A 112,403-nucleotide genomic window follows, 5' to 3' on the forward strand; every position below is an offset into this window, starting at 1 on the left:
CCCCAAAACCAACCACTCCCCCTTTCCTGCCCACCTCACAACCACCTTCCGACAGCCCCCAACCCCTTTACCCCGGCCCTTCCCGTAATAATCTGACCACTTGGCCATGTTTTTGCTTTGCAAGCTGCTCAACACACTGATCCCCGAGCAGTCCCATGTCCGAATCCCCCCTGCGTCTGGAGCTACGCGCCATTACCAAGCGCTACCCCGGCACCCTGGCCAACGACCGCATCGACCTGCGTATCGCCGCCGGTGAAATCCATGCCCTGCTCGGCGAGAACGGCGCGGGCAAGAGCACCCTGATGAAGATCATCTACGGCGTCACCGCGCCCGATTCCGGCCAGGTGCTGTGGGAAGGCCAACCCGTGCAGATACGCGATCCAGCCCAGGCCCGCGGGCTGGGAGTGGGCATGGTGTTCCAGCATTTCTCCCTGTTCGAAACCCTGACCGTGGCGGAAAACATCGCCCTGGCCCTGGGCCGCGATGCAGGCACACCGAAGCAGCTCGCCCCGCGCATCCGCGAAGTCTCCCAGCGCTACGGCATGGGCCTGGAACCGGAACGCCTGGTACACAGCCTGTCCATCGGCGAGCGCCAGCGGGTCGAGATCGTTCGCTGCCTGATGCAGGACATCAAGTTGCTGATCCTCGACGAACCCACCTCGGTGCTGACCCCGCATGAAGTCGACGAGCTGTTCGTCACCCTGCGCGCCCTGGCCGCCGAGGGCTGCTCGATCCTGTTCATCAGCCACAAGCTCAACGAAGTCCGCGCCCTCTGCCACAGCGCCACGGTGCTGCGCAGCGGGCGGGTGTCCGGCGATTGCGTGCCGGCCGAGTGCAGTGACCTGCAACTGGCCCGGCTGATGGTCGGCGACGCCGAGGGCCTGGAGGCCAGCTACCCGAAAAGCGCCGGCGGCCTGCCGCGCCTGCGGGTGGACGACCTGACCTGGCGCAACAAGGACCCCTTCGGCACCTCCTTCGAACACCTGCGCCTCGAAGTGCGCAGCGGCGAGATCGTCGGCATCGCGGGGGTCGCCGGCAACGGCCAGGACGAACTGCTGGCCCTGCTCAGCGGCGAAACCCGCCTGTCGTCCGGCGAGCGCGAACGCATCACCCTCGACAACCAGCCCATGGCCAACCTCTACCCGGATGCCCGCCGCGCCCTGGGCCTGGCCTTCGTGCCCGCCGAACGCCTCGGCCACGGCGCCGTGCCGGACATGAGCCTGGCCGACAACGCCCTGCTCACCGCCTTCCAGCAAGGCCTGGTCAGCCGCGGCCTGATCCGCTCGGGCAAGGTCCTGGAGCTGGCCGAACAGATCATCCAGCGTTTCTCGGTCAAGACCCCGGATGCTCAGACCAGCGCCCGCAGCCTGTCCGGCGGCAACCTGCAGAAGTTCATCCTCGGCCGCGAGATCCTGCAGAACCCGAAGCTGCTGGTCGCCGCCCACCCGACCTGGGGCGTCGACGTCGGGGCGGCCGCGGCGATCCACCGCGCGCTGATCGCCCTGCGCGATGCCGGCGCGGCGATCCTGGTGATCTCCGAGGACCTCGACGAACTGTTCCAGATCAGCGACCGCATCGGCGCCCTGTGCAGCGGGCGCCTGTCGCCGCTCAAGGCCACCGCCGAAACCCATACCGTGGAGGTCGGCGGCTGGATGGCCGGCCAGTTCGATACCGCGCAAGACGCCGCCTGACGAGAGCCCGCCATGTTGTTATCCCTCGAACCCCGTACCCGGCAATCCCGCGCCATGCTCCTGCTGTCGCCCGTGCTCGCCGGCCTGCTGACCCTGGTCAGCGGGGCGATCCTGTTCAGCGTCCTCGGACATGACCCGCTGCAGACCTTCCACACCCTGCTGATCGAACCGGTCAGCGACCTCTACGGCGTCTCCGAACTGCTGCTCAAGGCCCTGCCGATCCTGCTCTGCGCCCTAGGCCTGGCCGTGGCCTACCAGGCGCGGATCTGGAACATCGGCGCCGAGGGCCAGTTGCTGATGGGCGCCCTGGCCGGCAGTGCCCTGGCGATCCAGATCATCGACTGGGACAGCCGCTGGGCGCTGCTCTGGGTGCTGCTCGCCGGGACCCTCGCCGGTGCCTTGTGGGGCGCGCTCGCGGCATGGCTGCGCACGCACTTCAACGCCAATGAAATCCTCACCACCATCATGTTCAACTACATCGCCCTGAACCTGCTGCTGTTCTTCGTCCACGGCCCGCTCAAGGACCCGGACGGCTTCAGCTTCCCGCAGTCGGCGATGTTCGGCGATGCCAGCCGCCTGCCGGCGCTGTTCGAGGATGGCCGGGTGCATATCGGCCTGTACTTCGTCCTGCTCGCCCTGGTGGCGGTGTGGGTGCTGCTGCACAAGAGCTTCCTCGGCTTCCAGATCAAGGTGCTCGGTCTCGACCAGCGCGCCGCCGGCTTCGTCGGCTTCCGCGAAAAACGCCTGGTTTGGCTGGCGCTGCTGATCAGTGGCGGGCTGGCGGGGCTGGCCGGGGTCAGCGAGGTCAGCGGGCCGATCGGCCAACTGGTGCCGCAGGTGTCGCCGGGCTACGGCTACGCGGCGATCACCGTGGCCTTCCTCGGTCGCCTCAACCCCCTCGGCATCCTCGTAGCCGGCCTGCTGATGGCCCTGCTCTACCTCGGCGGCGAGAACGCGCAGATGAGCCTCAACCTGCCGCAATCCCTGACCGGGCTGTTCCAGGGAATGATGCTGTTCTACCTGCTCGCCTGCGACGTGCTGATCCTCTACCGGCCGCGGCTGAAGCTGAAGCGGCGCCAACCTGCGGCGCTGGCCGAACCGGCGAATGCCTGACCCCGACTGACCCTTTCGTTTACCCGCCGCCGGTGGCGCGCGGGCTGAGGCTTCGACTATGGATCTCGATCTGCTTGGCAACATCCTCTACGCCATGGTGCGCTGCGGCACCCCGCTGCTGCTGGTCGCCCTGGGCGAGCTGGTCTGCGAAAAGAGCGGCGTACTCAACCTCGGCCAGGAGGGCATGATGCTGTTCGGCGCGGTGGTGGGCTTCATCGCCGCCTTCGCCACCGGCAACCTCTGGCTCGGGGTGCTGATGGCCTGCCTGGCCGGCATGCTCCTGTCCTCGCTGTTCGCCCTGGTGGCCCTGGGTTGCCAGGCCAACCAGGTGGCGACCGGGCTGGCCCTGACCATCTTCGGCGTGGGGCTGTCGTCCTTCGTCGGTTCGGCGTGGGTCGGCAAGCCGCTGACCGGTTTCGAGCCGGTGGCGATTCCGCTGCTGTCCGAGCTGCCGATCGTGGGCCACATGCTGTTCAACCAGGATGTGCTGGTCTACCTGTCCTTCGTGCTCTTCGCGGTGATCGCCTGGGTGCTGCTGAAAAGCCGGACCGGGCTGATTCTCCAGGCGGTCGGGGAAAACCCGGATGCGGCCAGTGCCATGGGGTTGCCGGTGCTGCGGGTACGGACCCTGGCGGTGCTGTTCGGCGGCGCCATGGCCGGGTTGGCGGGGGGTTACCTGTCGCTGGCCTACACCCCGATGTGGGCGGAAAACATGACCGCCGGGCGTGGCTGGATCGCTCTCGCGCTGGTGGTGTTCGCCAGTTGGCGGGTGTTCCGTGTGCTGCTCGGCGCGTACCTGTTTGGCCTTGCCAGCATCCTGCACCTGGTGGCCCAGGGTATCGGCGTGAGCTTCCCGGCCAACCTGCTGGCGATGCTGCCGTATGTCGCGACGATCCTGGTGCTGGTGGTGCTGTCGCGGGATGCGATCAAGACCCGGTTGTATGCGCCGGTTTCGTTGGGGCAACCCTGGAAGGTTGGGCGGTGATGCTGATGGCCCTATCGCTGGCAAGCCAGCTCCCACAGGTTGCGCGATCCCTGTGGGAGCTGGCTTGCCAGCGATGAGGCCATCAGCAGCACTGCACTACTCAAGGGCACCCCACCCCCTCTGATGCACCACCCCAGTCACCCCAAAGTCCCTGCAACCCCCGAAACAGCATTTTTTGCCCACCTGGTCAGCTTTTTGCACTACCCAGAAAAGCCCGACACGGCCATTAGAAAAGACCCACAGGAGCCCACCCACGATGCAACAGAAAAAAACCAAGAACCTGCTGCGCACCCTGGCCGCTGCCATCGGCCTCAGCACCGCCCTGTCCGCCTCCGCCGCCGACCCGCTGAAGGTCGGCTTCGTCTACATCGGCCCGATCGGCGACCACGGCTGGACCTACCAGCACGAGCAGGGCCGCCAGGCGCTGATCAAGCAGTTCGGCGACAAGGTCGACACCAGCTTCGTCGAGAACGTGCCGGAAGGCGCCGACGCCGAGCGGGTCATCCGCAACATGGCCAAGGGCGGCTACGACCTGGTCTTCGCCACCTCCTTCGGCTACATGAACCCCACCGCCAAGGTGGCCAAGCAGTTCCCGAAAGTCACCTTCGAACACGCCACCGGCTACAAGCAGGACAAGAACCTCGGCACCTACCTGGCCACTTCCTACGAAGGCCGCTACGTCGGCGGCTACCTCGCGGCGAAGATGACCAAGACCAGGAAGATCGGCTACGTCGCCTCCTTCCCGATCCCGGAAGTGCTGCGCGACATCAACGCCATCCAGCTGGCCCTGGACAAGTACAACCCCGGCACCGAGATCAAGGTGGTGTGGGTCAACTCCTGGTTCGACCCGGGCAAGGAAGCCGACGCCGCCAACGCCCTGATCGACCAGGGCGTCGACGTGCTGTTCCAGCACACCGACAGCCCGGCCCCGATCCAGACCGCCGAGCGCCGCGGCGTCTACGCCGTGGGCTACGCCTCGGACATGGCCCACTTCGGCCCGAAAGCCGTACTGACCTCCATCGTCAACAACTGGGGCCCGCACTACATCAAGAGCACCCAGGCGGTCATGGACGGGACCTGGAAGTCCCAGGACTACTGGGGCGGCCTGGCCGAAGGCACCGTCGAACTGCCGATCAGCGACCTGGTCCCGGCCGACGTGAAAAGCGGCGCCGAGCAGATCATCGCGAGCATCAAGGACGGTTCGTTCCACCCCTTCACCGGGCCGATCCTCGACCAGGCCGGTGCGGTCAAGATTCCTGAAGGCAAGGTGGCGACCAACGCCGAGCTCGCCGGCATGAACTACTACGTCAAGGGCATCACCGCGCAACTGCCGAAGTGACCGCCGGGCGGGAGCGCCAGGCGCTCCCGCCGTCTTCCTGGAGCCATTCATGAACACCCTGCCGATCATCGACATCGCGCCGCTGTACCAGAACGATCCCGCCGCCCGCCAGGCCGTGGCCAAACAGATCGACGCCGCCTGCCGCCACTGGGGCTTCTACTACATCAAGGGCCACCCGATCCCGGCGTCGCGCATCGCCGCGCTCAAGGCCATCGCCGAGGACTTCTTCGCCCGCCCGGCCGAGGAAAAGCTGCGCATCGATATCACCCAAAGCGCACACCACCGCGGCTATGGCGCCATCGCCACCGAGCAGCTCGACCCGAGCCGGCCGAGCGACCTGAAGGAGACCTTCGACATGGGTTTCCACATGGACGCGGAGCACCCCGACGTGCTCGCGGAAAAGCCGTTGCGCGGGCCCAACCGCCACCCGGACATGCCCGGCTGGGAGGCGCTGCTGCAACAGCATTACGAGGATATGCACCAACTGTCCCTGACCCTGTTGCGGGCCATGGCCGACGCCCTGGGTATCGAGGAGGATTTCTTCGACCAGCGTTTCGCCGAGCCGATCAGCGTGTTCCGCATGATCCACTACCCGCCGCGCCAGACCGCCAGCAGCGCCGACCAGCAAGGCGCCGGCGCGCATACCGACTATGGCTGCGTGACCTTGCTGTACCAGGACAATGCCGGCGGCCTGCAGGTGCAGAGCCTCGATGGCGCGTGGATCGACGCACCGCCCATCGAGGGCACCTATGTGGTCAACATCGGCGACATGATGGCGCGCTGGAGCAACGATCGTTACAAGTCCACGCCGCACCGGGTGATCAGCCCGCTGGGGGTCGATCGCTACTCCATGCCGTTCTTCGCCGAGCCGCACCCGGACACCGAGATCAGTTGCCTGCCGAACTGCTCCACAGCGGACAACCCGGCGAAGTACCCGGCCGTTTCGTGCAGCGCCTACATGCTATCGCGCTTCGCCGACACCTACGCCTATCGCCGTGAAGAAGCCAAGGCCTGAATTCCCCGACTGCCAAACAACACACTTCTAAAAAATAGAAAACCAGGAGCTCCGGATGAAACTCACCACCCCTTCCCTATTGCTGGCGGGCGGCTTGCTCGCGTCTGGCCAGGCGCTGGCCGGCGACCTGCTGCTGTGGCAGGACAACAGCCTCACCTACCTCAACGGCGTCGACTTCAAGATCGACCCGCCGAAGCAGCAGACCGTGACCTTCGAGCATGCCAGCGGCTGGAGTTTTGGCGACCTGTTCATCTTCGTCGACGGCATCAAGTACAACACCGAGGCCACCAATGGCGCGGGCGACGGCCACAGCTTCTACGGCGAGATCAGCCCGCGCCTGTCGTTCGGCAAGATCAGCGGCACCGACCTGTCGTTCGGTCCGATCAAGGATGTGCTGCTGGCGGCCACCTACGAGTTCGGCGAGGACGATGTCGAGGCCTACCTGATCGGCCCGGCGGTGGACCTGAACATTCCCGGCTTCGACTACTTCCAGCTCAACACCTACCTGCGCACCCCGGATGGCAAGCGTGACGGCAAGAACGTCTGGCAGATCACCCCGGTGTGGAGCTACACCGTGCCGGTGGGCAACTCCAACGTGGTGATCGACGGCTTCATCGACTGGGTGGTGGACAACGACAAGAGCTACCACGCCAACTTCCACTTCAACCCGCAGATCAAGTACGACCTGGCCAAGGCCATGGGCTGGGGCGAGAAGTTCTATGTGGGGGTGGAATATGACTACTGGAGCGACAAGTACGGGATCAGCGACAAGAGCTACCTGGGTGAGGAAATCCTTGGTGGGACCAACCAGAGTGCGATCAGCCTGTTGGTGAAAGCGCACTTCTGACGGTCACCGCTGAACCTGTGGGAGCTGGCTTGCCAGCGATGAGGCCGGCAAGGGCAATGATGTTGTCAGGCCCGGCCAAATCGCTGGCAAGCCAGCTCCCACAGGGTTTAGTGGCAAGCCTAAGTGAGTGGCATCCCTACCCACTTGCGCAGGAACTCATCCAGACGCGCCACATCACCCGCCGGAGACCTCGGCGCACTCCCCGCCTCCGCCCGCTCCAGCTCAGCCTCCACCAGCGCCTGCAACACCGCCCGCGGCGGCCCGCTTTCGGCTTCGCCAGAGCGCCGCTTGAGCCTAAGCAATTCCTCGATCGCTGCCCGCTGCACCGGATCATCCAGCGTCGCGTCGAGCAACGCCTCGAACACCATCGGCGGCCGTCCCAGCCCCTGGTCTATCCAGCGCACCGCGCAAAGAGGCCGCAGCGCGTAGAAGTACTTCTTGTAACGGACCTCATCGCCCAACAGGTACGTGCGGTAGTTCTTCTTCATCACCGCCAGGTAATGCGCCCGCACCGCCGCCGGCGAATAGAACGCCTCCGCCAGCTCACGCAATCCCGCCACAGCCTCAGCGTCCTGCCGATACACCAACGGCGAATCGAGCCACTCCAGCAGCGTCGGGTTGGACTTGCGCACCAGCCGCAAGGCCTTGCGCAGCTCCCAGCCACACAGGTCCAGTTCGTCGGTCAGCGGCCGCTCCAGCACGTCCCGCGGCTCTTCCACCCGCAGGTACCATTCCGGCCGGTGAACGTAGACGAAGCGCACATCGAAGTCGCTGTCCGGCGAAGCAAAACCCCAGGCGCGACTGCCCGATTCACAGGCGAACAACACCTTGACCTGATGCTCGCGCTCGACCCGTTCCAGTTCCTCCAGCACCCGCTCGCGCATGGCGGCAGGCAGTGGATGGCGTTCATCCATGCTCATCACGATTCTCCCTTCTCTAACCCTTCACACACACCACCTGGCGCAGCGTGTGCACCACTTCCACCAGCTCGCGCTGCGCCCGCATCACCGCGTCGATGTCCTTGTAGGCCATCGGGATCTCGTCGATCACGTCCTTGTCCTTGCGGCATTCCACATGGGCGGTGGCGCGCTGCTGGTCGGCGACGCTGAACTGCTTCTTCGCCTCGGTGCGGCTCATGAGCCGACCGGCACCGTGACTGCAGGAGCAGAACGACTCCTCGTTGCCCAACCCGCGGACGATGAAACTCTTCGCCCCCATCGACCCGGGAATGATCCCCAACTGGCCCTTCTGCGCCGACACCGCGCCCTTGCGGGTGACCAGGATGTCCTCGCCGAAATGCCGCTCCTTCTGCACATAGTTGTGATGGCAGTTGACCGCTTCAAGGCTGGCCTCGAACGGCTTGCGGATCACCGTGCGGGTCGCCGCGATCACCGCGCTCATCATCAGTTCGCGGTTTTGCCGGGCGAAGTCCTGGGCCCAGCCCACCGCTTCCACGTAGTCGTCATAGTGCCGGCTGCCTTCCTCGAAATAGGCCAGCTTGCGGTCCGGCAGGTTGGCAATGTGCTGACGCATATCGGCCTGGGCCAGTTCGATGAACAGGCTGCCGATGGCATTGCCGACGCCACGCGAGCCGCTGTGCAGCATGAACCAGACCCGGTCCGCTTCATCCAGGCAGACCTCGACGAAATGGTTGCCGGTGCCGAGGGTCCCCAGGTGCACGCGGTTGTTGGTCTTCTCCAGCTTCGGGTACTTGTCGGTGATCGCCTTGAAGCGCTCCGCCAGCGTTGCCCAGACCTGGTCTGCCTGGCCTGGTACGTCCTGCCAGGCACCGCGGTCGTTACGGCCATGGGTCTTGCCATGGGGCACGGCCTTTTCGATGGCGCTGCGCAGGCCGAACAGGTTGTCCGGCAGGTCCGCCGCCACCAGCGAGGTGCGCGCCGCGAGCATGCCGCAGCCGATATCCACGCCGACCGCCGCCGGGATGATCGCGCCCTGGGTCGGTATCACGCTGCCGATGGTCGAGCCCATGCCCAGGTGCACATCCGGCATCACCGCCAGGTGCTTGAAGATGAACGGCATGCGTGCCGTGTTCAGCAGTTGCTCGCGGGCGCCCGGGTCCAGCGGTACGCCGTCGATCCAGGCCTTGACCGGCTTGCCGCCGGCCACTTCCAGCACTGTGTAGCTTGTGTCTTTCATGATCGTGTTCCGTGATTGCGAAGCCGGCTCAGGCCGGCTTCAGCGATACCAATCCATTCAATACCTGGTCGAGGCCGCCGAACACCGAGATCCGGTCGATCCGCTCGGCCACCCGCTCCAGGGTTTCCAGTTCCTTCAGGCGCAGGGCGACGGGGTTTTCTTCCATCACCTTGGCCGTGTTGAGCAGCGAGCGGGTCGCCGAGGTTTCCTCGCGACGACGGATCACGTTGGCCTGGGCCGACTTCTCCGCTTCCACCACCTGGGCCAGCAGGGTCTTCATCTCGCCGGGCAGGATGATGTCCCGCACGCCCAGGCTGCTGACCTGGATGCCACTACCCGGCAGACGCTCGTCGAGGTATGCCGTCACCGCTTCATCGATCAACTGCTTGTTCTCCAGCAGTTCATCGAGGGTGCGGGTGCCGACCGCTGCGCGCAAACCGAACTGCAGCTCGCGGTACAGATGCTCTTGCGGCTTGTTCAACTGCGCGAAGGCAGTCAATACATCGCTGTAGCGCCAGCTGGCGACCAGGTTCAAGCGCAGACTCACCTTGTCGCGGGTGAGGATTTCCTGGCCGCCGACTTCCAGGGCCTGGATCCGCATATCGACGGTTTCCACCGTCACCTGGCGGTTGAAGCGCAGGAAGCCGTATTGCCCGGCCGGCAGCAATTCCACCACCACGCCGTCCACTTTCAGCAGGCCGACCTGGTAGGCCGGTACCTGCACCATCAGCACCGCGTCGAGCCCGGCGATACCACGACCGCGCTGGGCCGGCTGGTTGAGCCGTGCCACCAGTGCCGGGTCGAGGCGATAGCGCTCGCTGAAATCGAGGCGCTCAAGGCGCTGCTCGGTCTGGCCCTTCCAGTACAGGCGGCGGGTGCCCGGTGCCAGAATCTCCACCAGTTGGCCGTCCTCGTAACGCAGCCCGACTTCATCGCTGCCGACGTCCATGCTGGTGAAGTATTGCTCCACCAGCGCCGGCTCGGACTGACGCAGATAACCCGCCAGGCGGTGCTCGAACAGGGGCCGGTCGAGGCTGAAGGTTTCCACGCTCAGGCGATTGTGCAGGTCGAAATGGCGATGGGTGCCCGGTTCCAGAATGGCGACGAAGTCCCCTTCCGAATAGAGCAGGCCACGTTCGTTCTTCTTCACGGTAAAGCGCTTGAGCATTTTCATATTCTGTCTTCCTTTTTCGTTTGTCCTTGGTGCCGGTGGTCGCCGACCCGCCGGGTAGCGCGGATGAAGCCGGGGAGAGACGACGCGTCCGGACCTCCTGGCCCCGTGGCCGCACCCTGCGGCCGACGTTCGTCTTGTCCCCTGCCCGATCCGCGTACCGGGCGGGCCGGCGGTGGCGATCGGGATGCAGGTTGCACATCCATCACGCCCCACCGGCGGGTACTGCTATCAATGTGGAACTGCCTTAACAGGGCAGTGTTCGAGCGGGATTCGAACCCGCGCCAAGTCATCCGGGATGACCGCTCTACCTGACTGAGCTATCGAACGTTTCGCGAGCAGGATTCGAACCTGCGACGGATCACCACGGGGTGACTGCTCTACCGGACTGAGCTATCGCAAACGTGACCTCGTTGATCCGCGGCGGCATGCACGACACCGACACCTTGTAAGGCGGGCTCGGGCACCGGCGGGGTAACAACCCCAGCCCGTGGGCCGTGGAGCGATGGTCGAGAGGGATATAGCGAGGGACGTGCCAGGTTTGCCCAATCAATCTGAATAAACTTTCAACCCATTGATTTATATGAGATTTAAATTTAAAGCCGCGCAGTCGAGGCATTTCCAGGCTGCTTGCGCACTCGATAGAACGTATATTTACCTATCGCTATTTATCTTTATGGATAAGCCATGCAAGCAAGGAAAACAGTCGCCTTCGGATTTCTCGGCAGCACCCTCGACCGGGTAGGCAAGGGCGCGGCGCGCTGGCAGCACTGGCGGCCCAGCGTTGGCCTGTGCCAGCAGCCGGACCTGCGCATCGACCGCCTGGAGCTGATCCATGGCCTGGATGCCCGGGACCTGGGCCTGGCCAAGCGTATCGCCGAGGATGTGCAGTCCATCTCGCCCCACACCGAAGTGCGCCTGCAGCCGATGGCATTGCGCAACCCCTGGGATTTCGAGGAGGTCTACGGCGCCCTGCACGATTTCGTCAGCGGCTACCCGCTGGATACCGAGCACGAGGACTACCTGGTGCATATCACCACCGGGACCCACGTCGCCCAGATCTGCTGGTTTCTCCTGACCGAGGCGCGCTACCTGCCGGCGCGGCTGGTGCAGACCCAGCCGCTGCGCAAGCGCGAGGAGTCGAAGCACCCCGAGGGCAAGGCCAACCTGATCGACCTCGACCTGTCGCGCTACGACCGCATCGCCTCGCGCTTTCGCCGTGAGCACGAGGAGAGCCTGGCCTTTCTCAAGTCCGGCATCGCCACGCGCAATGCCGCGTTCAACCGTTCCATCGAGCAGATCGAACGGGTTGCCGGGCGCTCCAGGGCGCCGATGCTGCTGATCGGTCCGACCGGGGCCGGCAAGTCGTTCCTGGCCCGGCGCATCTACGAACTCAAGCGCGCGCGGCATCAGTTCCAGGGGCGTTTCGTCGAAGTGAACTGCGCCACCCTGCGCGGCGACGGCGCCATGTCGGCGCTGTTCGGGCATGTCAAAGGTGCCTTCACTGGTGCGCAGAATGCCCGTGAGGGTCTGCTGCGGGCGGCGGACGGCGGGATGCTGTTTCTCGACGAGATCGGCGAGCTGGGGGCGGATGAGCAAGCGATGTTGCTCAAGGCCATCGAGGAGAAGCGCTTCTTCCCGCTGGGCTCGGACCGTGAGGTCAGCAGTGACTTCCAGTTGATTGCCGGCACCCACCGCGACCTGCGCGAGCGGGTGGCCGAGGGGTCGTTCCGCGAAGACCTGTATGCCCGGATCAACCTGTGGACCTTCGAGCTGCCCGGGCTGGCGGGGCGGCGCGAGGATATCGAGCCGAACCTGGATTTCGAGTTGCAGCGGCATGCCCAGGAGCAGGGGCGGTTGGTGCGCTTCAATCTGGAGGCACGACGCAAGTACCTGGCGTTCGCGCACTCGGTTGAAGCCCGCTGGGCGGGGAATTTCCGGGAGCTGTCGGCTTCGATCACGCGGATGGCGACGTTGGCGGACAGTGGGCGGATCGATGAGGATCTGGTGGAGGAAGAGATTGCCAGGTTACGCCGGGCCTGGGGGGCGGCGCCGCAAGCTGAACCGCTGCGCGAACTGCTGGGGGATGGGTTCGAGGAGCTGGACCTGTTTGACCGGGTGCAATTGCAGGCGGTGATTGAGGCGTGCCGGCAGGCGCGCAGTCTGTCCGAGGCCGGGCGGCAGTTGTTCGCGGTATCGCGGCAGGCGAAGCAGACGCCGAATGATGCGGATCGCTTGCGCAAGTATCTGGCGCGGTTTGATTTGGTGTGGGATCAGATCAAGAATTGAAGCCTCACTGCGAACCCTGTGGGAGCTGGCTTGCCAGCGATGAGGCCAGCAGGAGCAATGATGTCGTCAGGCCCGGCCAAATCGCTGGCAAGCCAGCTCCCACAGGGTTCGCCGTCAGCTTCGCAATAGTGTCAGCACTGCTGACATTTTCTCAAAGCGGCAACGCCCGCCCCTGAATCACCTGCTTCATCACCAATGTCGAACTCAACCGCTGCACATTCGGCAGCCTGGCCAGATGCTCGTCATACAGCTGCTGGAACGCCGGCAGATCACGGGTGACGATACGCAGCATGTAGTCCGGATCCCCAAACAGCCGCTGCGCTTCCAGTATCTGCGGAATCTCCGGCAACGCCGCCTCGAACGCCTGCACCGCCTGCTGATGCCCTTCCCGCAAGGTCACGAAGACGATCGCGGCGAAATTCAGCCCCAGCTCCGTAGGCGACAGGTACGCCCGATATCCCTGGATCACTCCCGACTCTTCCATCGCCCGCACCCGGCGATGACAGGGCGAGAGACTAAGGCCGACCCGCTCGGCCAGTTCAGTCAGCGATTGCCGGCCATCGCGCTGAAGCTCGGCAAGAATCTTTCGATCAATACGGTCCATCTGGAAGGATCTTCCACTCTAGAGGCGAACCCGCAGGATATACGAAAGATAATCCCCACGACGCTTGCGTAGTCTTCTGAGGACATCTTCAGCGCAGTTCCGGGGAGTTCCATATGACTGTCAGTGTCCTGGCCGCCTTCTGGGCGGTGTCGTTTCTGTTCGTGATTACCCCCGGCGTGGACTGGGCCTATGTGATTTCCGCAGGCATCCGCGGTCGCTGGGTGGTGCCGGCGGTGGCGGGACTGTTGTCGGGACATCTGCTGGCAACGCTGATCGTCGCCGCCGGTGCCGGGGCGCTGCTGGCCAGCAATCCGGCAGCACTGTCGGTGATGACCATGGTCGGCGCGGCGTACCTGCTGTGGATGGGCGTGAACATGCTGTGGAAGCCGTCCACGCCCTCGGCCGGCGAGGAAAAGGCCGAGTCGTGGTCGCGCTGGGTGCTGCGCGGGTTCTGCGTGAGCGGGTTGAATCCGAAGGTGTTCCTGCTGTTCCTGGCCCTGCTGCCACAGTTCACCGACCCGCTGTCGAACTGGCCGGTGGCGACCCAGATCATCGCCCTCGGCCTGCTCCACCTGGTGAGCTGCGGGATCATCTACCTGCTGGTCGGCTACAGCGCCCGCAGCGTGCTGCAGACCCGGCCAGCGGCGGCGCGCAACGTCAGCCGCCTGTCCGGGGTGGCGATGATTGCCATCGCCGCCGTGCTGCTGGGCGAGCGCCTGCTCGCCTGATTCAGCCCTCTTTGGACAGGGGCACACCGGGACGGGATTTCGGTCCGTTGATACCCCATACCAGCAGCCCGACCACCGGCACGAACACCACGAAAATGATCCACATCATCTTGCCTTCAGCCCGCGCCGGGCTGCCGATGATGCGCTTGATGGCCCAGACCTCCAGCACTGCCAGCAGCACCGCCAGGGCGATCCACAAATGTCCGTGTTCCATAGGCTGTCTCCCGTTTGGATGTTTCCATTAGGCGAGCCAGAGGCGTTGGGGTTCATTCGGATTACCCGGGAAAAGGCCTCGAAACATTGGATCCAAATTTGTCAACAAATAGAAATGTAAATTATTTGTAATTGTGAAAATTTCGTAATTAAATCGCGCCCAGATTTCAAAAGGGAACGATTCTCATGTACAAAAACAAGCTGTCTGCCTTGCCTCACCGTCGCTTCCTCGTCTCTGCCATCGGCATGGCCGTTGCCTCTTCCGGCACGGTCGCGCTGGCCGAGCAGAAACCGCCGCTCGAACTGGACAGCCTGAACGTCCAGGCCACCCAGGACCAGGGTTCGCGTACCGAACAATCCGCTTCGGCGAAATACGCCAAGCCGCTGGTGGACGTCCCGCAGACCATCACCGTGGTCCCGCCCAAGCTGATCGCCGAGCAGCAGGCCCTGAGCCTGCGCCAAGTGCTGTCGAACGTTTCCGGGATCACCTTCAATGCCGGCGAAGGCGGTGGCGGTTCGGGCGACAGCATCAACATCCGCGGCTTCTCGGCCAACAGCAACATCCAGATCGACGGCCTGCGCGACAGCGCCCAGACCACCCGCAGCGACACCTTCAATATCGAGCAGGTCGAGGTCATCAAGGGCCCCAACTCGGTGTTCGGCGGCGCCGGCACCACCGGTGGCAGCATCAACGTGATCAGCAAGCAGCCACGGGACCAGGCCTTTACTCGCCTCGGCGGCAGCGTCGGCACCGACAGCTACTACCGCATGACCCTGGACAGCAACCAGCCGCTGGAAGGCGTCGGCCATGACAGCGCGTTCCGCATCAACCTGATGGGCCATCAGAACGACGTCGCCGGCCGCGACGAGATCGACCGCGAACGCTGGGGCATCGCCCCGTCCCTGCGCCTGGGCCTGAGCGAAGACACGCGCCTGACCCTCAGCCTCTTCCACCAGGAAGACGACAACCTGCCGGACTACGGCGTCCCGGCCCTGGACGGCAAGAAGCTGGCCGGTGTCGACCGCGAGAGCTATTTCGGCTGGAAGAACCTGGACAAGGAAGAGATCGAGCAAAGCGCGTTCACCGCCAACCTCGAACACGATTTCAACGACAACCTGCGCCTGCAGAACCTCACCCGCTACAGCCAGGTGGCCAGGGATACCGTGGTCTCGGCGTCCCACGTCAACACCGTCGGCGTGCCACGCGGCCGCTATCTGCCGGCCGGCCCGCAGGCCTATGGCCGCGACGCGACCACGGAAATGTGGATCAACCAGACCAACCTGATCGGCAACTTCGACCTGCTGGGCATGCGCCACGACCTGGTCACCGGGGCCGAGATTTCCCGCGAAACCCTCGACCTGAAGACCTACAACCACGGCCTCGGCACCGCGCTCTACCCAAGCACCGGCTACGACCTGGGCAACCCGCCCGGCCACTGGAACGGCCCGGCCCCCAAGACCGTCAGCGGCTACACCGAGACCGAGCTGACCAACAAGGCGCTGTACGTCTTCGACACCATCGCCCTGCATGAACAGTGGGACCTCAACCTCGGCCTGCGCTACGACCGCTTCGAAGGCGAAGCCCACGGCTACTCGGCGACCAAGGTACGTACCTCGACCTTCGAGTCCAACGACGACAAGCTCAGCGGCCGCGCCGGCCTGGTCTACAAGCCGGCGGAAAACGGGCGCATCTACCTGGCCTGGGGCAACTCCTTCAACCCGTCGGCGGAGAGCCTGGCCTCCAGCGGCGGCGGCTTGAGCGCGACCACCGAGAGCCTGGAGCCGGAGAAGAACGAAACCTGGGAACTGGGCACCAAGTGGGAACTGCTGGACAAGCGCCTGGAACTGGACGCGGCGATCTTCCGGGTGACCAAGGACAACGCCCGGGAGACCATGGCCGACGGCTCCACCCAACTGGCCGGCAAGCAGCGCGTGCAAGGTGTGGAAGTCGGCGTGACCGGGCATATCTCCGAGCAATGGGATGTGTTCGCCAACTACACCTTCCTCGACAGCGAAACCCTCAAGGCCGCCGACACCGCCGCCGGCATCGCTCGCGAAGGCCAGGCCCTGGGCAACACGCCGCCGCGCTCGCTGAACCTGTGGACCACCTACGAGCTGCCGGCCGGCTGGACCCTGGGCTATGGCGCGCGCTATGTCAGCGAACGCAATGTCAGTTCCAGCACCACCGCCAAGCTGCCGGACTACTGGGTGCACAACGCGATGGTGGCGTACCGGGTCAACGAGAACCTGGACCTGCAACTGAACGTGAACAACCTGTTCGACAAGGACTACGTCGAGCGCGTGCGCCAGCAGAACGGTACGGCGGCGCGGTCGTCGGCGATCGAGTACGGGGATGCGCGCTCGGCGATCCTGTCGGCGACCTACGCGTTCTGATCGGGGGCCTCATCGCCGGCATTGCCGGCGATGAGGGCTTAGAAGCTCAGGCAGATCTTGCCGAAGTGCTGGTTGCTTTCCTGGTAGCGGAACGCCTCGACGATCTGCTCCAGCTCGAACGCCTTGTCGATCACCGGCCGCAGGCCATTGGCATCGATGGCCCGGATCATCGCCTGCTGCTGCGCCCGGCTGCCCACCAGCACACCCTGCAGACGGATCTGCCGGACCAGCGCCTGGACCAGCGGCAACTGCCCCGCGACACCGGTCAGGATGCCGATCAGCGACACATGCCCGCCAATCCGCGCGGCAATCATCGACTGCTCAAGCGTCGCCGGACCACCCACCTCGATCACATGATCCACACCGCGATTGTCGGTGAGGGCGCGCACCTTCTCGCCCCAGTCCGGCGTGCTGCGGTAGTTGATCACCTCGTCGGCACCGAGGGTCTTCAAGCGCTCCAGCTTCTCGTCGCTGGACGAGGTGGCGATCACCGTGGCGCCCGCGGCCTTGGCGAATTGCAGGGCAAAAATCGAGACGCCACCGGTGCCTTGCACCAGCACGGTATCGCCCGGTTTGAGCGAGTCATCGGCCATCAACGCACGCCAGGCGGTGAGGCCGGCAGTGGTCAGGGTCGACGCTTCGGCATGACTGTAGCCTTTTGGCGCGCGGGTGAAGGAGGTGGCGCGGGCGGTCACCAGTTCCCGGGCATAGCCGTCGATACCGTCGCCCGGCACGGTCGCGAAGCCTTCCACCAGCGGCTCGCCATCGAGCCAGTCGGGGAAGAAGGTGCTGACCACCGAATCGCCCACGGCAAACTCGTTGACGCCCTCGCCCACCGCGATCACCTCGCCGGCACCGTCGGCCATGGGGATACGCGGTGCGCTCGGCCCCCACATGCCGCTGACCACGGCGAAGTCGTGGTAGTTGAGGGAGTTGGCGTGCAGGCGCACGGTGATTTCGCCCGCTACGGGGGCCGCGGCCTCGGCAGTGCCCAGGCCGACCTTGTCGTAGCCGCCGCCGGGTTGAACGTAAATGGCTTTGCTCATGGGTTCTCCTGGGAGTGAGTGATGGTCTCTCGGGCCCTATCGCTGCGGTGCGGCGGTCCGACAAGCCAGCTCCCACAAGGGCGGTGCACGCGGTCCCTGTGGGAGCTGGCTTGCCAGCGATGAGGCCCGAAAGACCTCGGAAAATCTCAGTGTCCGAGCAGGACCTGCAACGCCCGGCAGTCCGCCGCGTGCCAGTCCGTCAGCTCCGGCCATGGGTTGTCCGGCAGGTTCACCAGCACCGTCCGCGTCCCCGCCGCCCGGCCACAATCCAGATCGAAACGATAGTCGCCAACCATCACCATGTCAGCCGGCTGCACACCCCAAGCCTCTGCCAGCTTCAGCAATCCTCCCGGATGCGGCTTGGGCGGCGCTTCATCGCGCCCCAGCACGCTGTCCACCGGGAAGCAGTCCGCCACGCCGATGGCCTCCAGCGTCACATGGGCCAGCTCCCGCGCATTGCGGGTCAGAATGCCCAACTGATAGCCACGCCCGGCCAGTTCCCGCACCAGCTCCACCGCGCCCTCGGCAGGTTTCGAAGCAATCGCCAGATCGCGCTCGTGCTCCAGCAGCCAGGCATGCTTGGCCTGCGCTTCCTCAGCCGGCAAGGCGGCAAGGTGCGTGAGGATGTCGTCCTCCGGCGGAATGCCCAGCGCTTCGCGGATCGCGGCGAAGTCATGCACGGCCACGGTCAGGGTGCCGTCCATGTCGAACACCCAGTGGCGAATGTCCTTGAGGCTCATGCCCAGTCCTTGCGGTGACGGATCAGGCCTTCCTGGCAGGACGAGGCTACAAGCTGCCCGGCGCGGTTGAAGATGCTGCCACGGGAGAAACCACGGGCATTGCCCGCCCACGGGCTGTCCATCGCATACAGCAGCCATTCGTCCGCCCGCAGGTTGCCGTGGAACCACAGGGCGTGGTCGAGGCTGGCGATCTGCATGTCCTTGTGCCAGACCGACTTGCCGTGGGGCATCAGCGAGGTGGTCAGCAGGCCGAAATCGGAGGCATAGGCGAGCATGTATTTATGCAGCGCCTGGGAGTCCGGCAGGGTGCCATCGGCGCGGAACCAGGCGTATTTCACCGGGTCGCCGGGCTTGGGATTGAACGGGTCCTTCTCGGTGACCGGACGCACTTCGATGGGCTTGGCGCACAGCAGCTTGTCGCGGATATGCTCCGGCAGCTTGTCGGCCATGGACTGCGCCAGCTCGACTTCCGACGGCAGGTTCTCCGGGCCGACCACATCGGGCATCTGCCCCTGGTGCTCGAAGCCTTCCTCGTCGTACTGGAACGAGGCGCTGCAGGTGAAGATCGGGTTGCCTTTCTGGATCGCCGTCACCCGCCGGGTGCTGAAGCTGCCGCCGTCACGCACGCGGTCCACCGAGTAGACCACCGGCATGGTCGCGTCGCCCGGACGCAGGAAGTAGCCATGCAGGGAGTGCACGTGGCGCGCCTCCTCGACCGTCTGGCTCGCCGCCGAGAGCGACTGGCCGAGCACCTGGCCACCGTAGAGCTGGCGGAAGCCCAGGTCCTGGCTACGGCCGCGGAAGAGGTTTTCCTCGATCGCTTCCAGACTCAACAGATCGACCAGATCGTCCAACACATGGCTCATTCGAAATTCTCCAAAGCAAGGCCCAGGCGGCAAATGATACAGGGTTTGTCATTACTGGCCCGTATGTTCGCTGATTCAGCCGCGCAGGGTGGCCTGCCAATGGGCGCGGTCGATGCGGTACAGCACATGGGGACGCAGCGGGTGACCGGGTTCCAGTTTCGGATGCTCGAAATCGCCGGCAGGGTCGGCCTGCATGCCGATGGCCTGCATGACCTTCTGCGAGGCAAGGTTATCGCGGGTGGTGAAGGACACCACTTCCGGCAGCCCCAACCGGGCGAAGGCGCAGCGCAGGCTGGTCCAGGCCGCCTCGCTGGCAAAGCCAAGGCCCCAGTGGCGACGGGCCAGGCGCCAGCCGATTTCCACCGCCGGGGTGAAGTCGGCGTCGAAGCCGACGTTGAGCAGGCCGGTCATGCCGATAAAGGCCCCGGTGTCCTTGCGCTCCAGCGCCCACAGGCCATAGCCGTATTCGGCGAAATGCCCGCGGATGCGGCCGATCAGCGCCGCGCTCTCCAGCCGGCTCAGGGGCGCGGGGAAGTAACGCATCACCTGCGGATCGGCACACAGCGCGGCGAACTCCTTGAGGTCGTCGTCCTGCCATTGGCGCAGCACCAGGCGCGCGCTTTCCAGCTCGAGAATCTGCGTCATCGATGGCTCCAGGGTCCGTGGCCTCGCAGTCTACAGCGTAGGCAGGCAATGCTGGCTACGCCCGGCCATCATCGGGCAAGATCACCCGGTGCCCACCGCCGGACCCGCCATGCGCCTGCCCCTTGTTTACCACGATGACTACAGCCCGGAATTCCCCGAAGGCCACCGCTTTCCCATGGACAAGTTCCGCCTGCTGCACGATCACCTGATCGCCAGCGGCCTGACCACCGACGCCGAGCTGCATCGTCCGGAAATCTGCCCCAACGACATCCTTGCCCTGGCCCACGACCGCGCCTATATCGAGCGCTACATGAACGGCGAGCTGTCCCGCGAGGACCAGCGCCGCCTCGGCCTGCCCTGGAGCGAGGCCCTGGCCCGGCGTACCGTGCGCGCGGTGGGCGGTTCGCTGCTGGCCGCCGAACTGGCGTTGCAACACGGCATCGCCTGCCATCTGGCCGGCGGCACCCACCACGCCCATTACGACCACCCGGCGGGCTTCTGCATCTTCAACGACCTGGCGGTGATCAGCCATTACCTGCTGGAAGCCGGGCGGGTGCACCGAGTGCTGATCTTCGATTGCGACGTGCACCAGGGCGACGGCACGGCGCGGATTCTCGAACACACCGCGGATGCGATCACCGTGTCCCTGCACTGCGAACAGAACTTCCCCGTGCGCAAGGCCCGCAGCGACTGGGACATCCCCCTGCACCGAGGCATGGGCGACGCCGAATACCTGAAGATCGTCGACGACGCCCTGAACTACCTGCTGCCGCTGTACCAGCCGGACCTGGTGCTCTACGACGCCGGCGTCGATGTGCACAAGGACGATGCCCTCGGTTACCTGCAACTCACCGACGAAGGCGTCGCCGCCCGTGATACCTGCGTGCTGCGCCATTGCCTGGGCCGGGATATCCCGGTGGTCGGGGTGATCGGCGGCGGCTACAGCAAGGACCGCGAAGCCCTGGCCCGGCGCCACGGCATCCTCCATCACAGCGCGCAGCGGGTGCTGGATTACCCACAATGACTGTGGAACCGCTTGTGGATAACCTGCGGGAAAGCCCTTCCGACCCCGTGAAACCGGGGCTGCGCGGCGCTTGATCGTTTTTTGTACAGTGCCCTGCCCGCCCTGCCTCGGGTAGAATGCGCGGCTCACTTATCCCCAGCCTGCCGCCGCCATGACCGATTCCCGCACCACCGCCCCTGCCCACGTCGCCATTATCGGAGGCGGCCCCGCCGGCCTGATGGCGGCCGAAGTCCTTGCCCTGGCCGGGGTCCGGGTCGATCTGTACGACGCCATGCCCTCGGTGGGGCGCAAGTTCCTGCTGGCCGGGGTCGGCGGGATGAACATCACCCACTCCGAACCGTACCCGGCGTTTGTCTCGCGTTATGCCGAGCGCAGCGGGGAGATCGGCGCGCTGTTGCAGGGTTTCGATGCCGATGCCTTGCGCGAATGGATTCATGGCCTGGGGATAACGACCTTCGTCGGCACTTCGGGGCGGGTGTTCCCCACGGATATGAAGGCGGCGCCGTTGTTGCGTGCCTGGCTCAAGCGGTTGCGCGATGCCGGGGTAGTTATCCACACCCGGCATCGCTGGCTTGGCTGGAATGACGAAGGTGCGCTGCGGATTGGTTATCCACAGGGAGAACTGGCGATCAAGCCCGATGCCACGATCCTCGCTCTTGGCGGTGGAAGCTGGGCGCGCCTGGGCTCGGATGGTGCCTGGCTGCCGTGGCTGGCCGAGCGGGCTGTGGATATCGCGCCGTTGCAGGCGGCCAACAGTGGGTTCGAGGTGGAGGCCTGGAGTGATCTGCTCAAGCAGAAGTTCGCCGGGGCGCCGTTGAAGAACATCGCCTTGAGCCTGCCGGGTCAGGCGCCGCGCTTGGGCGAGTTCGTCCTGACCGAAGGCGGCGTGGAAGGCAGCCTGGTGTACGCCTGGTCGGCGCAGATTCGCGAAACCATCAACCGCGAAGGCCAGGCCACGCTGCTGCTGGACCTGCTGCCGAACAAGGCTGTGGACAAGATTGCGGCGGCGTTGAGCAAGCCGCGTGGGTCGCGGTCGATGGCCAAGCATCTTCAGGGGCAACTGGGGCTCGACGGGGTTAAGGCTTCGCTGTTGCGCGAGCTGACCGGGGCGCAGATGTTCGCCGATCCGCAGAAGCTGGCAGCGGCGATCAAGGCCCTGCCCATCGTGCTGGTGCGGGCGCGGCCGCTGGATGAGGCGATCAGTACCGCGGGCGGGGTGCGCTTCGAGGCGCTGGATGAGGGGTTGATGCTGAAGCAGGTGCCGGGGATGTTCTGTGCCGGGGAGATGCTGGACTGGGAGGCGCCTACCGGGGGGTATTTGCTGACGGCTTGCTTTGCCAGTGGCAAGAGGGCCGGGTTGGCGGTGCTGGAGTGGCTTGGCCGAGACTGATGGGTTGCCTTCACTAGCCCTATCGCTGGCAAGCCAGCTCCCACAGGTTCACCACTGGCTTCAAGAGCGCCGCGGTACCTGTGGGAGCTGGCTTGCCAGCGATGAGGCCAGTACAGGCAACAGAAGACCTCAGGGCTTACGCTTTTTCGGCCCGGTATTGAACGACGGCACCTTGCGCACCGCCTTCGCCGGCACTGGCGCATCACCACTGTCGGTCCAGCGCCCCAGGCTGCCCTTGGCCCCGGTCACCTTGGGCTTCTTCGGTTTCTTCGGCTTCTTCAGGATCTGCCCGCTGGCATCCGTCACCGGCACCCGGTGATCCGGCTCGAAGCCTGGCTCGTCGTGACGCGGCAGAGTCTTGCGGGTCAGGGTCTCGATCGCCGACAACAGTTGCACCTCGTCGGCACACACCAGCGAGATCGCTTCCCCGGTATTCCCCGCCCGGCCCGTCCGGCCGATCCGGTGGATATAGTCCTCAGCCACGATCGGCAAATCGAAGTTCACCACCAGCGGCAGATCATCGATATCCAGCCCCCGCGCCGCCACATCGGTGGCCACCAGAATCTGCACTTCCCGCGCCTTGAAGCTGTCCAGCGCGCGCTGGCGGGTCGCCTGCGGGCGGTCGCCATGGATGCCGTCGGCATTGATGCCCAGGCCCACCAGGCGCTCGACCAACTGGTCCACACCATTACGGGTCTTGGCGAACACCAGCACCTGGCTCCAGCGCTGCTTGCGCAGCAGATGGCAGAACAGCTCGGCCTTGCGCTTTTTATCCACAGTGACGATCCACTGCTTCACCGTGCTCGCGGTGACGTTGCGCGGGCTGACTTCGACGCTCAGCGGATTGGCGAGCATCTGCCCGGCCATCAGGCGGATCTCGTCGGAGAAGGTGGCGGAGAACAGCAGGGTCTGGCGCTTCACCGGCAAGGCGGCGTAGATCGAGCGCAGTTCCTCGGCGAAACCGAGGTCGAGCATGCGGTCGGCCTCGTCCAGCACTAGGGCCTGGAGCTGGTTGAACTTGACCGCGTTCTGGCGGAACAGGTCGAGCAGGCGGCCGGGGGTCGCCACCAACAGGTCGATGCCTTTGCGCAGCTTCATCATCTGCGGGTTGATGCTGACCCCGCCGTACACCGCGTAGGTGCGCAGCGGCAGGTGCTCGGCGTATTCGCGGATGTTCTCGTGGACCTGCTCGGCCAGCTCGCGGGTCGGCACCAGCACCAGGGCGCGCACCGAGTTGCTGGCAACCTGGGCGCCTTCGAGGGTCAGGCGCTGCAGCAGCGGCAGGGCGAAACCGGCGGTCTTGCCGGTGCCGGTCTGGGCCGCGGCCATCAGGTCGCGGCCGGCCAGCACGGCGGGGATCGCCTGGGCCTGGACCGGCGTCGGGTTGTTGTAGTTGAGGCCGTCGAGGGCGCGCAGCAGCGGTTCGATCAGGCCGAGTTTGGCGAATGTCATGGAAATACCGTCAGGGGCTTCGTGCAATGGCGCGAAGTCTACCCTGTTCGGCCCCGCTTCACCGAGTCCCGGTCATCTCGCCTTCGACCACCGGCACCTGCGGCGCCTTGCGCCACTGCGGAATGCCGATCAGCACCACGGCGCCGATGATCACCGCCATGGCCAGGCACTCCTCGGCGCCGATCTCTTCACCGGCGAACAGGATCCCCAGCATCACGGCTACCGCCGGGTTGACGTAGGCATAGCTGGTGGCTGCCGCAGGGCGCACATGCTTGAGCAGGTACATGTAGGCGCTGAAGGCGATGATCGAGCCGAACACCACCAGGTAGGCCAGCGCGCCCCAGCCAGCGGCGGTGGGCATCTGGGTCAGGCGTTCGCCGCTGAAGAAGCTACCGGCCAGCAGGACCAAGCCGCCCACCAGCATTTCCGCGGCACTGGCCATCGGCCCCTGGGGCAGCGGCAGGCTCTTGCTCCACACCGAGCCGAAGGCCCAGGAAGCCGCAGCGAACAGGATCAGCGCCGCACCCATGGGGCTGGCCTGCAGGTTGGAGCCGAGGTTGAGCAGGCCGATACCGGCCAGGCCCATGAAGATCCCGGCCCATTCCAGACGGGTATTGCGATGGCCCCAGAACAGGCCGAACAGCAAGGTGAACAGCGGCACGGTCGCCACCGCCAGCGTCGCGACGCCCGAGGCGACCCCGGCATGCTCGGCCACGGTCACGCCACCGTTACCGCAACTGAGCAGGAGAAAGCCGATCGCCCCCGCCGCCTTCCATTGCTGCCAGGTCGGCGCCGGCACCCCGCGCCAGCGCAGGAAGCCGTACATCAGGCCGCCGGCGATGATGAAGCGGAATCCGGCCATCAGCATCGGCGGCCAGGACTCCACGCCGATACGGATGGCCAGGTAGGTAGACCCCCAGACCAGATACAACGCGAGAAAGGCACCGATCAACATCCAGGTAGAACGACGGGAGGCAGGCATGGGGGGCTCGAATTTGAGTAGTTGTGGCGCTATTTTAAAAAGCTTCACCGGTAAAATTAAGTTTCAAAAAACGCTTATCGAGCACCTGGACTTTCGAAAAAACGGATCTACCAGGCCTTTTCCTTCTTTTTCACAAGACGACCATGGACAAGTACGACCGCATGCTTCTCGCCGCCCTTCTCGACAACGGCCGCGCCTCCTTCGCCCAGCTCGCGCGCACGGTCAACCTGTCCGCGCCGGCGGTGGCGGAACGGGTGGCGAAGCTGGAATCCAGCGGGGTGATCACCGGCTACCAGGCCAAGGTCGACATGAGCAAGATCGGCCTGCCGATCCAGTGCGTGATCGAGTTGCGCCTGGCCAGTCACGGCAACCAGCAGGCCTACGAAGCCCTGACGCAGATTCCCCAGCTCACCGAATGCCATCGGGTCACCGGTGATCCGTGCGTGATCATGCAGGCGGCGGTGGGCTCGATGCCGGAGCTGGAAGAGCTGATCAACCGGGTGGCGCAGTTCGGCTTCAGCAAGACCTCGATCATCCTCTCCAGCGCCGTGGAGCGGCGGGTGCCCCTGGCGCAGCTGGAGAAGAAGACTTAACGGTACTTGATCAGGGTTTCGCGGATTTTCGCGGCGGGGACTTTCTGCAGGCGGCAGAGGAAGGAATGCGACAGTTCCTGGATGCCGTGGGTCTGACGCAGCTCGCCGACCAGGTGTTGCAGGAGGTTGGCGGCCATCTCGGCATCGGCCATCGCCCGGTGCGCAGTGCCGGTGTCCGGCAGGCCGGCCCAGCGGGTCAGGGTGCCGAGCTTGTGGTTCGGCGCCGCCGGCAGCAGGCGCCGCGACAGCAGCAGGGAACAGGCGAAGGACTGGCTGCGGTTGCGGCCGATACGGCTCAGTTCGTAGTCCCAGAACTTCTGGTCGAAGGCGGCGTTGTGCGCCAGCAGCGGCGTGCTGCCGACGAACTCGGCGACTTCGTTCATCACCCGCTCCACCGGTGGTGCGCTGCGCAGCATGGCGGTGGTGATGCCGGTCAGCCCGGCGACGAAGGCCGGCACCGGCACCCCGGCGTTCATCAGGCTCTGGTAGCGCTCGACGATGCGGCCCTGCTCCAGCATCACCACCGCCACCTCGGTGGCGCGGCAACCGGCGCCGGGCGTGATGCCGGTGGTTTCAAAGTCGATGACAGCGATACGTTCCACGAAAAAACCTCAGTGTTTGAGCAGCAGCGCGCCTTCGATGGGCACATAGCGGGAAGCGGCGCGGATCAGCGAATGCGCGGTCAGGCCGGGAACGCCATAGGCCACGGCCTCGACGCCATGGCGCTGGATCACCCGTTCCAGGAGCAGGTCGAAATCACCGTCGCCGGAAGCCAGGACCACCTGGTCGACCCGGGGGGCGGCGTCGACCACGTCGAGGGTGATGCCCACGTCCCAGTCGCCCTTGGCGGAGCCGTCGGCACGCTGGATATAGGGCTTGAGCTTCACGGTGAACCCGAGGTTGCGCAGGATCTGCTGGAACTGCTGCTGCTTGGCGTCGCCACGGTCGATGGCGTAGGCGAAGGCTTCGACGATCTCGCCGTCACGGCTCACATCGGCCCAGAACGCGGCGTAGTTGAAATGGCAGCCATAGGCCTGGCGCACGGTGTAGTAGAGGTTCTGGACATCGACGAACAGCGCGATTTTCTTCACTAAACCCCTCCTTCGAGACCGGGCCTTGGGTGGCAAAGGGGGGGAGTATGACATGCCGGGAGGCTTGCAGTGGATTCGAGGGCCTCATCGCTGGCAAGCCAGCTCCCACAGTGACCGCATGCACCGCCGGACCTGTGGGAGCTGGCTTGCCAGCGATGAGGCCCTCAAGAGCAACGAAGATCCTCAGACGTAATCATCGTCCGAGAAGAACCCGCCACCCTCATCGCCATAACTGCTGCTGTCATCCGCTACATACCGCTGGCTGTCATCATTCCAGCCGCCACCCTGGTCATTGACCTGGGCCGGCTCTTCCTTGATGACCTCGACGATCTCCTCCGGCTGCGAGTTGTGATGGAACAGGCTGCTGATCCCCTGCGCCAGCATCACGCCACCGGCGACACCGGCTGCGGTCTGCAATGCCCCCCCAAGGAAGCTGCTGGCGCCACTGCGCGCGGGTGCGGCTTGCTGCGCAGGTGGAGCTCCCCAGTTGGACTGCGGCGCCACACCCGGACCATCGCGCCAGCCGCCACTGCTCGAAGGCGCAGGCGCAGGAGCAGGTGCCGCCGCCGGCCGTGGACTGGACGACCCGAAGATGCTCGACAGGAACCCGCCGCTGCCTTGTTGCTGCGGCGCCGGTGCGGCGGCCTTGGCCTGCGCCAACTCCGCCTGCAACTGGCGATTCTGTTCGTCCATGCGCTTGAGCGCCGCTTCCTGGACCAGGATCGCCTGGGCCATGTAGTAAGGAGCCGCCGCATGCTGCTGAACAAGCCCGGCGATATGCGCCTGGGCCTGGGCGTCGCGCGGGGCGCCTTCGGCCTCGGCCTGGCGCAGCCTGGTGAACAGGCCTTCGATCAGGGTTTGCTCTTCGTGGTTCATGACGCGACCTCTCTGGATTACCGGTTGCAGTGAAGATTGGGACAAGCATGGCGCTTTCAAGCATCCCAGCCCATGAAACTTTGTTCAGGTTCTGCCCCTGAGCTAAAGTGACGCCTGCTTTGGACTTCGAAATCGACCCATGAATCCGCTCACCGTTCTGCGCGACTCCCTGTACTTCTTCCGCCGCCACCTGGTCAGCATCGCCGGGCTGTGCCTGCCGCTGGTGATCCTCGAGGCGCTGGCCGTCCAGTTGCTCTACGGCCAACTGGGCAAGGATGCCTCGATGGGCTACGGCCTGCTGGTCGGCCTGCTGTTCTATCCGCTGTACAGCGCCGCGCTGATCCTCTACCTCGACGCCCGCAGCGACGGCCACGAGCCGCTCAAGCGCAACCTGCTGGCCCGCGCCCTGCAGCTCTGGCCGTCGTTCGCCCTGCTGGTGGCGCTCAGTTCGCTGCTGATCATGTTCGGCATCTCGCTGTTCATCCTCCCGGGCATCTGGGTGATGACCAACCTGGTGTTCGCCGAATACCTGCTGGTGCTGCGCGGCATGGCGCCGATCGCGGCCATGCGCGAGAGCTTCCAGATGGTCCGCGGCAACTTCTGGCACATCCTCATCTGCATGCTCGGGGTGATGGCGCCGCTGTGGCTGATCAGCGGCATCACCCTGGGGCTGCTGCCCGAGGAAGTGAACCCGGTCCTGGAACTGCTGGTCAGTGTGTTCAACAGCTTCCTGCAACTGTTCAGCACCGTGGTCCTGTTCCGCCTGTACATGCTGGTCAGCGAGGCGCCAGCGGCACGTTCCTGAACACGGCGGCTATGCTCAACCGTCTACCCTGACCCGTGCGAGCCCGATGACCCGACTACTGCGCAATGTTTTGCTGTCCTTGCTGCTGATCGCCATCCTGCTCTGGCTGCTGGCCTCCCAGGCCGGTTGGCGGCCGGAGCTACTGGAAGACCTGCCGGTCGCCTGCACCGGCCCCGGCACCCCGCTGGTGCCGGGCCAGCCGTTGAAGGTGATGACCTGGAACGTGCAGTACCTGGCGGGCAAGCGCTATGTGTTCTGGTACGACGAAGCCCGTGGCGACGACACCCGCCCCACCGATGAAGACCTCGCCTTCAACCTCGATGAAGTCGCCCGGGTGATCCGTGCCGAGCAGCCGGACCTGGTCCTGCTCCAGGAGCTGGACAACAACGCCAAGGCCAGCGACTACCAGGACCAGCTCGCCCTCCTCCGCGAACGCCTCGCCGACCTCTATCCCTGCGCCGTCCAGGCCTATGACTGGAAGGCCGAGTTCGTGCCGGATACGCATATCGCCGGGAGTGTCGGGCGGACGCTGGCAACCCTCAGTCGTTATCCGATCCAGCGGGCGCAGCGGATGCAGTTGCCGCTGGCATCGGACAATGTCCTGAACCGCCTGCTCAAGCCACAGCCGGCGGTACTGGTCAGTTATCTGCAGATGGGTGAAGGGCAACTGGCGGTGATGAATACCCGGCTGGGCAAGCATGAAGCGGGCAGCGATGTGCAACTGCGGCAGGTGCAGGCGCTGGAGAAGATGGTCGATCAGTTCGAACGCCAGGGCACGCCATGGCTGTTGGGCGGGGATTTCAACCTGTTGCCGCTGGGGCAGTACCGAAGGTTGAAGCCGGAGCAGCAGCCGTTGTATTCGGCTGATAGCGAGCTGCATCTGTTGTGGGACAAGTACCCGATGATTCCGGCGAATGCCGAGGCGACGGGGGCGGATCGGGAGAAGTGGTTGACCCACTTCCCGAATGATCCGAGGTTGGAGGGGCCGGACCGGACGCTGGATTATCTGTTCCACAGTCCCAAGCTGCGGCGGGTGGAGGCTGAGGTGTTGCAGCAGGATACCCTGGAGATCTCGGATCATTTGCCGGTGAGTGCCCGGCTTTTGTTGCCTGTTCCTCCTCAATCCTGATCCATGCTTTTCAGGGTTCTTTCGGGCCCTATCGCTGGCAAGCCAGCTCCCACAGGTCCGGCGGTGCACGCGGTCCCTGTGGGAGCTGGCTTGCCAGCGATGAGGCCCGAAAGAGCAACCTCACTGTCGGATCAGTACTGCTGCCCCGGAACCCAACTGGTCCCCGCCAGCGGTACCCGGGCCATCGCCGCCGCTTCCACGGTCAGCGCCACCAGGTCTTCCGGATCGAGGTTGTGCAGGTGCGACTTGCCACACGCCCGGGCCATGGTCTGCGCTTCCAGCACCAGCACCCGCAGGTAATTGGCCAGGCGACGCCCCGCCTCCACCGGATCAAGACGCTTGGACAGCTCCGGATCCTGGGTGGTAATGCCCGCCGGGTCACGACCGTTCTGCCAGTCATCGTAGAAGCCCGCCGCCGAACCGATCTTCTTCAGTTCGTCATCCAGGCGCGGATGGTTGTCGCCCAACGCCACCAGTGCCGCCGTACCGATCGCCACCGCATCTGCGCCCAGCGCCATGGCCTTGGCCACGTCCGCACCGTTGCGGATACCACCGGACACGATCAGCTGGACCTTGCGGTGCATGCCCATCTCCTGCAGCGCCTGCACGGCCTGCGGAATGGCCGGCAGGATCGGGATCCCCACGTGTTCGATAAACACTTCCTGGGTCGCCGCGGTACCACCTTGCATGCCATCGAGCACAATCACATCGGCCCCGGCCTTCACCGCCAGCTTGACGTCGTAGTACGGGCGGCTGGCACCGATCTTCACGTAGATTGGCTTTTCCCAGTCAGTGATCTCACGCAGTTCGGCGATCTTGATCGCCAGGTCGTCCGGGCCGGTCCAGTCCGGGTGACGGCAGGCGCTGCGCTGGTCGACACCGATCGGCAGGGTGCGCATGCCAGCCACGCGCTCGGTGACCTTCATGCCCAGCAGCATGCCGCCGCCGCCCGGCTTGGCGCCCTGGCCGAGGACGATCTCGATGGCGTCGGCCTTGCGCAGGTCATCCGGGTTCATGCCGTAGCGCGACGGCAGGTATTGGTAGACCAGGTGCTGCGACTGCCCACGCTCTTCCGGGGTCATGCCGCCGTCGCCGGTGGTGGTGCTGGTGCCGGCGATGCTGGCGCCACGACCGAGCGCTTCCTTGGCGTTGGCCGACAGCGCGCCGAAGCTCATGCCGGCGATGGTCACCGGGATCTTCAGGTGGATCGGCTTCTTGGCGAAGCGGGTGCCGAGGACCACGTCGGTACCGCATTTCTCGCGGTAGCCTTCCAGCGGATAGCGCGACACCGAGGCGCCGAGCAGCAGCAGGTCGTCGAAGTGCGGCAGCTTGCGCTTGGTGCCGCCGCCACGAATGTCATAGATGCCGGTCTCGGCTGCGCGCTGGATTTCCTGGATGGTCAGGCGATCGAAGGTGGCCGATTCGCGCAGCACGGGAGTGTTTTTTTCGCTCATGGGAATGTCCTCGACGCGGATCAGTACGCGGATGCGTTATCGACTTTGAAGTTGTACAGCTGGCGTGCCGAGCCGTAGCGCTTGAAGCTCGCCGGGTCTTCCGGGAAGCCGGCGCGATTGAGCAGCTCGGCCAGTTCGGCCAGGTGCTCGGCGCGCATTTCCTTCTCGATGCAGTCCGAACCCAGCGACTTGACCTCGCCCTTCACGTAGATGCGGGTCTCGTACAGCGAGTCGCCGAGGGCGTCGCCCGCATCGCCGCACACCACCAGGCGACCGGCCTGGGCCATGAAGCAGCTCATATGGCCGATGCTGCCGCCGACCACGATGTCGACACCCTTCATGGAAATCCCGCAACGGGCACCGGCATCGCCTTCGATCACCAGCAGACCGCCATGAGCGGTGGCGCCGGCCGCCTGGGAGGCGCTGCCTTTGACCCGCACCGAGCCGGACATCATGTTTTCCGCCACGCCCACGCCGACGTTGCCGTGCACGGTGATGCTGGCCTTCTGGTTCATCCCCGCGCAGTAGTAGCCGGCATGCCCCTCGATATCGATGCTGACGGCCTGGTTCAGGCCCACCGCCAGGTTGTGCTTGCCGTCCGGGTGGGTGACCACCCACTCGCGGTCCTGCACGTCACCGTGCAGGGTCTGGTTCAGTTCACGCACCGAGGCGCTGGACAGGTCGATGGTTTTCATATGAATGCTCCTCAGGCACGTTCCCAGATGTACATGGTGGCGGGTTCGGGTTCCCACACTTTGGCTTTGTCGATGCCTGGCAGGCTGGCCAGGGCCTGGTATTCGGAGGCCATGGCGACGTAGTCGTCGGTTTCGGCGAGGATCGCCGGCTTGCAGGCGATCGGGTCGCGGATCACGGCAAAGCCGTTGCGGGTGCCGATGGCGAAGGTGAAGAAGCCGTCGAGGTCTTCCAGGGACTTGTCCAGGGCCTCTTTCAGCGAGTCGCCCTGGCGCAGGCGCCAGGTCAGGTAGCCGGCGGCAACTTCGGTGTCGTTGTCGGTCTCGAAGGTGATGCCTTCGCGCTTGAGTTCCTGGCGCAGGCGGAAGTGGTTGGACAGCGAGCCGTTGTGCACCAGGCACAGGTCGGCGCCGGTGGAGAACGGGTGGCTGCCTTCCATGGTCACGGCGCTTTCGGTGGCCATGCGGGTGTGGCCGATGATGTGGCTGCCCTTCATGCCGGCCAGGCCGAAGCGCTCGGAGATCTCCCGCGGCAGGCCCATGCCCTTGAGGATCTCGATGCTCTGCCCGGCGCTCATGATGCGCACGTCCGGGGCCAGCTCGGCGAGGGCCGCGCGCACCGGCTCTTCGGCGCTGTGGGCCTTGAGCACGGCGGCGCTGGCGTTCTGGAACCAGTCCAGGGAGCAGCCGAGGCGGCCTTCCAGCTCGCCCATCAGTTTTTTCCAGTCGTAGCCGACGTCGCCGGCCTGCAGGGTCAGCTTGACCCAGCCATCGGCCACTTCATCGCCGTAGATGGCGAAGCCGGCGCTGTCCGGGCCGCGATCGGTCATGGCTTCGAGCATGGGTTCGAACAGTTTGCCGAGCTGGCTTTCGAGCTCAGGCTTCTTCAGGTACAGACCTACGATTCCGCACATGGCGTTGTCTCCTTGGGGCAGTTGAATCGGGAATTCGGATCAGAAAAATTCGGTGTAGCGCTGGATCTCCCAGTCGGAGACATGCCGGCTGTACTCCACCCATTCCATGCGTTTCTGGCGGATGAACTCGTCGACGATCTCGGCCCCCAGCACCTCGCGGAACAGCGGGTTGGCGGCCAGGGCGTCGGTGGCTTCCTTGAGCGACTGCGGCAGGGTCTTGATGCCGCGGGCGGCGATCTCTTCGAGGCTGAGGTTGTAGAGGTTCTCGTTGCAGACGAAGTCCGGTTCCAGCTGGCGCTCGATGCCGTCGAGGCCGGCAGCGATGATCGCGGCGGTGACCAGGTACGGGTTGCAGCCGGCATCCGGCAGGCGGAATTCGAGGCGACCATACGGCACGCGGACCATGGCCGAGCGGTTGTTGGAACCGAAGGCGACGAAGGCCGGGGCCCAGGTCGAGCCGGACAGCGAACGGCCGACGACCAGGCGCTTGTAGGAGTTCACGGTCGGCGCGGCGAAGGCGCACAGGGCCGGGCCGTGGGCCAGCAGGCCGGCGGCGAAGTGGTAGGCCAGCTTCGACAGGCCCATGCCACTCGGGTCGCTGGCATCGTGGAAGAGGTTCTTGTTGCTGGCGCTGGCGATCGACAGGTGGAAGTGCATGCCGTTGCCGGCGCGCTTCGGATCGGGCTTGGGCATGAACGAGCAGATCATGCCCATGTCGTTGGCGATCTCGCCGGCGGCCATGCGGAAGAAGGTGAAGCGGTCGGCCGACTCCAGGGCGTCGCTGTAGGTGTAGTTGATCTCGAACTGGCCGTTGGCGTCCTCGTGGTCGATCTGGTAGATGTCGAAGCCCACCGGTTGCAGGGCTTCGGTCAGGCGCTCGAGGAATTCGCGGGAGCGGGACAGGCCCTTGTAGTCGTAGCAGGGCTTGTCGAGGTTGTCGGAGGCGTCGACCAGTTGCAGCTTGCCCCCGGCATCGCGACGGAACAGGCTGAATTCGGGTTCCAGGCCGGTGTTGAGGGTCCAGCCCTTGTCTTTCAGGCGCTCGACCTGCTGTTGCAGGACGTAGCGGGTGTCATACGGCCATGGCTCGCCGTTGACGTGACCGATGCACACGATGCGCCCGTAGCCTGGCTGCCAGGGCACCGGAATCAGGGTGGAGAGATCGCCACGGGCCATGAAGTCCGGGCCGTGGGGTTCCATGCCCATGCCGCAGATGGCGAAACCGGCAAAGCCGGCGCCATCCTCGGCGACCGCCTTGAGGCCGGTGACCGGGACGGATTTGGTCTTCGCGGCGCCATGGATATCGACGAACTGGGCCAGCACGTACTTGATGCCGTGCTGTTCGATGATGCGCTGCGTTTCAACTGGCAACATGGGTCTTCACTCCTGGAAAAGGGCAAGGCGGTCGATAAGGCAGGAGAACAAGGTTTCTAAGCAGGTCAGGTACGGCTGATTCCATCAAGGAAATTTAGTTTCCTGAGAGGAATGCAAGGCGCTTGCCAGTTTTGAAGACACAACAGGAAATGGCCCCGGCGTTGCACCGGCCTGCTGTTTATATGGGAAACTCTCTTTCATCCGAGGAAAGTCCCGGCCTTCGCCTGATCGCGGCCGGGATGTTTTGCACTTTCTCAGTGCGAAATTAATTTTCCTGAACCGAAAACAAGCAGGATTGACCGACCGTGACCACCGAGAACCCACCCCGCCTGCGCCTGGAGCAATACCTGGGCATGCAGATTCGCCGCGAGCGCCAGGCCCAGGAACTGAAACTGGCGGATGTGGCGCGCATCGCCGGGATCAGCCAGGGCATGTTGAGCAAGATCGAGAACGCCCAGGTCTCCACCAGCCTGGATATCCTCAGCCGCCTGTGCGACGTGCTGGGCATGCCCATGTCCAAGCTGTTCAGCCAGTACGACCAGCCCGATGGCAGCGCGATCCTGGTCAAGGCTGGCGAGGGGATGGAGGTGGTGCGGCGCGGGACCGAGAAGGGACATACCTATCAACTGCTCAACCACACCCGCGGGCCGAAGAAGAACTTCGAGGCGTACATGGTGAGCATGGATGACGCGAGCGAGGAGTTTCCGACCTTCGCTCATCCGGGTACCGAGTTTTTGCATCTGCTGGAGGGCGAGTTGGTGTACCGGCATGGCAACCAGCTCTATCACATGCAGGCCGGTGACAGCCTGACCTTCGATGGTGATGTGCCCCATGGGCCGGAGAAGCTGGTGCAGGTGCCGATCAAGTTGTTGTCGATCATGAACTATGGGAATGACTGAACTTCTCTAGTGCCCTTCAGGGCCTCATCGCTGGCAAGCCAGCTCCCACAGGTTCAGCGGTGCATGCAATCCCTGTGGGAGCTGGCTTGCCAACGATGAGGCCCTAAACCCCACCACAAAAATCCCCTGCCTTTCAGTTTCCTCCCAAGATAAAAATTTTCCCCACAGGCTAGACCTGCACCTTCCTTTCGCCTATAAAAGCGCAAAAGGAATATTTTATTCCCACCAATAAATAATCTTCACCGACAAAACCTCGCTTCACCGCTGAAATTTCCGCCTTGCGACCGCTGCCGCCACTTCATCCGAGGACCCGAAATGCATCACGCCACCAGCCACTACATCCTCAAGATCAGCTGTCCGGCCACCTCCGGCATCGTCGCGGCGGTCACCACCTACCTGGCGGAAAAAGGTTGCTACATCAGCGAGATGTCGCAGTTCGACGACGACACCAGCGGGCGCTTCTTCATGCGTGCGGTGTTCCGTTTCAACGACAACTACCAAGGCGACATCGACGAAGTCGAGCAAGGCTTCGACAGCGTGGCCCAGCGCCTCGACATGGACTGGAGCCTGCACGGCAGCACCCAGCCGATGCGCGTGCTGCTGATGGTCAGCAAGTACGACCACTGCCTGGCCAACCTGCTCTACCGCCACCACAAGGGCGAGATGGACATGCAGATCACCGCCATCGTCTCCAACCACCTCGACCTGCGGCCCATGGCCGAGCGCGAGGGCATCCGTTTCATCTACCTGCCCGTGACCAAGGACACCAAGTCGCAACAGGAAGCCGCCCTGCTGCAGATCGTCGAGGAAACCGGCACCGAACTGGTGGTCCTCGCCCGCTACATGCAGATCCTTTCCGATGACCTCTGCAAACAGCTTGCCGGGCGCGCCATCAATATCCACCACTCGTTCCTGCCCGGCTTCAAGGGCGCCAAGCCGTACCACCAGGCCTACGCCCGCGGCGTCAAGCTGATCGGCGCCACCGCCCACTACGTCACTTCCGACCTCGACGAAGGCCCGATCATCGAGCAGGAAGTGCAGCGCGTGGACCACGCCTACCTCGCCGACGACCTGGTGTCGGTCGGCCGCGATACCGAAACCGTGGCCCTGTCCAAGGCGGTGAAATACCACCTCGAGCACCGGGTATTCCTCAATGGCGACCGTACGGTGATCTTCCGGTGAATACTCCAGCCCCCATCAAGTTGATCGACGGCAAGGCCGCCGCCGCCCGCGTGATCGCGGAAGTGAAGACCCAGGTCGAAGACATGAAGGCCAAGGGCATCGCCCCGGCACTGACGGTGATCCTCGTCGGCCAGGACCCGGCCAGCCAGGTCTACGTGCGCAACAAGGTACTGCGCGCCGAGGAATGCGGCATTCGCTCCGAAGAGCACAAGCTGCCGGCGGACACCAGCGAAGCCACTCTGCTCGCCCTGATCGGCGAACTGAACGCCGACGACAGCGTCCACGGCATCCTCGTGCAACTGCCGCTGCCGGCCCATATCGATGAAACCCGCGTGCTCCAGGCCATCGACCCGCGCAAGGACGTCGACGGCTTCCACGCCGAGAACGTCGGCGGCCTCAGCCAGGGCCGCGACGTGCTCACCCCCTGCACCCCCGCCGGCTGCATGCGCCTGCTGGAAGACAGCATCGGCGACCTCAGCGGCAAGCACGCGGTGGTGATCGGCCGCTCGAACATCGTCGGCAAGCCCATGGCCGCCCTGCTGCTCAAGGCCCATTGCACGGTGACCGTGGTCCACTCGCGCAGCGCCAACCTGAAGGAACTGTGCCGCCAGGCGGACATCGTCGTCGCCGCCGTCGGCCGCCCGCGCCTGGTGGACGCCGACTGGCTCAAGCCCGGCGCCGTGGTGATCGATGTCGGCATCAACCGCATCACCGAGGGCGAGCGCTCGCGACTGGTGGGTGACGTCGACTTCGACAGCGCCCTGCCCAAGGTGGCGGCCATCACCCCGGTACCCGGTGGCGTCGGCCCGATGACCATCGCCTTCCTGATGAAAAACACCCTGACCGCCGCACGCCTGCAGCAGGAGGCCCCATGCCCTTCAATCTCCTGAAATACGGCCTGAGTTCCGAGTACCCGGCGGAGGTCGACCTGCCGCCGCCGACCGAGCTGAAGTCTTCCTACGACGTGGTGATCATCGGCGCCGGCGGCCATGGCCTGGCCATCGCCTACTACCTGTCGAAGTACCACGGCATCACCAATGTCGCGGTGCTGGAGAAGTCCTACCTGGGTGGCGGCAACACCGCGCGCAACACCGCGGTGATCCGCTCCAACTACCTGACCAGCGAAGGCGTGCGCTTCTATATCGAGTCGGTGCGGATGTTCCAGGAGCTGTCCAACGAGTTCGACTTCAACATCATGTATTCCGAACGCGGCCAACTGACCCTGGCCCACACCGACGCCACGGTGCGCGCCTTCCGCCAGCGTGCGGAAGTGAACAAGCATTTCGGCGGACGCACCGAGATGATCGACCGCCAGCAGATCCGCGAACTGGTGCCGAGCCTGAACCTCGACCCGGGCCATATCCCGGTGCTCGCCGGCCTCTGGCATATCGACGGCGCCACCGCCCGCCACGACGCCGTGGCCTGGGGCTACGCCAAGCAGGCGGCCAAGCGCGGGGTGGAAATCCACCAGCTCACCGAAGTCCAGGACCTGGTCATCGAGAACGGCCGCATCACCGCGGTGAAGACCAATCGCGGCACGGTGAAATGCGGTTGCGCGGTGCAGGCCATCGCCGGCGCCAGCTCGCTGATGCTGAAGAAAGCCGGGATCCGCGCACCGATCCACACCTACCCGTTGCAGGCCATGGTCACCCAGCCGTTCAAGCCGTTCCTCGATCCGCTGGTCAGTTCCTCCGCCCTGCACTGCTACGTGCAGCAGACCAGCCGCGGCGAGATCGTCTTCGGCGGCGGCTCCGACCCGTACCCGCTGTACAACACCCGCTCGACCCTGGACCTCAAGGAAAGCCTGCTGGCCCACGCCATCGAGATGTTCCCGTTCATGGCCAACGCCAAGCTGATGCGCCAGTGGGCCGGGATCACCGACATGACCCCGGACTACAGCCCGATCATGGGCCTGTCGCCGGTGAAAAATTACTACCTCGACGCCGGCTGGGGCACCTGGGGCTTCAAGGCCACGCCGATCTGCGGCAAGACCATGGCCGAGCTGGTCGCCAGCGGCGGCCGCGTGCCGGAGCTGATCAAGCCGTTCGCCCTGGAGCGCTTCAGCACCTTCCAGCAGGTCAACGAAATGGGCGCCACTGCGGCCAGCCACTAAGGGGAATGCCATGAAGATCATGAATTGCCCGCTCAACGGGCCGAGAAACATCAGCGAGTTCACCTACGGCGGCGAGTTCAAGGTGATGCCCGACCCGGCCACCTGCAGCGACGCCGAGTGGGCCGACTACGTGTTCAACAGCGACAACGAGGCCGGGGTGGTGCGCGATTGGTGGATGCACAACGCCTCCAGCTACTGGTTCCTCGCCGAACGGCACACGGTCACCGACCAGATCATCCGCACCTTCGACGCGAAGGAAGTGTTCAACCAGCGGGTCGAGTTCACGGCCCATGAGGAGGGTGTCGCATGAGCCGCCTGGCCGCCCCGATGGGCCTGCTGATCGACCGCGATCAGCCCCTGCGTTTCAGTTTCGACGGCACCGACTACCAGGGCTTCGCCGGCGACAGCATCGCCAGCGCTCTGCTCGCCAATGGCCGCTGGCTGCTGTCGCGCTCGTTCAAGTACCACCGCCCCCGTGGCCCGCTGACCATGGCCGGGCAGGATGCCAACACCCTGGTGCAACTGCCGGACGAGCCCAATGTGCTGGCCGACGCCCAGGGGCTGGCGGCCGGGATGACCGTCACCGGGCAGAACTTCAACGGCTCGCTGGACAGCGACCGCGACGCCTACCTCGGCAAGTTCTCGCGCTTCATGCCGGTGGGTTTCTACTACCGCTCGTTCTTCAAGCCCAAGGGCATGTGGAAGATCTGGGAGCCGCTGATTCGCAAGAAGGCGGGTCTCGGGGTGCTGGATCTGAACTTCAAGCCGCAGTACTACGACAAGGCTTATCTTTTTGTTGATGTGGCTGTGATCGGTGCGGGGCCGGCAGGTTTGAGCGCTGCGCTCACCGCCGCCAATGCCGGCGCGCGGGTGCTGCTGATCGAACAGCAGGCGGTGCTCGGCGGCTCGCTGACCTACGCCCGCTTCGACGCCGAAGGCCAGCGCGCCGATGCCCTGCGCCGCGAGTTGCTCAGTGCCGTGCAAGGCCACGCCAATATCCAGGTGCTGACCCAGGCCACCTGCAACGCCTGGTTTACCGACAACTACCTGCCGGTGATCCAGGGCAAGCGCCTGTACAAGGTGCGGGCCAAACAATGCATCGTCGCCGCCGGGTCCTTCGACCAGCCGGTGGTGTTCCGCAACAACGACCTGCCGGGCGTGATGCTCGCCAGCGCGGCGCAGCGCCTGATGAAGCTGTATGCGGTGAAGCCGGGCAAATGTGGCGTGGTGCTGACCGGCAACGATGACGGCTATCTCGCTGCACTCGATCTGGCGGATCAGGGCGTGCAGGTCGCCGCGCTGGTGGACATGCGTGTGCAGCCCGCCGATGTGGCGCTGAAAGTGGCGCTGGAGAAACGCGGGATTCCGGTGCACCTGGGCAGCACGGTGTACGAGGCGCAGCACGAGAAAGGCATGCGTCATGTCAGCGGCGTGGAAATTCGCCGCATCACCGCCCAAGGCCAGGTGGCCGAGCAGGGGCTGAGCCTGGCGTGCGACCTGCTGTGCATGTCGGCGGGATATATGCCGGTCTATCAGTTGCTGTGCCAGGCCGGCGGCAAGCTGGCGTATGACGAACAGCGTGCGGAGTTCGCCATCAGCGGTCTGCCGGACGGACTGACAGTCGCCGGCTCGGTGAATGGTCGTCATCAACTGGACAACGTGCTGCTGGATGGCAGCCGGGTTGCCGCTGCCGCCGTGCAGGCGTTGGGGCTGGAGCCCGGCGTGGGCGCTGCCGAGTTTACCGGTGAGGCGCGGGTCAACTTCGAATGGCCGATCTTCGCCCACCCGAAAGGCAAGGATTTCGTCGACTTCGACGAGGACCTGCAGGTGCGCGATATCGTCAACGCCACCCGCCATGGCTATCGCGATGTGCAACTGGTCAAGCGCTTCTCCACCGTGGGCATGGGCCCGTCGCAAGGTCGTCATTCGGCGCTGCCGACGGCGCGCCTGGTGGCCCAGGCGACCAAGCGCAGCATCAGCGAAACCGGGGTGACCACGGCGCGTCCGCCGTTCGAGGCGGAGAAGCTGGCGCACGTCGCCGGGCGAGCCTTCGATCCGTATCGCCAGACCGCCATGCACAGCCGCCATGTCGCGGCGGGTGCCAAGCTGATGCCTGCCGGCATCTGGCAGCGTCCGGCCTACTACGGCAAGCCGGGTGAGCGCGAGCGCTGCATGCAGGAAGAAGTGCGGCATGTGCGGGAGAGGGTCGGCCTGATCGACGTCTCGACCCTGGGCGGCCTCGACGTACGCGGCCCGGATGCCGCCGAACTGCTGGAGCGCATGTACACCATGCCGTTCAAGAAGCAGCCGGTGGGCCGGACCCGCTATGGCCTCATGACCAACGAACATGGCGTGGTGATCGACGACGGCGTGATCGCCCGTCTGTCCGAGCGGCATTTCTACGTGACCGCCACCACCAGCGGCGTCGATCGCATCTATCAGCAGATGCTCAAGTGGAACGCGCAATGGCGCCTGGATGTGGATATCGCCAACGTGACCGCAGCGCTGGCGGCGGTGAACGTGGCCGGGCCGTTGTCGCGTAAGGTGATGGAAAAGATCTGCAGCGATGTGGACCTGTCGGCGGAAGGCTTCCCTTATCTCGGCGTGCGCACTGGCAGCGTATCGGGGGTTCCGGCGCGCTTGATGCGGGTCGGTTTCGTCGGCGAGCTGGGCTATGAGATCCACGTGCCGGCGCGACATGGCGGCAAGCTCTGGGATGTACTGATGGAGGCCGGGGCCGAGTTCGGGATTCGTCCGTTCGGCGTGGAAAGCCAGCGCTTGCTGCGCCTGGAAAAGGGCCACGTGATCATCAGCCAGGACACCGATGGCATGACCCATCCGGGGGAGATCGACATGCAGTGGGCGATCGGCCGGAAGAAGCCGTTCTTCGTCGGCAAACGCTCCATCGAGATCCTCGAGCGCCAGCCGCTCAAGCGCAAGCTGGTGGGGTTCAGCCTGCCCAAGGGCAGTTTGCAGCCGCTGGAAGGCCACCTGGTGCTGAGCGGTGCGGATATCAGCGGTAACGTCACCTCCTGCGAATACTCCGCGACCCTCGGGCAGATCATTGGCCTGGCCTATGCCGGTGCCGATCAGGCTGAGCCCGGGATGCGCATTCCGATCCGCGTGGAGGGTGGCGAAATCGTCCAGGCGACCGTAGTCAAACTGCCGTTCTTCGATCCCGACAACCAGCGCCAGGAGCTCTGAGCCATGACCAGTCTCAATCCTATCGAGCGCTGCGCGCTCATCGACCTGACCGATCTGCCACGGGTGGGTTTCCGTGGCGTGGATGCCGCAGGGTGGCTGACGGCGCGAGGCTACTCGCTGCCATCGGCGCCCAATCAAGCGGTGGCCTGTGACGATGGAACCCTGGTGGCGCGGTTGTCGCAGACCGAGTATTTCCTGCTGGGCAGCCTGGCGGACCGGGGGCAGCGGATTGCCACGGAAGAAGCAGGCTGGGTGTTGGGCGAGGAGCGCAACTACCTGCTGCCGAGGCAGGACAGCCATGCCTGGTTGCAACTGTCCGGGAAACATGTGGCCGAGGTGATGGCGAAGATCTGCGGCGTGGACCTGCGGGCCGAGGCGTTCCCGGTGGGGAGCGTGGCGCAGACTTCGGTGGCGCGGTTGAACGTGATCGTGATCAATGCCGGGAGTGCGGAATTGGCGAAGTTCTATCTGCTGTGTGATCGGGCTTCGGTGGAGTATTTCCAGGGTGCGGTGCTGGATGCCATGGGGGAGTTTGGTGGGGTGCCGGTAGCTCTGGAGAACTTGCTCGGCTGATGTGTCGTTGAGCCCCACAGGTTCGGCGGTACACGCGGACCCTGTGGGAGCTGGCGTTGCCAGCGATGAGGCCCGCCCAGTCACCACAGGACTTCAACCATGACTGCTATAGAACCCATAGACTACCGAGTCCCCGCCCTCCAGCGCGGCCTCACCATCCTCGGCATGTTCAACGCCCGCCAGCGCAGCCTGAGCATGCAGGACATGGCCGAGCGCCTGGAGATCAGCCCTTCTGCCGTCTACCGCATCGTCCAGACGCTGGTGGACATGGGCTACCTGCGCAAGGCCGGGCGCAGCGATTTCGAGCTGGGCAGCCGGGTCATCTCCGACGGCTTCGCCTACCTCGCCAGCCGCGACATCGTCGAGGTGGCGATGCCCTATCTCAATGACCTGCGGGACCGGACTTCGCTGTCGTGTCACCTGAGCATTCGCGAGCAGACCGACAGTCTTTACGTCTACCGCGCCTTCGCGCCGCAGCGGCTGACCGTCAACATTCCCATCGGCACGCGCCTGCCCTGCCATGGCACGGCCTTGGGCCGGGTGTTGCTGACGGGTTTGACCGAGGGTGCGTTGAGCCAGCTGTACCAGCATGTGCGGCTGGATGATTACCCGCCCCCGACACCGCGCACCTTGCCGGAGTTGCAGCAATTGATTGCCGAGGACCGGGCACGGGGCTGGGTGCTGCATCGGTCGGATTACTCGACCGCGATCGCTGCCGGGATTCGTGATCACAGTGGGGCGATCACGGCGGCGATCAACCTGTCGGGGCCGGATGCGGTGATGGATACGGCGGTGACGCAGGAGGCGTTTCTGCAGGCGTTGCTGGGGGCGAGTCGAGAGATATCGGCGGCCTTGGGTTATCGGGATTGAGGCGGAGGCTGGCGCAACAATCTGTCTCAACCTCCGACTATGTCGTAGGCAATTTCCCAAGCACACTTTTCCGGCTTTTCAGCCGTTGCACTGTGGGGGAAGGGTTGCCTAGTCTTGGCGGGTCATTGATTTCCAGTGACCGGTTTTGACAGACCGTGCAAGTTGATTTCCTACCCGTACATAGCGGCAGACAGCCACTAGCGGGTTCCCACACTTGCCAGTCGGACATCATGAAGAAAAAAGACCTCGCCCTCCCCGACCTCACCACCACCTACACCGAATTCTGCTTTTGCGATGAAGGCGAAACCGCGCTGTTCGCCGTGCGTGATGGTGTGGAGATGAAGCATGCCCTCGAACAGCTCATGTCCCTCCTGCGCCTGGCTCATGAAAACAACTTCCAGGCCAGCGAGATCGCTGAGGGGCGTCTGGCGAAGATGGTGCTGGCGACACAGCATGGTCTGGAGGCTTCGAAAGCTATCGTTGCGTCGCTGTTGAAGAGCATCGAGCGGCAGGCGGTTTCGGGGTGATGCTGATGTCCCTATCGCTGGCAAGCCAGCTCCCACAGGGTCACTGCATGCCTTGAGTCATGTGCAGTACCTTTGGGAGCTGGCTTGCCAGCGATAGGGGCCGAGAGAACAACATCGAAACCAGCCATATGGCACCCCGGCAATCACCCCTTGCACCACTGCAATGTTCTTTCCCCCCTCACCCCGCTAGCCTAGGCCGCACACACGGACCCACCGGCAGGTATCGCCACCTCACCCGTTCGCGATTCACGCGTGCAGCCCTATAAAAAATACAAAGGGACATCCATGACCAAGCAGCACTCCACGACAGCGGCCGCTGGCGACGATCAACTCCGCCGCGTGCTCGGCCTTCCGGCGCTCGTATTCTTCGGGCTCGTCTACATGGTCCCGCTGACCATCTTCACCACCTACGGCATCGTCACCGAAACCACCGGTGGCCGCACCGCCGGGGCCTACCTGGTGACCCTGGCAGCCATGCTGTTCACCGCCGCGTCCTACGGGATCATGGTCAAGCGCTTCCCGGTGGCCGGCTCGGCCTACTCCTACACCAATATCGCGTTCGGCCCGAATGTCGGCTTCCTCGCCGGCTGGTCGCTGCTGCTGGATTACCTGTTCATCCCGATGATCAACTACCTGCTGATCGGGCTGTTCCTGAACATCGCCTTCCCCGCCGTGCCCGCCTGGGTCTTCGTGCTGGTGTGCATCGCCCTGGTGACCGTGCTCAACGTGATGGGCATCCGCTCGGTGGCCAAGGCCAGCAACCTGATCGTCGGGGCGCAGGTGATCTTTATCGTGGTGTTCATCGCGCTGTCGTGCCATTCGCTGGGCAACGGCCCGGTGGACTGGCTGGCGCCGCTGGCCGGCGATGGCAGCAAGCCGGGCTTCGATCCGCTGATGGCCGGCGCCGCCGTGCTGTGCCTGTCGTTCCTCGGTTTCGATGCGGTCTCCACCCTGGCCGAGGAAACCCGCGACGCTCGCCGTGACGTACCGCGGGCGATCATGCTGACCACCCTGGTCGCCGGTGCCCTGTTCACCCTGCTCGCCTACCTCAGCCAGCTGGCGATCCCGGGCAGCCATTTCGACAATGCCGACGCAGCCGCCAATGAAGTGATGCTGCAGATCGGCGGCCAGTTCCTCGCCAACTTCTTCACCGCCGCCTATGTCGCCGGCAGCCTGGGTTCGGCGCTGGCGTCACAGGCTGCGGTATCGCGGATCATCTACAGCATGGGCCGCGACCGGCTGCTGCCGGAGCGCTTTTTCGGCACCCTGTCGGCGCGCTTCGGCACGCCGGTGAATGCCACCCTGCTGGTCTCGGCGGTTTCGCTGATCGCCCTGGTGATCAGCCTGGAAACCCTGGCCTCGCTGATCAGCTTCGGCGCGCTGGTGGCCTTCTCGGCGGTGAACATGGCGGTGCTGCGCACCCACCTGCTGGCCAAGGGGCAACCGAAGAACCTGCTGCTCCACGGCGTAGTGCCGCTGGTGGGCCTGGCATTGACCCTGTGGCTGTGGACCAGCCTGTCGAGCCTGACCCTGACCATCGGGCTGATCTGGTTCGCTATCGGTATCGCCTATCTGCTGGTGCTGACGGGTGGTTTCCGGCGTAACGTGAAAGTTGCCGACTTCTCCGAAGCCGGCTGAACCTCAGGTCCCGCGCGGCTTGGCCCGCGCGGTGGCTTCCGCTACCAGCGGATCATCCGGCCAGTAATGCTTCGGATACCGCCCCTTCAAATCCTTCCTCACCTCGGCGTAGGTACTACGCCAGAAGTTCGCCAAATCCTGCGTCACCTGCACCGGCCGCCGCGCCGGAGACAACAGATGCAACAGGACCTTCTGCCGCCCCTGGGCGATACGCGGCGTATCCGCCAGCCCGAACAGCTCCTGCATGCGCACCGCCAGCACCGGCGGGTGCTCGCTGTAATCCACGCGGATATTCGACCCCGACGGCACGCCGATATGCACCGGCGCCCATTCGTCCAAGCGCTGCGGCAGCGGCCAGGGCAGCAGGTTGCGCAGGATCGAGGAGAGATCGAGGTTGGCGAAATGGCTAAGGCGGGTGACCTTGCCCAGATAAGGTTGCAGCCAGTCCGGCAGGGTTGCCAGCAATGCGTCGTCGCCAAGATCAGGCCATTCGCTTTCGCTGCCGTTGGCCAGATCCAACTGCCGCAGCAAGGCGACACGCGCCTGCCACTGGCGCAGCTCCGGGGTCCACGGCAACAGCGCCAGCCCCTTGCGCCGGACCAGATCGAGCAAGGCACGGGCCCGGGCATCGTCGTCCAGGCCGGTCAGCGGTTCGCGGCTGAGCACCAGCTCACCCACCTTGCGCTGGCGCTCGGCACGCAGGACATTTTCCTTTTCATCCCACTCAAGCTGCTCGACCACGCTGACCTGCTCGGCCAACACCTCTTCGAACAACCCGGGATCGAGTTCGGCGGCGAGGTAGATTCGCTCCTCGCGCTGCCCCTGCCGGCTGCCAAGGTCAGCCACCACCAGCCACGGTTCCTTCATCAGCGCATCGACCTCGCCGAACTGCGCGGCACGGCCGTTGGCCAGACGATATTCAGCACCACCGGCCCGCCGCTGCTGGGCGACACGGTCGGGATAGGCCAGCGCCAGCAAGGCGCCGAGCCAGCGTGGATGTTCCGGATCGGCCACCGCCGCGCCGGGTTTGCCGCGCAGGAAACCCCGGTACTGTCGCGCCAGTTGCCGAGCCCGCTGCACGCCACCCTGGCTGCCGCGATTGGCACGGGTCTCGCCGCTGATCAGGCTGAGGCGGCTATGCAGATCGGCGCCGGCACCGCGCAGGATGTCGCGCTCGCCAAGCAAGGCGGCGACATCGCAGGCCATGGCGGTCAGGCCAAGATCCTGACCGCGCAGCAGCAGGTGGGCGATACGTGGATGGGCCGGTAGTTCGGCCATCGCCTGGCCGTGGCTGGTGAGACGGTCATCGCTCAGCGCACCCAGGCGGCGCAGCAGATCCTGCGCCTGGGCATAGGCCGCAGCCGGCGGCACATCCAGCCAGCTCAACTGCTCCGGCGTCACACCCCAGCGATTCAACTGCAGGGCCAACCCGGACAGATCGGCCTGGATGATTTCAGCGGTGCCATAAGCGGCGAGCTGCTCATGCTGCGCCTCGGACCACAACCGGTAGCACACGCCCGGCTCCAGACGCCCTGCCCGCCCGGCCCGCTGCGTGGCACTGGCGCGGGAAATGCGCTGGGTGTCGAGACGGGTCATGCCGCTGCCCGGATCGAAGCGCGGTACCCTCGCCAGCCCGGCATCGATCACCACGCGCACGCCGTCGATGGTCAGGCTGGTCTCGGCGATATTGGTCGCCAGCACCACCTTGCGCTTGCCCGCCGGAGCCGGCTCGATGGCGGCACGCTGGGCGGACAGGTCGAGTTCGCCATGCAGCGGACACAGGAGGATGTCCGGGCGCTCGCCCAAGGACTCCTGCAAGGATTGATGGACCCGGCGAATCTCCGCCTGACCCGGCAGGAACACCAGCAGGCTGCCGCCTTCCTCATCCAGCGCCTGCAACACGGTGTCGGTAACCCGTGGCTCGATATATTCACCCGGCTGGAACGGCCGGCCCCAGCGCATCTGCACCGGGAACATGCGCCCTTCGCTGCTGATCACCGGAGCGTCATCGAGCAGCGCGGACAGGCGCTCGCCTTCGAGGGTCGCGGACATCAGCAGGATCTTCAGCGGCGGCTCGTCGCGCAGCAGTTCACGACCGTTCAGGCTCAGGGCGAGGGCCAGGTCGGCGTCGAGGCTGCGTTCGTGGAATTCATCGAAGATCAACAGACCAACGCCCTCCAGCGCTGGGTCATCCTGCAAGCGCCGGGTGAGAATACCTTCAGTGACCACCTCGATCCGCGTCCGCGGGCCAACCTTGCTGTCCAGGCGGATGCGGTAACCCACGGTTTCCCCGACCTTCTCGCCCAGCTCGCTGGCCAGTCGCTCGGCGGCCGCACGGGCGGCCAGGCGGCGCGGTTCGAGCATGAGGATGGTCTGCCCGGCCAGCCACGGCTCGTGCAACAGCGCCAGCGGCACACGGGTGGTCTTGCCCGCGCCGGGCGGTGCTTCGAGCACGGCTTCGTGACGCGCCGCCAGGGCTTCGCGCAACGATGGCAGTACGGCATCAATCGGTAAGGAAATCATGGTAGCCCTCTAACAGAGGGGCGAGTATAACGGCGAACCCGGCCTGCCCTATCATGGTCTTATCCTCTGAAGCCGGCCTTTTGCCGGTATCGTTGCGGCTATCCTTGCGGAGATTTTCAATGCGTATTCCTTCCCGTGTCACTGGCGGCATCCTGGTCGCAACCCTGCTGACCCAGCTCACGGCCTGCGGCACCCTGTTCTACCCGGATCGTCGTGGCCAGATCGAAGGCAAGGTCGACCCGGTGATCGTCGCTCTCGATGCCGTCGGCATCCTCTTCTATGTCATTCCCGGGCTGATTGCCTTCGGTATCGACTTCGCCACCGGCGCGATCTACCTGCCGGGCGGCAGCACTGCGCAGGTGTCGCCGGAAAAACTCAACGAAGCCATCGGCGCCGACGGCAAGGTGGACAACAGCCGCCTGCAGGCCATCCTCGAAAGCGAACTGGGCCAGAACCTGCCGCTGAACGACCCGCGCCTGGTCCAGCACAAGGGCAGCCTGCAGCAACTGGCGATGTACGACCTGGTGCCTGCTGCCTGACATGACGGCCACTTCCAGCGAACACGCGCGCCTGCTGCGCCTCGCCACCCGGGCCTCGCTCGCGGTGGCGTGCATCCTGATCGTCAGCAAGGCGATCGCCTGGTGGTTGAGCGGCTCGGTCAGTTTGCTGGCCGGGCTGACCGACTCGCTGCTGGATGGCGCGGCGTCGCTGCTCAATCTGCTGGCGGTGCGCTATGCGCTGCGGCCGGCGGATGAGGATCACCGTTACGGACATGGAAAGGCCGAGTCGCTGGCGGGGATGGCGCAGGCGTTGTTCATCGGGGTGAGCGCGGTGTTGATCGCGTTCCAGGCCTATGAGCGTTTGCAGGATCCGCAGCCCTTGGGCAATACCGGGCTTGGCGTGGCGGTGATGGTGCTATCGCTGGTACTGACCGTGGCGCTGCTGATGGTGCAGGGTCGGGTGATCCGTGAGACCGGGTCGACGGCGGTACGGGCCGACTCGCTGCACTACCGCTCGGACCTGTTGCTGAACGCCAGCATCCTGGTGGCGCTGCTGCTGGCGGCCTATGGCTGGCCGCAACTGGATGCGTTCTTCGGGCTGGGGATCGCGCTGTATATCTTCTGGAGCGCGCTGACCATCGCCCGGGAGAGCTTTGCCACCCTGATGGATGAAGAGTTGCCGGCGGAGGTCAGCGAGCGGATGCTGGCGCTGGTCTGTGCGGTGCCCGGGGTGGTCGGGGCGCATGACCTGCGCACGCGGGTTTCGGGGAACCGGTGGTTCGTGCAGGTGCATCTGGAGTTGCCAGGTGAGCTGCCGCTGACCAGGGCGCATGCGTTGTGCGTGGAGGCTTCGGCGGCGATCAGTCGGGAGTATCCGAGGGCTGAAGTGCTGGTGCATGCAGATCCGGTTTAGTGGGTGTTCTTTAGGGCCTCATCGCTGGCAAGCCAGCTCCCACAGGGTACAGCGTGCGCCGCGAAACCTGTGGGAGCTGGCTTGCCAGCGATAGGGCCCTCGAACACACAGCAAGTCTTCAGTTGACGCTATACCCGCGCCCAGCCAGGCAAGCGCCCATCGCCCGGCGATAGGTATCCGCCACCTGCGCCGGCGGCGCCTGGTTGGCATAGGATGGATCGAAACCACTCTGGTCCACCGCCCAGCGATGGCACTGGTAGCGATCCTGCTCCTGCTGCTGTGGCGACTGCCCCTGCATCGGGTAGGCGATCACGTCATACCCGCTACCCTGTTGCACCGGCGCCGGCTGCTGCACCTGCGGCGGGTTCACCACTACATATTCCTGGCTGGCCTGCTGGTACTGGTAATAGGTATCCGCCACCAGGAAGAACAGCGCCCCGCCAATCCACATCTCCCGCGCATAGTCCGGCAGGTAGCTCACCCGCACGCCATACGGCGGCGTCACCACCACGTAGCCCGAGCCATGCGGGCGATACCAGTAGCCGCCCGAGTAGAAGTAGTCCTGCCCGCGATACGGCACTTTCCAATAACGATCCGGGAAGCGGTCGATGGCATGCCCCGGACGGTACTGCGGCCCAGGGCCCCAGCCATTGCCATGCCCGCTCGGCCGCCCTGCCCAGTTCGGCTGTTGGCCACGCGGGCCGGTCTGCCAATGCTGGTTGCCGTCGTTGCGCCGGGGGATGTCCTGGTAATAGCCCTGACGCGGCTCCTGGGTCTGCCAGACTTCTCCGGGCTTGGACTGCAGGGGCGAGCCGCCCGGACGCTGCTCACGCTGATCTCGCTGTTCGCCACGACCACGGTCATCGCCGCGATGGTCATAGTCGCCCTCGGCGAATACATTCAGGCTCACGCACAGCAGGCCGATGGCTGCCAGTGGCCAGATACGCGATGTCATGCTGTTCCTCTACCCACGCGGGAATGATCTCCCAGCCACTCTAGCAGGGGCGCTCTGGCTCGGCAGGTGAAATATGGGAGCTGTAAGCCACAAGCTTCAAGCTGCAAGAAAAAGCAGTCCGCGCCGCCGCAGCCTTTTCTTATCGCTTGCGGCTTATAGCTTGCAGCTCCAATAAAAAAGGGCGACCCATGGGCCGCCCTTCGAGAAACTTGTCCTGGCTCGACGCTTGTGACGCCGGCTCACCTCACACCTGTCTTGTGGACCGTGTGTAGCTCGGGGGCCGAGCACAACCCTGTGGGATTGCTGGCCGCGACCCTCCTGATTGGGGAGGTCGCCGTGGACATGTGTCCGAGCAGTGATTCTGGAAACAATGATAGGGAAAGCGTGCAGGCACAGGATTGCGAAGATTGCGGATATAAACATCACTTGCGCAATTTTTGGCTAAATATTAATAATTACCAGCAATCCATCCATAAAAGGCCTGATCTATGAGCAAGCTGGACCGCTACGACCTGAGCATCCTCGCCGAATTGCAGCGCGATGCGCGCATCTCCAACCAGGAACTGGCCGAGCGCATCGGGTTGTCGCCATCGCCCTGCTCGCGGCGGGTCAAGCAACTGGAAGACGACGGCTTCATCTCCCGCCAGGTCGCCCTGCTCGACCGCAAGAAGCTTGGCCTGAGCCTGACCGCCTACGTGCTGATCGGCATGGACCGGCACACCCCCGAGCGCTTCGAGACCTTCGAGGCGGCGATCCGCAACCTGCCCCAGGTGCTGGAATGCAGCCTGGTGACCGGGATGGACGCCGACTACCAGCTCAAGGTGGTGGTGCCGGACATGGATCACTACCAGAAACTGCTGCTCGGCCACCTGACCCGCATCGAGGGTGTCACCAGTGTTCGCTCGAGTTTTGTCCTGAATCAGGTTTTGGCCTCCACCGAGCTGCCATTGACCCACCTGCGATAGGCGTATAATCCGGCGCTTCACGCTGCCGGAGAGAATCGATGGATCCTGTGTTGTTCGAAGAGTGGATGATGACCATCCTCGTCACCGTCCTGATTGGTTTCATGGGCTTCATCGTCTATGACCTGGCGAAGAAGTCCAAGGCCGGCAAGTTCGGCACCTTCATCCTGTTCTTCGTGCTCGGGCTGGGCATCCTTGCCTTCATCATCAAGAGCGTGGTGATCACCTGGATCGAGCTCAACCAGTAAGCCTCAACGCTTCGCGGGCACTTCCTTCCACTGGCCAGGCTCGAGCCCGTCCAGCGTCCAGTCGCCGATCCTGACCCGCACCAGGCGCAGGGTCGGCAGACCCACCGCCGCCGTCATCCGACGCACCTGGCGGTTGCGGCCCTCCTTGATGATCAGCTCCAGCCAGCTGGTCGGCACGCTCTTGCGAAAGCGCACCGGCGGATTGCGCGGCCAGAGTTGCGGCTCATCCAACTGACGGGCCTGGGCCGGGAGGGTCGGGCCGTCGTTCAGCTCGACGCCATCACGCAGGCGCTGGATCTGCTCTGCCGTCGGCTCACCTTCCACCTGCACCCAATAGGTCTTCGGCAGCTTGTGCTTCGGGTCGGCGATGCGCGCCTGCAACTGGCCATCGTTGGTCAGCAGCAGCAGGCCCTCGCTGTCGCGGTCGAGGCGTCCGGCGGGATAGACACCGGGCACCGCGATGAAATCCTTGAGGGTCGCCCGCCCCTCGCCGTCGCTGAACTGGGTCAGCACGTCGAAGGGCTTGTTGAACAGGATCAACCGCGGCTCGGCCGGCGGCGCCTTGGGCGGGCGTCGCGGACCGGCGGGTTTGGCCGCGGGGCGGCGCGGCGTGTGGCGTGGGGGTAGCGGCATGAAACCTCAGCGGAACGGCGGCTCGTCGAAACTGCGCAGTTTACGCGAGTGCAGCGAGTTGAGTTCGGTGCGCAGCAGGTCGAGGGCGGCGATGCCGATCTTCAAATGCTGGCTGACCGCACGGTTGTAGAAGGCGTTGGCCGCCCCCGGCAACTTGATCTCGCTGTGCAGCGGTTTGTCCGAGACGCACAGCAGCGTGCCGTACGGCACCCGCAGGCGATAACCCTGGGCGGCGATGGTGCCGCTTTCCATGTCCACCGCCACGGCGCGGGACAGGTTGATCAGCGGTCGTTCCTCGGCCCAGCGCAGTTCCCAGTTGCGGTCGTCGTAGGTCAGCACGGTGCCGGTGCGCAGGCGCTTTTTCAGCTCGTCGCCACGCTCGCCGGTGACCTGCGCCGCCGCTTCCTGCAGCGCCAGCTGGACTTCGGCCAGGGCCGGGATCGGGATGTTCGGCGGCACCACGCGGTCCAGAATGCCGTCACGGCGCATATAGGCGTGGGCCAGCACGTAGTCGCCGATGGTCTGCGACTGCCGCAGGCCGCCGCAGTGGCCGATCATCAGCCAGCAGTGCGGACGCAGCACCGCCAGGTGGTCGGTGATGTTCTTGGCGTTGGACGGACCGACGCCGATATTGACCAGGGTGATGCCGTCGCCATCGGCGGCGATCAGGTGGTAGGCCGGCATCTGGTAGCGGTGCCAGACCACCCCGGCGACCAGGGCCTGGGCCTCGCCGTTGTCCATGGCCTTTTCGATGATCACGTTGCCCGGCAGGACCATGCGCACGAAACGCGGGTCGTCACGCAGGCGCTCCAGGCCATGGCTGATGAACTGGTCGACATAGCGGTGGTAGTTGGTCAGCAGGATCCACGGCTGCACATGGCGCCAGTCGCTGCCGGTGTAATGGACGATGCGACGCAGGGAGAAATCCACCCGCGCAGCGTCGAACAGCGCCAGCGGCAGGGTTTCGGCGCGGCCCCAGTCGTACAGGCCGTCGGCGATGCCGTCGGTGGCGGCGGACAGGTCGGTGCTGGGGAAAACCCGCGCCAGCGCGGCAGCGGTGATGCCGGTGCCGGCCAGTTCATCGCCCTGCTCGACCACGTAGGGGTAAGGAATGTTCTGCTCGCTGACACCGACTTCGACCTTGACGGTGAAGTCCTTCATCAACGGCCGCAACTGCTCCAGCAGGTAGCCTCGGAAGGCCGCCGGGTGGGTCACGGTGACGCTGTAGGTGCCCGGCAGCTGGACCTTGGCGTAGGCCCGGGTGGTCGCGGGCACTTCACCATGGCAGTGGTAGGTCAGGCGCAGCTCGGGGTAGCGGAACAGCGAACGCTCGTCGGCGTCCGGCTCGGTGCGGTCCTTCAGGTAGCGCTTGAGCGCCTGGCTCAGGGCCTCGGTGGCAGTCTGGTGCAGGGACGCCAGACGATCGACGGCTTGCTCGGCGGTTTCTACGACAACGAAGGCTTCATCAAAACGGCTCACGGGTTACTTCCTGTCTGACATGCAGGTTTCCATCTTGCCTACATCCTGTTGCAAAGGCACGCACGTTCATTGCGGCCAGTTCGGCGTCGAGCGCTGGACCAGGGCGGCGACGTCGATGCCCCGCGGCAAGGTGCCGTAGACCCTCCCGCCCTGGCCCAGGCGGCTGGCGATAAAGGCGTCGCTGACCGTGGCATTGCCCGCCTCCAGCAACAGCTTGGCCTGCAGGCCGACGGCGATGTCCTCGGTGAGCTGGCGGGCGCGGTACTGGATATCACTGGTATCGGTGAATGCAGTCTTGAGATTGGCGATATGGGCCGCCAGCCGGCGGTCGCCATGGCCATCGCCCAGTTCGATGAACAGGCTGTCGAGCACGCCCGGTTCCTTGGACAGGGCACGCAGCACGTCGAGGCACTGCACGTTGCCAGAGCCTTCCCAGGTGGAGTTGACCGGCGCTTCGCGGTAGAGCCGCGGCAGGATGCTGTCCTCGACATAACCTGCGCCGCCCATGCATTCGGCGGACTCGTTGATCATGGCCGGAGCGCGCTTGCAGATCCAGTACTTGCCCACCGCCGTCACCAGTCGCGAGAAATGCGCCTGCTGCGGGTCGTCGAGATGGTCCAGGGCCTGGCCCATGCGCAGGCTCAGGGCCAGCGCCGCCTCGCTTTCCAGGGCCAGGTCGGCGATGACGTTCTGCATCAGCGGCTGGTCTGCCAGCACCCGGCCGCCAACCTGGCGGTGAGCGCAGTGGTGCGCGGCCTGGGTCAGGGCCTGGCGCATCAGGGCACTGGAGCCGACCATGCAGTCGAAACGGGTCATGGCGACCATCTCGATGATGGTCGGCACCCCGCGCCCCTCCTCGCCGATCATCCAGGCCAGGGCGCCCCGGAACTCCACTTCGCTGGAGGCGTTGGACCAGTTGCCGAGCTTGTTCTTCAGGCGCTGGATATAGAACTGGTTGCGCTCATCGTTCGGGCGGTGGCGCGGCAGGAGGAAACAACTCAGGCCCTTGTCGGTCTGGGCCAGGGTGAGGAAGGCGTCGCACATCGGCGCCGAGCAGAACCACTTGTGGCCGACCAGTTCATAGGCCTGGCCCGGACCAGGCGCGCCCACGGGATAAGCCCGGGTTGTGTTGGCACGGACATCGGTGCCGCCCTGCTTCTCGGTCATGGCCATGCCGATGGTCACCCCGGCCTTGTGCCGGTCGCCGACATTGCGCGGGTCGTATTCGGTGGCGAGGACCTTGGGCAGCCAGTATTCCGCCAGTTCGGGTTGCAGCTTCAGCGCAGGTACGGCGGCGAAGGTCATGGTCAACGGGCAGCCGCTGCCGGCTTCGGCCTGGCTGTGCAGGTAGGTCATGCAGGCCCGGGCGACATGGGCGCCGTCACGGGGGTCGGTCCAGGGCAGCGACGGCAGGCCGTGCTCGATGGCCGTGCGCATCAGTTGGTGATAGGCCGGGTGGAATTCCACCAGGTCGATACGGTGACCGAAGCGGTCATGGCTGGCGAACTGCGGCTTGTTCTGGTTGGCAAGGAAGCCCGCCTCCATCAGCGGTCCACCGGCCAGGGCCCCGTAGGCATCGATCCGCGGCTCGGCCCAACCGGCCCCGTACCTGCGACCCCATTCCTGCAGCGGCAAGTCGAGACGGTAGAGGTTGGCGCCATCGAGGGACGGCGGCTGGTTGGTGACGTCATGGGTTTCAGCGTACTGATGCAGGTTCATCCGGGGCTCCTGATAGGACGTATCTGAAAAACCCAGTGAATCACGCCTCGAACCCGGCACAAAGTGACAAAAACGCCTAACGCGGCGCGATATATCCGCCGTCCAGCGGTATGGGTATCTACACACCTTTTGAACTGAGAAGCCCCGGCAGTAGATCGCGTCAGGGCTGACAGGTGCTTGCCACGACTTCTCTAGCGCTCTTGAGATCGAGCGCCGCCCGCGCGGCGCATCGCTGGCAAGCCAGCTCCCACATTTGTTGCAACGTACCTATGCCTGTGAGGCCATAGTTGACCGCCTTGTTTGTACGACGCTATGTCGCGTCGAGCTCAACAGCCTCCCCACTATGTATCGCCGAGCCGCCAAAGGCTGGCAGCGGAGATCTCACAGGCCATGGCGCGTTGCAACAAATGTGGGAGCTGGCTTGCCAGCGATGCGCCGCGCGGGCGGCGCTCGATCTTGAGGGCGCTGAAGATCTACCGGCATGCGCCTAGTGGCCATAACGCGGTTCTCTGACAAGCACCTCGCAGCCACCACTATTCAGAAACGATGTGTACCTACCCATGCGCCAGCGGCACCGCCACGGTCAGGGCGATGCTCAGCTCGAAGCTGCTGCCCTGGCCCGGCACCGAGTTGTGGCTCAGGCGCGCGCCCATCAGTTCGGCGAGCTTGCGGCAGATCGACAGGCCGATGCCGAGACCGCCGTACTCCCGGCTCATCGAGCCATCGACCTGGAAGAAACGCTGGTACAGCAAGGAATCGTCGAGGGCGACGAAGCCGATCCCGCTGTCGCGCACGGTGAAGGTCAGGGCCAGCAAGTGCTGGCTGAGCGTGCCGCGCACCTGCAGGTTGACCCCGCCGCGGTGGGTGAACTTGATGGCGTTGTCCAGCAGGTAGCTCAGGCACAGGGCCAGCTTGTGGCGGTCGCCAAGCAGGCGGTCGGCCAGGTCGTCGGCGACGTCCAGGTGCAGCAGCAGGTCCTTGTCCATGGCTGGCGAGATAAAACGCGTGCGCAGTTCCTGGACCAGTCCGCGCAGGCTGAACGACTCGACCCGGGCCTGCAGATGACCGGCCTGGAGCTCGCTGAGGATGAGGATGTCATCGATCATGCGCAGCATGTTCTGCGCCGCGATACTGGCGGTGTGCTGGTATTGACCCAGCTCGGCGCCCATCGGTTGGGTCTGCATCAGCTCCAGCGAACCGATCACGCCGTTCATCGGCGTGCGCAGCTCGTGGGTGACGGTAGCAAGGAACTGGTCCTTGAGCTGGTTGCTGTGGGCCAGTTGGCGGTTGAGCAATTCCAGCTTCTGCCCCGTTTCGCGCAGGACCGCAGCCTTGTCCTCGCGCATGGCGTTGATCCGGTCGGCCAGGGCCAGGGACAGCAGGCAGACCTCCAGCGCCGCGCCGATCTGGCTGGCGTACATGGTCAGGAACACATTGGGCAGATGGCCGAGGACCATCAGCGTGTTGACCAGGCCACCGAGCAAAAACGCCGACCAGGCGATGATGAAGTAGCGCGCCACCCGCAGCCCGCGCCACCAGGCGAACAGCCCGGCGGCGAAGATGCACAGGGTGAAAGCCAGGGCCAGCAGGGTCGCGAGGCGCAGGGCCAGGCCGTAGCTGGAGGCCAGCGACATCAGCATCACCAGCGCCGAACACAGCACCAGCCCTTGCAGAAGCCGGTCGAAGGCCCGGCCATGGCTGGCCAGGCGCAGGAAGCTGCGGGCGAACTGGCAACCGAACAGTCCCGCCGCACCGATGAACAGCGGTGTCGAGGCATTCGCCCACCACGGGCTATCGGGCCAGAAATAGGCCACTGCAGCGCCGTTGACCGAGAGCTGGTAGAGACCGAACGAAGCGATATAGAGGATGTACCACAGGTAACTGATATCGCGGACGCTGACATAAATGAACAGGTTGTAGACCAGCATCCCCAGCAGCACGCCGTAGATCAGCCCGAGCACATAGATCTTCGCCGGCAACGCTTCGATATAGGCCTGGGTCGACCACAGGCTCAGCGGCGCCTGCACCGAGCCTTCGCTCTGCAGGCGCAGGTAGGCGGTCAGCTCCTGGTCCGGCGCCATCGGCAGTTCGAAAACATAACTGGCCTGCTCGATCTGTCGACTGGCGTAGGGCAAGGCATCGCCAGTGCGCTGGACCAGGCGGTAGTGGCCCGCCGCATCGGGCAGATAGAGTTCGAGATGATCCAGCGGCGGATAGGCCAGTTCCAGCAGCCAGGTACGTGGCGCGGCCTTGGGCATGGCGATGTAGCGCAGGTCGACCTTGAGCCAGAACGCGGAGGTCGAATACCCGGCGTTGAGCACATCGGCATGATGGGGTTTGAAGGAAGCGGCGAAGGCCGGCGAACTGACCTGTTCGATGGAGGCGCTGCCGTCAGCGTCCTCGAAGACCTGCATGAAGCGGCCCAGTGGCAGGTTTCGGGTCGAGTCGTCGAAGTCGACGGCCCCGGCCAGCAAGGGCAGCCAGCCCAGCAGAACGATCAGCAGATAGCGCATACAGCCCCAGCGTGGCCTGTACGGTCGCGTCGTGATGCCCCAGTCCTTGTGAGACGACGAGATCCGGCAGAGCCTGATGTCATTTTCAAAGCACTCTAGCATAGCGGCTTCGCACCACCGCCGGCGAGGCTAATATGCCTTTGACGGCTCTGGAACGGCACTTTCAGCACATACAAGAACAATTCTTGACCAATCGATCAGAAAACTCCCAAGCGACGGCCATCCCGGCAAAAGCGTTTGGTGGTAAGCTCGCGCACCTATGACTATCTACAGCTCCCGCCCCGTTGTCCTCTGTCTCTCCGGCCACGACCCCAGTGGCGGCGCCGGCCTGCAGGCAGATATCGAAGCCCTGATCGCGCAAGGCTGTCACGCCGCTCCCGCCGTGACCGCCCTGACCGTGCAGGATACCGTCAATGTCCAGGACTTCCGCGTGCTCGACCGCGAATGGGTACTGGCCCAGGCCAATATCGTCCTCGCCGACTCCGACGTCGCGGCGGTCAAGCTGGGCATGCTCGGTTCGCTGGAAATGGTCGATACCGTGGTTGAACTGCTGTCGGCCCACCCGCACCTGCCGATGGTCTGCGACCCGGTGCTGCGCGCCGGTGGTGGCGGTCGCCTGGGCAAGGACGAGGTCGGCTACGCCATGCGCGAACGCCTGCTGCCGCTGGCTACCATCGCCACGCCGAACCTGCCGGAAGCGCGTATCCTCGCCGAACTGCCGGAAGGCAGCGCCGATGAATGCGCAGAGAAGCTGCTGCCGTATGTCGAGCACCTGCTGATCACCGGCGGCCACGGCGACGAGACCGAGATCCACAACCGCCTGTACAGCCGCGACGGCCAGCGTCATACCTGGACCTGTCAGCGCCTGCCGGGCAGCTACCATGGTTCCGGCTGCACCCTGGCCAGCGCCCTGGCCGGTCGCCTGGCCCTCGGCGAGCAATTGCACAGCGCCGTGCGCAGCGCTCTCGACTACACCTGGCGGACCCTGCGCGACGCCGAACAACTGGGCAAGGGCCAATACGTGCCCCGTCGCCTGCCCCTGGATTTCTGCTCCTGAAGCAGGTTTTTCGCTGTGAGGCGCCTGTAATGAAGCTACGCGGTCTGTATGCGATCACCGACAGCCAACTGCTGGCCGGACGTTTTCTTCCTTATATCGAAGCCGCGCTGGAAGGCGGGGTGACCCTGCTGCAGTACCGCGACAAGAGCGACAACCAGGCCCAGCGCCTGCGCGAGGCCGAGGCCCTGCGCGATCTGTGCGAGCGCTACAAGACCCGCCTGATCATCAACGACGACGCCGAACTGGCCGCACGCCTGGGCGTCGGCCTGCACCTGGGGCAGACCGACGGTCCGCTGACCCCGGCGCGCACCTTGCTGGGCAAGGACGCGATCATCGGCTCCACCTGTCACGCACAACTAGAGCTGGCCGAGCAGGCCAGCCAGGAAGGCGCCAGCTATGTCGCCTTCGGACGCTTCTTCAATTCGCTGACCAAACCCGGTGCCCCCGCCTGCGACCTCGCCCTGATCGGCCAGGCCAAGGCGCGGGTCAAGCTGCCGGTGGCGGTGATCGGCGGCATCACCCTGGACAACGCCACGCCGCTGGTCGAGCACGGTGCCGACCTGCTGGCGGTGATCCACGGGTTGTTCGGTGCCGACAGCACGCAAGAAGTGACACGCCGCGCCCGTGCCTTCAACGCCCTTTTCTCCAGTCTCTGATTTACGAGGAACTCCCATGTCCCGTTCCGAAAGCCTGTTCGCCAGCGCCCAGAAACACATTCCCGGCGGTGTGAACTCGCCGGTCCGCGCCTTCCGCAGCGTCGGCGGCACCCCGCTGTTCTTCAAGCATGCCGAAGGTGCCTACGTCACCGACGAAGATGACAAGCGCTATGTCGACTACGTCGGCTCCTGGGGCCCGATGATCCTCGGCCACAGCCACCCGGACGTGCTGGAATCGGTGCGCAAGCAACTGGCCCACGGCCTGTCCTACGGCGCTCCGACCGCCATGGAAACCGAGATGGCCGACCTGGTCTGCTCGCTGGTGCCGTCGATGGAAATGGTGCGCATGGTCAGCTCCGGCACCGAGGCGACCATGAGCGCCATCCGCCTGGCCCGTGGCTTCACCGGTCGCGACAGCATCATCAAGTTCGAAGGCTGCTACCACGGCCACTCCGACAGCCTGCTGGTGAAAGCCGGCTCCGGCCTGCTGACCCAGGGCGTACCGAGCTCTGCCGGCGTGCCGGCGGACTTCGCCAAGCACACCCTGACCCTGCCGTTCAACGACATCGACGCGGTCGCCGAGATGCTCGGCAATGTCGGCAAGGACGTGGCCTGCATCATCGTCGAGCCGGTGGCCGGCAACATGAACTGCGTCCCGCCGGCGCCGGGCTTCCTCGAAGGCCTGCGCAGCCTGTGCGACCAGCACGGCGTGGTGCTGATCTTCGACGAAGTGATGACCGGTTTCCGCGTCGCCCTCGGCGGCGCCCAGGCGCACTACGGCGTGACCCCGGACCTGTCGACCTTCGGCAAGATCGTCGGCGGCGGCATGCCGGTCGGCTGCTTCGGCGGCAAGCGCCACATCATGGAGCAGATCGCCCCGCTGGGCCCGGTCTACCAGGCCGGCACCCTGTCCGGCAACCCGCTGGCCATGGCCGCCGGCCTGACCACCCTGAAGCTGATCAGCCGCCCGGGCTTCCACGACGAACTGAGCGCCTTCACCAGCCGCCTGCTGGATGGCCTGCAACAGCGCGCCGATGCGGCGGGCGTACCGTTCGTCACCACGCAAGCCGGTGGCATGTTCGGCCTGTACTTCACCGGTGCCGACGATATCGTGACCTTCGATGACGTGATGGGCAGCGAAGTCGAGCGCTTCAAGCGCTTCTTCCACCTGATGCTGGAAGGCGGCGTGTACCTGGCGCCAAGTGCCTTCGAAGCCGGCTTCACCTCGATCGCCCACGGCGAGACCGAGCTGAAGATCACCCTGGATGCCGCCGAGCGGGCATTTGCCGCCCTGAAATAAGGCGTTCGGGAAAAAGGCAGGGGCGTCAGGCAGGTAAGCCTTTCGCCCCTGTTTTGTAAGAAAGCCCCACAGCCTTATGACGGAATTGCGCCTCATTGGCAGAAATTCTGGTAAAGACTTTGTAAGGTGGGCGCTGCTTAACCCATAATGTGCCACCAGACACACTTTGGCCGCAGCTTTGCAGAGGTAAGTCGATCACCATGAACCGCGCCGGCCGCGCCCTCGCCCTGGGCTGCCTGTTGCTACTTCAGCCCCTGCTGGCCATTGCGGCAGGCGGTAACTCGTTGCTGATCCCCACCACGGGCCGCTGCACCCTCAACACGTCCCCCGAAGAACTCGCCGACGCCGTGAACCGCTGCAAGCAGGTCGCGCAGTCCGGTGATGCGCAGGCGCAATACGAGCTGGGCGCGTTCTATTTCGATGGCAAGAACACTCCCCGCGATCTGAACCAGGCGCTGAGCTACTTCGAACAGGCCTCGCTGCAGGGCCATGCCGATGCGCAATACAAGCTGGGGATGATGTTCGCCCGCGGCGAAGGCGTGGCGGCCAACAACGTGCAGGCCTATATCCTGCTGAAGATGGCGGCGGTCAACGGCGCCGAGGATGCGCTGGACGAGGCCGACGAAGTGTCGGCGCGGATGCAGCGCGACGAGCTGGAAAACGCCACCCAGGTGCTGGGCCAGATCTTCCGCAAATACCTGCTGGAGCTGCAGTCCGCCGACGGACGCACGCCCTTCTCGCCGCTTCCCTGAGCCTGCTTATCTTTCCGGTATCGGCATCGGGAATGGCATGACATTGCCCGTGCCCTTGGCCTCGCTGATCTTCGGCGTGCCCAGGCGCTCCACCTCGTCGATGCGCACGATGGAATGCATCGGCACGAAGCTGCGGGTCACCCCTTCGAACTGCGCCTTGAGCTTTTCTTCGCTTGGATCGACCACCACCTGGGTGCGCTCGCCGAAAACGAACTCCTCGATTTCCAGGAAGCCCCACAGATCGCTCTGGTAGATCTGCTTGGCGTACATCTCGAACACCTGGCCCTGGTTGAGGAAGATCACTTTGTAGATGGGGGCTTCGCGCTTGGTCATGTTCGGCAGGGAGAATGGCAGTCAAAAAGGTCGCGAATCATAGCACAGGGGCCTTGGCCGGCTGGCAGTTGCTTGCCTTGACGGCATAACCGAATCGTCAACTTCCACTGCGACAATGCCCGGGCGGATCGACAGCCTGCCCCGCCATTCGCGCCCTGGCACCCCATTGATCGTTTCAGCGCTTTCGCGGCCAGGCAGTCGAGGTTATTCTTGAAACCATATTCCTTGCCCAAGGGCGGCTTAAAACAACCTTGAACGCACCCATCGAACCCCATCGTTTCATGCTCGAGCCTTTCGAAGCTCACCGTTTCGCCAATCTGTGCGGCCAGTTCGACGAGCACCTGCGCCTGATCGAGCAACGCCTGGCCATCGAGATCCGCAACCGCGGCAACCAGTTCGAACTGATCGGCGAGCCCCGGGTCACCTCCACCGCCGAGCAGTTGCTGCGCCGTCTCTATCGCGAGACCAAGGCCACCGAGCTGTCGCCGGAAATGGTCCATCTCTACCTGCAGGAATCCTCCGTCGAAGCGCTGGAAAACCCGGCGGTCAACGAAGTCAGCGTATCGCTGCGCACGCGCAAGGGCGTCATTCGTCCGCGCGGCCTCAACCAGCAGCGCTACGTCAAGGAAGTCCTCAACAACGACATCAACTTCGGCATCGGCCCCGCCGGTACCGGCAAGACCTACCTGGCCGTGGCCTGCGCCGTGGATGCGCTGGAGCGCGAGCAAGTGCGGCGCATCCTGCTGGTGCGCCCGGCGGTCGAGGCGGGCGAAAAGCTCGGCTTCCTGCCCGGCGACCTGGCGCAGAAGATCGACCCGTACCTGCGCCCGCTGTACGACGCACTGTATGAAATGCTCGGCTTCGAACACGTGGCCAAGCTGATCGAGCGCCAGGTAATCGAGATCGCCCCGCTGGCCTACATGCGCGGCCGCACCCTGAACAACAGCTTCATCATCCTCGACGAAAGCCAGAACACCACGGTCGAGCAGATGAAGATGTTCCTGACCCGCATCGGTTTCGGCTCCACCGCCGTGATCACCGGCGACATCACCCAGGTCGACCTGCCGCGTGGCACCAAGTCCGGCCTGGCCCATGTCATCCAGGTGCTCAAGGACGTGCCGGGCATCAGCTTCACCCACTTCCAGCCGAAGGACGTGGTGCGCCATCCACTGGTACAGCGCATCGTCGAAGCCTACGAGCGTTTCGACGACCAGCAGGCCGAAGGCAACCCACGCAATGCTTGAACTGGACCTGCAGATCGCGACCGAAGCGGCCGCGCCCGACGAAGCCCTGTTCCGCCGCTGGTGCGAACTGGCCCTGCGCCAGCGCACGGCGGATTCGGAAATGACCATCCGTCTGGTGGATGAAGCCGAAGGCCGCGAGCTGAATCACACCTACCGGCACAAGGACTACGCCACCAACGTCCTGTCCTTCCCCGCCGACGTACCTGACGACATGCTCGATATCCCGCTGCTGGGCGATCTGGTGATCTGCGTCGCGGTGGTCGAGCGCGAGGCCGCCGAGCAAGGCAAATCCCTCGAGGCCCACTGGGCGCACCTGGTCATCCACGGCTGCCTGCACCTGCTGGGCTACGACCACATCGACGACGATGAGGCCGAGGAAATGGAAGCGCTGGAACGAACGTTGCTTGCCGAACTGGGTCATCCGGACCCTTACGCCGACGACGAAGACGACACCCCACACACTGAAAACAGCAAGGATCACGAGTAACCGCCATGAGCGAAGATCGATCGAGCAACGGGCAGAAGTCATGGCTTGGCAAGCTGACCCAGGCTTTTGCCCATGAGCCGAAAAACCGCCAGGAGCTCCTTGAGCTGCTGCGCGAAGCCCACCAGAACAAGCTGCTCGACAGCGAAGCCCTGACCATCGTCGAAGGCGCCATCCAGGTCGCCGACCTGCAGGTCCGCGACATCATGGTGCCGCGCTCGCAGATGATCAGCATCAAGGCCTCGCAGTCGCCGCGGGAGTTCCTGCCGGCGATCATCGACGCCGCGCACTCGCGCTATCCGGTGATCGGCGAAAGCCATGACGATGTCCTCGGCGTGCTGCTGGCCAAGGACCTGTTGCCGTTGATCCTCAAGGAGAACGGCGACAGCTTCAATATCAAGGACCTGCTCCGCCCGGCCACCTTCGTGCCCGAGTCCAAGCGCCTCAACGTGCTGCTGCGCGAATTCCGCGCCAACCACAACCACATGGCCATCGTCATCGACGAATACGGCGGCGTGGCGGGGCTGGTGACCATCGAGGACGTGCTGGAGCAGATCGTCGGCGATATCGAGGACGAGCACGACGTCGAGGAAGACAGCTACATCAAGCCGCTGCCCAGCGGTGACTTCCTGGTCAAGGCACTGACGCCGATCGAGAACTTCAACGAGTTCTTCGACAGCGAGTTCTCCGACGACGAGTTCGACACCGTTGGCGGCCTGGTCATGAGCGCCTTCGGGCACCTGCCCAAGCGCAATGAAACCACTGAAATCGGGCCTTACCGCTTCCGTATCCTCAACGCCGACAGCCGCCGGATACACTTGCTGCGCCTGACACCCGTCACCCGTTAAGGACAACCATGCGCTGGATCACCCGCCCCGGCTGGCCCGGTAACCTGCTGGCCGTGGCGGCCGGCGCCCTGACCACTCCGGCCCTGGCCCCGTTCGACCTCTGGCCTCTGGCCCTGGTCGCCCTGGGCCTGTTCTACCTCGGCCTGCGCGAGCTGAGCCCGCGCCAGGCACTCTGGCGCGGCTGGCACTACGGCTTCGGCCTGTTCGCCGCCGGCACCTGGTGGATCTACGTCAGCATCCACGACTACGGCGGCGCCTCGGCGTTGCTGGCCGGTGGCTTGATGCTGGCCTTCTTCGCCGCCATCGCCTGGTTCTTCGCCCTGCCCGCCTGGGTCTGGGCGCGCTGGCTGCGGCGCAACGAAGCACCGCTGGCTGACGCCCTCGGCTTTGCCGCCTTGTGGCTGGGCCAGGAAGCCTTCCGTGGCTGGTTCCTCACCGGGTTCCCCTGGCTCTACGCTGGCTACAGCCAGCTCGACGGCCCCCTGGCCGGCCTTGCGCCGCTGGGTGGCATGTGGCTGATCTCCTTCACCCTGGCCCTGACCGCTGCGCTGCTGTGCAACCTGCATCGCCTGCGCCAGCGCAAGGCATTCCTGGCTGCCGGCATCGCGCTGCTGATCGGTCCATGGGCCGTCGGCCTCGCACTGAAAGGCCACGCCTGGACCGTGCCGTCCGGCGAGCCGCTGCGGGTCGCGGCAATCCAGGGCAATATCGAACAAAGCCTGAAGTGGGAACCGGACCAGTTGCGTCATCAACTGGAGCTGTACCGCGACATGAGCTTCACCAGCAAGCCGGCGGACCTGATCGTCTGGCCGGAAACCGCAGTGCCGGTGTTCAAGGACAGCGTCCAGGGCTACCTGGACATGATGAGCGGCTTTGCCGGCGACCGGCATTCGGCGCTGATCACCGGGGTACCGGTACGTCTGTTCGAGCATGGGCAACGCCGTTACTTCAACGGCATCACCGCCATGGGTGAAGGCGACGGTACCTACCTCAAGCAGAAACTGGTGCCGTTCGGCGAATACGTACCGCTGCAGGACCTGCTACGCGGCGTGATCGAGTTCTTCGACCTGCCGATGTCCGACTTCGCCCGCGGCCCGGCCGACCAGGCGCTGCTGCAGGCCAAGGGCTACCAGTTGGCACCGTTCATCTGCTACGAAGTGGTCTATCCGGAGCTGGCCGCCAGCCTGGCGGCGCGCAGCGACATTCTGCTGACCATCAGCAACGACACCTGGTTCGGCAAGTCCATCGGCCCGCTGCAGCACCTGCAGATGGCACAGATGCGTGCGCTGGAGGCCGGACGCTGGATGATCCGCGCGACCAACAACGGGGTGACCGGGTTGATCGACCCGTTTGGCCGGGTGACGGCGCAGATCCCGCAGTTCGAGCGGGGGATTCTCTATGGTGACGTGGTGCCGATGCAGCAGTTGACGCCGTATCTGCAATGGCGTTCGTGGCCGCTGATCATCCTGTGCACCTTGCTGCTGGGCTGGGCGCTGGTTACCAGCCGGATCGCCAAGACCGTCTGATTTGGAGTGTTGCTAATGGCCTCATCGCCGGCAACGCCGGCTCCCACAGGTATCGCGTACACCGCAGAAACCTGTGGGAGCTGGCGTTGCCAGCGATGAGGCCCTCAGCTACAGCTCAATAGAAAAGCCGATAACCGATCAACCCGGCCACCTCATTGAACAGCTGGCCGTTCTGCCACACCGCCTTGCTATCCGGCACCCAGCCGCCGAACGGCCGTCCGTTGTCGATGCCCATGAACCCCACCGGCGCCCCCACCACTTCGAAGCCGGCCCGCTGGAAACTCCACACCGAGCGCTGCATATGCCAGGCCTGGGTCACCACCACCACCCGCCTGACGCCTTGTGGCAGAAGGATCGCCGCGCTCAGTTCGGCGTTTTCCCAGGTGGTGCGGCTCTCCTCTTCCAGCCAACGCACTGGCACTCCGAAATCGCGCTGCAACGAGTCCGCCATCAACCGCGCCTCGCTCGGCGGCGAGCCGTAGTGCAGACCACCGCTCGTCAATAGCGGCAGCCCCGAAGCCTTGGCCAACTGCGCCGCATAGCGCATGCGCTCCAGGACCACGCCGGTCGGCTGGTCCTGCCCGCCCCAGGCCGGATCACCGCGCTCACGCCCCGCCCCCAGGACAACGATCGCATCTGCCCGCCCGGCCAACCCCGCCCACTCGCTCACCGCCAGGGGCGGCACGGTCTCGATTCGTCCGGCCAGATGCTGCATCACCACCGGCAGGCTCATCAGCCACAACCCGCCCAGCCCGCCGATAAAGCACAAGCGCGCCGTGCGCGGCCACGATGTGCGCAACCACCAGGCCACGAGCAGCAAAAGCAGCAGCACACCTGGCGGCATCAACCATTGCTTGATGAAAAAGCGAAGCGGCATTGGGCATCTCCCTGAAAGTGCCGCAAGCCTAATGAAAAACGGCGCCTGGCAAAACCAGGCGCCGGTCAGAGACGAGAATCCCGCGTGGCGCACTCCATCCTGCGCCGTTGATATCCCGAACGATTATTTGCAGTTCAGCGTTCTGGACTTGAGTGCTGTGGCGGAACGTTTCCGGTCCTTGAGCCAGATGACCCGGCCCGGGGTGGGCGTTTCTACCGGGGGTAAAGCGACGGAAATCTTCTGGCCCCGCGCCGGAGCGGCTTCCAGCCAGGCCTTGATGACGTCGAACTCGGCACGGCTGAGGCCGCGCAACTCAAGCTCGGCGGGCATTTCATCGCGCAATCGCAGCGAGGTGCGGGCCGTGTCCAGGGCCAGTCCCAGGCGGTCGATCAGGCGTTCGTAGACTTCCGGTTTCGGTGCATGTTGCTGCGACTCTCCCATCCGTTCACCTCATTGAAGATAAAATTCATCTCCCCCACGAATGAGCTTAGCGTCACCCGGGAAACCGGCCGGACGCCGCGACCAACGGCCCGCGGCGGCGCCTGGCGATGCAATCAGGGTTTCCCACGACCATTGGGGGTCATGTATGCTACGGCGTTTCTTGACACCGGATTGCCGGGCGAAAACGGTCAGCGACCAGCCTGGATAAGGTCTCCCATTTCTCAGCGCAAAGTAGCCATGCACGAACACTATCAGCCCCGCGAAATCGAAGCCGCCGCCCAGTCCTACTGGGACGAGCACAATTCTTTTGAAGTCAGTGAACAGCCAGGCAAGGACACCTACTACTGCCTGTCGATGTTCCCGTACCCGAGCGGCAAGCTACACATGGGCCACGTGCGCAACTACACCATCGGCGACGTGATCGCGCGCTACCAGCGCATGCTCGGCAAGAACGTCCTGCAGCCGATGGGCTGGGACGCCTTCGGCATGCCGGCAGAAAACGCCGCGATGAAGAACAACGTCGCGCCGGCCAAGTGGACCTACGAGAACATCGCCTACATGAAAGCCCAGCTGAAAAGCCTGGGCCTGGCGATCGACTGGTCCCGCGAGGTCACCACCTGCAAGCCGGACTACTACCGCTGGGAACAATGGCTGTTCACCCGCCTGTTCGAAAAAGGCGTGATCTACCGCAAGAACGGTACCGTGAACTGGGACCCGGCCGACCAGACCGTGCTGGCCAACGAGCAGGTCATCGACGGCCGTGGCTGGCGTTCGGGCGCGCTGATCGAGAAGCGCGAAATCCCGATGTACTACTTCAAGATCACCGACTACGCCGACGAGCTGCTGGAAAGCCTCGACGAGCTGCCGGGCTGGCCCGAGCAGGTCAAGACCATGCAGCGCAACTGGATCGGCAAGTCCCGCGGCATGGAAGTGCAGTTCCCTTATGACGAGGCCAGCATCGGCCAGTCCGGCGCACTGAAAGTCTTCACCACCCGTCCGGACACCCTGATGGGCGCCACCTACGTCGCCGTTGCCGCCGAGCACCCGCTGGCCACCCTGGCCGCCCAGGGCAACCCGGCGCTGCAAGCCTTCATCGACGAGTGCAAAAGCGGCAGCGTGGCCGAAGCCGACATCGCCACCCAGGAGAAGAAGGGCGTTGCCACTTCCCTGATGGTCCGCCACCCGCTGACCGGCGAGAAACTGCCGGTATGGGTCGCCAACTACGTGCTGATGCACTACGGCGACGGTGCGGTCATGGCCGTTCCGGCCCACGACGAGCGTGACTTCGAGTTCGCCAGCAAGTACCAGTTGCCGATCAAGGCCGTGGTCCGCACCAGCGCCGGCGACGAAGTCGGTACTGAGTGGCAGGCCGCGTACGGCGAGCATGGCCAACTGATCAACTCCGGCGAATTCGACGGCCTGGACTTCGCCGGCGCCTTCGACGCCATCGAAGCCGCGCTGATCAGCAAGGAACTGGGCAAATCCCGTACCCAGTTCCGCCTGCGCGACTGGGGCATCAGCCGCCAGCGCTACTGGGGCTGCCCGATCCCGATCATCCACTGCCCGTCCTGCGGCGATGTGCCGGTGCCGGAAGACCAGTTGCCGGTCACCCTGCCGGAGAACGTGGTGCCGGACGGCGCCGGTTCGCCACTGGCGCGGATGCCCGAGTTCTACGAGTGCACCTGCCCGAAATGCGGTACTGCGGCCAAGCGCGAAACCGACACCATGGACACCTTCGTCGAGTCGTCCTGGTACTTCGCCCGCTACGCCTCGCCGAACTACGAGGGTGGCCTGGTGGATCCGAAAGCCGCCAACCACTGGCTGCCGGTCGACCAGTACATCGGCGGTATCGAACACGCCATCCTGCACCTGCTCTACGCGCGCTTCTTCCACAAGCTGATGCGTGACGAAGGCCTGGTCAGCTCGAACGAGCCGTTCAAGAACCTGCTGACCCAGGGCATGGTGGTCGCCGAGACCTACTACCGCGTCGCGGCCAACGGCGGCAAGGACTGGTTCAACCCGGCCGACGTCGAGATCGAGCGTGATGCCAAGGCCAAGATCATCGGCGCCCGCCTGAAGACCGACGGCCTGCCGGTGGAAATCGGTGGCACCGAGAAGATGTCCAAGTCGAAGAACAACGGCGTCGACCCGCAGGCCATGATCGATGCCTACGGCGCCGACACCTGCCGCCTGTTCATGATGTTCGCCTCGCCGCCCGACATGAGCCTGGAATGGTCCGACTCCGGTGTCGAGGGTGCGAGCCGCTTCCTGCGCCGTGTCTGGCGCCTGGCCCAGGCCCATGTGGCCCAGGGCTTGCCGGCCAAGGCTGATTTCTCGGCGCTGGACGACGCACAGAAAGCCGTACGTCGCGCCACGCACCTGGCGATCCGTCAGGCCAGCATCGATGTCGGTCAGCACCACAAGTTCAACACCGCCATCGCCCAGGTGATGACCCTGATGAACGTGCTGGAAAAAGCCTCGCAAGCCAGCGAACTGGATCGCGCCCTGATCCAGGAAGGCCTGGAAGCCGTGACCCTGATCCTCGCCCCGATCACCCCGCACATCAGCCACGGCCTGTGGCAGAGCCTGGGTCACCAGGGTGCGGCGATCGATGCCGGCTGGCCGAGCGTCGACGACAGCGCGCTGGTACAGGACAGCATCCAGCTGGTCATCCAGGTCAACGGCAAGCTCCGTGGCCAGATCGACATGCCGGCCGGTGCCAGCCGCGAGGAAGTGGAAGCCGCCGCGCGCAGCAACGAGAACGTGCTGCGCTTCACCGAAGGCCTGAGCATCCGCAAGGTCATCGTGGTTCCCGGCAAGCTGGTCAACATCGTCGCCAACTGACAGGATCGGGCGCCTTGCGGGGCGCCCGTACAGATATCCCCAAAGGTTTCCAGGGAGCAACAAGATGATCAAACGCAATCTGCTGGTGATGGGCCTGGCCGTAATGCTCAGCGCCTGCGGTTTCCACCTGCGCGGTACCGGTAGCAACGAGCTGGCGATCAAGGAGCTCGAAGTCAGCGCGCGCAACGCTTATGGCGAGACGGTCACCCAACTGCGCGACGTTCTGAAGAACAGCGGCGTCAACGTCCATAGCGGCGCACCGTACAGGTTGGTTCTGACCAACGAGGCCGAAACCCAGCGTGCAGCCAGTTATGCCGGCAGCGGCCGCTCGGTGGAGTACGAACTGCAAACCCAATTGAGCTACGACATCCAGGGCCGCAACAACACCGTCCTGCTGAGCGACAAGCTCGAAGTGCAGAAGGTCTACCTGTATGACGGCAACAACATCACAGGCTCCGGCCAGGAGTCCGGACAGATTCGCAAGGAAATGCGCCGCGAACTGGTACAACGGATGATCCTGCGCCTGCAGCAACTGACGCCTGCCCAACTGGATGAACTGCAAGCCAAGGCTGACGACCGCGCCAAAGCCGAAGCGGCGGCACTGGAAGCCGCCCAACGTGCCCAGGATGCCCAGCCACAGCAATCGCCGCTGGAAATTCCGGCCAACTGAGAGCGGACGGGGCGCTTCGGCGCCCCGACTTCTTTATGAAACTTGCCCCCGCCCAACTCAACAAACACCTGCAAGGCGCCCTTGCCCCGGTCTACGTGGTCAGCGGCGACGATCCGCTGCTGTGCCAGGAAGCCGCCGATTCCATTCGCCTGGCCGCACGCCAGCAGGGCTTCGACGAGCGCCAGGTATTCAGCGCCGACGCCAACTTCGACTGGGGCACCCTGCTCCAGGCCGGTGCCAGCCTTTCCTTGTTCGCCCAGAAACGCGTGCTGGAGCTGCGCCTGCCCTCCGGCAAGCCCGGCGATAAAGGCGCCGCAGCGCTGATCGAATATTGCTCGCGCCCCGCTGACGACACCCTGCTGCTGGTCAGCCTGCCCAAGCTTGATGGCAGCGCGCAGAAAACCAAGTGGGGCAAGGCGCTGATCGATGGCCAGCAGGTCCAGTTCATCCAGATCTGGCCCGTGGATACCCAGCAACTGCCGCAATGGATCAACCAGCGCCTGGCCCAGGCCGGGCTCTCTGCGCAACGCGACGCTGTAGAGCTGATCGCGGCGCGGGTCGAGGGCAACCTGCTGGCGGCCGCCCAGGAAATCGAAAAGCTCAAGCTGCTGGCCGACGGCAACACCATCACCGTCGAAACCGTGCAGGGTGCCGTGGCGGACAGCGCGCGCTTCGATGTCTTCGGCCTGGTAGACGCCGTGCTCAATGGCGAAGCGGCCCATGCCCTGCGCATGCTCGAAGGCCTGCGCGGCGAAGGCGTCGAGCCACCGGTGATCCTCTGGGCCCTGGCCCGGGAGCTGCGGGTGCTGACCGGCCTGGCCCAGCAATTCAGCCAGGGCGTGCCACTGGACAAGGCCTTCAGCCAGGCCAAGCCACCGGTGTGGGACAAACGCCGCCCGCTGATGAGCAAGGCCCTGCAGCGCCATTCGGCACAACGCTGGGGCCAGTTGCTGTTCGACGCCCAGCGCATCGATGCGCAGATCAAGGGCCAGGCCCAGGGGTCGCCATGGACCAGCCTGACCCGCCTGTCGCTGCTGATGGCCGGCCAGCGCCTGGCGTTGCCGGCGGAGTGAGGGACCGACGGTCTTGCAGTGGACGCACAGCAGTCCTATAGTGCGCGCGAATCCACCCAGGCAGGATCCCCGCCATGAGCAAGAAACCGGCAAAGTCCCGGCCCAACAAGGCCAAATCCATCGTCGCCCAGCCCCTGTTCCGTTGCCGTCAGGAACGAGCGGAAAAGGGCAAAGGCAGCTACCGCCGCGAAGCCTTCCAATCGAGAGATTGGGAGGCTTCTTCCTTTATGGCTGCATGAAAAGGCAGGAAAACCGCAGGCATGATATGGTCGTCACCTGACCCGTATTACCTGGATTAGTGCATGCCTTTCCGCCTTCCCCGCCGTCGGCAATTCCGCCAGTTGAGCGCCGCTTCCAGCCTCGTCCTGCTCGTTGCCTGCGCCGAACACCCTACCGCCGCCGATGCCCTGCCCATCGCGCCGGTGCAGCCAGCGCCAGTCCTCACCCAGGCCACCCCGGCCGCCGATATCGAAATCCTGCCGCAGCAGACCTTCGCCCAATGGCAGGCCAACTTCCGTCAGCAAGCCCTGCAGGCCGGTGTCTCGGCCAGCCTGTTCGACCGCGTGTTCGCCGGCATCACTCCGGACATGGATGTGATCAAGGCCGACCGCAGCCAGCCTGAATTTACCCGGCCAGTCTGGGAATACCTCGAGGGCGCCCTGTCGCCGGTGCGTGTGCGCAATGGCAAAGCCCTGCTGGCTCAAAACAGCGAATTGCTGGGGCGTATCGAACAGCGCTATGGCGTTGAACGGGACGTACTGGTGTCGGTGTGGGGCATGGAAAGCAACTTCGGCCAGTTCCAGGGCAACAAGTCGGTGATCCGCTCCCTGGCGACCCTGGCCTATGAAGGCCGCCGCCCCGTGTTTGCCCAGGAGCAGTTGCTGGCCGCGCTGAAGATCCTGCAGAACGGCGACATCGCTCCCGAGGCCATGCGTGGCTCCTGGGCCGGCGCGATGGGCCAGACCCAGTTCATTCCCACCACCTACGACACGCATGCGGTGGACTTCGATGGCGATGGCCGCCGCGATATCTGGAACAGCTCAGCCGACGCCCTCGCCTCCACTGCCCATTACCTGCAGAGTTCGGGGTGGAAGCGTGGCGAGCCGTGGGGCTTCGAGGTCACCGTGCCGAGCGGCTTCGACTACTGGATCGCCGATGGCGCGCAGCGCAAGACCGTTGCCGAATGGCTGCGCCTGGGCGTGCAACTGCCGGCGGGTGCCCGTGTCCCGGCCGGCAGCGAACAACTTTCCGCTGCCCTGCTGTTGCCCGCGGGCTACCGTGGCCCGGCGTTCCTGGTGCTGGACAACTTCCGCGCCATTCTCAAGTACAACAACTCGTCAGCCTACGCCCTGGCGGTCAGCCTGCTGAGCGAGCGCTTCGAGGGCTCGGGCTTCATTCGTGGTGCCTGGCCCAAGGATGACCTGCCGCTGAGCCGCAGCGAGCGGATCGAGCTGCAGGAGCTGCTCAATGCCAGCGGGCACGAGGCGGGGAATGCAGACGGGATCATTGGCGCCAATACCCGCAAGGCGATTCGCAATGCCCAGCAACAGCGGGGCTGGCCGGCGGATGGATATCCGACCCATAAGCTGCTGGATAGCCTCAAGACTCGCTGAGCTCTCCCGGGCCCTATCGCTGGCAAGCCAGCTCCCACAAGGATTGCGTGCACCGCGGTCCCTGTGGGAGCTGGCTTGCCAGCGATGAGGCCCGAACAGACAACAAAAAGCCCCCGGACCTTCACAGGTACGGGGGCTTTTTCATGGCCGCGCGATCAGAGCTTGATCTTGGCCTCGTGCGCCTGCTGGTCAGCATGGTACGAGGAACGTACCAGCGGGCCGGAAGCGACGTTCTTGAAGCCCATCTTGTAGCCTTCCTCGGCGAACCAGGCGAAGGTGTCCGGGTGCACGAAACGCTGCACCGGCAGGTGGCTGCGCGATGGTTGCAGGTACTGGCCGAGGGTCAGCATGTCGATGTTGTGCTCGCGCATGCGCTGCATCACCTCGATCACTTCCTCGTCGGTCTCGCCCAGGCCCAGCATCAGGCCGGACTTGGTCGGTACGTGCGGTACCAGCTCCTTGAACTTCTCCAGCAGGGTCAGCGACCACTGGTAGTCCGAACCCGGACGCGCGGCCTTGTACAGGCGCGGTACGGTTTCCAGGTTGTGGTTGAACACATCCGGCGGCTCCTGGGCAGTGATGGCCAGGGCCACGTCCATGCGGCCACGGTAGTCAGGCACCAGGGTTTCCAGCTGGACGCCCGGGGACAGCGCGCGGATCTCGCGGATGCAGTCGGCAAAGTGCTGGGCACCGCCGTCACGCAGGTCGTCGCGGTCCACCGAGGTGATCACCACGTACTTCAGGCGCAGGTCGGCGATGGCCACCGCCAGGTTCTTCGGCTCGTCGACGTCCAGGGGCTTCGGACGGCCGTGGCCGACGTCGCAGAACGGGCAGCGACGGGTGCAGATGTCGCCCATGATCATGAAGGTCGCGGTACCGCCGGAGAAGCACTCGCCCAGGTTCGGGCAGGAGGCTTCTTCGCAGACGCTGTGCAGCTTGTGCTTGCGCAGCAGTTGCTTGATCCGGTCGACTTCCGGGGAAACCGGGATGCGCACGCGGATCCAGTCAGGCTTCTTCGGCAGTTCTTCGGTAGGAATGATCTTCACCGGGATGCGCGCAACCTTTTCGGCGCCACGCAGCTTCACACCGGCTTCAACCTTCGGCCGGGGGGCCGGGGTGGCGGTGCTTTGCACCGGCTCTTGCACAATAGTCATATTCAGTCGATTCCGCCCGCAAGGGTCGTCTGCTCAGCATAATCGAGGTGCTTGACCAGCTGTCCGCGCAGCCTTGCCCTTACCTCGGGGAGTTCGATAGGCCCGGCCTGGTCGCGCAGCTGGGTCATGGCCAGCCCCGCATACCCGCAGGGGTTGATTCGGCGAAAAGGCGCAAGGTCCATGTCCACGTTCAGGGCCAGGCCATGAAAGGAACAGCCGTTGCGAATTCGCAGGCCGAGGGAGGCGATCTTCGCCCCGTCGACGTAAACGCCCGGCGCATCGGGCTTGGCTGCCGCTTGCACACCATAACTGGCGAGCAGCTCGATCAGGCAATGCTCCATGCGCGTGACCAGGTCGCGCACGCCGAAACCGAGACGGCGCACATCCAGCAGCAGGTAGGCGACCAACTGGCCGGGGCCATGATAGGTCACCTGGCCGCCGCGGTCGGTCTGCACCACCGGGATGTCCCCCGGCACCAGCAGGTGCTCGGCCTTGCCGGCCTGGCCCTGGGTGAATACCGGAGGGTGCTCCACCAGCCAGATCTCGTCGCCATGGCCGGGCTTGCGCTCGGCAGTGAAGCGACGCATGGCTTCCAGGACCGGTTCGTACGGCAGCAGCCCGAGCTCGCGAAAGCCGATGCTCGAGGACATCACAGCACCATGTGCACGAAACCGGTCGCGCGCAGGGCGCTGTTGATATCGCGCAATTGGTCTTCGCTGGTGGCTTCGATATGCAGTTGCACCGTGGTGTACTTGCCGGTGCTGCTCTGGCGCTCGGCCAGGGTCTTCAGATCGACCTTGGCATGCTTGCTCAGGATCTCGATCACGGTGTCCTTGAAATTGACCACGGTATCGCCGATCACCTTGATGGCGTAGTCCGGGCAGGGAAACTCGATTTTTGGCGACTTGACGTCAGCTTCGCTCATGGCAGTAACGGCCTCGTAAGCCGTGGCAGCAACAACGCCCCTGCGGGATGGCAGGGGCGTGGCAGGTCACGATATCAGTTGAACAAACCGTAGAAGAACAGGCGGATGCTATCCCACACCCGACGGAAGAAACCACCTTCCTCGACCGCGTCCAGCGCGATCAGATCGGCGCTGTGAACCACGCTGTCATCCAGTTTGACTTCCACTTTACCGATCACGTCACCTTTGGCGATCGGCGCCATCAGTTGCGGGTTCATGGTCATGCTGGCAGCCAGTTTCTTCAATTGGCCTTTAGGCAAAGTCATGGTCAGGTCTTCGGCCAGACCGGCCTTGACCTGGCTGGTGGTGCCTTTCCAGACCGGCGCCTGGGCCAGTTCGGTGCCCTTCTGGTAGAAGGTCTGGGTTTCGAAGAAGCGGAAGCCGTAGGTCAGCAGCTTCTGGGTCTCGGCAGCGCGGGACTGCTCGCTGTTGGTACCGAAGACCACGGCGATCAGGCGCATGCCGTCACGTACGGCGGAGGACACCATGCAGTAGCCGGCTTCCTCGGTGTGGCCGGTTTTCAGACCGTCGACGGTCTTGTCGCGCCACAGCAGCAGGTTGCGGTTCGGCTGCTTGATGTTGTTCCAGAAGAACTCCTTCTGCGAGTAGATCGCGTAGTGCGCCGGGTCTTCGTGGATGATCGCGCGGGCCAGCAGGGCCATGTCGTGCGCCGAGGAGTAGTGCTCGGGGTTCGGCAGGCCGGTCGGGTTCATGAAGTGGCTGTTGCTCATGCCCAGGTCGGTGGCAGTCTTGTTCATCATGTCGGCGAAGGCGTCTTCGCTGCCGGCGATGTGCTCGGAGATCGCCACGCTGGCGTCGTTGCCGGACTGGATGATGATGCCGTGCAGCAGGTCGCTGACGCTGACCTGGGTGCCGACCTTGATGAACATCCGCGAACCGCCGGTACGCCAGGCGTTTTCACTGACGGTCACCGGGTCGTTCTCGCCGATCTGGCCGCGACGGATCTCCAGGGTGGCGATGTAGGCGGTCATCAGCTTGGTCAGGCTCGCCGGAGGCAGGCGCTGGTCGCCATTGTTCTCGACCAGGATGTTGCCGCTGGAGGCTTCCATGAGCACGTAGGACTTGGCTGCCAGTTGCGGCGGCGACGGCATCATCTGCTCGGCGGCGAAGGCGGCCGGGGCGATCAGCAGCGGAACAAGCAGGCAAAGGCGTTTGGCAAAGGTGGTGATGTTCATCCGTCTCTCGAAATCGCTAATGGGCTCATGCCCCAAAGGGGCAAAACGTTAAAAAGGGCTGCGGCAAAGGGTCGCGCCCTGGAGCAAAACCGCCATTGTACATGGCTGTTCGCCCCCGCTACATGACAAACCGACCAGTCCCCCCGGTCAGTCCGCCGTCACTACCTTGGCCTGTCCAAGATTGGCCAGTCTTACGCTGTCCTGGGTCTGCTGGACCTCGCCCTGGCTGCGGATCGGGCCCAGACGCACGCGGTGCAGGGTCTGCTGGTTGCGCACGATGGAACTGATGAACACCGGCGCGCTGACCATGCCGCTCAACTTGGAGCGTAGCAACTCGGCGGCGTCCGGGTTGGCGAATGCACCGACCTGCAGGTAGGTACCACCATTGGCCGGGAGGCTGTTGCTGGCCACCTGCACCGGAACCACGGCGGCAGCGTGCTGCTGCGGCGGTGGCGTCCATTGCTCGACAGCGCCGGTGTTGGCCGGGATCGAGGTGGTCTGGGCGACCTGCGGTTCAGCCAGCACCATCGGCGCCTGGCGACCACGCTGGGCCCACCACTGCTGCGGGTCGATACCCTCGACGCGGACCCGGGCGGTGCCGGTTTCGGCATAACCGAGCTTCTTCGCCGCGGCGTAGGACAGGTCGATGATGCGGTCGGAATAGAACGGACCACGGTCGTTGACCCGCAGGATCACGCTGCGCCGGTTGTCCAGGTTGGTCACCTTGACGTAGGCCGGCAGCGGCAGGGTCTTGTGCGCCGCGCTCATGCCGTAGAGGTCATAGACCTCGCCGTTGGCGGTGTTCTGCCCGTGGAACTTGGTGCCGTACCAGGACGCGGTGCCCTCGGCCACGTAGTTGCGCGAGTCCGGGATCGGGTAGTAGGTCTTGCCCAGCACCGTGTACGGGTTGGCCTTGTAGTTGCCGGTGTGCACGGTCGGGGTGGCGTCGGGGATCTTCGACACGTCGACGTCCCACCACGGCGCGCCATCCTTGTGCGCCCGGTTGATGTCCAGGCCGGGCTGGGAGCGGATGGTGTTGCCGCTGCTGCTTTGCGTCGGGCGGCTGGAAGTACAGCTGACCAGCAGGGCACCAACGGCGATGCAACCCAGCAGCTTGAGGGATGTTGCGGAGAACAGTTCGCGCATTACCGGGCGCCCCTTGCCTGAACCAGCAGGTCTGAAAGTTGATGTACCGCCATGGCGTACATCACGCTGCGGTTGTAGCGAGTGATCGCGTAGAAGTTCTTCAGGCCGAGCCAGTATTCGGGGCCATTATCGCCTTCGAGCCGGAAAGCGGTGACCGGCAGATCATCGCGCAGCGCATCATGACTCGACCAGCCCAGTGCCCGCAACTCCCCCACGGTCTTGACCGGTTCGATGCCCGGGCTGAGGCCCTCGTCGACCCGCTCGCCACGCACCATGGCGCGGCTTACCACCGGCTCGCCGGCGACCCAGCCGTGGCGCTTGAAGTAGCTGGCGACGCTGCCGATGGCATCGTCCGGGTTGTTCCAGATATTGATATGGCCGTCGCCGTCAAAGTCCACGGCATAGGCGCGGAAGCTGCTCGGCATGAACTGCGGCAGGCCCATGGCGCCGGCGTAGGAGCCTTTCAGGGTCAGCGGATCGACCTGCTCCTCGCGGGACAGCAGCAGGTATTCGCGCAGCTCCTTGCGGAAGAACGGCGCCCGCGGCGGGTAATCGAAGGCCAGGGTCGACAGCGCGTCGATCACCCGGTAGTTACCGGTATTGCGGCCAAAGAAGGTCTCGACGCCGATGATCGACACGATCACCTGGGCCGGCACCCCGTATTCCTGCTCGGCACGGGCCAGGACGGCCTCGTGCTGGCGCCAGAAGTCCACGCCACGGGCGACCCGGGCATCGGTGAGGAACATCGGGCGATATTCCTTCCACGGCTTGACCCGCTCCGCCGGGCGCGAGATGGCGTCGAGGATCGCCTGCTTGCGCTGCGCCTCGCGGAATACGCCCATCAACTGTTCGCCGGCAAAGCCGTAGTCGCGGGTCATCTCCCCGACGAATTCGGCCACCTGCGGCGAGCCGTCGTAGTCGCCGGCACTGGCCTGCTGGGCCCCGCCGAACAGACCCAGGAATCCCGCCAGGGGAACGTAACGGGCCATCCAGCCCCGTACTGCTTGCATCGAGAAATTCACCTTGTTCAAACCTGCGCGATCCATTTGCGGTGGGTGTGGATCGACATAAGAACGCCAAACGCTGACAGCAGCGTCACCAGCGAAGTTCCGCCATAGCTAATGAAGGGCAGCGGAACCCCCACCACGGGCAGCAAACCGCTGACCATACCGATATTGACGAAGACGTAGACGAAGAAGGTCATGGTCAGGCTGCCAGCCAGCAGCTTGCCGAACAGGGTCTGGGCCTGGGCGGTAATCACCAGCCCGCGACCGATCAACAGCAGGTAGATCAGCAACAGCGCGCAGATGCCCACCAGGCCGAACTCCTCGCCCATGACCGCGATGATGAAGTCGGTGTGGCTTTCCGGGAGGAAGTCCAGGTGCGACTGGGTGCCCAGTAGCCAGCCCTTGCCGAACACCCCGCCGGAACCGATCGCGGCCTTGGACTGGATGATGTTCCAGCCGGTGCCCAGCGGATCGCTTTCCGGGTCGAGGAAGGTCAGCACGCGCTGCTTCTGGTAGTCGTGCATGACGAAGAACCACATGGCCACGGCCACCGGTACCGCCGCCGTGACCACGCTGATGATCCAGCGCCAGCGCAGGCCGCCCATGAACAGCACGAAGGCGCCGGAAGCGAGGATCAGCAAGGCGGTACCCAGGTCCGGCTGGCGGACGATGAGGATGAAGGGGATGCCGATCAGGATCAGGCTGATCAACACATGCTTCAGGTGCGGCGGCAGGGTGCGCTTGGACAGGTACCAGGCGATGGTCGCCGGCATGATGATCTTGAGGAATTCCGAGGGCTGGAAGCGGATTACCCCGGGAATGTTGATCCAGCGCGTGGCGCCCATGGCGTTGTGGCCCATGACGTCCACCACCACCAGCAGCAGCACCCCGACCACGTAGGCCAGCGGTACCCAGCGCGCCATGAAGCGCGGCTCCAGTTGGGCAATGATGAACATCGAGACCAGGCCGATGCCGAACGACGAGGCCTGCTTGAGCAGCAGGTCCCAGTTCTTGCCACTGGCCGAGTACAGGACGAACAGGCTGCCGGCCGCGAGGGTCAGCAGCAGGACCAGCAACGGCCCGTCGATGTGGATGCGCTGCAGGAAGCTGGCGCGGCGGCGCATCACGTCCTCGCTGGAGAGCATGCGGTCGAAATTACTCTTCACAGGGCCGATTCCTGGGCAACGGAGCCGCTAGGGGCGTATTCGGGTTTGAGCTGGCCGCTTTCATTCAGCAGCCAGGCGTCCATCACCTGGCGCAGGACCGGGGCGGCGACGCCGGAGCCGGACTCGCCGTTCTCGACCATTACCGAAATCACGATCTTCGGATCCTCGGCCGGGGCGAAGCCGACGAACAGGGCGTGGTCGCGGTGGCGCTCCTGGACCTTGCTGCGGTCGTACTTCTCGCCCTGCTTGATGGCCACGACCTGGGCCGTACCACTCTTGCCGGCGATGCGGTATTGCGCGCCGATGGCGGCCTTGCGCGCGGTACCCCGGGCGCCGTGCATCACCTGCTCCATGCCGTGGGTGACGCGGTTCCAGTCGGCCTTGTCGCGCAGGACGATATCTTCCATCGGGTTCGGGTCGACCGGCGGCTGGCCCTCGATGCTCTTGGCCAGGTGCGGGCGGTTCCATTTGCCCTTGCTGGCGATCAGCGCCGTGGCCTGGGCCAGTTGCAGCGGGGTGGCCTGCATGTAGCCCTGGCCGATGCCGAGGATCAGGGTCTCGCCGGGGAACCAGGCCTGGCGCCGGGTCGCGCGCTTCCACTCGCGGGATGGCATCAGGCCCGGCGACTCCTCGAACATGTCGAGGGCGACCTTCTGCCCGATACCGAAGCGGTTCATGTAGCTGGACAGCTTGTCGATGCCCATCTTGTGCGCAAGATCGTAGAAATAGGTGTCGTTGGAACGCATGATCGCCGTGTCGAGATCGACCCAGCCGTCACCAGTGCGGTTCCAGTTGCGGTATTTGTGATCGTAGTTGGGCAGTTGGTAGTAGCCCGGGTCGAATACCCGGGTGGACGGGGTCACGGCCCCGGAGTCCAGACCGGCGATGGCCACCGCCGGCTTGATGGTCGAACCCGGCGGGTACAGGCCGCGCAGCACGCGGTTGAACAGCGGCCGGTCGATGGAATCGCGCAGTTCGGCATAGGCCTTGAAGCTGATGCCGGTGACGAACAGGTTCGGGTCGAAGCTCGGCTGGCTGACCATCGCCAGGACCTCGCCGGTCCGCGGGTCGAGCGCGACGATAGCGCCACGACGACCGCCCAGGGCCTGCTCGGCCGCTTCCTGCAGCTTGATGTCCAGGCTCAGGACGATGTCCTTGCCGGGGATCGGGTCGGTGCGCTTGAGTACCCGCAGCACGCGGCCGCGGGCGTTGGTCTCGACTTCCTCGTAACCCACCTGGCCGTGCAGCTCGGGCTCGTAGAAACGCTCGATGCCGGTCTTGCCGATATGGTGGGTGCCGCTGTAGTTGACCGGGTCGAGGGTCTTCAGCTCTTTCTCGTTGATCCGTCCGACATAGCCGACCGAGTGCGCGAAATGCGCGCCCTGTGGATAATGCCGAACCAGTTGCGCCACCACTTCCACGCCGGGCAGGCGGAACTGGTTAACGGCGATCCGGGCGATCTGCTCTTCGTTCAGCTCGAACAGGATCGGCACCGGCTCGAACGGCCGGCGCCCCTGCTTCATGCGTTTTTCGAACAGCGCGCGATCATCCGGGGTCAGCTCCAGCACCTCGACGATCACATCGAGCACCTGCTGCCAGTCGCCGGAGCGCTCGCGGGTCATGCTCAGGCTGAAGCTCGGCCGGTTGTCGGCGATGATCACGCCATTGCGGTCGAAGATCAGCCCGCGGGTCGGCGGGATCGGCTGCACGTGCACCCGATTGTTCTCCGACAGCGTGGAGTGATAGTCGTACTGGATTACCTGCAGGTAGTACAGGCGGGCGATCAGCACACAAACCAGCAGCAGGATCGCCACCGCACCGACCACGACGCGGCTACGCACCAGACGGGCGTCTTTCTCGTGGTCCTTGAGGCGGATCGGCTGCGACATTGAAGAGGCTTACGGCTTATTTGTGATAAGGGTGCCCGGACAGAACCGTCCAGGCGCGATAAATCTGTTCGCCGATCAGAATCCGTACCAGGGGGTGCGGCAGGGTCAGCGGCGACAGCGACCAGCGCTGCTCGCTGCGCGCACAGACCTCCGGCGCCAGCCCTTCCGGGCCGCCGACCATGAGGTTGACGGTGCGCGAGTCGAGGCGCCAGCGGTCCAGTTCGACCGCCAGTTGCTCGGTACTCCACGGCTTGCCATGGACCTCGAGGGTAACGATCCGTTCCCCGGGCTGGACCTTGGCCAGCATGGCCTCGCCCTCCTGACGGATCAGGCGGGCGACGTCGGCGTTCTTGCCCCGGGTGTTGAGCGGGATTTCCACCAGTTCCAGGGACAGCTCCGACGGCAGGCGCTTGGCATATTCATGCCAGCCTTCCTCGACCCACTTGGGCATGCGCGAGCCGACCGCGATCAATCGCAGACGCACGACGCTACCTCAGTCCTGGTCTTTGTTGAGCTTGGTGAAGTGCTCATGGGTGTTTTCCGGGCTGTGGTGCTTGCCATCGGCGGCACGGCTCTGCTCGGCACCCAGCCACAGGCGCTCCAGGTCGTAGAACTGGCGGGCAGCGGCGGTCATCATGTGCACGATGACGTCGTTCAGGTCGAGCAGGACCCAGTCGCTGTCGCCCTTGCCTTCTTCGCCCAGGGGCATCACGCCCTTCTGCTTGACGATCTCGCGGACCTTCTCGGCCATCGCGTTGATCTGCCGGTTGGAGGTCCCGGTGGCGATGATCATGTAGTCGGTCAGGCTGTGCTTGGCGCGCACGTCGATAACCTGGATGTCCTGGGCCTTGACTTCTTCCAGGGCCAGTTTGGCCAGCTGGACCAGCTCTTCGCCGGTGATTTTCTGCTTGGTCATATAAAACTCGTTTCAACTCATTGAAAGCGGCGCCCATGGGCGCCTGCCGTTCTACGCACGGTAAAGCCCGTGCGTCTCGATATAGGCCAGTACTGCGTCCGGCACCAGGAACCTCACCGACTTGCCGCTGGCCAGCTGCTGTCGGATCTGCGTGGCGGACACCGAAAGCGGTGTCTGCCAGACGAACGAAATGTTCCCCGCCGGGCCGGACATGGCGGTGGGATCGCTCTCGGAGCGCGCAGCCAGCAGGTTGCGCAGCTCGTCTGGGGGTTCTACGTCGGCATCCGGGCGTTGCAGGACCAGGATGTGACAGTGTTTCAACAGCTCTTCCCAGCGGTGCCAGCCAGGCAGGCCGCAAAAGGCATCCCAGCCCATCAGCAGGAAAAGCTGGTCGCTGGCGCCCAGTTCGGCGCGCAGCGACTCCAGGGTGTCGATGGTGTACGACGGCTTGTTTCGCGACAGCTCGCGGTCATCCACGCTCAGCCGCTCGACGCCCGCTACCGCACAACGCACCATCGCCAGGCGATCCTGCGCCGCCACCTGCGGGGTATCGCGGTGTGGCGGGCGGGCGTTGGGCAGCAGACGCAGCTCGTCCAGCTCCATGAACTCGGCTACTTCCAGCGCGCTGCGCAAGTGGCCGATGTGCACCGGGTCGAACGTGCCGCCAAGGATGCCGATCCGCCGGATCGCCGGGGCCTTGCTCAACGGATCAGGACTCCTGGCCGCGCAGCTGGCCGTCGCCGACGACCACGTATTTCTCGCAGGTCAGGCCTTCCAGGCCGACCGGGCCGCGGGCATGCAGCTTGTCGGTGGAAATGCCGATTTCCGCGCCCAGACCGTACTCGAAGCCATCGGCGAAGCAGGTCGGGGTGTTGATCATCACCGAGGCAGAGTCCACTTCGGCAACGAAACGCCGGGCCAGGCCCTGGTGTTCGGTGACGATGGAGTCGGTGTGGTGCGAACCGTAGTGGTTGATGTGCTCGATTGCCGCGTCGACGCCGTCGACGATGCGGATCGACAGGATCGCCGCCAGGTACTCGGTGTGCCAGTCTTCCTCGGTGGCGGGGTTGGCTTCGATGACCATGCGGGTGCGTTCGCAGCCGCGCAGTTCGACGCCTTTTTCCCGGAATTCACGGGCCATTTCCGGCAGGAACTCGGCAGCGACGCTCGAATCCACCAGCAGGGTTTCCATGGCGCCGCAGATACCGTAGCGGTAGGTCTTGGCGTTGAAGGCGATGCGCCGGGCCTTGTCCAGCTCGGCGTGCTCGCCGACGTAGACGTGGCAGATACCGTCCAGGTGCTTGATCACCGGGACGCGGGCATCACGGCTGATACGCTCGATCAGGCCCTTGCCGCCGCGCGGAACGATGACGTCGACGAACTCGGGCATGGTGATCAGCGCGCCCACGGCTTCGCGGTCGGTGACTTCCACCACCTGGACCACTGCCGCCGGCAGGCCGGCCTCGGCCAGGCCGCGCTGGATGCAGGCGGCGATGGCGCGATTGGAATGGATGGCCTCGGAGCCGCCACGCAGGATGGTGGCGTTGCCCGACTTCAGGCACAGGCTCGCGGCGTCGATGGTCACGTTCGGCCGCGACTCGTAGATGATCCCGATCACGCCAAGCGGCACGCGCATCTTGCCGACCTGGATGCCCGACGGCCGATAACTCATGTCGCGGATCGCACCCACCGGGTCCGGCAGGCTGGCGACCTGGCGCAGACCGACGATCATGCCGTCGATGCGTGCCGGGGTCAGGGCCAGGCGATCGAGCATGGCCGGCTCGAGGCCGTTGGCCCGGCCGGCGGCCAGGTCCAGCTCGTTGGCTGCGGACAGTTCGGCGCGAGCGGCGTCCAGGGCGTTGGCGGCAGCGTGCAGCGCGCGGTTCTTCTGCGCGGTGCTGGCACGGCCGATGACGCGGGACGCCTCGCGGGCGGCGCGACCCAGGCGGGTCATGTAGTCAAGAACGGACTCAGTCATGGGGCTCAGTGTCTTGGCGGAGGGGAAAATCGGACGAGTATAACTGTCATGGGGTTGTACGCCCAGCGGTGACAGTCGGATGGTAGGGGGCGAGTCACAGATTTCCGCGCCAACATTGCCCCCTGTGGGAGCTGGCTTGCCAGCGATGAGGCCGGCATGAGCAATGATGTTGCCCGATCTGGCCAAATCGCTGGCAAGCCAGCTCCCACAGGGTTCTCCGTCGCCTGGGATAACGCGTTCTTCGTTCAGCTTGAGTAAAGGAAGAAATTGCTATCATCCCGGCTTCCGTTCCCCATTCCAGAGCCACGATGCCGCACCCCGCCCCCCTGCCCGACAGCTTCTTCGACCGCGACGCCCAGGTCCTGGCCAAGGCCCTGCTGGGCAAGATCATCCGCCATCGCCAGGGCCCGTACTGGCTTTCCGCGCGGATCATCGAGACCGAGGCCTATTACCTCGACGAGAAAGGCAGCCACGCCTCCCTCGGCTACACCGAGAAACGCAAGGCGCTGTTCCTGGATGGCGGGCATATCTACATGTACTACGCCCGCGGCGGCGATTCGCTGAACTTCAGCGCCCAGGGCGCGGGTAACGCAGTGCTGATCAAGTCCGGCTTCCCCTGGGTGGATGCGGTCTCCGACAGCAATGCCTTGGCACAAATGCAGCTGAACAACCCTGACGCCAGCGGTGGCCTCCGCCCGCCCGAGCGCCTGTGCGCCGGCCAGACCCTGCTGTGCAAGGCCATGGGGCTGAAAGTTCCGAACTGGGACGCCAAGCGCTTCGATCCGGAGCAACTGTTCGTCGAAGACTGCGGAATCATCCCGCAACAAATAATCCAGACCAGCCGGCTGGGCATTCCCCAAGGCCGCGACGAACATCTGCCGCTGCGTTTCGTCGATGCCGAATACGCTCGGTACTGCACACGGAACCCGCTGCGTCGCGGCCAAGTCGAAGGCCGCGACTTCTTCTTTCTGACACAAGGAAACTGAAACGATGGGCCCATGGCTCGACAGCCTCACCGGCTGGCTGACGATGAACCCGCAATGGCTGGGTCTGGCAATATTCCTGGTGGCCTTCGTGGAGTGCCTGGCGATCGCCGGGATCATCGTGCCCGGCACCGTCTTGCTGTTCGCCGTAGCCGTGCTGGCCGGCAGCGGCGCCCTGTCGCTGCATGAAACCCTGCTGCTGGGTTATTTCGGCGGACTGCTGGGGGATGCGGTGTCCTACACCCTGGGCCGACGCTTCCACCAGAACATCCGGCGCCTGCCCCTGTTGCGCCATCATCCGGAGTGGATCGGCAGCGCGGAAACCTATTTCCAGCGCTATGGCATCGCCAGCCTGCTGGTCGGCCGCTTTATCGGGCCGCTGCGGCCGATGCTGCCAATGGTCGCGGGGATGTTCGATATGCCGCTGCCGCGCTTTATCGCGGTCAGCCTGATTGCCGCTGCCGGTTGGTCGCTGGCCTACCTGCTGCCCGGCTGGGCCACCGGCGCGGCCATGCGCCTGCCGCTGCCGGAAGGTTTCTGGCCGCAGGCCGGGGTGGTTGCTGCTGGCCTGGCCATCCTGGTCGGGGTAAGCATCAACAGTTCACTGCGCGCCCAGCCCCGCGGCACCCGCCTGATCGCGGCGGTCAGCCTGGTGATGCTGGCGACGATCTTCTTCGGCTGGCCCTACCTGACCCACCTCGATCAGGGCCTGATGACGCTGGTCCAGGAACATCGCAGCGATTACCTGAACAGCATCATGGTGCTGATCACCCGCCTCGGCGATTTCCACACCCAGTTCACCGTCGCCGCCGTGCTGGTTGCCCTGCTCCTGCTGACCCGGCAATGGCGCCCGGCGTTCTTCGCCGCCGCGACCCTGGGCGGCACGGCAATCTGCAACGCCGGCCTGAAATGGTTCTTCGCCCGCGCCCGCCCGGAAGTGCTTAGCGACCCGCTGACCAGCTACAGCATGCCCAGTGGCCACAGCTCGGCCTCCTTCGCCTTCTTCCTGACCCTCGCGGTACTGGCCGGGCGCAGCCAACCGCCGCGCATGCGCCTGACCTGGATCCTGCTGGGCTGCCTGCCGGCGCTGTCGATCGCGATGTCGCGGGTCTATCTCGGCGTGCACTGGCCGACCGATATCCTCGCCGGTGGCCTGCTGGCCTGCTGCGTATGCGCCTTGAGCCTGACCGTGATCCAGTATCGCGAGCCGCTGAATGCCCTGTCGCTGCGGGTGTGGTGGCTGATCCTGCCGGCCTGCGTCGGCGTGCTGGCATTCTTTGCCCTGCACGCCTTGCCGAATGCCTTGCAGCGCTACTCGTACTGAGGATCAGGCAAAGAGCTCGCCCTGAATGCGGTCCAGCAGCGACTGGATCGCTACCAGTTTCTGGGTGGGGGAGTCGATGGCCAGCAGCTTGAGCTTGTCCTGGTCATCGAAGGGCAGCAGATAGGCCAACTGATTGGCCAGGGCCTGCTTGCCGGTGACCTGGCTGGCCATGTCCAGGCCCGAGACCATCGGGTGTTCGGCCAGGGCCAGCAGCAGCGCCAGCAGGTCATCGTCTTCTTCATCGAGCGGCTGGTCGGTCTGCTCGTCGAGCCAGCGCACGTCGGCCACCAGCAGGTTGTCCTTGCGCACTTCGAAGTCGTCGACCATGAAGCGCCGCTCGCCCTTCACCCGAATCCCCAGCAGGCCGTTGTCCTGCTGCTGGAAATCCTCGATCAGCGCCTGGCAGCCGATTCCGGCGAAGGACTCCGGCGCCCGGCCGACCTGCTCGCCTTCAAGGATGCACACCACGCCAAAGCCGCCGCCCTGCTTCATGCAGCGACCGATCATGTCCAGGTAACGCGCCTCGAAAATCTGCAAATCCAGGTTACAGCCGGGGAACAGCACGGTATTCAGGGTAAACAGGGGCAAACTCATTGCAGCTCCTCAGGCAACCAGGCTGACCGCCAGCGGCAGGAACACCGCGGTGGCCACGCCCATCAGGCTCATGGCCAGGGCTGCGAAAGCCCCGCACTCTTCACTTTCCTGCAAGGCCACCGACGTCCCCACCGCGTGGGCGGTCAGGCCCAGGGCCATGCCCCGGGCCTCGGGGCTGCGCACGCCAAGGCGGGTCAGCAGCGCCGGGCCGAAGATCGCCCCGATCACCCCGGTGATCAGCACGAACACCGCCGCCAGGGCCGCCACGCCGCCGATCTGCTCGGCCACCAGCATGGCGATGGGCGAGGTCACCGATTTCGGCGCCAGGGTCATCAGGATCATGTGCTCGGCACCGAACCACCAGCCCAGCAGCAGGCAGATGCCGGTGGCGAACACGCCTCCGACTACCAGCGTAGTAAAGGTCGGCCAGAACAGTTGGCGAATACGCCGCAGGTTGAGGTAGAGCGGGACCGCCAGGGCCACCGTGGCCGGGCCGAGGAGAATGTTCATGATCTCCGTGCTCTTGCGGTACTCGGCGTAGGTCAGGCCGCAACTCAGCAGCACGCCGACCACCACCAGCATGGAAACCAGCACCGGCTGGAGGAAGATCCAGCGGGTTTTCTCGTAGGCGGCGATGACGATCTGGTACGCCGCCAGGGTAATGCCGATGCCGAACAGCGGATGATGGATCACCGCCTGGGTCGCGCCATGCCAGTCGAGCATCACGAACGTCCCCCGGAATGCTTGCTGCGGTTGATCATCTTCTGCATCAGCACGCCGCAGAAGGCCATGGCCAGGACCAGCGACAGCACCAGCGCTCCGGCGATGGCCCAGAAATCGGCGACAATATCCGCGGCATAGACCATCACCCCCACCGCCGGCGGCACCAACAGCAACGGCAGGTAGCGCAGCAGGCTGGACGACGCCTCGCTCAACGGCGCGCCGACCTCACCGCGCACCATGAGGAATATCAGCAACAGCACCAGGCCAATGATCGGCCCCGGCAAAATGGGCACCAGCAGGTGATTGATCGCCGTCCCCAGCAACTGGAACAGCACGAGCCACGTCAAACCGCGCAACAACATCGCATACCTCCCTCGAACCTGGCGGCCATTATAAGCACGCTATCGACCCGCCTATAACTCGACATTCGCCCGGGGCATGGGCACTTGACCCGGCCATCATCGCGTGCTGATCTTAGGCGTTCGAATCGTTGTCGGTCACAAATCATTCAAGGACAGTCAGGAGAGTCGCGATGCCCTATGTACCCGTTGCAGAGCTGTCGCAGTACGTTGGTAAGGAACTGGGACGTTCCGAATGGCTGAAGATCGATCAAGAGCGGATCAACCTGTTCGCCGAGGCCACCGGGGACTTCCAGTTCATCCATGTGGACCCGGCCAAGGCGGCAAAAACGCCATTTGGCAGCACCATCGCCCATGGTTTTCTCAGCCTGTCGCTGATTCCCAAGCTGATGGAAGACATCCTGGTCCTGCCTGAAGGGCTGAAGATGGTGGTGAACTATGGCCTGGACAGCGTGCGTTTCATCCAGCCGGTGAAAGTGGATTCGCGGGTGCGCCTGGCGGTCAGCCTGACCGAGGTCACCGAGAAGAAACCCGGCCAGTGGCTGCTCAAGGCGACCGTCGCCCTGGAAATCGAAGGCGAAGAAAAACCGGCGTACATCGCCGAACCGCTCTCCCTCGCCTTCGTCTGAACCCCGCCTGCCGAAACGGCCCACGGGCCGTTTCACCCTCACTCGGCTTCTGCGGCATACTCGGGGCCTGAACCGTCCGGACCCCGCCATGCGCCCTATCGTTCCATTTGCCTTGATGCTCCTGCTCGCTGCCTGCGGTGACGGGGAATCGCTGTCGCCACCCGATGCCCGCCTGCCCGACGGCGGCCGCTACCGGGGCGAGGTGGTGGACGGCCTGCTGCAGGGCGAAGGGCGCATCGACTACCCCAATGGCAGTTGGTACGCCGGGCATTTCAGCAATGGCCAGTGGGACGGCCAGGGTGAATGGCACGGCAGCAATGGCGAGGTCTATATCGGGCAGTTCCAGCAGGGGCTGTTCCAGGGCCAGGGCAAGCTGACCACCGCCACCAGCAGCTACACCGGCGGCTTCAAGCTGGGTCGGCGCGATGGCGAAGGCACCTTGCATGACGGCGCCCAACGCTACAGCGGGCAGTTCAAGGACGACCAGTACAACGGCGCCGGCAAGCTGGTACTCGCCGATGGCAGCCAGTACCAGGGCCAGTTCGCCAAGGGCAAGCCCCATGGCGAAGGCGTACGCAGCGACACCAGCGGCAACCAGTTCAGCGGGCGCTTCGTCGAGGGCGAGCTGAACGGCACCGGAACCTTCAGCAGCGCCGAGGGCGATCAGTACATCGGCGAGTTCAAGGCCAATCACCTGGAAGGTCGCGGCCGTTACGAGAACGTCGACGGCGATGTGTGGATCGGCGAATTCAAGGATGGCTCGCTGAGCGGGCCTGGCGAGCTGTTCGGCGTGGATGGCAGCCATTACAAGGGTGGCTTCCGTGACTGGCGCTTCGCCGGCAAGGGTCGCCTGCAACTGGCAGATGGCAGCGTCTATACCGGCGGGTTCGAGAACGATGCGTACCAGGGCACCGGGCGCCTGGTCCTGCCGGACGGCAAGGTCGAGGGTGGGTACTGGATCAACGGCCTGCGGGTCCGCGACGAGAAGGGACACCTGCTGCCCGACCCGCTGGAGCAGGCGCTGCTGAACCAGGGCGCGCTGCTGGAGCGGGAACTGGCCAAGGTTCCTGCCTCCAGCGGATCCATCGACCTGTACAGCCTGACCCTGGCCGGCGACGGCAACCAGAGCGTGTTCATGCGCGAAGCCGACTATGTCAGCGACATGCTCAAGACCCGGTTCGGGGCGGTCGGCCAGATCACCCTGGTCAACCACCGCGACCACCTGGCCGACCGCGTCATGGCCACCCGCGAGAACCTCGCCCGCTCGGCCCGGCGCCTGGCCGAGCGCAGCGGCCCGGACGACCTGGTGTTCATCTACCTGACTACCCACGGCAGCCACGAACACGAACTGGTGCTGGACCAGCCGCGCCTGCAACTGGCCGACCTGCCGGCCGACGAACTGGCTGCCGCCCTCGCCCCGCTCAAGGAGCGCGACAAGGTGATCGTCATCTCCGCGTGCTATTCCGGTGGCTACATCGAACCGCTCAAGGACGAGCGCACCCTGATCATGACCGCCTCGCGGGCCGACCGGGTCTCGTTCGGCTGCTCGGAAGAGGCGGACTTCACCTATTTCGGCGACGCCCTGTTCGCCCAGGCGCTGAACCAGACCGACGATCTGCTGCAAGCCTTCGAACTTGCCAAGGCCCATGTGGCCCAACGGGAACAGGCCGAGGATTTCGAGGCATCCGAACCGCAGATCTGGGCCCCGAAAGGCGTACTGGCACATTGGCAAAAATTGCGCCAGCAACAAGCCCGCAAGGCCCTGCAAAGTACTGCGACGGCTGAGGAAAAAAGCCCCGCCAGCCACTAAGCTGGAGTTGTACCAAGGGAGAAACATCATGTACCTGACGCCGCAGCATATCCTGCTTGCCGGAGCTACCGGCCTTACCGGTGAACACCTGCTGGATCGCCTGCTCAGCGAGCCGACCATCAGCCGTGTGCTCGCGCCCACTCGCCGGCCGCTGGCCGAGCATCCGCATCTGGAGAACCCGGTGGGGGATCCGGCGGTGTTCCTGCCGCAACTGAGCGGCCGGGTAGATATCGCCTTCTGCTGCCTGGGCACCACGATCAAGCAGGCCGGCTCGGAAAATGCCTTCCGGGCGGTGGACCTGGACATGGTGGTGGCCTTCAGCAAACGTGCCCGGGAGATGGGCGCGCGGCATTTGCTGGTGGTGAGTGCGATTGGCGCCGACGCGAAATCGTCGATCTTCTACAACCGGGTCAAGGGCGAGATGGAAGAAGCCTTGAAGGCCCAGGACTGGCCGCAACTGACCATCGCCCGGCCGTCGTTGCTGCTGGGGGAACGTAGCGAGCCGCGGTTGGCGGAGAAGGTGGCCGGCGGGTTGTCACGCTTGATTCCGGGCAAGTACCACGGGATCGAGGCTTGCCAACTGGCCAGGGCGCTGTGGCGGCTGGCGCTGGAAGAGCAGGATGGGATTCGGGTGGTGGAGTCCGATGAACTCCGCAAACTAGGTAAGTGACCTTCAGGCCCTATCGCCGGCAACGCCGGCTCCCACAGGGTTCAGCGGTGCATGCGAAACCTGTGGGAGCCGGCGTTGCCGGCGATGAGGCCCTAAAGCCCACCAGAAGCCTGGAACCCTACCCCTAGCACCGTCAACACCGACAACGGCAACAACACCGTATCCAGCACCATGCTCCCCGGCAGGTCCAGCCCCGGATACTTCGGCGCTTCTGCCCCAAAGCGATCCGCCGCACAACACCCGCCCTGCATCGCATACAGGTCCAGCCGTGTCCCGGAATACACCACCGGCGCGCCGGGCATGGCGGCATCCAGTGTGCGCACCGTGGCGCAGCCGCTAGCGCAGAGCACCACCAGCAGCGCGAACACCAGGGACTTCACTCCTCGCCACCAAAGTGATGCTCACCCCAGCGCGGCAGCATGTCCTGGGGGATGTTCAGCAGGTTGAGAATCCGCGCCACGACGAAGTCCACCAGGTCATCGATGGTCTGCGGCTGGTGATAGAAGCCCGGCGCCGCCGGCAGGATCACCGCGCCCATCTGCGACAGCTTGAGCATGTTCTCCAGGTGAATGGTGGAGAACGGCGCCTCACGCGGCACCAGGATCAACTGGCGACGCTCCTTGAGGGTAACGTCTGCCGCCCGCTCGATCAGGTTGTTGCAAGCGCCGGTGGCAATCGCCGACAGCGTGCCAGTGGAACAAGGCACCACCACCATCGCCGCCGGGGCGCCGGAGCCCGAGGCCACCGGCGACATCCAGTCTTCCTTGCCATACACGCGAATCTGCCCGGCAGCCGCGCCGGTGTACTCGGTGAGGAAGGCCTGCATGGCCTGGGGCTTGGCCGGCAGGATCACGTCGGTTTCGGTGGACATCACCAGTTGCGCCGCCTTGGAGATCAGGAAGTGCACCTCACGGTCCTCGCGCACCAGGCAATCCAGCAGGCGCAGGCCGTACTGCGCCCCGGAGGCGCCGGTCATGGCCAGGGTGATGCGTTCCGGCCCGCTCATCCGCGCAGCGCCTCGGCCAGCTTGCCATGCAGGCCGCCGAAGCCACCGTTGCTCATGATCACCACCTGGGTGCCGGCCCGGGCCTGGCCCTTGACCCGCTCGATAATGGCCTCAAGGCTGTCCGCCACCACGGCTGGCACCGCGCACTGCGCGGCAGTGCCCGCCAGGTCCCAGCCGAGGTTCGGCGGAGCGTACCAGATCACCTGGTCGGCATCCTTGACGCTTTCCGGCAGGCCGTCGCGGTGGGCGCCGAGCTTCATGGAGTTGGAGCGGGGTTCGATCACCGCAATCACCGGGGCATCGCCAACCCGCTTGCGCAGGCCGTCGAGGGTGGTGGCGATGGCGGTCGGGTGGTGGGCGAAGTCGTCATAGATGGTGATGCCGTTGACTTCGGCGACCTTCTCCATGCGCCGCTTGACGCTCTTGAACGCGCTCAGCGCATCGATACCCATGGCCGGGACGACACCGACATGCCGTGCCGCCGCCAGGGTGGCCAGGGCATTGGCGACGTTGTGCTGGCCGGTCAGTTCCCACTCGACCACGCCCTGCACTTCGCCGTCGAAACTGACTTCGAAGCGCGAGCCATCATCGCTGAGCAGGCGCACCTGCCATTGTCCGCCGGCACCGGTGGTCTGCACCGGGGTCCAGCAGCCCATGTCGATCACGCGCTTGATCGCCGGTTCGGTGGTCGGGTGAATGACCAGGCCTTCGCTCGGGATGGTCCGCACCAGATGGTGGAACTGCCGCTCGATCGCCGCCAGGTCCGGGAAGATATCCGCGTGATCGAACTCGAGGTTATTCAGGATCGCGGTACGCGGGCGGTAGTGGACGAATTTCGAGCGCTTGTCGAAGAAGGCGCTGTCGTATTCGTCGGCCTCGACCACGAAGAACGGCGTTCCTCCAATACGTGCCGAGACCGAGAAGTTCTGCGGTACGCCGCCGATCAGGAAGCCCGGGCTCATCCCGGCGTGCTCCAGGACCCAGGCCAGCATGCTGCTGGTGGTGGTCTTGCCATGGGTGCCGGCGACCGCCAGGACCCAGCGCCCCTGCAGCACATGGTCGGCCAGCCACTGTGGGCCGGAGACGTAGGGCAGGCCCTTGTTCAGCACATGCTCCACCGCCGGGTTGCCCCGCGACAGGGCGTTGCCGATCACCACCAGGTCGGGAGCCGGGTCCAGTTGCGCCGGGTCATAGCCTTGGGTCAGGGCGATGCCCTGGGCTTCGAGCTGGGTGCTCATCGGTGGATAGACGTTGGCATCGGAGCCGGTGACATGGTGGCCGAGCTCCTTGGCCAGTACCGCCAGCGAGCCCATGAAAGTGCCACAGATACCAAGAATATGAATGTGCATGGTCAACCTCGGAAAACGTGCAGGCAGGGTAGCCCAGAGGGGGAAAAATCTCACCCGGTGTTTGCATCAGGCTCCCTTGGACAAGCCATGCTTGCGCAGTTTCCGATACAGGGTGTTACGACTTATGCCGAGCTGCGCCGCGACCTGGGTCATGTGCCAGCGTTTCTCCTCCAGGACCGCCAGAAGTGTCTGACGCTCCGCGTCGTCCAAGGGGTGCTCGGCTGCTGGCTGAACCGTAGCCACAGGCGCATTGCGCACCAGCGCTGGCAGATCCTGCACGCCGATCCAGCCGTCCTCGCACAGCGCTACCAAGGTCCGCAGCACATTGCGCAACTGGCGCACGTTGCCCGGCCAGGCGAAGTCCAACAACAGGCGACGAGCAGCCGGGTCGAGCTGCACCACCTGCCGCCCCGCCTCCTCGGCCAGGATGAAGTCGAGCAACTGCGCCTTGTCACTGCGCTCGCGCAACGCCGGCAGGGCGACTTCCAGGCCATTGAGCCGGTAATAGAGATCTTCGCGGAAGCTGCCGTCCGCCACCCGCTCCAGGAGGTTGCGGTGCGTGGCACTGATGACCCGCACGTCGACGTCCTGCGCTTCGCCACCGATCGGCACCACCTGGCGCTCTTCCAGCACCCGCAGCAAACGGGTCTGCAACGCCAGCGGCATATCGCCGATCTCGTCCAGCAACAAGGTGCCGCCATCGGCCTGTTGCAGCTTGCCGCGCATGCCTTCCTTGCGCGCGCCGGTAAAACTGCCGCCGCGATAACCGAACAGCTCGCTTTCGATCAGGCTTTCCGGAATCGACGCGCAGTTGAGCGCGACAAACGGCTTGCTCGCCCGCTGACTGGCCTGGTGCACGGCCTTGGCGAAAGCTTCCTTGCCGGAGCCGGTCTCGCCATTGAGCAGCAACGGCACATCCCGCTCGAACACCCGCAGGGCACGGCGGAAATCGTTTTGCAAGGCCGGATCGAGCAGGCAGATCTGCGCCGGCTTCGCCGGGGCGACCACCGGCTGGGGCAACGCCCGCGCCTGCTGCCCGCGCACGCTGGCGAACAGCTGGCGACCGTCGCGGGTACGCAGCGGCCAGCTGGTACTGGCCAGCGCCGTGGCGCGACCGAGCAGGTCATCCAGGCGACAATCGAAGAACATGTCCACCGGCTGCCCCAGCAACCCGCCACGCAGATTGCCCAGCAGGTTCAGGGCGCTCTGGTTTACCGCGCAGATCCGCCCTTCCCCGTCGAACGCCAGCAACCCTTCGCTGAACAGCCCGACCGATTCGGCCTGCAGGTGGAAACGCAGTAACCAGTGGTTCTCGAAACAACGCAGGAAATAGCAGCTCTCGATCATCTTCGCCGAGAGGTTGACCAGCGCCATGGTATGGAACTGGCTCTGCCGCGAAGCATCGGCCCGCGCCGACGACACATCGAGCACCGCCAGCAGGTCGCCATGGGGATCGAACACCGGGCTCGCCGAGCAGGTCAGCCCGGTATGGCGACCACGGAAGTGCTCGTCCTGGTGGATGGTCAGGGCCTGGCGCTCGACCAGGCAGGTGCCGATGCCGTTGGTGCCTTCCCGCGCCTCGCTCCAGTCAGCACCCAGCCACAGCCCGGCGCGCTCGAAGATACGCCGCTCGCTGGGCGCGGTGACGCAATTGAGGATGACCCCGCGGGCATCGGTCAGCAGCACCGCATGACCGGCGCCGGAGAGTTGCTGGTGCAGGCTGTTCATCTCGCCATCGGCGATCTGCAGCACCTGGTGCAGGCGGTCGCGGCTTTCCAGGACGCGCTCGTGCTCGAGCACCGTCGGCGCCACCGCCAGGGCCGGGTCGAGGTGGTAGTCCTCCAGGCAGCGCAGCCAGGAGCGGGCGATCGACGGGTCGCTGCCAGGGCCCTGCAAACCACCCTTGCCCTGCGTCACCGTCAGCACTTGCCGGGCATGCCGGCTGAGATGATTACCCTGCACTTTTTATTGTTCTCCGCGGGTGAGAGAAAACCAGCATCCTCCAGGCGCCGACGCATTGCAATGCCGGCTTGACCGTCGGGTCACGGGCTGTACCGCCAACGGTACAAAGTGTCACCCAGCCTGTACCGCTTCCCTCACAAAGCGTCGCCCAAGCACCGGTAAAACTGCGCCAAATCATTGATCCAGGGGCCTCCCGAGGCGCTGGCCCGACCTTTGCTCTACGCTCCATATCCTCCCCAACAAAACACATAAGCCAGGAGAGACACCATGCGTTACGCACATCCGGGTACCGAAGGCGCAAAGATTTCGTTCAAGAGTCGCTACGGTAACTTCATCAATGGCGAGTTCGTGGCTCCGGTCAAAGGCGAGTACTTCACCAACACCTCGCCGGTGAACGGCCAGCCGATCGCCGAATTCCCCCGTTCCACTGCCGAAGACATCGACAAAGCCCTGGATGCCGCCCATGCCGCTGCCGACGCTTGGGGCCGGACTTCCGTCCAGGACCGCTCCAACGTGCTGCTGAAGATCGCCGACCGCATCGAGCAGAACCTCGAGATCCTGGCGATCACCGAAACCTGGGACAACGGCAAGGCCATCCGCGAAACCCTCAACGCCGACATCCCGCTGGCGGTGGATCACTTCCGCTACTTCGCCGGCTGTATCCGCGCCCAGGAAGGCGGCGCCGCCGAGATCAACGAAGGCACCGTGGCCTATCACATCCATGAGCCGCTGGGCGTGGTCGGGCAAATCATCCCGTGGAACTTCCCGATCCTGATGGCCGCGTGGAAACTCGCCCCGGCCCTGGCCGCCGGCAACTGCGTGGTCCTCAAGCCCGCCGAGCAGACCCCGCTGGGCATCACCGTGCTGGTGGAACTGATCGGCGACCTGCTGCCGCCGGGCGTGCTCAACATCGTCCAGGGCTATGGCCGCGAAGCCGGTGAAGCCCTGGCCACCAGCAAGCGCATCGCCAAGATCGCCTTCACCGGCTCGACCCCGGTGGGCTCGCACATCATGAAATGCGCGGCCGAGAACATCATCCCGTCCACCGTGGAGCTGGGCGGCAAGTCGCCGAACATCTACTTCGAAGACGTGATGCAGGCTGAACCGTCGTTCATCGAGAAAGCTGCCGAGGGCCTGGTCCTGGCCTTCTTCAACCAGGGCGAGGTGTGCACCTGCCCGTCCCGCGCGCTGGTGCAGGAGTCCATCTATCCGCAGTTCATGGAAGTGGTGATGGAGAAGGTCAAGAAGATCAAGCGCGGCGACCCGCTGGACACCGACACCATGGTCGGCGCCCAGGCTTCGCAGCAGCAGTTCGACAAAATCCTGTCCTACCTGGAGATTGCCGAGAAGGAAGGCGCCCAGTTGCTCACCGGCGGCAAGGTGGAGAAACTCGAAGGCAGCCTGGCCACCGGCTATTACATCCAGCCGACCCTGCTCAAGGGCAACAACCGCATGCGCGTGTTCCAGGAAGAAATCTTCGGCCCGGTGGTCAGCGTCACCACCTTCAAGGACGAAGCCGAAGCCCTGGCGATTGCCAACGACACCGAGTTCGGCCTGGGTGCCGGCGTGTGGACCCGCGACATCAACCGCGCCTACCGCATGGGCCGCGGGATCAAGGCCGGTCGCGTGTGGACCAACTGCTACCACCTGTACCCGGCCCATGCCGCGTTCGGCGGCTACAAGAAGTCCGGTGTCGGGCGGGAGACGCACAAGATGATGCTCGACCACTACCAGCAGACCAAGAACCTGCTGGTGAGCTACGACATCAATCCGCTCGGGTTCTTCTAAACCCCAATCGCTGGCAAGCCTGCTCCCACAAGGACCGCGTACACCGCGAACCCTGTGGGAGCTGGCTTGCCAGCGATGAATACAACGCGCTCCCACAGACAAAATCCAGGGCCAACCGCTCTGGCCCGCTTCCTGCAGCACGCTCACCACTCAAAAAAAGACAACAGGTGACTCCCCATGCCAAGCGATCATTCCGCCGGATCCCCGGCAGGTTCTTCCGTAGATTTCGAAAAGGTCGGTTCCGACTATTTCCAGCAACGTGAATTGAAAAAAGGCGCCGCCGGCTGGGTCCTGCTGGTCGGCCTCGGCGTCGCCTACGTGATTTCCGGCGACTACGCCGGCTGGAACTTCGGCCTGGCCCAGGGCGGCTGGGGCGGGATGTTCCTCGCCACCCTGCTGATGGCCACCATGTACCTGTGCATGTGCTTCTCCCTGGCCGAACTGTCCTCGATGATCCCCACTGCCGGCGGCGGCTACGGCTTCGCCCGCAGCGCCTTCGGGCCCTGGGGCGGCTTCCTCACCGGCACGGCGATCCTTATCGAATACGCCATCGCCCCGGCCGCCATCGCGGTGTTCATCGGCGCCTATTGCGAGTCGCTGTTCGGCATCGGCGGCTGGATGATCTACCTGGCCTTCTACATCATCTTCATCGGCATCCATATCTTCGGGGTCGGTGAGGCGCTGAAGCTGATGTTCATCATCACCGCCGTCGCCGCCATCGCCCTGGCCGTGTTCCTGCTGGCGATGGTGCCGCACTTCGATGCCAAGAACCTCTTTGATATCGCCCCTACCCAGGCGACCGGCGCCAGCAGCTTCCTGCCGTTCGGCTATGTCGGCGTGTGGGCGGCGATTCCCTATGCGATCTGGTTCTTCCTCGCCGTCGAAGGCGTGCCGCTGGCCGCCGAGGAAACCAAGAACCCCAAGCGCGACCTGCCCCGCGGCCTGATCGGCGCCATGCTGGTGCTGCTCAGCTTCGCCCTGCTGATCCTGGTGATCGGCCCCGGCGGTGGCGGCGCCGAAGCCCTGAAAAGCTCCGGCAACCCGCTGGTGGAAGCCCTGTCCAAAGCCTACGGCGGTTCCACCTGGATGGGCGGCTTCGTCAACCTGGTCGGCCTGGCCGGCCTGATCGCCAGCTTCTTCTCGATCATCTACGCCTATTCCCGGCAGATCTTCGCCTTGTCCCGCGCTGGCTACCTGCCCCGCGCCCTGTCGCAGACCAACAAGAGCAAGGCGCCGGTGCTGGCCCTGATCATCCCCGGGATCATCGGTTTCGCCCTGTCGCTGACCGGCCAGGGTGACCTGCTGATCCTGGTGGCAGTGTTCGGCGCTACGCTGTCCTATGTGCTGATGATGGCCGCGCACATCACCCTGCGCATCAAACGCCCCAAAATGGAGCGTCCGTATCGCACCCCGGGCGGCATCCTGACTTCGGGCGTGGCCCTGGTGCTGGCGTGCATCGCCGTGGTGGCGGGCTTCCTGGTGGATCCGCGGGTGGTGATCGGCGCCGCGATCATTTATGGCGTCCTGATTGCTTACTTCGCCCTGTACAGCCGCCACCACCTGGTGGCCGGCACGCCGGAAGAAGAGTTCGCCGCGATCCAGAAGGCCGAAGAAGCCTTGCACTGACCGAAATACCGCGCCGCCGGTCGCACGGCGGCGCTCTGGAGATTGCACATGGCAAGTTTCGTACACACGGTCGGCCAGCAGACCTTCCGTTTCGACAGCCTCAAGGAAGTGATGGCCAAGGCCAGCCCGGCCCGCTCCGGCGACTTTCTCGCCGGGGTCGCCGCGAGCAACGACGGTGAACGGGTCGCGGCACAGATGGCCCTGGCCGATATCCCCCTCAGCCATTTCCTCAACGAAGCGCTGATTCCCTACGAAGACGACGAAGTCACCCGGCTGATCATCGACACCCACGACAAGCAGGCCTTCGCCCCGGTCAGCCACCTGACCGTCGGCGGCCTGCGCGACTGGCTGCTCAGCGATCATGCCGACGAAACCAGCCTGCGCGCCCTCGCGCCGGGCCTGACCCCGGAAATGGCCGCGGCGGTGTCGAAGATCATGCGCGTGCAGGACCTGGTCCTGGTGGCGCAGAAGATCCGCGTGGTCACGCGTTTTCGCGGGACCATGGGCCTGCGCGGGCGCCTGTCGACCCGCCTGCAGCCCAACCACCCCACCGACGAACCCGCCGGGATCGCCGCGAGCATCCTCGACGGCCTGCTCTACGGCAACGGCGACGCCATGATCGGCATCAACCCGGCCACCGACAGCATCGCCTCGATCTGCGCGCTCCTGGAAATGCTCGATGCCATCATCCAGCGCTACGACATCCCCACCCAGGCCTGCGTGCTGACCCACGTCACCACCTCCATCGAGGCGATCAACCGCGGCGTGCCGCTGGACCTGGTGTTCCAGTCCATCGCCGGGACCGAGGCGGCCAACGCCAGTTTCGGGATCAATCTGAATGTGCTGAAGGAAGGGTATGACGCCGGGCTCAGCCTCAACCGCGGCACCCTCGGCCAGAACCTGATGTATTTCGAGACCGGCCAGGGCAGCGCGCTGTCGGCCAACGCCAACTTCGGCGTCGACCAGCAGACCTGCGAAACCCGCGCCTACGCCGTGGCCCGGCATTTCAAGCCGTTCCTGGTGAACACCGTGGTCGGCTTCATCGGCCCGGAGTACCTGTACAACGGCAAGCAGATCATCCGCGCCGGCCTTGAGGACCACTTCTGCGGCAAGCTGCTCGGCGTGCCCATGGGTTGCGACATCTGCTACACCAACCACGCCGAAGCCGACCAGGACGACATGGACACCCTGCTAACCCTGCTCGGGGTGGCCGGGATCAACTTCATCATGGGCATCCCCGGCTCCGACGACATCATGCTCAACTACCAGACCACCTCCTTCCACGACGCCCTCTATGCCCGCCAGACCCTGGGCCTGAAGCCGGGGCCGGAGTTCGAGGCGTGGCTGGCGCGTACCGGCATCTTCACCCAGGCCGACGGCCGCGTGCGCTTCGGCGACAACCTGCCGCCAGCCTTCCGCCAGGCGTTGGCACAACTGGGATAAGCGAGGGATTCATGGACAAGCAAGCGACGCCCACCGATAACCCCTGGCTGGAACTGCGCCGCCTGACCCCGGCGCGGATCGCCCTGGGGCGCACCGGCACCAGCCTGCCGACCCAGGCCCAGCTGGATTTCCAGTTCGCCCACGCCCAAGCCCGCGACGCGGTGCACCTGCCGTTCGACCACGCGGGTTTGCGCCAGCAACTGCAAGAGCGCGGGCGCGACAGCCTGCTGTTGCGCAGCGCGGCGCAGGATCGCCATCACTATCTGCAACGCCCCGACCTCGGCCGACGCCTGCACGAGGACTCCGCCGAACAGTTGCGTGAACATGCGCGGAGCAACCCGGGCGGTGTCGACCTGGCCATCGTGGTCGCCGACGGCCTGTCGGCGCTGGCCGTGCATCGCCACACCCTGCCGTTTCTCACCCGACTGGAAGAACAGATCGCCGCCGACGGCTGGTCCACCGCGCCGGTCATGCTGGTGGAGCAAGGCCGGGTCGCGGTCGCGGACGAGATCGGCGAACTGCTCGGCGCACGGATGACCGTGATCCTGATCGGCGAACGCCCCGGCCTCAGTTCACCGGACAGCCTCGGCCTGTATTTCACCTGGAACCCGAAAGTCGGCCTGACCGACGCCTACCGCAACTGCATCTCCAACGTCCGCCTCGAAGGCCTGAGCTACGGCATGGCCGCGCACCGCCTGGTGTACCTGATGCGCGAAGCCTGCCGGCGGCAGTTGTCCGGGGTGAACCTGAAGGACGAAGCCCAGGTCCAGACACTGGAAACGGAAACGAATACGCAACAAAACGGAAACTTCCTACTTGGAAAGTCCTGAATGACGGCTACTTTGTCGTCGATTGCGCTTTTTTTCCGCTTTAGGCAGCATCTGGGGCGACGGCTGCCCGAGATTCGCCGCCATTCCCTACGAAACACGAGGCCTGCTTATGCGAATCATCAAAGCAACCCTTGAGCACCTGGACCTGCTCGCCCCGCTGTTCGTCAAATACCGCGAGTTCTACGGCGAACTGCCTTACCCGGATACCTCCCGCGCCTTCCTGCAAAAGCGCCTGGAGCGTGGCGAATCGATCATCTACCTGGCCATGCCGGACGATGACGACAGCAAGCTGATGGGGTTCTGCCAGTTGTACCCGAGCTTTTCCTCGCTGTCGTTGAAGCGGGTGTGGATCCTCAACGACATCTACGTCGCCGAGGATTCCCGGCGCATGCTGGTGGCCGACCACCTGATGCGCGAAGCCAAGCGCATGGCCAAGGACACCAACGCGGTGCGCATGCGGGTGTCGACCAGCAGCGACAACGAGGTGGCGATGCGCACCTACGAGTCCATCGGCTTCCGCGAGGACACCGAGTTCAAGAACTACGTGTTGCCGATCAACTGAACGCTGGCTAGAGAACAACACAAAACCCTGTGGGAGCTGGCTTGCCAGCGATAGGGCCGGCAAGGGCAATGAGGTTGTCAGATCGGGCCTCATCGCTGGCAAGCCAGCTCCCACAGGGATCTGTGCAAGCCGGCCATCTCCGCACATTCAGCTACAAACTGCGTAAGCAGAATCCCTCCATGGCCGTATAATGCCTTCCCTCAGCCTGTGTGAATCTTTACCCAAGACTGTGGGTAAACCCTCACGCCCCACACTGCCAGCCATCGCACGCCCGTGAATCCGGGTTCTGAACAAGGTGCTGTACATGGATTTCAACCCGCTGGACCTCATTCTGCATCTCGACATGTACCTCGACATGCTGGTCAACAACTACGGTCCCTGGATCTACGCGATCCTGTTCATGGTGATCTTCTGTGAAACCGGCCTGGTGGTGATGCCCTTCCTGCCGGGCGATTCCCTGCTGTTCATCGCCGGCGCCGTGGCGGCGGGCGGCGGCATGGACCCGCTGCTGCTCGGCGGCCTGCTGATGCTCGCGGCGATCCTCGGCGACAGTACCAACTACGTGATCGGACGAACGGCCGGCGAACGCCTGTTCCGCAATCCCAACTCGAAGATCTTCCGCCGCGACTACCTGGAACAGACCCACACCTTCTACGAGCGCCATGGCGGCAAGACCGTGACCCTGGCGCGCTTCCTGCCGATCCTGCGGACCTTCGCGCCGTTCGTCGCCGGTATCGCCAAAATGTCCTACCCGCGCTTCTTCGGCTTCAGCGTGGCCGGCACCATCCTCTGGGTCGGTGGCCTGGTGACCCTCGGCTACTTCTTCGGCAACGTGCCGTTCATCAAGCAAAACCTGTCGCTGATGATCGTGGCGATCATCTTCCTGTCGCTGGTCCCGGTGATCATCGGCGTGGTCCGTGGCCGCATGGGCCGCGGCGAGGCCAAGGCGCACTGACCGGCGATCATGTGGAGCTTCAGCGCCTGGCGCCGGCGTCGCACCCTCGAACGCCATCCGGTCGATCCACAGTTGTGGCAGCAGGTGCGCGAGCGCCTGCCGATCCTCGACGGCATCAGCGACGCCGAAGACCGCTGGCTGCGCGACGCCTGCATCCTGTTTCTCAGCGACAAGCACCTGACCTGCCTGCCCGGGGTCGAGCTGGATGACGGCGAGCGCCTGTTCCTCGCCGCCCAGGCGCAACTGCCCTTGCTGCACCTGGGCGCGCTGAACTGGTACCAGGGCTTCCACGAACTGATCCTCTACCCCGACGACTTCGTCAGCCCGCAGCGCCACCGCGACAGCAGCGGCATCGAGCACGAGTGGGACGCCGAGCATAGCGGCGAAGCCTGGCAACAGGGCCCGGTGATCCTCGCCTGGCCCGGTGTGCAGGGCAGTGGCGGCTGGGAAGGCTACAACCTGGTGATCCACGAACTGGCGCACAAGCTCGACATGCTCAACGGCGACGCCAACGGCCTGCCGCCGCTGCACAACGACATGCGCGTCAGCGACTGGGCCACGGCCATGCAGCAGGCCTACGACGACCTCAACGCCCAGCTCGACCGCAACCCCGACGCCGAGACCGCCATCGACCCCTACGCGGCGGAAAACCCGGCGGAGTTCTTCGCCGTCACCAGCGAATACTTCTTCAGCGCCCCCGACCTCCTGGTCCAGGCCTACCCCGAGGTCTACGCGCAGTTGCGCAGCTTCTACCGCCAGGATCCCCTGGCCCGCCTGGAACAGCTGCAGGCCACGCATCCCGGATACAAAGAAGCCACGGAGTGAATCGGTCAAGCATCGGGGCGGGCGTGGCAAGGGCTTTCGAATGTGCCTATAATCGCGGCCAATTTTTGGTCAAACACGGGGGCAACGCCCAATGAGCTACAGCAAGATCCCGGCGGGCAAAGACCTGCCGAACGACATCTACGTCGCCATCGAGATCCCGGCCAACCACGCGCCGATCAAATACGAGATCGACAAGGACAGCGACTGCCTGTTCGTCGACCGTTTCATGGCCACCCCGATGTTCTACCCGGCCAACTACGGCTTCATCCCGAACACCCTGGCTGACGACGGCGATCCCCTGGACGTGCTGGTCGTCACCCCGTACCCGGTCGCTCCAGGCTCGGTGATCCGCGCCCGTCCGGTCGGCGTGCTGAACATGACCGACGACGGCGGCGGCGACGCCAAGATCATCGCCGTACCGCACGACAAGCTGTCGCAGCTGTACGTCGACGTGAAGGAATACACCGACCTGCCAGCCCTGCTGCTGGAGCAGATCAAGCACTTCTTCGAGAACTACAAGGATCTCGAGAAAGGCAAATGGGTCAAGATCGATGGCTGGGGCAACGCTGACGCAGCCCGCGCCGAAATCAGCAAGTCGGTCGCTGCCTACAAAGGCTGAGCCCGACCGCTGTGAAAAAGCCCCGCATTCGCGGGGCTTTTTTATGGGCGCACGGTTCGAATCCATCCAAACGCATGCAGTTCAGAGAAAATACAGAAACTTCCTACAAAAATGTCGGCAAATGCTGTAATCACCTTGCCAACGACCTACCGACATCTCTCAACTTAATGTTTATAGGAAGGACGGTCCCGGACCTCTAGTATTCACGCCCATGAATACATCCGGTGATCGACTGAAGGTCCTGCTGAGCGAGTGCAACCTGAGTGCTTCGGATTTTGCCGCGCAACGCAAGATAACGCCCCAGCATATAAACAACTGGTTTCACCGTGGCGTGCCCCAGGCCCGTCTCGAGGAAATTGCCGAGCTCCTGTGTGTGCGGGTCAAATGGCTGCGCACGGGTGAAGGCCCCAAGCACATCTCGCCACTGCCGCGGGTCAACCGCAGCCGTGGCGGCCAGGTGCGCAGCGAGCCGCCCGATCACAGTGCCCTCAGTTGCCACGATGAACACGACGTGCGGCTGCCCTTCCATACCCTGCGTGCGCGCCAGCTCGAAGCCATCCCGCAACGCTGCCTGCATCTACCGCGCCACGCCCTTGACCGCCTCGGCGTCGACCCGTCCCAGGCCATCGCCCTGAGCATGCCCGACTACAACATGACGCCGCTGATCCCCTATGGTGCCCCGCTGGCCGTCGACCGCGGCCTGACCCGGGTGGTCGACGGCGAGCTGTACGCCGTGCTCCACGATGGTCAATTGCGCATCAACAGCCTGAGCAAACGCAGCAACGGCGCGCTGCGCCTGCACAGCCACGACAGCGAGGCGTTTCCCTGCGAGAACTACCGGCTCGGGCAATCCCGCGGTCATCAGCTGGAAGTGCTGGGCTGGGTGTTCTGGTGGGCCCAGTACCGCAGCGAACGGCCGGACTGAAGCGATCTGGTGCATTTTTTGCTGGGCATTGCGAGTCGTTCCCAGTATGCTGTGCGCCACCTTGGTCCTGAGTGCCGTTTGCACGTCACGGACCGGGCGGAGCCTCACACAGTCCCCGCCCATACGACACACCCGCTGTGTCGTCCAACGATTTGAAGGCGGTTGCGGCTTGCCAAAAGCCAGCCAAGACTGTCCCCGAGAAGCCGGCCACAAGCCGGCTTTTTAATTTCTACAGCCCTTGATTTACGAGGCTCCCGCCTTCACCACCACCGCCAGCCCATACTTTGGCCCATACGTTGGCGGCAGTCTGCATTCCTTCGCTACCAGCAGCAACCAGTTGAGCCGGTTCGCCACCACGAGGCCTTTGTAGCCGCTCTGTGGGCGCAGGATGGGGAGCATGGGGATATTTGAGGATTCGTCAGGCTTCGTCCTGTGACTGCCCCAGCAGCTTCAGGAACTCGATGGCGAGCCTGCGATTCTTGGTAGTGAGTGCCTGGAAGTTCCGGCGCACCAGGATCACCTCGTTGCTCTGATCAGATGCAACCTCTTCGCCGCCTTCCGACTCGGATTCCGCTACAGCGTACAGCTCGGAGGTCTTCGTGCCCAGTGCATGGCTGAGCTTGTGCAGCAGCTCCAGAGACGGCAGTTGCTGCGATCTTTCAATCTTGGACAGGTTGCCCGCGTAAGTCCCCGCCTCCAGAGCGACAGCCTCCAGAGTGAGCCCCTTTTCCAGTCGAACCTTGCGTATAGCTGAGCCGATATTCATCCGGCGATTCTGTGGACAGGTTTCCACCAGAGCAAAGTTAACAAGGAAAAATTCTCACAAACTAATTTTCCATGTGAGAATATTCGTTCGGCAATGAGTTGCTCAGAGAGCAATTTCGTTAAGCAGGATGACCCCAAGGACGGAAAGCGAATGGGCGCTCAGAGTGGAAATGATCAGAAAGCAGCACCTGGCCGGCAAAACAACTGCGATTTTGGAATTAATCGTTCGCGCCTGGGATGGCTGAGAGTACGGTTCGAGGGTGGCCCGTCCTATCCGAAGATGGTTGCCACACTCAAAGAAATGGTAAACCGATACGGAAGCCTAGTCTTACGCGGAGAGAGGCTCTCCGGCTCCGAATGGCTTAGACGTATCGGTCAAAACGGCGGGAAAATTACCGAGGATCAACGGCGGGCTATCCAAACGCTCATGGAGAGTAACAACGCATAGCTAGACGCGTGGGTTGGAGAGACCAGCAGTGAGCGACACATACGGCTATGGAAACATTGCAATTTCTGCCTGTGCTGAAACCAACCGAACCTAGGATTACAGGGTACAAACACCGCTGATCGAGAGACCGCTTCCGTCCCGACGAGTCTTGCCTCTGCAAAAGATAACGAACATTTACTACCCGCAGCGCTCATGACACCAGGCTAACGCAAAGTGGGAAATTGCACCTGACTTGACCAAGCGCTTGCATCCCACTTGACCACCTGTTTGCATTCGACTTGACCAGCCGTTTGCATCGGATTTGACCAGCGCACGAGTACTCCTTGACCGGCAGGTATCGGCAGCTAGGGGACGTTCGCGACTGACCGCTAACGACCCGTAGCTGCCCTTCGCTCGGGGCAGCAATTGAAAGCAGCGTTCAGCTGTACTGAATGTCATAGGTAAGGCGTGTCATCGGTTTTGTTAGGGCAGCCACTGCGTATGGCCACGCCCAAATCGGTCTCAAGATGTTCCATCAGCCCTGTGACACGCCCCGACATCTATCGGCGTTGAGTCGCTATCGCTTTACTTCTGGCTCAATGACGGTCTCATGGCCATCTTTTTCCTTGTTGTTGGCAAGCTATTTCCAAGCGCACTTTGAGTATCAGGCATGTGCGCTTAGCGCGAGCGCCTCGACTCGACACTGACCCCGATTGAGAGCACTCACCCGCGCTATATGCGCACCAAATCATTGCGAGACTAGATGAGGGGCACGTAAGCCTTGGCGTGCTCGCATCGATTTGTTGTCAGCCCCTGCGAACCCGCCAAGCGCCCCAAGCTAGGCCCAACGCAGCAGCGATTATCGAGGCAGACAACACGCCGAGCTTGGCTGCGCCTAAGGAGGCCGGATCGGAGAATGCCAAGTTGGCAATGAAGATGGACATGGTGAAGCCGATGCCCGCGAGCAGACCTATCAATGTAATGCTGTTCCAGTTGACTCCAGTCGGCAGCGTGCAAAGACCGATGCGCACCATCAGCCAGCTGACACTGACGATTCCCAGCGGCTTACCAAGCACCAATGCGATTACGACAGCGGTCATTACCCACTGTGGCGCCTGTGTACTTAGGTCTACACCCGCCAGGCTGACGCCGGCATTGGCCAGAGCAAACACTGGCATGATTCCATAGGCCACCCAAGGATGCAGGCCACTCTGCACACGAACTACTGGCGGCACCAGCTCTCGCTGGGCCACTCGCAAGTTCTTTAGAGGGCTGATCAGCTCACTGGCATTCTGCTCGGGAGACCGCGCGCGCCCGAGCAACTCCTGGGTGAAGCGTGTGACCGCATCAAGTGGTCGTTCTCGCATAGGCATGGCAGTGACCGGCGTCATCAGTCCCAATACCACTCCGGCCAGAGTCGGATGTGCACCAGTCATCAATATGCCGACCCATGTAATCGCACCAGGGACTACATAAACATAGGCCGAACCCACCCCTATCCGCTGTAGACCCAATACCATCATCAAACCAATCGCAGCGATGCCGAAACCGCTGTAGTCCAGGCCTCCTGAATAGAAAATGGCGATGATGAGGACGGCGATAATATCGTCAATGATTGCCAAGGCGAGCAGGAACACACGTACGTTCGACGGAATGGATTTACCGAGCAGCGCCAGTACCCCTACGGCGAATGCGATATCGGTGGCCGTCGGCACCGCCCAGCCTTGTTGCTCAGACGGTGCATGGCCGAAACCGAGGTAAACCATTGCAGGTACCGCCACTCCACCGATTGCCGCTGCCATCGGGAGGGTGGCCTGGCGAAAGCTGGCAAGGGCGCCTTCATGGATTTCACGGCGGATTTCCATACCGACCACGAGGAAGAAGATCGTCATCAGCCCATCGTTGATCCAGAAGTGCAGCGACTGAGTGAATACCAGCGAACCGACGCCAATCGTAATGGGCGTGTGCCACAAAGCTTCATAGGTCGCGGCGGCCGAGGAATTGGCCCAGATAAGAGCTGCGATAGCGGCGATCAAAAGGACTACACCACTGATGGCTTCAATGTGCAGAAAGCGCTCGAGATTGGCGAAGGCACGCTCCGCAAGCTGTTGGGCACGGGGCAAGGTTGTTTTTTGCATAGGCGCAAGAACTCCCGCATGGCGGCCCGACCAGCGTAGTCTTTTTAACCTGCCTCACTGCACCAAGCAGTCAGCACCCACGCAATAGTGTACTGTATGAATGTGGCAATGGGGCCGTTTTCTAGATGCCCTCGAGAGGCTGCTATGGGTCGGTTGCTGCCATTCGCGAGAAGCAGCTTCGGGTCGGAAGCGGTCTATCGTGAATGGCAGTTTTCGACCCAAAGCTGCCCATCGCACACGGTAGAAATCGTCCAGGAGCAGATAGTCAGAAGTACCTACAAAACCGGGCGATTTGAAGTATTAACCTGGCAAAAACGCAAACCAAAATAAGGCTCACACCGAAGTGAGAGCCTTATCGTCCCAATAACCCTTATGCCGGCTTGCGAAGATGATTAATCTTCCATATCCGCTTCAGTAGCAGATAGGCGCTCGGCTACTGCGGGTATCGCGTACAAACGATCAAGCGCAACCAGTGCCGGATTGGCATTCAAACGATCCAGAATAGTCATCGCAGGACTCTCATTCATCTTTCGAATGGCCCTGAACGCGGGACTGTCATGCATCTCCGCGATTGCCTTCATCGCGGGGGCTTGATTCATCTCCTGCATGGCTCTGAACGCGGGACTGTTATGCATCTCCGCGATTGCCTTCATCGCGGGGGCGTGATTCATCTCCTGCATGGCTCTGAACGCGGGACTGTTATGCATCTCCGCGATTGCCTTCATCGCGGGGGCGTGATTCATCTCCTGCATGGCTCTGAACGCGGGACTGTCATGCATCTCCGCGATTGCCTTCATCGCGGGGGTTTGATTCATCTCCTGCATGGCTCTGAACGCGGGGCTGTCATGCATCTCCGCGATTGCCTTCATCGCGGGGGTTTGATTCATCTCTTGCATGGCTCTGAACGCGGGACTGTCATGCATCTCCGCGATTGCCTTCATTGCGGGGGTTTGATTCATCTCCTGCATGGCTCTGAACGCGGGGCTGTCATGCATCTCCGCGATTGCCTTCATCGCGGGGGTTTGATTCATCTCCTGCATGGCTCTGAACGCGGGACTGTCATGCATCTCCGCGATTGCCTTCATTGCGGGGGTTTGATTCATCTCCTGCATGGCTCTGATCGCGGGACTGTCATGTATCTCCGCGATTGCCTTCATCGCAGGGCTTTCATTCAAGTTTTTAAATAGGCTAAAACCTAAGTCTGCTGCACCCAGGCCCAATACCCCCGAACGATCAAGCTCAGCCTGAATCGGATTACCATTCGTCAGGCGATTGAGTTGAGCCTGAAACGTCGCGCTCGAGTGTGACAGGCGATCGAGTTGGGCGATAGTGATAGCAGTCTTGTCTTCTTCCAGGGATGAATTCGGAAGAACCACTGGATCCTCTTCGGAGGATGAATCATTGGTTGCAGGCGAGTTAATCATCTCGTTTTTTTGATTGTTAGAATGGGCAGTGGGACGACATGCATCGAAATGCTGAAGCCCTAACTCCAAGGCAATGGACTCTGCAGAATCTATAGTAATATTCCACTGCCGAGCTATCCGCTGAGAAACCGAAGTTACAACTTCGGATATTTTCAGGGGGCTACCGCTATAGTACTGTCCCAGTTCCTCAGCAAAAAAAATCAACTCATTTTCGCTTCCATAACCAAGTGCTCGGGCAAATGCTTGGCGCATAGCTGATAACTTCGGGGCAGTGTCGCTATGTGGGCAAAGTTTTTTGAGCTTTGATACAGAGCTTTTGTAGCGTGGACTGTTAAAGTCTGAGAGAGTGACCGGCATACGTGAAATAGCCATGGTGGCTCCTAATTATAGGTGCTAAACAAAGTCACAGTAGCTGGCTGTCCGTGATGCACCTGCGATTAGGTCAGTATGTGGCATCAACGATGCAGTCGATTAACGACTGAAATGTATAAGTCTCGTATCCTAAGAATTTGCGCAAGGCCAGCAGCACCGAACGAGACCAGTCCGATAAAAAAAAGGTATGCGATGCATAGCCTTAAGTCAATAGCGAACTGATTTTCGTATTTTTATGCCTGCAGTTCAAAGCTACCGCCTGACGACGTCAGCGCTCTTGTGGAATCGCCCCCTGATTTCCAGGGCGCCTTCGACTGGCTTCTTTTGGCCGTTTGCAGCCCTTACCGAAGGTCTGCTTCGGGTCGAAAGCAGCCGTTGGCATCAACACTTACTGAAGGGGTCTAAATGGCCCTCCAAGCGCCCGAAGTTGATACTCCGAGACTGCTTGGAACAACGAGTCTGCTAACATTCTAAGGCGCTCGATTTCATCGGGCGAGCTCTCTGCGGCTTTGGCTTCGTGGTACCGTCGCAGTGCCTCAATGGCTTGCTGCATCAGCGGCTCACTCGCCTCTATCTTGTCTCGTAAGTCGTCCATGCTGCTCTCCTTTTGTGACCTACGCAGTATAGGACGCCTAGCAGGTCAGGCCGTTAGCTGCTCGCCGCCAAGGGCAGCAATGGGTCATTAACGACCGCTGCTCTGGCTAACCATCCCTGTCCTCCCACACGTGGAGGATTGCCATGAACATCATCGCAACCGGCGGTCGTCAGCCCTGGAACGAAGGAAAATTGGTTGGCCAGAAAGCCCCGCTCCGACTGAGAGATATCTGGGCTACCCGATTAAGGCTTCAAGTTGGAGAGAGAACCCGTGACCTAGCTCTCTTCGATCTGGCCATAGACAGTAAGCTCAGAGCCTGCGACTTAACAAAGCTCCGGGTACGCGACGTTGCTCATGGCGAACAGGTATCCTCACGAGCCATGGTGATGCAGCAGAAAACGCACCGGCCAGTCCAGTTCGAGATTACTGAACAAACACGGTCCGCTATCGCGGCTTGGATACATCAGGCCTAGCTACGCAGCGAAGACTGCCTTTTCTCTAGCCGAGTGCATACATCAGACTATCTATCCACTCGGCAGTACGCTCGCATCGTCAAAGGCTGGGTGAAGGCCGTTGGCCTTGATCCAGCCATGTATGGCACTCATACGATGAGACGTACAAAGGCATCACTGATCTATCGCAGGATGAAGAACCTGCGGGCCTTTCAACTGCTGCTCGGCCATACGAAGCTGGAGAGCACCGTTCGATATTTGGGGATTGAGGTCGATGACGCTCTGGAGATGGCAGAGCAGACCGAGGTTTGATCATGCATAGCGGCGGTCTAAGTCAGACGGTCGCTAACCGACCCATTCCGGGCATAGCGCTTAGATCGAGCGCTGATTCACACGAGCAGATAGCTGCTCGGCGTTTTCCTTCCGCTCCGAATAGCGATCCACAAGGAATTCCTGGCGGTCACGCAGCAGCATGGTGAACTTCACCAGCTCCTCCATAACATCCACCACGCGGTCATAATACGGCGAAGGCTTCATCCGCCCAGAGTCGTCGAACTCTAGGTAGGCCTTGGGTACCGAGGACTGGTTCGGGATGGTAAACATCCGCATCCAGCGGCCAAGCACACGCAACTGGTTGACGACATTGAACGACTGCGAGCCGCCACATACCTGCATGACTGCCAAGGTCTTGCCTTGGGTGGGGCGAAGCGCACCCAGCGCCAGGGGAACCCAGTCGATCTGCGCCTTGAACACGGCAGACATTGCGCCATGACGCTCAGGCGAGCACCAGACCTGGCCTTCCGACCACTGCACCAGCTCACGCAGCTCCTGCACTTTGGGATGCTCCACCGGCACGTCGTCAGGTAGCGGCAGGCCAGAGGGATTGAAGATGCGAGTCTCGGCACCGAAGTGCTCCAGCAGGCGCGCTGCTTCTTCGATCAGCAGGCGGCTGTAGGAGCGCTCGCGGGTCGATCCGTATAGCAAAAGAATGTGTGGTTTGTGCTCGCTGGAACGGGTTGCTGCTGGTGGCACATCGAACAGCGC

General features: G+C 64.1%; 105 protein-coding genes, 2 tRNA genes and 2 pseudogenes (1 of these 109 running past the window's edge). 57 read left to right on the forward strand and 52 right to left on the reverse strand.

Going from position 1 to position 112,403, the window contains the following annotated elements:
* The first annotated feature begins 155 nt into the window (after positions 1-155).
* The 6 genes from PSEMO_RS05705 to PSEMO_RS05730 all read left to right on the forward strand — a co-directional run bounded on the left by PSEMO_RS05705 (position 156) and on the right by PSEMO_RS05730 (position 6,990).
* On the forward strand, positions 156-1,691 hold the full coding sequence (locus PSEMO_RS05705; RefSeq protein WP_075802174.1) for an ABC transporter ATP-binding protein: 1,536 nt from the start codon (positions 156-158) through the stop codon (positions 1,689-1,691).
* Between the two features lie 12 nt (positions 1,692-1,703).
* Positions 1,704-2,804, forward strand: coding sequence for an ABC transporter permease (locus tag PSEMO_RS05710; protein ID WP_075802175.1), 1,101 nt, complete (start codon positions 1,704-1,706; stop codon positions 2,802-2,804).
* A 58-nt stretch (positions 2,805-2,862) separates the two neighbouring features.
* Positions 2,863-3,789, forward strand: coding sequence for an ABC transporter permease (locus PSEMO_RS05715; RefSeq protein ID WP_075802176.1), 927 nt, complete (start codon positions 2,863-2,865; stop codon positions 3,787-3,789).
* Positions 3,790-4,045: 256 nt separating this feature from the next.
* On the forward strand, positions 4,046-5,128 hold the full coding sequence (locus PSEMO_RS05720) for a BMP family ABC transporter substrate-binding protein (RefSeq protein ID WP_075802177.1): 1,083 nt from the start codon (positions 4,046-4,048) through the stop codon (positions 5,126-5,128).
* Positions 5,129-5,177: 49 nt separating this feature from the next.
* Entirely contained in the window at positions 5,178-6,143 is a 966-nt protein-coding gene (locus tag PSEMO_RS05725) for an isopenicillin N synthase family dioxygenase (protein ID WP_075802178.1), read from the forward strand.
* A gap of 55 nt (positions 6,144-6,198) precedes the next feature.
* Positions 6,199-6,990: an outer membrane protein OmpK gene (locus tag PSEMO_RS05730; protein WP_075802179.1), complete on the forward strand. Its 792-nt coding sequence runs from the start codon at positions 6,199-6,201 to the stop codon at positions 6,988-6,990.
* Positions 6,991-7,109: 119 nt separating this feature from the next.
* Here the strand turns inward: PSEMO_RS05730 and PSEMO_RS05735 are convergent, their stop codons facing one another.
* The 5 genes from PSEMO_RS05735 to PSEMO_RS05755 form a co-directional block, all read right to left on the reverse strand.
* On the reverse strand, positions 7,110-7,910 hold the full coding sequence (locus PSEMO_RS05735; protein ID WP_075802180.1) for a nucleotidyltransferase domain-containing protein: 801 nt from the start codon (positions 7,908-7,910) through the stop codon (positions 7,110-7,112).
* 16 nt (positions 7,911-7,926) lie between these two features.
* Positions 7,927-9,147, reverse strand: coding sequence for an RtcB family protein (locus tag PSEMO_RS05740; RefSeq protein WP_075802181.1), 1,221 nt, complete (start codon positions 9,145-9,147; stop codon positions 7,927-7,929).
* A 28-nt stretch (positions 9,148-9,175) separates the two neighbouring features.
* Positions 9,176-10,321 (reverse strand): slipin family protein, encoded by a 1,146-nt coding sequence (locus tag PSEMO_RS05745; RefSeq protein WP_075802182.1) that lies wholly within the window; start codon positions 10,319-10,321, stop codon positions 9,176-9,178.
* Between the two features lie 255 nt (positions 10,322-10,576).
* A tRNA-Arg gene (locus PSEMO_RS05750) sits at positions 10,577-10,648 on the reverse strand.
* Positions 10,649-10,721 (reverse strand) — tRNA-OTHER (locus PSEMO_RS05755).
* Between the two features lie 284 nt (positions 10,722-11,005).
* On the opposite strand from PSEMO_RS05755, the gene rtcR reads away from it, so the two are divergent.
* Positions 11,006-12,607, forward strand: a complete 1,602-nt coding sequence (rtcR, locus tag PSEMO_RS05760; RefSeq protein WP_075802183.1) for an RNA repair transcriptional activator RtcR — start codon at positions 11,006-11,008, stop codon at positions 12,605-12,607.
* Between the two features lie 151 nt (positions 12,608-12,758).
* Here rtcR and PSEMO_RS05765 read toward each other — a convergent pair whose 3' ends face one another.
* Entirely contained in the window at positions 12,759-13,211 is a 453-nt protein-coding gene (locus PSEMO_RS05765) for an Lrp/AsnC family transcriptional regulator (protein ID WP_075802184.1), read from the reverse strand.
* Positions 13,212-13,324: 113 nt separating this feature from the next.
* Here PSEMO_RS05765 and PSEMO_RS05770 point away from each other — a divergent pair, with 113 nt between their 5' ends.
* Positions 13,325-13,939, forward strand: a complete 615-nt coding sequence (locus PSEMO_RS05770; RefSeq protein WP_075802185.1) for a LysE family translocator — start codon at positions 13,325-13,327, stop codon at positions 13,937-13,939.
* Position 13,940: 1 nt separating this feature from the next.
* On the opposite strand, the gene PSEMO_RS05775 is transcribed toward PSEMO_RS05770, so the two are convergent.
* The gene (locus PSEMO_RS05775; protein WP_075802186.1) at positions 13,941-14,153 is read right to left on the reverse strand and encodes a PLDc N-terminal domain-containing protein; all 213 of its coding nucleotides are present in this window, start codon (positions 14,151-14,153) and stop codon (positions 13,941-13,943) included.
* Positions 14,154-14,338: 185 nt separating this feature from the next.
* Here PSEMO_RS05775 and PSEMO_RS05780 point away from each other — a divergent pair, with 185 nt between their 5' ends.
* Positions 14,339-16,546, forward strand: a complete 2,208-nt coding sequence (locus PSEMO_RS05780) for a TonB-dependent receptor (protein ID WP_075802187.1) — start codon at positions 14,339-14,341, stop codon at positions 16,544-16,546.
* A gap of 38 nt (positions 16,547-16,584) precedes the next feature.
* Here PSEMO_RS05780 and PSEMO_RS05785 read toward each other — a convergent pair whose 3' ends face one another.
* From PSEMO_RS05785 to PSEMO_RS05800, 4 genes are all read right to left on the reverse strand, one after another.
* Positions 16,585-17,592 carry a zinc-dependent alcohol dehydrogenase family protein gene (locus tag PSEMO_RS05785; RefSeq protein ID WP_075802188.1) on the reverse strand — a complete coding sequence of 336 codons (1,008 nt, stop codon included), beginning with the start codon at positions 17,590-17,592 and terminating at the stop codon, positions 16,585-16,587.
* 146 nt (positions 17,593-17,738) lie between these two features.
* Positions 17,739-18,332, reverse strand: coding sequence for an HAD family hydrolase (locus tag PSEMO_RS05790; protein ID WP_075802189.1), 594 nt, complete (start codon positions 18,330-18,332; stop codon positions 17,739-17,741).
* The gene (gene tesB / locus PSEMO_RS05795) at positions 18,329-19,198 is read right to left on the reverse strand and encodes an acyl-CoA thioesterase II (RefSeq protein WP_075802190.1); all 870 of its coding nucleotides are present in this window, start codon (positions 19,196-19,198) and stop codon (positions 18,329-18,331) included. The genes PSEMO_RS05790 and tesB overlap by 4 nt, the downstream gene beginning before the upstream one ends.
* 75 nt (positions 19,199-19,273) lie before the next feature.
* Positions 19,274-19,843 carry a GNAT family N-acetyltransferase gene (locus tag PSEMO_RS05800; RefSeq protein ID WP_075802191.1) on the reverse strand — a complete coding sequence of 190 codons (570 nt, stop codon included), beginning with the start codon at positions 19,841-19,843 and terminating at the stop codon, positions 19,274-19,276.
* 109 nt (positions 19,844-19,952) lie between these two features.
* Here PSEMO_RS05800 and PSEMO_RS05805 point away from each other — a divergent pair, with 109 nt between their 5' ends.
* Together PSEMO_RS05805 and PSEMO_RS05810 are read left to right on the forward strand one after the other, a co-directional pair.
* Positions 19,953-20,867: a histone deacetylase family protein gene (locus tag PSEMO_RS05805; protein WP_075802192.1), complete on the forward strand. Its 915-nt coding sequence runs from the start codon at positions 19,953-19,955 to the stop codon at positions 20,865-20,867.
* A gap of 151 nt (positions 20,868-21,018) precedes the next feature.
* Positions 21,019-22,257, forward strand: a complete 1,239-nt coding sequence (locus tag PSEMO_RS05810; RefSeq protein WP_075802193.1) for a TIGR03862 family flavoprotein — start codon at positions 21,019-21,021, stop codon at positions 22,255-22,257.
* Positions 22,258-22,386: 129 nt separating this feature from the next.
* Here PSEMO_RS05810 and PSEMO_RS05815 read toward each other — a convergent pair whose 3' ends face one another.
* Positions 22,387-23,709 carry a DEAD/DEAH box helicase gene (locus PSEMO_RS05815; RefSeq protein WP_075802194.1) on the reverse strand — a complete coding sequence of 441 codons (1,323 nt, stop codon included), beginning with the start codon at positions 23,707-23,709 and terminating at the stop codon, positions 22,387-22,389.
* 58 nt (positions 23,710-23,767) lie between these two features.
* Entirely contained in the window at positions 23,768-24,691 is a 924-nt protein-coding gene (gene yedA / locus PSEMO_RS05820) for a drug/metabolite exporter YedA (RefSeq protein WP_075802195.1), read from the reverse strand.
* 143 nt (positions 24,692-24,834) lie between these two features.
* Here yedA and PSEMO_RS05825 point away from each other — a divergent pair, with 143 nt between their 5' ends.
* Positions 24,835-25,284: an Lrp/AsnC family transcriptional regulator gene (locus PSEMO_RS05825; RefSeq protein WP_075802196.1), complete on the forward strand. Its 450-nt coding sequence runs from the start codon at positions 24,835-24,837 to the stop codon at positions 25,282-25,284.
* Here PSEMO_RS05825 and PSEMO_RS05830 read toward each other — a convergent pair.
* The 3 genes from PSEMO_RS05830 to PSEMO_RS05840 all read right to left on the reverse strand — a co-directional run bounded on the left by PSEMO_RS05830 (position 25,281) and on the right by PSEMO_RS05840 (position 27,251).
* Positions 25,281-25,886 (reverse strand): 3'-5' exonuclease, encoded by a 606-nt coding sequence (locus PSEMO_RS05830; protein ID WP_075802197.1) that lies wholly within the window; start codon positions 25,884-25,886, stop codon positions 25,281-25,283. The two genes, PSEMO_RS05825 and PSEMO_RS05830, sit on opposite strands and share 4 nt — an antisense overlap.
* A gap of 9 nt (positions 25,887-25,895) precedes the next feature.
* A complete protein-coding gene (locus PSEMO_RS05835) occupies positions 25,896-26,375 on the reverse strand; it encodes a LabA-like NYN domain-containing protein (RefSeq protein WP_075802198.1) in 480 nt (159 codons plus the stop codon).
* A gap of 183 nt (positions 26,376-26,558) precedes the next feature.
* On the reverse strand, positions 26,559-27,251 hold the full coding sequence (locus tag PSEMO_RS05840) for a DUF2076 domain-containing protein (protein ID WP_075802199.1): 693 nt from the start codon (positions 27,249-27,251) through the stop codon (positions 26,559-26,561).
* 139 nt (positions 27,252-27,390) lie between these two features.
* Between PSEMO_RS05840 and PSEMO_RS05845 the strand changes: the two genes are divergently transcribed.
* Both PSEMO_RS05845 and PSEMO_RS05850 read left to right on the forward strand, forming a co-directional pair.
* Positions 27,391-28,056, forward strand: a complete 666-nt coding sequence (locus PSEMO_RS05845) for a hypothetical protein (RefSeq protein ID WP_075802200.1) — start codon at positions 27,391-27,393, stop codon at positions 28,054-28,056.
* 46 nt (positions 28,057-28,102) lie between these two features.
* Positions 28,103-29,185 (forward strand): endonuclease/exonuclease/phosphatase family protein, encoded by a 1,083-nt coding sequence (locus PSEMO_RS05850; RefSeq protein ID WP_075802201.1) that lies wholly within the window; start codon positions 28,103-28,105, stop codon positions 29,183-29,185.
* A 131-nt stretch (positions 29,186-29,316) separates the two neighbouring features.
* On the opposite strand, the gene PSEMO_RS05855 is transcribed toward PSEMO_RS05850, so the two are convergent.
* From PSEMO_RS05855 to glnT, 4 genes are read right to left on the reverse strand one after another with little or no spacing between them, the layout of a single operon-like run.
* Positions 29,317-30,639, reverse strand: coding sequence for an FMN-binding glutamate synthase family protein (locus tag PSEMO_RS05855; RefSeq protein WP_075802202.1), 1,323 nt, complete (start codon positions 30,637-30,639; stop codon positions 29,317-29,319).
* A gap of 20 nt (positions 30,640-30,659) precedes the next feature.
* Positions 30,660-31,334 (reverse strand): GltB/FmdC/FwdC-like GXGXG domain-containing protein, encoded by a 675-nt coding sequence (locus tag PSEMO_RS05860; protein WP_075802203.1) that lies wholly within the window; start codon positions 31,332-31,334, stop codon positions 30,660-30,662.
* 11 nt (positions 31,335-31,345) lie between these two features.
* Entirely contained in the window at positions 31,346-32,245 is a 900-nt protein-coding gene (locus tag PSEMO_RS05865) for a class II glutamine amidotransferase (protein ID WP_075802204.1), read from the reverse strand.
* A gap of 39 nt (positions 32,246-32,284) precedes the next feature.
* Positions 32,285-33,619 carry a type III glutamate--ammonia ligase gene (glnT, locus tag PSEMO_RS05870; RefSeq protein WP_075802205.1) on the reverse strand — a complete coding sequence of 445 codons (1,335 nt, stop codon included), beginning with the start codon at positions 33,617-33,619 and terminating at the stop codon, positions 32,285-32,287.
* Positions 33,620-33,924: 305 nt separating this feature from the next.
* Here glnT and PSEMO_RS05875 point away from each other — a divergent pair, with 305 nt between their 5' ends.
* The 10 genes from PSEMO_RS05875 (at position 33,925) to PSEMO_RS05920 (ending at position 44,625) form a co-directional block, all read left to right on the forward strand.
* Positions 33,925-34,518, forward strand: coding sequence for a helix-turn-helix domain-containing protein (locus PSEMO_RS05875; RefSeq protein WP_075802206.1), 594 nt, complete (start codon positions 33,925-33,927; stop codon positions 34,516-34,518).
* 315 nt (positions 34,519-34,833) lie between these two features.
* The gene (gene purU / locus PSEMO_RS05880; protein WP_075802207.1) at positions 34,834-35,700 is read left to right on the forward strand and encodes a formyltetrahydrofolate deformylase; all 867 of its coding nucleotides are present in this window, start codon (positions 34,834-34,836) and stop codon (positions 35,698-35,700) included.
* On the forward strand, positions 35,697-36,590 hold the full coding sequence (folD, locus tag PSEMO_RS05885; protein ID WP_075802208.1) for a bifunctional methylenetetrahydrofolate dehydrogenase/methenyltetrahydrofolate cyclohydrolase FolD: 894 nt from the start codon (positions 35,697-35,699) through the stop codon (positions 36,588-36,590). The genes purU and folD overlap by 4 nt, the downstream gene beginning before the upstream one ends.
* Positions 36,572-37,813, forward strand: a complete 1,242-nt coding sequence (locus tag PSEMO_RS05890) for an FAD-dependent oxidoreductase (protein WP_075802209.1) — start codon at positions 36,572-36,574, stop codon at positions 37,811-37,813. The genes folD and PSEMO_RS05890 overlap by 19 nt, the downstream gene beginning before the upstream one ends.
* Positions 37,814-37,823: 10 nt before the next feature.
* The gene (locus tag PSEMO_RS05895; RefSeq protein WP_075802210.1) at positions 37,824-38,123 is read left to right on the forward strand and encodes a sarcosine oxidase subunit delta; all 300 of its coding nucleotides are present in this window, start codon (positions 37,824-37,826) and stop codon (positions 38,121-38,123) included.
* Positions 38,120-41,017, forward strand: a complete 2,898-nt coding sequence (locus PSEMO_RS05900) for an FAD-dependent oxidoreductase (RefSeq protein WP_075802211.1) — start codon at positions 38,120-38,122, stop codon at positions 41,015-41,017. Before PSEMO_RS05895 ends, PSEMO_RS05900 begins: the two co-directional genes overlap by 4 nt.
* Before the next feature lie 3 nt (positions 41,018-41,020).
* Positions 41,021-41,590, forward strand: coding sequence for a sarcosine oxidase subunit gamma (locus tag PSEMO_RS05905; protein ID WP_075802212.1), 570 nt, complete (start codon positions 41,021-41,023; stop codon positions 41,588-41,590).
* 99 nt (positions 41,591-41,689) lie between these two features.
* On the forward strand, positions 41,690-42,460 hold the full coding sequence (locus tag PSEMO_RS05910) for an IclR family transcriptional regulator (protein WP_075802213.1): 771 nt from the start codon (positions 41,690-41,692) through the stop codon (positions 42,458-42,460).
* A gap of 230 nt (positions 42,461-42,690) precedes the next feature.
* A complete protein-coding gene (locus tag PSEMO_RS05915; protein ID WP_075802214.1) occupies positions 42,691-42,987 on the forward strand; it encodes a DUF3077 domain-containing protein in 297 nt (98 codons plus the stop codon).
* A gap of 285 nt (positions 42,988-43,272) precedes the next feature.
* Positions 43,273-44,625, forward strand: coding sequence for an APC family permease (locus tag PSEMO_RS05920; protein WP_075802215.1), 1,353 nt, complete (start codon positions 43,273-43,275; stop codon positions 44,623-44,625).
* Positions 44,626-44,628: 3 nt separating this feature from the next.
* Here the strand turns inward: PSEMO_RS05920 and hrpB are convergent, their stop codons facing one another.
* Positions 44,629-47,148 (reverse strand): ATP-dependent helicase HrpB, encoded by a 2,520-nt coding sequence (hrpB, locus tag PSEMO_RS05925; protein WP_075802216.1) that lies wholly within the window; start codon positions 47,146-47,148, stop codon positions 44,629-44,631.
* A 119-nt stretch (positions 47,149-47,267) separates the two neighbouring features.
* On the opposite strand from hrpB, the gene PSEMO_RS05930 reads away from it, so the two are divergent.
* Complete coding sequence (locus PSEMO_RS05930; RefSeq protein ID WP_075802217.1) at positions 47,268-47,687, forward strand: polyribonucleotide nucleotidyltransferase; 420 nt, start codon at positions 47,268-47,270, stop codon at positions 47,685-47,687.
* Position 47,688: 1 nt separating this feature from the next.
* A complete protein-coding gene (locus PSEMO_RS05935) occupies positions 47,689-48,561 on the forward strand; it encodes a cation diffusion facilitator family transporter (protein WP_075802218.1) in 873 nt (290 codons plus the stop codon).
* Between the two features lie 118 nt (positions 48,562-48,679).
* On the opposite strand, the gene PSEMO_RS05940 is transcribed toward PSEMO_RS05935, so the two are convergent.
* Positions 48,680-49,516, reverse strand: a complete 837-nt coding sequence (locus PSEMO_RS05940; protein ID WP_075802219.1) for a DUF6515 family protein — start codon at positions 49,514-49,516, stop codon at positions 48,680-48,682.
* A 488-nt stretch (positions 49,517-50,004) separates the two neighbouring features.
* On the opposite strand from PSEMO_RS05940, the gene PSEMO_RS05945 reads away from it, so the two are divergent.
* Both PSEMO_RS05945 and PSEMO_RS05950 read left to right on the forward strand, forming a co-directional pair.
* On the forward strand, positions 50,005-50,481 hold the full coding sequence (locus PSEMO_RS05945) for an Lrp/AsnC family transcriptional regulator (protein ID WP_009394930.1): 477 nt from the start codon (positions 50,005-50,007) through the stop codon (positions 50,479-50,481).
* A gap of 38 nt (positions 50,482-50,519) precedes the next feature.
* A complete protein-coding gene (locus PSEMO_RS05950; RefSeq protein WP_075802220.1) occupies positions 50,520-50,726 on the forward strand; it encodes a DUF2788 domain-containing protein in 207 nt (68 codons plus the stop codon).
* 3 nt (positions 50,727-50,729) lie between these two features.
* Here PSEMO_RS05950 and PSEMO_RS05955 read toward each other — a convergent pair whose 3' ends face one another.
* The 4 genes from PSEMO_RS05955 to PSEMO_RS05970 all read right to left on the reverse strand — a co-directional run bounded on the left by PSEMO_RS05955 (position 50,730) and on the right by PSEMO_RS05970 (position 57,070).
* Positions 50,730-51,359: an rRNA large subunit pseudouridine synthase E gene (locus PSEMO_RS05955; protein WP_075802221.1), complete on the reverse strand. Its 630-nt coding sequence runs from the start codon at positions 51,357-51,359 to the stop codon at positions 50,730-50,732.
* Positions 51,360-51,365: 6 nt separating this feature from the next.
* Entirely contained in the window at positions 51,366-52,838 is a 1,473-nt protein-coding gene (gene amn / locus PSEMO_RS05960) for an AMP nucleosidase (RefSeq protein WP_075802222.1), read from the reverse strand.
* A 66-nt stretch (positions 52,839-52,904) separates the two neighbouring features.
* Positions 52,905-54,557, reverse strand: a complete 1,653-nt coding sequence (locus PSEMO_RS05965) for an acyl-CoA dehydrogenase family protein (RefSeq protein WP_075802223.1) — start codon at positions 54,555-54,557, stop codon at positions 52,905-52,907.
* A 554-nt stretch (positions 54,558-55,111) separates the two neighbouring features.
* On the reverse strand, positions 55,112-57,070 hold the full coding sequence (locus PSEMO_RS05970) for a sensor histidine kinase (RefSeq protein WP_075802224.1): 1,959 nt from the start codon (positions 57,068-57,070) through the stop codon (positions 55,112-55,114).
* Positions 57,071-57,329: 259 nt separating this feature from the next.
* On the opposite strand from PSEMO_RS05970, the gene PSEMO_RS05975 reads away from it, so the two are divergent.
* From PSEMO_RS05975 to PSEMO_RS05990, 4 genes are all read left to right on the forward strand, one after another.
* The gene (locus PSEMO_RS05975; RefSeq protein ID WP_075802225.1) at positions 57,330-58,127 is read left to right on the forward strand and encodes a hydroxymethylpyrimidine/phosphomethylpyrimidine kinase; all 798 of its coding nucleotides are present in this window, start codon (positions 57,330-57,332) and stop codon (positions 58,125-58,127) included.
* A 29-nt stretch (positions 58,128-58,156) separates the two neighbouring features.
* On the forward strand, positions 58,157-58,783 hold the full coding sequence (thiE, locus tag PSEMO_RS05980) for a thiamine phosphate synthase (RefSeq protein WP_075802226.1): 627 nt from the start codon (positions 58,157-58,159) through the stop codon (positions 58,781-58,783).
* Positions 58,784-58,799: 16 nt separating this feature from the next.
* The gene (hemL, locus tag PSEMO_RS05985; protein WP_075802227.1) at positions 58,800-60,083 is read left to right on the forward strand and encodes a glutamate-1-semialdehyde 2,1-aminomutase; all 1,284 of its coding nucleotides are present in this window, start codon (positions 58,800-58,802) and stop codon (positions 60,081-60,083) included.
* 200 nt (positions 60,084-60,283) lie between these two features.
* Positions 60,284-60,835, forward strand: coding sequence for a tetratricopeptide repeat protein (locus tag PSEMO_RS05990; protein WP_075802228.1), 552 nt, complete (start codon positions 60,284-60,286; stop codon positions 60,833-60,835).
* A gap of 6 nt (positions 60,836-60,841) precedes the next feature.
* Here the strand turns inward: PSEMO_RS05990 and PSEMO_RS05995 are convergent, their stop codons facing one another.
* Positions 60,842-61,168: a DUF1820 family protein gene (locus tag PSEMO_RS05995; protein WP_075802229.1), complete on the reverse strand. Its 327-nt coding sequence runs from the start codon at positions 61,166-61,168 to the stop codon at positions 60,842-60,844.
* A gap of 251 nt (positions 61,169-61,419) precedes the next feature.
* On the opposite strand from PSEMO_RS05995, the gene PSEMO_RS06000 reads away from it, so the two are divergent.
* Genes PSEMO_RS06000 through lnt form a run of 4 tightly spaced genes read left to right on the forward strand, consistent with a single transcriptional unit; the run spans position 61,420 to position 65,270 of the window.
* Positions 61,420-62,412, forward strand: a complete 993-nt coding sequence (locus tag PSEMO_RS06000) for a PhoH family protein (RefSeq protein ID WP_075802230.1) — start codon at positions 61,420-61,422, stop codon at positions 62,410-62,412.
* On the forward strand, positions 62,405-62,899 hold the full coding sequence (gene ybeY, locus PSEMO_RS06005) for an rRNA maturation RNase YbeY (RefSeq protein WP_075802231.1): 495 nt from the start codon (positions 62,405-62,407) through the stop codon (positions 62,897-62,899). The genes PSEMO_RS06000 and ybeY overlap by 8 nt, the downstream gene beginning before the upstream one ends.
* A gap of 5 nt (positions 62,900-62,904) precedes the next feature.
* Positions 62,905-63,744: an HlyC/CorC family transporter gene (locus PSEMO_RS06010; protein ID WP_075802232.1), complete on the forward strand. Its 840-nt coding sequence runs from the start codon at positions 62,905-62,907 to the stop codon at positions 63,742-63,744.
* Between the two features lie 8 nt (positions 63,745-63,752).
* Positions 63,753-65,270: an apolipoprotein N-acyltransferase gene (gene lnt / locus PSEMO_RS06015; protein ID WP_075802233.1), complete on the forward strand. Its 1,518-nt coding sequence runs from the start codon at positions 63,753-63,755 to the stop codon at positions 65,268-65,270.
* Positions 65,271-65,385: 115 nt separating this feature from the next.
* Here lnt and PSEMO_RS06020 read toward each other — a convergent pair whose 3' ends face one another.
* Together PSEMO_RS06020 and PSEMO_RS06025 are read right to left on the reverse strand one after the other, a co-directional pair.
* Positions 65,386-66,147: a YdcF family protein gene (locus PSEMO_RS06020; protein ID WP_075802234.1), complete on the reverse strand. Its 762-nt coding sequence runs from the start codon at positions 66,145-66,147 to the stop codon at positions 65,386-65,388.
* Between the two features lie 123 nt (positions 66,148-66,270).
* Positions 66,271-66,588, reverse strand: a complete 318-nt coding sequence (locus PSEMO_RS06025) for a hypothetical protein (protein ID WP_075802235.1) — start codon at positions 66,586-66,588, stop codon at positions 66,271-66,273.
* Positions 66,589-66,825: 237 nt separating this feature from the next.
* Between PSEMO_RS06025 and leuS the strand changes: the two genes are divergently transcribed.
* The 5 genes from leuS (at position 66,826) to PSEMO_RS06050 (ending at position 72,788) form a co-directional block, all read left to right on the forward strand.
* Positions 66,826-69,432, forward strand: a complete 2,607-nt coding sequence (leuS, locus tag PSEMO_RS06030) for a leucine--tRNA ligase (protein ID WP_075802236.1) — start codon at positions 66,826-66,828, stop codon at positions 69,430-69,432.
* A 64-nt stretch (positions 69,433-69,496) separates the two neighbouring features.
* Positions 69,497-70,102 (forward strand): LPS-assembly lipoprotein LptE, encoded by a 606-nt coding sequence (locus tag PSEMO_RS06035; protein WP_075802237.1) that lies wholly within the window; start codon positions 69,497-69,499, stop codon positions 70,100-70,102.
* A 35-nt stretch (positions 70,103-70,137) separates the two neighbouring features.
* Complete coding sequence (holA, locus tag PSEMO_RS06040) at positions 70,138-71,175, forward strand: DNA polymerase III subunit delta (protein WP_075802238.1); 1,038 nt, start codon at positions 70,138-70,140, stop codon at positions 71,173-71,175.
* 74 nt (positions 71,176-71,249) lie between these two features.
* On the forward strand, positions 71,250-71,414 hold the full coding sequence (gene arfA / locus PSEMO_RS06045) for an alternative ribosome rescue factor ArfA (protein ID WP_075802239.1): 165 nt from the start codon (positions 71,250-71,252) through the stop codon (positions 71,412-71,414).
* Between the two features lie 63 nt (positions 71,415-71,477).
* The gene (locus PSEMO_RS06050; RefSeq protein WP_075802240.1) at positions 71,478-72,788 is read left to right on the forward strand and encodes a lytic murein transglycosylase; all 1,311 of its coding nucleotides are present in this window, start codon (positions 71,478-71,480) and stop codon (positions 72,786-72,788) included.
* A gap of 155 nt (positions 72,789-72,943) precedes the next feature.
* Here the strand turns inward: PSEMO_RS06050 and lipA are convergent, their stop codons facing one another.
* From lipA to PSEMO_RS06110, 12 genes are all read right to left on the reverse strand, one after another.
* Positions 72,944-73,942, reverse strand: a complete 999-nt coding sequence (gene lipA, locus PSEMO_RS06055) for a lipoyl synthase (RefSeq protein WP_075802241.1) — start codon at positions 73,940-73,942, stop codon at positions 72,944-72,946.
* Positions 73,943-73,944: 2 nt separating this feature from the next.
* Positions 73,945-74,592, reverse strand: a complete 648-nt coding sequence (gene lipB, locus PSEMO_RS06060) for a lipoyl(octanoyl) transferase LipB (RefSeq protein WP_075802242.1) — start codon at positions 74,590-74,592, stop codon at positions 73,945-73,947.
* Positions 74,592-74,867, reverse strand: a complete 276-nt coding sequence (locus PSEMO_RS06065) for a DUF493 domain-containing protein (RefSeq protein ID WP_075802243.1) — start codon at positions 74,865-74,867, stop codon at positions 74,592-74,594. The genes lipB and PSEMO_RS06065 overlap by 1 nt, the downstream gene beginning before the upstream one ends.
* A gap of 74 nt (positions 74,868-74,941) precedes the next feature.
* Positions 74,942-76,102 carry a D-alanyl-D-alanine carboxypeptidase family protein gene (locus tag PSEMO_RS06070; RefSeq protein WP_075802244.1) on the reverse strand — a complete coding sequence of 387 codons (1,161 nt, stop codon included), beginning with the start codon at positions 76,100-76,102 and terminating at the stop codon, positions 74,942-74,944.
* A gap of 147 nt (positions 76,103-76,249) precedes the next feature.
* Positions 76,250-77,248, reverse strand: coding sequence for a septal ring lytic transglycosylase RlpA family protein (locus PSEMO_RS06075; protein ID WP_075802245.1), 999 nt, complete (start codon positions 77,246-77,248; stop codon positions 76,250-76,252).
* A complete protein-coding gene (mltB, locus tag PSEMO_RS06080) occupies positions 77,248-78,258 on the reverse strand; it encodes a lytic murein transglycosylase B (RefSeq protein ID WP_075802299.1) in 1,011 nt (336 codons plus the stop codon). The genes PSEMO_RS06075 and mltB overlap by 1 nt, the downstream gene beginning before the upstream one ends.
* Before the next feature lie 17 nt (positions 78,259-78,275).
* Positions 78,276-79,379 carry a rod shape-determining protein RodA gene (gene rodA / locus PSEMO_RS06085; protein WP_178391971.1) on the reverse strand — a complete coding sequence of 368 codons (1,104 nt, stop codon included), beginning with the start codon at positions 79,377-79,379 and terminating at the stop codon, positions 78,276-78,278.
* A gap of 38 nt (positions 79,380-79,417) precedes the next feature.
* Positions 79,418-81,310, reverse strand: a complete 1,893-nt coding sequence (gene mrdA, locus PSEMO_RS06090; RefSeq protein ID WP_075802247.1) for a penicillin-binding protein 2 — start codon at positions 81,308-81,310, stop codon at positions 79,418-79,420.
* A gap of 16 nt (positions 81,311-81,326) precedes the next feature.
* Positions 81,327-81,794 carry a 23S rRNA (pseudouridine(1915)-N(3))-methyltransferase RlmH gene (rlmH, locus tag PSEMO_RS06095; RefSeq protein ID WP_009397919.1) on the reverse strand — a complete coding sequence of 156 codons (468 nt, stop codon included), beginning with the start codon at positions 81,792-81,794 and terminating at the stop codon, positions 81,327-81,329.
* Positions 81,795-81,803: 9 nt separating this feature from the next.
* A complete protein-coding gene (gene rsfS, locus PSEMO_RS06100) occupies positions 81,804-82,226 on the reverse strand; it encodes a ribosome silencing factor (protein WP_075802248.1) in 423 nt (140 codons plus the stop codon).
* Between the two features lie 51 nt (positions 82,227-82,277).
* Entirely contained in the window at positions 82,278-82,931 is a 654-nt protein-coding gene (gene nadD, locus PSEMO_RS06105) for a nicotinate-nucleotide adenylyltransferase (protein ID WP_075802249.1), read from the reverse strand.
* Positions 82,932-82,935: 4 nt separating this feature from the next.
* Positions 82,936-84,204, reverse strand: a complete 1,269-nt coding sequence (locus PSEMO_RS06110; protein ID WP_075802250.1) for a glutamate-5-semialdehyde dehydrogenase — start codon at positions 84,202-84,204, stop codon at positions 82,936-82,938.
* 308 nt (positions 84,205-84,512) lie between these two features.
* Between PSEMO_RS06110 and PSEMO_RS06115 the strand changes: the two genes are divergently transcribed.
* The gene (locus PSEMO_RS06115) at positions 84,513-85,190 is read left to right on the forward strand and encodes a DNA-3-methyladenine glycosylase (protein ID WP_075802251.1); all 678 of its coding nucleotides are present in this window, start codon (positions 84,513-84,515) and stop codon (positions 85,188-85,190) included.
* Between the two features lie 4 nt (positions 85,191-85,194).
* Complete coding sequence (locus tag PSEMO_RS06120) at positions 85,195-86,511, forward strand: bifunctional DedA family/phosphatase PAP2 family protein (protein WP_075802252.1); 1,317 nt, start codon at positions 85,195-85,197, stop codon at positions 86,509-86,511.
* Positions 86,512-86,514: 3 nt separating this feature from the next.
* On the opposite strand, the gene PSEMO_RS06125 is transcribed toward PSEMO_RS06120, so the two are convergent.
* From PSEMO_RS06125 to PSEMO_RS06135, 3 genes are read right to left on the reverse strand one after another with little or no spacing between them, the layout of a single operon-like run.
* A complete protein-coding gene (locus tag PSEMO_RS06125) occupies positions 86,515-87,105 on the reverse strand; it encodes an LON peptidase substrate-binding domain-containing protein (RefSeq protein WP_075802253.1) in 591 nt (196 codons plus the stop codon).
* A 9-nt stretch (positions 87,106-87,114) separates the two neighbouring features.
* On the reverse strand, positions 87,115-87,828 hold the full coding sequence (locus PSEMO_RS06130) for an LrgB family protein (RefSeq protein ID WP_178391968.1): 714 nt from the start codon (positions 87,826-87,828) through the stop codon (positions 87,115-87,117).
* Positions 87,828-88,190, reverse strand: a complete 363-nt coding sequence (locus tag PSEMO_RS06135) for a CidA/LrgA family protein (RefSeq protein ID WP_075802255.1) — start codon at positions 88,188-88,190, stop codon at positions 87,828-87,830. The genes PSEMO_RS06130 and PSEMO_RS06135 overlap by 1 nt, the downstream gene beginning before the upstream one ends.
* Before the next feature lie 170 nt (positions 88,191-88,360).
* On the opposite strand from PSEMO_RS06135, the gene PSEMO_RS06140 reads away from it, so the two are divergent.
* From PSEMO_RS06140 to PSEMO_RS06150, 3 genes are all read left to right on the forward strand, one after another.
* On the forward strand, positions 88,361-88,816 hold the full coding sequence (locus PSEMO_RS06140) for a MaoC family dehydratase (RefSeq protein ID WP_075802256.1): 456 nt from the start codon (positions 88,361-88,363) through the stop codon (positions 88,814-88,816).
* Positions 88,817-88,904: 88 nt separating this feature from the next.
* Positions 88,905-90,626 carry a C13 family peptidase gene (locus tag PSEMO_RS06145; protein ID WP_075802257.1) on the forward strand — a complete coding sequence of 574 codons (1,722 nt, stop codon included), beginning with the start codon at positions 88,905-88,907 and terminating at the stop codon, positions 90,624-90,626.
* A 28-nt stretch (positions 90,627-90,654) separates the two neighbouring features.
* Positions 90,655-91,296, forward strand: coding sequence for an oxidoreductase (locus tag PSEMO_RS06150; protein ID WP_075802258.1), 642 nt, complete (start codon positions 90,655-90,657; stop codon positions 91,294-91,296).
* Between the two features lie 92 nt (positions 91,297-91,388).
* Here the strand turns inward: PSEMO_RS06150 and PSEMO_RS06155 are convergent, their stop codons facing one another.
* From PSEMO_RS06155 to PSEMO_RS06170, 4 genes are all read right to left on the reverse strand, one after another.
* Positions 91,389-91,667, reverse strand: coding sequence for a YceK/YidQ family lipoprotein (locus tag PSEMO_RS06155; protein WP_372239100.1), 279 nt, complete (start codon positions 91,665-91,667; stop codon positions 91,389-91,391).
* A 5-nt stretch (positions 91,668-91,672) separates the two neighbouring features.
* On the reverse strand, positions 91,673-92,302 hold the full coding sequence (gene ubiX, locus PSEMO_RS06160) for a flavin prenyltransferase UbiX (RefSeq protein ID WP_075802260.1): 630 nt from the start codon (positions 92,300-92,302) through the stop codon (positions 91,673-91,675).
* Entirely contained in the window at positions 92,299-93,651 is a 1,353-nt protein-coding gene (gene mpl / locus PSEMO_RS06165; protein ID WP_075802261.1) for a UDP-N-acetylmuramate:L-alanyl-gamma-D-glutamyl-meso-diaminopimelate ligase, read from the reverse strand. The genes ubiX and mpl overlap by 4 nt, the downstream gene beginning before the upstream one ends.
* A 66-nt stretch (positions 93,652-93,717) precedes the next feature.
* Positions 93,718-95,613 (reverse strand): sigma-54-dependent Fis family transcriptional regulator, encoded by a 1,896-nt coding sequence (locus tag PSEMO_RS06170; protein ID WP_075802262.1) that lies wholly within the window; start codon positions 95,611-95,613, stop codon positions 93,718-93,720.
* 267 nt (positions 95,614-95,880) lie between these two features.
* On the opposite strand from PSEMO_RS06170, the gene exaC reads away from it, so the two are divergent.
* The 9 genes from exaC to PSEMO_RS06215 all read left to right on the forward strand — a co-directional run bounded on the left by exaC (position 95,881) and on the right by PSEMO_RS06215 (position 105,186).
* Entirely contained in the window at positions 95,881-97,401 is a 1,521-nt protein-coding gene (exaC, locus tag PSEMO_RS06175; protein ID WP_075802263.1) for an acetaldehyde dehydrogenase ExaC, read from the forward strand.
* A 177-nt stretch (positions 97,402-97,578) separates the two neighbouring features.
* Entirely contained in the window at positions 97,579-99,027 is a 1,449-nt protein-coding gene (eat, locus tag PSEMO_RS06180; protein WP_075802264.1) for an ethanolamine permease, read from the forward strand.
* Between the two features lie 48 nt (positions 99,028-99,075).
* Complete coding sequence (locus tag PSEMO_RS06185; RefSeq protein WP_075802265.1) at positions 99,076-100,470, forward strand: ethanolamine ammonia-lyase subunit EutB; 1,395 nt, start codon at positions 99,076-99,078, stop codon at positions 100,468-100,470.
* 11 nt (positions 100,471-100,481) lie between these two features.
* On the forward strand, positions 100,482-101,300 hold the full coding sequence (gene eutC / locus PSEMO_RS06190; protein WP_075802266.1) for an ethanolamine ammonia-lyase subunit EutC: 819 nt from the start codon (positions 100,482-100,484) through the stop codon (positions 101,298-101,300).
* 109 nt (positions 101,301-101,409) lie between these two features.
* Positions 101,410-101,862 carry a GNAT family N-acetyltransferase gene (locus tag PSEMO_RS06195; protein ID WP_075802267.1) on the forward strand — a complete coding sequence of 151 codons (453 nt, stop codon included), beginning with the start codon at positions 101,410-101,412 and terminating at the stop codon, positions 101,860-101,862.
* Positions 101,863-102,166: 304 nt separating this feature from the next.
* Positions 102,167-102,817 carry a DedA family protein gene (locus PSEMO_RS06200; RefSeq protein ID WP_075802268.1) on the forward strand — a complete coding sequence of 217 codons (651 nt, stop codon included), beginning with the start codon at positions 102,167-102,169 and terminating at the stop codon, positions 102,815-102,817.
* A 9-nt stretch (positions 102,818-102,826) separates the two neighbouring features.
* On the forward strand, positions 102,827-103,642 hold the full coding sequence (locus tag PSEMO_RS06205; protein ID WP_075802269.1) for a M90 family metallopeptidase: 816 nt from the start codon (positions 102,827-102,829) through the stop codon (positions 103,640-103,642).
* A gap of 91 nt (positions 103,643-103,733) precedes the next feature.
* A complete protein-coding gene (gene ppa, locus PSEMO_RS06210) occupies positions 103,734-104,261 on the forward strand; it encodes an inorganic diphosphatase (protein WP_009397414.1) in 528 nt (175 codons plus the stop codon).
* A gap of 211 nt (positions 104,262-104,472) precedes the next feature.
* Positions 104,473-105,186, forward strand: coding sequence for a LexA family transcriptional regulator (locus PSEMO_RS06215; protein ID WP_075802270.1), 714 nt, complete (start codon positions 104,473-104,475; stop codon positions 105,184-105,186).
* 418 nt (positions 105,187-105,604) lie between these two features.
* Here PSEMO_RS06215 and PSEMO_RS06220 read toward each other — a convergent pair whose 3' ends face one another.
* Complete coding sequence (locus tag PSEMO_RS06220) at positions 105,605-105,952, reverse strand: helix-turn-helix domain-containing protein (RefSeq protein ID WP_075802271.1); 348 nt, start codon at positions 105,950-105,952, stop codon at positions 105,605-105,607.
* 973 nt (positions 105,953-106,925) lie between these two features.
* Between PSEMO_RS06220 and PSEMO_RS32760 the strand changes: the two are divergent.
* Positions 106,926-107,015, forward strand: a pseudogene (locus tag PSEMO_RS32760) (Na+/H+ antiporter NhaA); the annotation flags it as partial.
* 169 nt (positions 107,016-107,184) lie between these two features.
* On the opposite strand, the gene nhaA reads toward PSEMO_RS32760, so the two are convergent.
* Both nhaA and PSEMO_RS32765 read right to left on the reverse strand, forming a co-directional pair.
* A complete protein-coding gene (gene nhaA / locus PSEMO_RS06230; RefSeq protein ID WP_075802273.1) occupies positions 107,185-108,516 on the reverse strand; it encodes a Na+/H+ antiporter NhaA in 1,332 nt (443 codons plus the stop codon).
* Between the two features lie 392 nt (positions 108,517-108,908).
* Entirely contained in the window at positions 108,909-110,312 is a 1,404-nt protein-coding gene (locus tag PSEMO_RS32765) for a hypothetical protein (RefSeq protein WP_144443548.1), read from the reverse strand.
* Between the two features lie 738 nt (positions 110,313-111,050).
* On the opposite strand from PSEMO_RS32765, the pseudogene PSEMO_RS06245 reads away from it, so the two are divergent.
* Positions 111,051-111,671, forward strand: a pseudogene (locus tag PSEMO_RS06245) (tyrosine-type recombinase/integrase).
* A gap of 60 nt (positions 111,672-111,731) precedes the next feature.
* Here the strand turns inward: PSEMO_RS06245 and arsH are convergent.
* Positions 111,732-112,403 carry the 3' portion of an arsenical resistance protein ArsH gene (arsH, locus tag PSEMO_RS06250; protein WP_075802276.1) on the reverse strand. It continues 30 nt past the right edge of the window, so the window shows 672 of its 702 coding nt (coding positions 31-702); its start codon lies off the right edge, out of view; its stop codon occupies positions 111,732-111,734.

It is taken from the genome of Pseudomonas putida (assembly GCF_001941965.1).
In the GTDB taxonomy this organism is placed as follows: Bacteria; Pseudomonadota; Gammaproteobacteria; order Pseudomonadales; family Pseudomonadaceae; genus Aquipseudomonas; species Aquipseudomonas putida_L.

Excerpts from the sequence above, each read along its gene's own strand:
- PSEMO_RS05840 (WP_075802199.1), bottom strand. The coding sequence starts at position 27,251 with ATGAACCACGAAGAGCAAACCCTGATCGAAGGCCTGTTCACCAGGCTG.
- PSEMO_RS06200 (WP_075802268.1), top strand. The coding sequence starts at position 102,167 with ATGGATTTCAACCCGCTGGACCTCATTCTGCATCTCGACATGTACCTC.
- PSEMO_RS06220 (WP_075802271.1), bottom strand. The coding sequence starts at position 105,952 with ATGAATATCGGCTCAGCTATACGCAAGGTTCGACTGGAAAAGGGGCTC.
- PSEMO_RS05770 (WP_075802185.1), top strand. The coding sequence starts at position 13,325 with ATGACTGTCAGTGTCCTGGCCGCCTTCTGGGCGGTGTCGTTTCTGTTC.
- PSEMO_RS05720 (WP_075802177.1), top strand. The coding sequence starts at position 4,046 with ATGCAACAGAAAAAAACCAAGAACCTGCTGCGCACCCTGGCCGCTGCC.
- PSEMO_RS06050 (WP_075802240.1), top strand. The coding sequence starts at position 71,478 with ATGCCTTTCCGCCTTCCCCGCCGTCGGCAATTCCGCCAGTTGAGCGCC.
- lipA (WP_075802241.1), bottom strand. The coding sequence starts at position 73,942 with ATGACTATTGTGCAAGAGCCGGTGCAAAGCACCGCCACCCCGGCCCCC.
- PSEMO_RS06035 (WP_075802237.1), top strand. The coding sequence starts at position 69,497 with ATGATCAAACGCAATCTGCTGGTGATGGGCCTGGCCGTAATGCTCAGC.
- PSEMO_RS05825 (WP_075802196.1), top strand. The coding sequence starts at position 24,835 with ATGGACAAGTACGACCGCATGCTTCTCGCCGCCCTTCTCGACAACGGC.
- PSEMO_RS05890 (WP_075802209.1), top strand. The coding sequence starts at position 36,572 with ATGCCCTTCAATCTCCTGAAATACGGCCTGAGTTCCGAGTACCCGGCG.
- PSEMO_RS06075 (WP_075802245.1), bottom strand. The coding sequence starts at position 77,248 with ATGCGCGAACTGTTCTCCGCAACATCCCTCAAGCTGCTGGGTTGCATC.
- PSEMO_RS05935 (WP_075802218.1), top strand. The coding sequence starts at position 47,689 with ATGACGGCCACTTCCAGCGAACACGCGCGCCTGCTGCGCCTCGCCACC.
- PSEMO_RS05745 (WP_075802182.1), bottom strand. The coding sequence starts at position 10,321 with ATGAAAATGCTCAAGCGCTTTACCGTGAAGAAGAACGAACGTGGCCTG.
- PSEMO_RS05910 (WP_075802213.1), top strand. The coding sequence starts at position 41,690 with ATGACTGCTATAGAACCCATAGACTACCGAGTCCCCGCCCTCCAGCGC.
- PSEMO_RS05800 (WP_075802191.1), bottom strand. The coding sequence starts at position 19,843 with ATGACGCAGATTCTCGAGCTGGAAAGCGCGCGCCTGGTGCTGCGCCAA.
- glnT (WP_075802205.1), bottom strand. The coding sequence starts at position 33,619 with ATGTTGCCAGTTGAAACGCAGCGCATCATCGAACAGCACGGCATCAAG.
- PSEMO_RS05905 (WP_075802212.1), top strand. The coding sequence starts at position 41,021 with ATGACCAGTCTCAATCCTATCGAGCGCTGCGCGCTCATCGACCTGACC.
- PSEMO_RS05850 (WP_075802201.1), top strand. The coding sequence starts at position 28,103 with ATGACCCGACTACTGCGCAATGTTTTGCTGTCCTTGCTGCTGATCGCC.
- hrpB (WP_075802216.1), bottom strand. The coding sequence starts at position 47,148 with ATGATTTCCTTACCGATTGATGCCGTACTGCCATCGTTGCGCGAAGCC.
- purU (WP_075802207.1), top strand. The coding sequence starts at position 34,834 with ATGCATCACGCCACCAGCCACTACATCCTCAAGATCAGCTGTCCGGCC.
- PSEMO_RS05735 (WP_075802180.1), bottom strand. The coding sequence starts at position 7,910 with ATGAGCATGGATGAACGCCATCCACTGCCTGCCGCCATGCGCGAGCGG.
- PSEMO_RS05790 (WP_075802189.1), bottom strand. The coding sequence starts at position 18,332 with ATGAGCCTCAAGGACATTCGCCACTGGGTGTTCGACATGGACGGCACC.
- PSEMO_RS06010 (WP_075802232.1), top strand. The coding sequence starts at position 62,905 with ATGAGCGAAGATCGATCGAGCAACGGGCAGAAGTCATGGCTTGGCAAG.
- PSEMO_RS05995 (WP_075802229.1), bottom strand. The coding sequence starts at position 61,168 with ATGACCAAGCGCGAAGCCCCCATCTACAAAGTGATCTTCCTCAACCAG.
- PSEMO_RS05855 (WP_075802202.1), bottom strand. The coding sequence starts at position 30,639 with ATGAGCGAAAAAAACACTCCCGTGCTGCGCGAATCGGCCACCTTCGAT.
- PSEMO_RS06150 (WP_075802258.1), top strand. The coding sequence starts at position 90,655 with ATGTACCTGACGCCGCAGCATATCCTGCTTGCCGGAGCTACCGGCCTT.
- PSEMO_RS06145 (WP_075802257.1), top strand. The coding sequence starts at position 88,905 with ATGCGCCCTATCGTTCCATTTGCCTTGATGCTCCTGCTCGCTGCCTGC.
- PSEMO_RS05990 (WP_075802228.1), top strand. The coding sequence starts at position 60,284 with ATGAACCGCGCCGGCCGCGCCCTCGCCCTGGGCTGCCTGTTGCTACTT.
- PSEMO_RS05965 (WP_075802223.1), bottom strand. The coding sequence starts at position 54,557 with ATGAACCTGCATCAGTACGCTGAAACCCATGACGTCACCAACCAGCCG.
- thiE (WP_075802226.1), top strand. The coding sequence starts at position 58,157 with ATGAAGCTACGCGGTCTGTATGCGATCACCGACAGCCAACTGCTGGCC.
- PSEMO_RS05860 (WP_075802203.1), bottom strand. The coding sequence starts at position 31,334 with ATGAAAACCATCGACCTGTCCAGCGCCTCGGTGCGTGAACTGAACCAG.
- PSEMO_RS05805 (WP_075802192.1), top strand. The coding sequence starts at position 19,953 with ATGCGCCTGCCCCTTGTTTACCACGATGACTACAGCCCGGAATTCCCC.
- PSEMO_RS05955 (WP_075802221.1), bottom strand. The coding sequence starts at position 51,359 with ATGCCGCTACCCCCACGCCACACGCCGCGCCGCCCCGCGGCCAAACCC.
- nhaA (WP_075802273.1), bottom strand. The coding sequence starts at position 108,516 with ATGCAAAAAACAACCTTGCCCCGTGCCCAACAGCTTGCGGAGCGTGCC.
- PSEMO_RS06115 (WP_075802251.1), top strand. The coding sequence starts at position 84,513 with ATGCCGCACCCCGCCCCCCTGCCCGACAGCTTCTTCGACCGCGACGCC.
- PSEMO_RS06195 (WP_075802267.1), top strand. The coding sequence starts at position 101,410 with ATGCGAATCATCAAAGCAACCCTTGAGCACCTGGACCTGCTCGCCCCG.
- arfA (WP_075802239.1), top strand. The coding sequence starts at position 71,250 with ATGAGCAAGAAACCGGCAAAGTCCCGGCCCAACAAGGCCAAATCCATC.
- exaC (WP_075802263.1), top strand. The coding sequence starts at position 95,881 with ATGCGTTACGCACATCCGGGTACCGAAGGCGCAAAGATTTCGTTCAAG.
- PSEMO_RS06120 (WP_075802252.1), top strand. The coding sequence starts at position 85,195 with ATGGGCCCATGGCTCGACAGCCTCACCGGCTGGCTGACGATGAACCCG.
- mrdA (WP_075802247.1), bottom strand. The coding sequence starts at position 81,310 with ATGTCGCAGCCGATCCGCCTCAAGGACCACGAGAAAGACGCCCGTCTG.
- PSEMO_RS05775 (WP_075802186.1), bottom strand. The coding sequence starts at position 14,153 with ATGGAACACGGACATTTGTGGATCGCCCTGGCGGTGCTGCTGGCAGTG.
- PSEMO_RS06125 (WP_075802253.1), bottom strand. The coding sequence starts at position 87,105 with ATGAGTTTGCCCCTGTTTACCCTGAATACCGTGCTGTTCCCCGGCTGT.
- ybeY (WP_075802231.1), top strand. The coding sequence starts at position 62,405 with ATGCTTGAACTGGACCTGCAGATCGCGACCGAAGCGGCCGCGCCCGAC.
- PSEMO_RS06020 (WP_075802234.1), bottom strand. The coding sequence starts at position 66,147 with ATGCCGCTTCGCTTTTTCATCAAGCAATGGTTGATGCCGCCAGGTGTG.
- PSEMO_RS05915 (WP_075802214.1), top strand. The coding sequence starts at position 42,691 with ATGAAGAAAAAAGACCTCGCCCTCCCCGACCTCACCACCACCTACACC.
- PSEMO_RS05810 (WP_075802193.1), top strand. The coding sequence starts at position 21,019 with ATGACCGATTCCCGCACCACCGCCCCTGCCCACGTCGCCATTATCGGA.
- mpl (WP_075802261.1), bottom strand. The coding sequence starts at position 93,651 with ATGCACATTCATATTCTTGGTATCTGTGGCACTTTCATGGGCTCGCTG.
- eat (WP_075802264.1), top strand. The coding sequence starts at position 97,579 with ATGCCAAGCGATCATTCCGCCGGATCCCCGGCAGGTTCTTCCGTAGAT.
- PSEMO_RS06205 (WP_075802269.1), top strand. The coding sequence starts at position 102,827 with ATGTGGAGCTTCAGCGCCTGGCGCCGGCGTCGCACCCTCGAACGCCAT.
- PSEMO_RS05930 (WP_075802217.1), top strand. The coding sequence starts at position 47,268 with ATGCGTATTCCTTCCCGTGTCACTGGCGGCATCCTGGTCGCAACCCTG.
- PSEMO_RS05725 (WP_075802178.1), top strand. The coding sequence starts at position 5,178 with ATGAACACCCTGCCGATCATCGACATCGCGCCGCTGTACCAGAACGAT.
- PSEMO_RS05740 (WP_075802181.1), bottom strand. The coding sequence starts at position 9,147 with ATGAAAGACACAAGCTACACAGTGCTGGAAGTGGCCGGCGGCAAGCCG.
- rsfS (WP_075802248.1), bottom strand. The coding sequence starts at position 82,226 with ATGACCAAGCAGAAAATCACCGGCGAAGAGCTGGTCCAGCTGGCCAAA.
- PSEMO_RS05845 (WP_075802200.1), top strand. The coding sequence starts at position 27,391 with ATGAATCCGCTCACCGTTCTGCGCGACTCCCTGTACTTCTTCCGCCGC.
- PSEMO_RS05765 (WP_075802184.1), bottom strand. The coding sequence starts at position 13,211 with ATGGACCGTATTGATCGAAAGATTCTTGCCGAGCTTCAGCGCGATGGC.
- lnt (WP_075802233.1), top strand. The coding sequence starts at position 63,753 with ATGCGCTGGATCACCCGCCCCGGCTGGCCCGGTAACCTGCTGGCCGTG.
- PSEMO_RS05950 (WP_075802220.1), top strand. The coding sequence starts at position 50,520 with ATGGATCCTGTGTTGTTCGAAGAGTGGATGATGACCATCCTCGTCACC.
- PSEMO_RS06215 (WP_075802270.1), top strand. The coding sequence starts at position 104,473 with ATGAATACATCCGGTGATCGACTGAAGGTCCTGCTGAGCGAGTGCAAC.
- hemL (WP_075802227.1), top strand. The coding sequence starts at position 58,800 with ATGTCCCGTTCCGAAAGCCTGTTCGCCAGCGCCCAGAAACACATTCCC.
- PSEMO_RS32765 (WP_144443548.1), bottom strand. The coding sequence starts at position 110,312 with ATGGCTATTTCACGTATGCCGGTCACTCTCTCAGACTTTAACAGTCCA.
- yedA (WP_075802195.1), bottom strand. The coding sequence starts at position 24,691 with ATGCCTGCCTCCCGTCGTTCTACCTGGATGTTGATCGGTGCCTTTCTC.
- PSEMO_RS05815 (WP_075802194.1), bottom strand. The coding sequence starts at position 23,709 with ATGACATTCGCCAAACTCGGCCTGATCGAACCGCTGCTGCGCGCCCTC.
- rtcR (WP_075802183.1), top strand. The coding sequence starts at position 11,006 with ATGCAAGCAAGGAAAACAGTCGCCTTCGGATTTCTCGGCAGCACCCTC.
- PSEMO_RS06140 (WP_075802256.1), top strand. The coding sequence starts at position 88,361 with ATGCCCTATGTACCCGTTGCAGAGCTGTCGCAGTACGTTGGTAAGGAA.
- tesB (WP_075802190.1), bottom strand. The coding sequence starts at position 19,198 with ATGAGCCATGTGTTGGACGATCTGGTCGATCTGTTGAGTCTGGAAGCG.
- lipB (WP_075802242.1), bottom strand. The coding sequence starts at position 74,592 with ATGTCCTCGAGCATCGGCTTTCGCGAGCTCGGGCTGCTGCCGTACGAA.
- eutC (WP_075802266.1), top strand. The coding sequence starts at position 100,482 with ATGGACAAGCAAGCGACGCCCACCGATAACCCCTGGCTGGAACTGCGC.
- mltB (WP_075802299.1), bottom strand. The coding sequence starts at position 78,258 with ATGCAAGCAGTACGGGGCTGGATGGCCCGTTACGTTCCCCTGGCGGGA.
- ubiX (WP_075802260.1), bottom strand. The coding sequence starts at position 92,302 with ATGAGCGGGCCGGAACGCATCACCCTGGCCATGACCGGCGCCTCCGGG.
- PSEMO_RS06130 (WP_178391968.1), bottom strand. The coding sequence starts at position 87,828 with ATGCTCGACTGGCATGGCGCGACCCAGGCGGTGATCCATCATCCGCTG.
- PSEMO_RS06185 (WP_075802265.1), top strand. The coding sequence starts at position 99,076 with ATGGCAAGTTTCGTACACACGGTCGGCCAGCAGACCTTCCGTTTCGAC.
- PSEMO_RS06135 (WP_075802255.1), bottom strand. The coding sequence starts at position 88,190 with ATGTTGTTGCGCGGTTTGACGTGGCTCGTGCTGTTCCAGTTGCTGGGG.
- PSEMO_RS05865 (WP_075802204.1), bottom strand. The coding sequence starts at position 32,245 with ATGTGCGGAATCGTAGGTCTGTACCTGAAGAAGCCTGAGCTCGAAAGC.
- PSEMO_RS05780 (WP_075802187.1), top strand. The coding sequence starts at position 14,339 with ATGTACAAAAACAAGCTGTCTGCCTTGCCTCACCGTCGCTTCCTCGTC.
- PSEMO_RS05715 (WP_075802176.1), top strand. The coding sequence starts at position 2,863 with ATGGATCTCGATCTGCTTGGCAACATCCTCTACGCCATGGTGCGCTGC.
- PSEMO_RS06110 (WP_075802250.1), bottom strand. The coding sequence starts at position 84,204 with ATGACTGAGTCCGTTCTTGACTACATGACCCGCCTGGGTCGCGCCGCC.
- PSEMO_RS05705 (WP_075802174.1), top strand. The coding sequence starts at position 156 with ATGTCCGAATCCCCCCTGCGTCTGGAGCTACGCGCCATTACCAAGCGC.
- PSEMO_RS06025 (WP_075802235.1), bottom strand. The coding sequence starts at position 66,588 with ATGGGAGAGTCGCAGCAACATGCACCGAAACCGGAAGTCTACGAACGC.
- PSEMO_RS05895 (WP_075802210.1), top strand. The coding sequence starts at position 37,824 with ATGAAGATCATGAATTGCCCGCTCAACGGGCCGAGAAACATCAGCGAG.
- PSEMO_RS05920 (WP_075802215.1), top strand. The coding sequence starts at position 43,273 with ATGACCAAGCAGCACTCCACGACAGCGGCCGCTGGCGACGATCAACTC.
- PSEMO_RS05940 (WP_075802219.1), bottom strand. The coding sequence starts at position 49,516 with ATGACATCGCGTATCTGGCCACTGGCAGCCATCGGCCTGCTGTGCGTG.
- PSEMO_RS05710 (WP_075802175.1), top strand. The coding sequence starts at position 1,704 with ATGTTGTTATCCCTCGAACCCCGTACCCGGCAATCCCGCGCCATGCTC.
- PSEMO_RS06065 (WP_075802243.1), bottom strand. The coding sequence starts at position 74,867 with ATGAGCGAAGCTGACGTCAAGTCGCCAAAAATCGAGTTTCCCTGCCCG.
- PSEMO_RS05730 (WP_075802179.1), top strand. The coding sequence starts at position 6,199 with ATGAAACTCACCACCCCTTCCCTATTGCTGGCGGGCGGCTTGCTCGCG.
- PSEMO_RS05975 (WP_075802225.1), top strand. The coding sequence starts at position 57,330 with ATGACTATCTACAGCTCCCGCCCCGTTGTCCTCTGTCTCTCCGGCCAC.
- leuS (WP_075802236.1), top strand. The coding sequence starts at position 66,826 with ATGCACGAACACTATCAGCCCCGCGAAATCGAAGCCGCCGCCCAGTCC.
- PSEMO_RS05900 (WP_075802211.1), top strand. The coding sequence starts at position 38,120 with ATGAGCCGCCTGGCCGCCCCGATGGGCCTGCTGATCGACCGCGATCAG.
- PSEMO_RS05785 (WP_075802188.1), bottom strand. The coding sequence starts at position 17,592 with ATGAGCAAAGCCATTTACGTTCAACCCGGCGGCGGCTACGACAAGGTC.
- PSEMO_RS06070 (WP_075802244.1), bottom strand. The coding sequence starts at position 76,102 with ATGAACATCACCACCTTTGCCAAACGCCTTTGCCTGCTTGTTCCGCTG.
- PSEMO_RS05970 (WP_075802224.1), bottom strand. The coding sequence starts at position 57,070 with ATGCGCTATCTGCTGATCGTTCTGCTGGGCTGGCTGCCCTTGCTGGCC.
- rodA (WP_178391971.1), bottom strand. The coding sequence starts at position 79,379 with ATGCGCCGCCGCGCCAGCTTCCTGCAGCGCATCCACATCGACGGGCCG.
- PSEMO_RS05945 (WP_009394930.1), top strand. The coding sequence starts at position 50,005 with ATGAGCAAGCTGGACCGCTACGACCTGAGCATCCTCGCCGAATTGCAG.
- ppa (WP_009397414.1), top strand. The coding sequence starts at position 103,734 with ATGAGCTACAGCAAGATCCCGGCGGGCAAAGACCTGCCGAACGACATC.
- holA (WP_075802238.1), top strand. The coding sequence starts at position 70,138 with ATGAAACTTGCCCCCGCCCAACTCAACAAACACCTGCAAGGCGCCCTT.